Genomic DNA, 115,343 nt, shown 5'->3' with positions numbered 1-115,343 from the left:
TCGATGCTTGGGGCGGCTTGGCCGATGATGCGTCCAGATTTCGCAGCCCCGGTGGATGCTGCGGGACTGCTCTCCATGATCGTTGTCGCGGGTACAATCATCTCTAGTCTAGCCAGCGGGATGGTGCTGCAGAAGCTGGGCACGGGGAAAGTTACTTTTATCAGCGTTGCTGTGACTGCACTCGCCTTACTCGGCTTTGCGTACTCGCCTTCGATCATCTGGCTGGCTGTGCTATGCCTTCCGCTTGGACTCGGTGCCGGCTCCATTGATACCGGGCTGAACAATTATGTGGCTACCCACTACAAAGCCCACCATATGAGCTGGCTTCACTGCTTCTGGGGAGTAGGCGCTATGCTTGGTCCTATTATAATGTCGCGTTACATTGCTGCTGGTGATTCCTGGCGGCAAGGTTATTTGACGGTCAGCCTGATTCAATTCGTACTGGTTGTGCTGCTGTTCATTGCCCTACCGCTCTGGAAGCGGGCAGAACCAGCGGGTGAGTCAACGGTTGCGGCAACAGATGTTCAGCAGGAAGTCATCTCGCCGCAGATTCCTGCAATAGGTATACTGCGCATCAAGGGTGTGAAGCTGGCGTTGGTTACCTTTCTTTTTTACTGCGGGGTAGAAGCGACGCTTGGACTCTGGGGCAGCAGCTTTCTGGTTAATGTGAAGGGACTGTCAGCGGCAACTGCTGCTGGCTGGGTATCTCTCTATTATGGGGGGATAACAGTGGGCAGACTGGTCACCGGTTTTGTCACTTTCAGATATAATAACCTCCAGCTTATTCGTACCGGTATATTGATTTCGCTGCTGGGTGCGCTGCTGCTGTTATTGCCTTTACCGGCTGTATATTCCCTGTTTGGATTTATTCTTGTGGGACTCGGCTCGGCGCCAATATTTCCGTGTATGCTCCATGAGACACCCGCCCGTTTCGGGAAGGAACAGTCCCAAAGAATTATGGGCTATCAAATGGCTATGGCGTATACAGGAGGGGCATTTCTGCCGCCGTTATTGGGATGGATTGCCGCCCGCAGCTCGTTTGTGATTCTTCCGTTCATGCTTGTGGGATATATTGTTATAATGCTTATTAGCTCAGAGAAGATCAACGCTGTAATGAATAAGCGAAAAGATGAGGTCTCTATATGATTAGAACAGTGGATTGGCAGAGTGGAGATTGGAGCAATCAACCAGTCTCCGCTGAGGTACAGGATGAAGTGTTCGTTGTAACAGCAGCAGAGGGCAGCGATTATTGGGAAAAAACAATGTACGGATTCCAGCATGACAATGGGCACGCGCTCCTGGCTCCCTGGGAGGACAGTGATGCTGTTGAGGTCAGCTTTTCACTGCAGGGGTTTACTGAGCTGTATGATCAGGCAGGGATCATGCTGTGGCTCAGTCATGAGGTTTGGATCAAAGCTGGAATTGAGCTGAACGACGGTGTACCTCATATCGGTGCGGTTGTGACCGACGTTTATTCTGATTGGTCACTGTCACCTGTAGCGGAATGGGCCGGAGAGGTGGTTACGATCCGGGCCTCACGGATGAATGATGCGGTAGTCATCAGGGCCAGAACAGAGAACCATCCTTGGCGAACGATCCGGGTGGCGCGTTTTCCATATGAGACGGGGAAAAAGGCAGGCCCGTTTGTCTGCGCCCCCACCCGTGCCGGACTCAAGGTAACGTTCTCACGTTGGGTGAACACGGCGCCAGATACGGATATCCATACAGACCCTCCCGAAGAGTAAAAGAAGTCAGCAACATTTTGCCAAAGATTATTCTCCAACAGCCCGCCTGTAAAAATGGGAGTGGTAAGCTACCATAGATACATGCGGGTTGTTAGGGTCATAACGTTCAGGCGAATGGACAAGTCGTATTTGAATTACAATAACTCGTCCAGCTCAGCCAACAGCCTTTTCTTCAATTGTTCCAGCACTTCATCGCTTGGCTTGGCATTCTCTGCATACATAATTTCCTTTGGCGTACGCCATACGGGTGCATGGGGGTTCGGTTCGCTTAATTCGTCCCCGCTTTTATCATCCCGATCCGCTGGCAAATCAAACATTCTTCCATGAATGGAACCTCCTGAGTGTATTTCTGTCCATAGAACAGGGGGACTCAATCTCCTACGAACGTTTATAGATCTCCCGCATGACATGTCTTAGCTCCGGGACGATCAGCCGCTCCATAGCGAGCTTGATCGCACCAGTAGAACCGGGCATGGAGAAGACCGCTGTGCTGCCGACGGTACCGGCAATCGCCCGGCTGAGGATAGCCGCGGAGCCGATGTCTTCGGTGAAGCTGAGCAGCCGGAAGATCTCTCCGAAGCCAGGGAGAGTTTTGTCCAGCAAGGAAGCCACAGCCTCATAAGTGGTGTCCCTGGGGGAGATTCCTGTTCCACCGGTCAAGAGCACGGCTTCGATGCCTGAGTGACCGGCGCTTTTATAGACCAGCTCGCGGATATCTTCATAATCGTCCTTGACGATCGTACTGCCAATAACCACATATCCTGATTCTTCGAGCATGGTTCTGATCAGTGCGCCTCCGGTATCGGTTTCCGGTGTGCGGGTGTCCGAAACCGTAATAACATAACAGGCCACACTTTGGGGCGCTTCGCGCCGGTGTTCATCAACGGATGACAAGCGGACCAACTCCTTCTTCATCAATTTATCAATTTATTCCCCATGATAGGGGATTGACGTGGCAAAGACAAGCTGGAGGAGTTGGGCCGATAATGGACCCTATACTTCAGCTGTCGCCTTGCACCATAAAGACACTTGTAGTACACTCGCTACCATAACTGAAATTTGTCAGGGAGAGATGAAACATGGAACAGGCTATGCCGGTTTATATATTGTCAGGATTTCTCGGAAGCGGCAAAACAACATTACTGCAGCGCCTATTGGACCACTGGAAAGGCCTGGGACTCAAACCCGCGGTAGTGATGAACGAGCTGGGTGAGGTGAATCTGGACGGTCTGCTGGTCGAGCAGTCGGTCCCGATGGCGGAGATGCTCGGCGGCTGCATCTGCTGCTCCATCCGCGGCGATCTCAGCACAGAGCTTGCTACGCTGATTAAAAAAGAGTCGCCCGATGTTGTTGTCATTGAAGCGACCGGTGCGGCGAATCCGCTTGAGATTGTAGATGCGGTTACTGAAATCTCATTATATCAATTGGTGGAGCTGAAGGGTCTGATCACTGTTGTGGATGCTGCACATCTGATTGAGCTGTACCGCTCCCAGCAAGGTGCGACTTACCGGCTGATGCAGGAGCAGATCCGCTGCGCTTCAGTGCTGATTCTGAATAAGACCGACCGGGTGACGAGGGAGGAAGCAGAAGAAATTACGGTGATTCTGCGCAATTGGAATGCTTATGCGGAAATCCTGCCTGCGGTCCGCTGTGCACTTGAACCAGAAGAGCTGCTTGATGGTCTTGGCGGCATTCATACCGAAGCCCGCTTCGGGGAAGGTGATGAGCTTCAGAAGTCAGAGGATCAGGATGTTACAAGTAAGGATACTGAATGGACGGGTGCTTCGCATTCTACCCATGACCATGTGATGGCGTATACCCATTATTTCAAACGCCCAGTGAACAGCGAGGAATTCGAACAGTTTGTCAAGGAGCTCCCCAGAGATGTCTATCGTGCAAAAGGGATTGTTACCTTCAGTGATACCTCCAGCCGGTTTTTGTTCCAGTATGCCTACAGAGAGGCTGATTTCATGAAAATCACCCCCCAGGGCGAAGTGCCGGATGTGGCGGTATTCATCGGTGAGCACTTTTCTTCCAGTGAACTTCGTACCCGGCTTCTCCAGCTGGAGAAGCGTATTTTGGCTAGGCCCGCGGTTGTAAAGAGAAGCTTGTAGGGGAACTCCTCCCGGCAGAAGAATGGTTCGTTCCAATTCTTGCAGGTTAATACATAGGCATACCCTATAAAAATTGCAGGAGGTAAAAGGCTATGACCCGAATTCAATATCAGGAGTGCATCGACGCTTGTATTCAAACTATGAACGCCTGTAACTATAGCTACGTCGCAAGCCTAAAAGAATACGATCTTGCCTCGCTTCGTGAGAGCATTAGACTGGACAGGGAGTGTGCGGATATTTGCTCATTCGCTGTCCAGGCCATGACCCGTCAAAGTCCGTTCGTTGTGGAAATTCTCCGCCTGTGCGCAGAAATATGCGAACGCTGTGCGGATGAGAGCAGCAAACATGTACATACCCATTGTCAGGGGTGTATTGATTCCTGCCGTGCCACTGCAATCGCCTGCCGGCTGATCAGTGACGCAGTAGAGGTATACGCTTAATCCTGTTTCCAATCCCTTTATATAAGGTTCTAGCAGAGATATTCCAAGACCAGAGGCTCCAGCAGTCCATACTGTGGGGTTCTGGTTTTTTGCTGTAATTATGAATCATTTGTCAGGTTTAAAAGGAAATCAAAGCCGCCCCGGCGAATTTATGGTTATGAAGAATGTGAAGGGAGGATAGCGGTATGACTCTTACTGGTATCGGTACAAGCCAGCAGACGGATGGTCCTTCTGCGCCAATTATTGAGCTGATCCGGGCCACGAAGCTATATGACCGACGTCCTGTGTTGAGTGAGGTATCCTTGCTTGTGGAAGGTGGAACGGCAACGGCTCTGATTGGCCGGAATGGATCCGGTAAAAGCACGCTGCTCTCCATTCTTGCCGGATTGACAAAGTTATCCTCCGGGACCACGGTGTACAGCAGGCGCAGAATTGCCACAGGGTATGCCCCTGAAGCTTTTCCGGGGCTGAAGATGTCAGCAGAGCATTACTTGCTCAGTATGGCAAGGCTTGCTGGTCTTTCATCTGCTGAAGCAGAAGCCAGAATGGCAGAATTGCTGGAGATTTTTCATCTGGAAGAGTTTCGCAGACAGCGGATGGACGGGTTTTCCAAAGGAATGCTGCAAAAAGTGAACTTAATCCAAAGTCTGATTGCACACCCGCAGCTGCTGCTGCTCGACGAGCCAATGTCAGGACTTGATCTTCCCGCACAGCATGTACTGATCGGTTTTCTGAAGGAGCTGAAGCGCAGCGGGTCGGGAATTGTATTCTCTATCCATGAGCCGCAGACCATTGAAGCTCTGGCTGACAGCGTACATGTCCTGCATGCAGGCAGAACGGTTACAACCATCCATGGCCAAGAGGAAATGCGGGTGACACCCGCTGTTTACATAGTTTGCAAAGGCATTTCAGAGCAACGAAAGGCAGGGATTATGGACATGCCCGGGGTGATTTCCATACATGCACTGGATGGTTCACCCGGAGATTATTTAGCAGTGACTGTAGAGACTGCAGCAGCGGATGATTATCTTCGCCACATGCTTCAGTCAGAGGGGTCGGTAGTATCTGTAGAGCCTTGCGGCGGTTTGAGTTCTGGTGGTCTGGAGCAATGGATGGACCCCAAACCAGTCAAAGGGGGAACAGCGGGATGAGATGGCTTGTTTTCTATATGCTTCGCAGCTATACTGCTTCACAGCGGTACTTCGGTCCTGCTGCTTTTACAATTATTGCTGTGCTGCTCCTTTATTCCTATAAACCTAATCCCGTGATGAACAGCTATGCTGCCACAGCGATTATCCTGTTTGTGGGCTCTGCCTGGTTAGGGTTAAGCTTGTTGAATCATGAGCACCCGGTGCAACGGCAGGTTTCAATCGTTCAGGCAAGGAGCAAACTGCGATATAGCATCGGTACTCTTCTTACCTTAGGTACGTTGATCTTACTGCTTGACCTGCTGGTTGTGGGTTATCCGGTGCTTACAGGACAATTTGATGAACCGGCAGGTCTATACAGGATAGCTATAGCATTCGCCGGGCATGCGTTGCTGGGACTGCTGGGTGTGACTATATCCTTGTACCTCCAGGCTTCCTGGGTGTCCAAAACGAGCTATGCCGTGGGACTAATGCTTACAGTTCTAATTTTTTCCATTGGCAGTCTTAAGCTGAGTCAGCTCATCCCAGGTCCCTTCGTTAACATTCTGCTTCCTCCGGCATCTCCGGTTATGGATGCCCTAATGAATGCGGATGATTTGCCCCTTTTTCAGGTGTTGGGTGCCTTCATGCATGCACTGATCTATATTGTGCTGTTCACTGGATTCAATCTATACCGCTCCAGCCGTATGGATGACAGCAAAAGCTTATGATGATGTAAAATACTAGACAGAAAGAGGAACGGGAGGAAAGATGAAGGATACACACATACCGGAGAGTGAACAATCCAAAGAGCTATTTGCTTATTTCGGACTTGCTGTCTACTACTGCCAGGCACTGGAGCAGCAGTTGACCAACCTGCTGCTTCTAACGAAGCTGTCTCAGGGAGAAACGCCTACAGAAGCAGATCTTGCGGAACTGTATCAGCGCAAGCTCAGCAATTCACTCGGCCAGCTCATCAAAGAAATCCAGCATCACTTCCCTTTTTCGGAAGAGGAAACCAACCAGCTTCAGGCAGTATGGAAGCAGCGTAATCATATTGTGCACGATTATTTCAAAGAGCGAATTCAGGAGACGTTCACACCTGCCGGCAGGGCACATATGATCCGTGAACTGAAGCGTTTCAAGAATAAAGCCCGCAGGCTTGAGATCAAATTGCAGGGCTACTGCACTGAGATGTACAGCAAACTGGGTCTTGAAGAGGAAAATCTGATTTGAACAGATGAATTATTGTTGAAAGTGGGATTCCAGAGCCTGAAGCCCATTGCTCACCGCCACTCCGGGAGCGAACCGGATCGACGAGGCCCGCGTGCATTCCGCAAGCGAATCTAAAGCTGATGTAAGCGCGGGGATCATCTCCGCGCTTAAGCCCGTATCCGGTTCCCACCACCAGCGCAGAATGTTCAGTACACCGTTTTTCTTGTCCATTACCGGTTCAAAGCGCGCAATGAAACGTTCTCCGTATAGCAGTGGCAGCACATAATAACCGTACTCTCGTTCAGCAACAGGTTTGTATACTTCCCAGCGGTAAGTGAATCCGAACAATTGCTTGATCAGTTCTCTGTCCCAGAGCAGATTGTCGAGCGGAGCCAGTGCAGCTGCGAAATCAACGCCAGCTTCGTTATGATTAAAGGTACCGTCGTCCGCTAATATCTCTTCCAATACGTGGGCATCTGAGGTCCGCATGTATAGCGGAAGTTTCAGGCCATCGACGCGGACTTCGCGGAGGGAGTCCCTTTGCAGCAACCGATCTATTGCGGCTGTTCGTTCCTTGCTCTTCAAGCCTGCGATCCCCAGCCAACCGTCGCCGGATTTGTTCCACTGCAGGCCAATGCTGCCTATCCTGCGCAGCACATACCAGTCGTAATGCTGCTCAGGCGTCACGTTGGGATCCTCGGTGATGAGCAGATGCTCAGGAAGCAACTTCGCCGTGAAATCATAATAGCGGCGAGTGTGTACACGGTGATGAATGGAGATCTCACCCCAGTAATACATACTCTCCATAGCTGCACGGGATAGCCGTGCCGGAGCCCAGGCCCAATCAATCTTGTCCTTGCTCTCCAGATCCAGTGACGAGAGGGGACCGCGCCGGATCAGCTCTTCCCGTACATGCGACACCATTGCTCCGAGTGCCTCATTGCCCTGATAGCGTTCTGCAGCCATATCTCTGCGGCGCTGAAAGTATTGCCAGTCCTCCGTGCAGTAGATCGACATATTCTTGTCCCAGCCGTCGACCAGCAGCCTGTCCTTGTAGAGCAGCTCCGAGGCAAGCTCCGGGACGAAGCCGGGAATCCGCGCCTGCAGCACAAGCTCATGATTATGTCCGGCAATGCTGAGCGGATCATATTGAATGCAGCCCACATGGCGGACGAAGTCGTAAATGGCAGCCTTGCCGCGAGGTGAGCCGCCGGAGACGAGCCTTTGATGCTGAAGAAGGAACTGCCGGGCTTGCCGCTTGCTGAGCGAATAAGTGATCACTGTTTCCACCCCGATCTTGTGTATTGTTTCCATTATACGGAACAAACGTTCTCTGCACAAGCCTACAAAAGCCCCGGATGCCATAGGTCTGCATCAGGGGCTGATTTTTGGTGTGGGTTCCATCCTAGAGAACGATGCCCGCGTTGTTACACTTGTTTTATGGATGGCTGTAAGACTGCTTCTAACCGATGATCCGGAGCGGGAGCTGGAAGCTCCGAGCCTCCGCCAGCACCGAGCTGCAGCTGATACATGCGGAAGTATCTTCCGCCAAGGGCCATTAATTCATCATGGCTGCCGCGTTCCACGATCTCTCCACGGTGCAGAACCAGAATCTGGTCCGCACTGCGGATGGTGGAGAGGCGATGGGCAATGATGAAGGTAGTGCGGCCCTTCTTGAGTACCTCGAGCGCTTCCTGAATCAGACTCTCTGTTTCCGTGTCGATATTGGAGGTGGCTTCATCCAGGATCAGAATCGCCGGATCAAAGGACAACGCTCTGGCGAACGAAATCAGCTGGCGCTGGCCTGCCGACAACGTGCTACCTTTCTCGACCACCGGCTCGTCAAAGCCTTGAGGCAAATGGGCCAGCAGTTTATCTGCACCGACTTCTCGCAGTGCTCGTTCCACACGTTCACGGGAAATTCGCTCATCTCCAAGACTTACATTTGAAGCGATGGTGCCGGTGAAGAGGTAAGGGTCCTGCAAAACGATACCCATGTGACTGCGCAGCCACTGCTTCGGTATGCCTTTAACCTCCTCACCGTCAATCGTGATGGTGCCGCGATGCGGATCGTAAAAGCGGAACAGCAAGTTGATGATCGAGCTTTTGCCGGATCCGGTATGGCCTACAAGGGCCACAGTCTCGCCGGGACGCGCTTCGAAGGAGATGTTCTTCAGGACGAAGTCTTTTTTATAGGCAAAAGAGACATCCGTGAATACTACATTTCCTTTGTAACGCGGCATGCTTCCATCGGTGACCGGTTCACCCGGTTCGTCCATCAGCGTAAACACCCGTCCCGCAGAAACCATGGAGCTGTCAAGGTTGGCAAGCTGGTTGACCATCCCGGTAATCGGTTGAAACATCCGTCCGAGCACATCAACGAATGCATACAGCACACCCAGGGACACAAAGGTGGAACCGCCCAGACTGCCAAAGCCGAAGTACCACAGGACGAGCACAAAGGAAAGGCTGCGCAGCGAATTCACCAGATTGTGGGAGGTGAAGGCGTTCAGATTCAGCATTTTGTTCTGATATTTCAAGTAATCGTCATTGAGTTTTTCAAACTCTTCCTTACTTTGCTTCTGGCGGCGGAAGATACGGATGATTGACATCCCCTGAATCGATTCATTGATGATGGCGTTAATCTCACTAAGGCGTGATCGGATAATGGTATTGTATTTGGTGGCAACCTTGCGGTACAGAATGATCCAGAGAACCACAATCGGCACGATGAACAAGCTCACCAGGCCAAGACGGATATCCAGCAGGAATAGGGCAACGTACACGCCTAGGATATTGATAATCCCTGTGCTGAAGTTAGACAGTACGGCGATGAACAAATCTTTTACCGCTTCCGTATCATTCGTCACCCGGGACACGACTTTGCCGGCAGGCAAGTTGTCAAAAAAGTAAACCGGCAACCGCTGGATGTGCGCATACACATCGGTCCGCAGTTTGCGAATGACCTGATTGGCCGAGGATTGCAGCCAGTAGGTTTTGCCAAATTCGGCAAAGATCGAAATCACCAGGAACAGGGCATACAAGCCTACAAGCTCGTAGATTCCAGGAAGTTCAGGTTTGTAAAAGGAAAACAGTTCGTCAGCCGACAGCTTCACAGCCGGGTAGACAGCTTCTGAATCTCCATGTTTGATATATAGTGAGCCATCCCGGTAGGTCCGCTCGCCGTCAGGCTGCGCTACCGGTTCGTTGATGAAATAGAAGGCTCTGCCTTCCTGAAGCAGGCGGACCTCCTGGCCTTTGGCCTCACCCGGCGCAAAACGGTCACCGCGTTTGTAGTAGATATTGTTATATTCAGCTGCTTCCTCGGATGAAGGGGTCTGGAAGTAGGGTTTCTCGATGCCCAGCATGTGATTATCGATCATGCTCTTGGCGATAAAAGGGCCTGCGAGCTCGGCCGCCACTCCGATGGTAAGCAGCAATAGGGCTGCGATAAACGTCTTTTTGGCAGTTAAAGCATACTGCAGCAGGCGTTTGCCTGTACTCTGTGTCAACGGTGACACCTCCTAAAAGTTTTGTAAGCGTATCTTCATGGATTTCACTACGTACAAAACTCGCTTCGTAAGCATACGCTTAAGTTTTGTTACTAGTACACCTTGGATGGATAGAACCCATTATTCATTGGTCAGATTGTTCTCTACCTGCTGCCGGTCGAATTGCTCACGGTACCAGCCATTCATGTCCAGCAGTTCCTGATGGGTCCCTCGCTCGGTAATCTGTCCATTATCCAGCACGACAATCAAGTCGGCATGCTCAATAGCGGATAGGCGATGGGTGGAGATTAATGTAGTTTTACCTGCCCGTTCCTCACGGATGTTCTCAATAATTTTGGCTTCAGTCCGTGCGTCAACGGCGGACAGTGCGTCATCCAGAATCAGAATGTCAGGATTGGCAATAAAAGCTCTGGAGATCGATACACGCTGCTTCTGGCCCCCGGAGAGGGAGACGCCGCGTTCACCGACCAAGGTATCCAGACCGTCGGACAAGGTACCGAGATCGTTCTGGAATGCTGCTGCTGTGATCGCATCCAGAATACGATCGTCGCTGGCTCCATGGTGACCGAACTGGATGTTCTCGCGCACAGATTTGGAGAATAGTATCTGTTCCTGCGGTACATACCCCATCCAGCTGTGGAGCTGATCCAAGGCGATTTGCCCTATTGGCACATCCGAAATCAGAATGTCTCCTTGGCCTGTCGGATATTCATGCAGCAGCTGCTTGAGCAAGGTGGATTTCCCACTCCCGGTACGGCCGACTACGCCGAGGGTCTGACCTTGGGTAAGGGAGAAGCTGACCCCGCTCAGATTATCGATCGTTGAGGAGGGATAACGGAAGGTCACGTCCTTTAATTCGATAGTGGTTGGCTGAGCCACAGGAACCGGATGGGGAATATCCTGCACATCTGGTTTTGAATTCAACGTTTCGTCGATCCGTTCCAGTGAAGCACCGCCGCGCTGCATAATGTTGATCAGTTCACCAATGGCGAACATCGGCCAGACAATCATCCCAAGGTACATATTGAAGGAGACCAGATCTCCCAAAGTAATTTGATTGCGGAAAACAAGATAGATCCCATAAGTAAGAGCGATAATGTAACTGAGTCCGACGCACAGCCGGATAGTTGGCTCGAAGAAGGAATCAACCCGCGCTACGGCCATATTTTTGCGGTAAACATCTTCCGTAATGTCGCTAAAACGTTTCTCGTCATGCCGTTCCTGTACATAAGCGCGGATGACGCGAATACCGGATACTGACTCCAGCACTTGATCGTTCATATCTCCGAAAGCGTCCTGCGCCAGACTGTAACGGTCATGAATGGCTTTGCCGTAGAAGATCATGGCGATTGCAATAAGCGGCAGCGGCAGTACGGCCGCAAGGGTCAGCTTCCAGCTGACCAGGAAACCCATGGCAAGCAGCACGACAGTGAGAAAAATGGTTGAATCGACGAGTGTGAGCATCCCGAAGCCAACGGTTGCCGAGACAGCCCGGATATCATTGGTGGCACGGGCCATCAGGTCACCCGTACGGTTGCGTTCAAAGAACGAAGGCGTCATGGTCATCAGGTGATTCATGAAGCGGGAGCGCAGAAGGCGCTCTACCAGGTTGGACCCTCCGAAAAGCTTGTGCATCCATATGTAGGTGATCCAATAGATAATCAGCAGCATGAGAACAATCATGCCAATGTACTTCATGAGCGAACTTGCGGTGATCGAACCGCTGACAATGTCATCAATAGCGTTGCCTAGCAGGCGGGGAGGCAGAAGCTCCAGAACACCGGCTACAATCAGTAAAATAAGTCCAATAGCATAGCGCTTTTTTTCGCGGCGGAAAAACCAGCCGAGATTGCGGAGAACGGAGAACAAGGGAAATCCCTTCCTTTCGTGTTGAAATGATTGTCGGCTTATAATAAGCGGTCAAGACGAAGGTGATTAATGAAAGTGGAAAATCATACCAGCATGCAAAAAGGCATACCATCCTGTAACGGATGATATGCCTGTAATTTACATCAGCTATCATGTCCACGGTGCTGTAATGCAGCACAGAGACATGGAAGAGACTTGCCTAACCTGATTTCACACGGTACGCGTAACGCGCATGAATCTCAGGAAGTTTCCACTGCTAGGGCTGCTTCGGTATTTAGTTGTGTATGCGTGCCGACAATAGTGAGGAAATATACAGGTACAAGGTTAAACACCGCGCTCACCCCTTTCATTAGTTTTTGGTAATAACTTCAAGACGCTTCGTTATGTTCCGAGTTTATCACCTGGCCTGAAGAATTGTCAAATGTAATTTTGAATAAATTTCGAATAAGCAGTAGTATGATATCCGCGTAAATGATTTGGAATATAGATATAAATTCAGTATTATTAGCATATACAGGAGGTGCTTAAACAGATGAAGATGGAAATCAGCAAAGATGCCGCCGCCTGGTTCAAGCGGGAACTTTCTCTGCAGAATGGGGCTTACATCCGTTTATTTCCCCGCTACAGCTCGGGAGGAGGACTGCATCCAGGTTTCTCACTGGGGATCGCGGATGAGCCTCCTAGCCGTCCTGCTGTACAGACGGATCAGGCGGAAATTATTTTTTATATGGAAGAGCAGGATCTTTGGTATATGGAGGGTTATAGCCTGTCCATTGTGTATTCGGAAGCCGAGGATGATATTGAGTATGTGTACAAGCCTGAGGCGGTAGCCGGGGTTCTGAACGAATGATGTTGCGGGTTTGATGTATGGACAAAAAGCCCTTGCCAAAAGGCAGGGCTTTTTGTGTGGCGGCTAGAGGAGGACTGCGCAAGCTGCCTGAGCGGGAAGAGCTTAATGCGAGCTGCGGAAGGTTTCTTCCTCCATGGCAAAATCAAAATCATCAATATCAAACACCTGAACAGGGACACCACCTTCAATGATGCGCTGAATCAGCTCGAATTGATCGGTTAGAATCGGCACTTTCTCCCTCTGAGAGGTCAGTAGCAGCTCCGTTTCAATCGGGTCGAACGTTTCTCCATACGTTGCGTTATCGACACTGTTGATAATAGTGATCTGTGCGTGGCTGCCCAGTAGGATGCCGGAGCTTTTGGCCCAGGGGATGTTCAGGCAGCGGTTGATTTTTTTGGAATTCAGCGGCTCCTCGAAATAAGCAATAAGTTCGCGGATTTTGAGCTTCACATGCTGGTCATCCTCTGCATGGCTCATAAGAGGTTCGTCGCTGTCCCGCAGTTCGTATAATTCCATCACGGTAGTGTAAGGCACTATATATTCTACGGGGCTCCGCGGTATGAGAAGCTGGCCGTAAATCGCCATCATGACGGCTTCGGTCACAAATTGTCTGGACATCGTTATCCTCCTGAAGTTCGGGTACTGCTATTTAGAGTTGAACGCGTACCTATGGACTTAAAAATATAAAAACACTGTGGAACGAAAATGTCAACAGTACCCAATCAATACGGTAAAGAGAAAGGACGCTACTTTCTGTGAAGCAATGGAAATCTTATTATACTTTTGTACGGCCCTACATGAAATGGATTGTCCTTACCCTGTTCATCGGCATGATCAAATTCAGTATTCCGCTTACCCTGCCGCTCATCCTGAAATATGTGGTCGATGACCTGCTGAACAATCCGGCACTCTCTGTTGCGGAGCGGGTATCGAAGCTGATGACTGTACTCGGGGGCTCACTTGTGCTGTTCGTGATTGTCAGGGGGCCGGTGGAGTATTACCGCCAGTATTTTGCCCAGTTGATTACCAGCAGCGTGTTGTTTGACATGCGCAACAGACTGTATGGACATCTGCAGCGGCTCTCGCTTCGCTATTATCAGAATACTAAAGTCGGCGAAGCGATCTCCAGATTTATTAATGATGTTGAACAAAGTAAAAACCTTGTTGAAGTCGGGATGATGAATGTCTGGCTGGATATGTTCACACTGGTGTTCGCCCTGGCCTTTATGTTCTATCTGAATCCGGTGCTGGCCCTCGTATCGATTGCTATACTGCCGCTGTATGGCATTGCGGTGAACACGCTTTACAAGCGGCTCAAGCTGCTGACCAAGGACCGTTCCCAAGCGCTTGCGGCGATACAAGGGTATTTGCATGAACGGATTCAGGGGATTGCCATTATCCGCAGCTTCACTATGGAGAAGGTGGACAAGAAGCAGTTCGAAGACATCAACGGCAAGTTTCTGGAAAAAGCGATGGCCCAGACGCGCTGGAACGCTATAACTTTTGCCATTATCAATACCCTGACGGACATCGCGCCGCTGTTGGTGATCGGGTACGGGGGGTATCAGGTTATTCACGGGAATTTGTCGCTCGGGACCTTCGTGGCGTTCTTCGGCTATCTGGACCGGATGTATGCTCCACTGCGGCGTCTGATCAATTCCTCGACGGTGCTGACACAAGCGTCCGCATCACTGGAGCGGGTAATGGAGCTTCTGGATGAGCCGTATGATATTATCGACGGACCAGGTGCCAAGCCGCTGGTGGCGCCGTCGGGAGCTATAGAGTTCCGGAAGGTGTGGTTCAAATACAACGATGAGAATGACTGGGTACTGAAAAATATTGAACTTCGCATCGATCCGGGACAGACAGTGGCTTTTGTCGGGATGAGCGGAGGAGGGAAATCCTCATTGATCAGTCTAATCCCGCGTTTCTATGATATTACGGAAGGCAGTCTGTGCATGGACGGTCAGGATGTCAGAAGTCTGACACAGGAGAGCCTGCGGAGGACCGTCGGGATGGTGCTGCAGGATAACTTCCTCTTCAGCGGCTCGGTGCGGGATAACATCCTTTTTGGCAATCCCGTAGCGGGAGAGCAGGAGATTGTCGCGGCTGCAAGGGCTGCGAATGCTCATGATTTTATTATGCAGCTGCCGGATGGTTATGACACGGAGGTGGGAGAACGTGGAGTGAAGTTGTCCGGTGGACAGAAGCAGCGCGTCGCTATCGCACGTGTTTTCTTGAAAGACCCCAAAGTGCTGATTCTTGACGAGGCCACTTCAGCGCTCGATTTGGAATCCGAGCATCTGATCCAGCAGGCGCTGCAATCGCTGGCTTCAGAACGTACCACACTCATTGTGGCCCATAGGCTGTCTACGATCACCCATGCGGACCAGATTGTCGTATTGGAGAATGGCGAAATTACCGAACGCGGAACCCATGAAGGACTTATGGCGCTGGATGGGAGTTACGCCCGGCTGTTCAATGTGCAGAGGTTGGATGCTTAAGGTTGTGTAAGTCAAGACGATGCGGTCCCTGTGGGGGCTGTTTTTTTTGAAGACAAATACGTGTAGTAAATGATCCTTCTTTTTCTCCTTGAAATGGATACCGTCAAGATAAGGACGTTGTAGGCGGTTTTCTACTTGTGAACTTGGTCTTTCCAGCAAAACCGTTGCATATTGATTTTAGTTACAGTATACTGTAACCAGCACACTCGAGTGTAACTTGTTGCGATAAGGCGATTTATAACAGGAGATGAACCTGATGAATGTGTACACAGGTAAACAATTGGCTGATATTCTCCAGCAGGAGGATGCGGACATGAATTTAAGGACGGTCCGGTATTATACACAGATAGGAATGCTGCCACCCCTGGAGCTAGTGGGGAACAAAAGAGTATATACCGAAAGACACTTGGAATCTTTGCGGGCGATTCTGACCTTATCCAAGAGCGGGGAATCCTTGGCGGATATTCAAATGAAGCTGTCTGAGCTCACTGCCGAGGAAGTTGCCAGTATCGGTGCCCGGCTCAGGTTCTACCAGCCGGAGCACATTCTGCAGCACGAGACGCTGGTGATTAACGAAGATGTAATGCTCACGGTAAGTCCGCAAATCACACCGGAACTGAAATCAGAGATGATAGAGGCTGTGACCCGGCTGCTGAGAGGAGAGAAGAAGCAATGATTGAAAAGTCACTTCCGCTGGAGATACGCTTCGCCAAGTCCTTTCTTGAGCATGAAGAAGGAATAAATCATCTGTGGATCCGGCTTGCACAGCTAACCGGTGTAAAGCATGCAGAAGTCCGGCTGCAGCTTCCCAAGGGGATCTACTGGACTGGAGATGCGGGAGAATACCCTGTTGGTGCAGACCGTCAAATTATCCTTGAGTCCCTGCAATCACCAAGTGAGTTATTGCTGGAGATTTATACATTACAGCCGATTGGCTGCGGATTGACAGAGCTAATAATAACGGTGTCCTGTTTAGAGGAAAGTGGCGAGGAACGGGAACATTCACTTACTGTTCCTCTGATGATCTCAGATGAAGAAGAGGCAGGTCAGCCCGCTATGGATGATGAGATCGTTAGAAAAGTAAAAGAACGGTTCTCACGTCACACACAGCATCCTGATTATCATGGGAACAAAGAGCTGCTCGACTGCACACCCGGAAGGCTAATTCGTTACGATCCTCATTACCAGTCGGAATTGGAGAAGAAGTACAGGGTTGAAGGATACTATTAATTTAAAAAGGCTGCGGACGCTTTTGAGCGAACCTGCAGCCTTTTTGGTAATCACAGAGCAAATTCCTATCCTCTTCCGATCAGCAGTGACAAAATCCCGGCAGCGATTAGCGGACCTACGGGAACTCCTTTGAATAAAGCTACTCCGAGTACAGTCCCGATCAAAAGACCGGCCACAATTGTAGGCTGACTGCCCATCAGCAGAGCTCCCCGGCCACCAAGATAGGCCACCAGGATGCCAATAGCGATTGCCGCAAGCGACTTCCAATGCAGGAAGGAGTGCCAAATGGTGTCCAGCGAAATTTTACCGCTGGCCAGCGGAGTCATCACACCGATGGTCAGGATGATAATCCCGACCGTCAGACCGTACTTTTCCAGCCAGGGAAAAGTCTGTTGAAGTCCAAGCACCCGCAGTAGCAACAGAACAACCATTGCGATAGTGATGGGTGAATTTTTACTGATAATGCCCAGTGCTGTAAAACCGAGAAGTAATAAAGAGGTTATATCCATAGCAGGCGGCACACTCCTTTTTTTCTAATATGCCCAATGCTTTAACAACCATTTAGATCGAGCTATGCGTATTTTTATGAGGCGGAACTTACTCGGCCAGACGTTTGGAGATGATATGATCCGCGATCAACTGACCGTGCCCGCGCCCGGTTTCGATGAATACCTCATTGGCATTGCGTCCGGAGGCAATGACCCCTGCGATGTAAAGTCCGGGTACATTACTCTCCATGGTAGAGGGATTAAAGGCCGGTTTATCTTGGCTATCGTCCATGCTTACACCAGCGGAGGAGAGTAACGTCCTGCTGGGTCTAAATCCTGTTAAGGCCAGCACAAAGTCATTATCCAGTTCAGTTACATCGCCGCTGTGGCTAGTGATGATTACTGATCCTGGAGTAATTTCAGTCACCTGTGATTCGACGTGAAGTACGATCTTCTCCTTAAGAACCATGCTCTCGAAGATTGGACGAACCCAGGGCTTAATATTCTCAGAAATGCTGGCACCCCGGTACACCATATCCACCTCGGCTCCAACGCGTACGAGCTCCAGTGCTGCATCGACAGCAGAATTGCTGCCACCGATTACGGTTACCTTCATCCCCGTATAGGGATGGGCTTCGCCGAAATAATGGGTGACCTTGGGAAGCTCCTCTCCCGGAATTCCAATCAGGTTCGGCTGGTCAAAATATCCTGTAGAGATCACTATGTTGGCAGCCCTCCGGGTAAGAGCTTCTCCGCGTTTGTTGCGGGTATGTACGGCAAAGGTGCCATCTTCCAACGGTTGAACGGACAAGGCTTCCTCGTATGCGGCAATATCCAGTCCATGCTGTTCCGCAGCACGCCGGTAGTAGACCAGAGCTTCATGGCGGAAAGGTTTGTCATTGGGTGAGGTGAAAGGTACATTCCCGATTTCCAGGAGCGCAGTTGTGCTGAAGAATTGCATGTTGGTCGGATAGAGATAGATAGAGTGGACAATGAAATTTTTTTCGATGATCAGGCTGGATAATCCTTGGCGCTGGCATTCAATGGCAGCAGATAATCCGCAAGGACCTGCACCGATTATGATGACATCTTTCATTAAGCTTCAAACCTCCCGAATAATAACTTGCTTTTTTCTATAAAGCGTACCCTAAATTTTAAATTTTCGCCATTCTTCCCGTAAATCCAGGTGATAGCACTTGCTCCAGTCCATTGAATACGATATAATTAGATATATATCTAAACTATTTCATTCTGTGAATTTTAGATAATTGATAGGAGAGTGACCCCATTGCAGCTTGATAAAATTGTAAATTACCACAAAGCTTTATCTGACCCTACACGTTTACGGATTCTTTTGCTGCTGTCCAAAGGGGAGGTTCACGGGCAGGCTTTGGCAGAGAAACTGAATTTGTCACAACCCACAGTTACGCATCATGCCGCCAAACTGCGGGAAGCCGCGCTAATCACAGAGCGTAGGGACAAGAACACGGTATATTTTATGCTGAATCCCGAGTTTATTCAGGCCGGTTCGGATGCATCACTAAAGTTTATTTTTTCCAAGGGGGTGGAAGATATGGAGAAAGAGTCACCAGATACAAGCCTGAAGGATTCGGTGCTGCGTAATTTCTTCGCCAAAGACGGGCGCTTGCGGCAGATCCCCGCTCAGTACAAGAAGAAGCTGATTGCTCTGCAGTATATGGTCGAAAAGCTGGAGCCGGGCGTAGTCTATACGGAAAATGAGATCAACGAGTTCATTAAACCATTCCATGAAGACTATGCAACCATTCGCCGCGAGTTCATTATGCATCAATTCATGTACCGGCAGAATGAACACTATGAACTGAATCCGCCCGAGTTATGGACACATTGGGAAAATGTCAAATAATGATCTAAAGATTGGGTATTTTCTGTGACAAAAGACAGGCAAGCTGATTAAATGTCTGAATAACGAATAAAATGGAATTGTAAGCGTTATCTGACATATACTTCGAAAGGAGACTTTCAGTATGATATTCAAGCGCGCCAAGAAAAATACGTCCACTGTCCCTATCACTGTTACCTTACCGCAGATCAAGCAGGCTGTAAGGCAATTTGAAGAAGATATGCCCGCTCCTATCAACCGTACGGCTCTATTATTAGAGGATAAAAGTATTGACCTAAGCCGGCTCAAACGTTATTTAGGCGGTGTACCCCAGCAAAAGTTTTATATGTCCCGCGAGACCTTTGAGATTTTCGAGGAATCTGACAAGCTCGTGCCTTACTATCTGGATTTGGTCCAATCGGCTGTAGATAACTATATTAGTGATACCGGTAAGCTCCCGCTGATTGAGGATGCCTGGCTGCCTGAGGTGCATTACCGGCTGCTCGCCAGTGAACGGTATCTGAAGGAAACTCCGCCTTTTCCCTTATATATTACCGAAGAGGAAATGATGCTTACGCATCGGCCGGAGCATTTTGAATAACGGGATACGAATCCGTAGACTGTTCAGTTGAAGGGGTGTATGACCTCTTTTACCGGAATGGTCTTTTCTTTGCGCGTTCCCCCATAGTACAATGGATTTCTGACTGGACACGGAATGAAATTCAAGGAACAAGGGGAACTTGGAATGAGAAAAGTACAAGCTTTGCTGTTTGATCTGGATAACACGCTAATGGACCGCGACCATACTTTCCGCAGCTTCAGCCGGAAGTTCGTGCAGGATTTTCTGGGCCATCTGGAGCCAGCAGAGGCCGAGCGGGTCGTGGAAGACATCATCCTCAGAGATGCGGACGGATACCGGGATAAGGATGGTTTTTTTGCCGAGCTAAGTGACGTACTGCCCTGGCAAAAACCAATATCAGCTATAGACATACGTGCTTATTATGACAAGACTTATATTACTCACGGAGCTCTTATGAAGCATGCTGTCCATATTTTGGAATATTGCCGGGAGCGCGGATATATGATGGGTCTGGTGACGAACGGCAAGAAGGATATCCAATTTGGTAAAATCGATCTGCTTCAGCTTCGCGGTTACTTCAAGGCGATCGTGATCTCCGGAGAGGTTGGGATCAGCAAACCTGATCCGGAGATCTACCGCCTCGCACTGGATAGGCTGGGTGCAGCCGCAGAAGAAACCTTGTTTATCGGGGATCATCCGGTGAATGATATCTGGGGAGCGGCCAAGGCTGGAATGGAGACCATTTGGCTGAAACGCAATCATCCGTGGGATGAACAGCTGGATGCCCATCCTTGGAAAACCATTCATGAGCTGGATGAACTGGAGGCTATTTTATAGCGGCATATGATTGCGGGGTTGACAATATAATGCAGCTCCGTTTATCATTACACCATATTAGTTCGGAAGGAGACGATGTTATATGACAGTTTATACGGTTACTTCGTTATCGGTAAATACTGCTCAGGATACGTGTCTTCCGGGAACAGCGGCTGCAGTGTAAGGATTGCAGCTTAGCGGGCAAGCTCTATGATGCCTTATAGAGCCGCCGGGAACCGTATCGGTTCCGGCGGCTTTTTTGCGTGTGTATATTGCAGCGTTTGATTTTTGCTGTAACTGCCGCGCACGGAAATTACTGGACTGTCCCTTCACAGGGGAGAGCCCGTACTTTTTGTATATGCTTTTATTAAGCAATTTTCTTGCCAAAGGCAAAAGAATGGCTATATGAGAGCTGCCGCCGGAATGATGATTCCGGCGGTTTTTTGTGTTCCGGGAAGTACGTCAAAGAAACAGTATCAGTCAGGTTGCATTTAAAAATTCAAAAACAAAAAAATTCAGGAGGCAATAATGACAATAGAACAATACGGCTGGAACAAGAGTTGGCAGAGCAAGTGGAATGAAAAACTTAAAGGATATGAAGGGAAGGAATATGTACCGGGAAGAATTATCGGGGACTTCGGCAGCAAGTACCGCGTGATGGCGGAGACCGGGGAAACTTGGGGCGAACTTTCTGGTAAGCTCAGACACTCGCTTACAGATTCTGGAGAATATCCGGCGATTGGCGATTGGGTGGTTCTAGTGATGCAGGATGGCGGCGAACATGCCGTGATTCATGGGGTCCTGCCCCGTCATAGTGTAATCTCGCGGAAGGTAGCGGGAAATACAATGGAAGAGCAGATCGTTGCCTCCAATGTAGATACATTGTTCCTGGTCAGCGCCTTGAACGATGATTTCAATGTCCGGCGGATGGAAAGATACTTGATTATGGCCTGGAACAGTGGGGCGAATCCGGTTATTTTGTTAACCAAAGCCGATCTCTGCCTGGATGCGGAGAGTAAAATCGCCGAGATGGAGCGGACGGCGCCCGGTGTAGCCATCCATGCGGTCAGTGCTTTGCTTGGGGACGGGCGGGAAGAGCTACAGCCATATATTAGCCCAGGGCAGACCGTAGCTCTTACCGGTTCCTCGGGCTGCGGCAAATCGACGATGGTCAACTGGCTAAGCGGCCGTAATCTTCAGCTTACCCAGGACATTAGAGAAGGAGACAGCCGGGGTCGGCATACGACAACCCATCGGGAAATGTTCGTCCTGCCAGATGGTGGAATTATTGTGGATACTCCAGGGATGCGTGAGCTGCAGCTATGGGAGGATGAAGGCGGTCTTGATCTTGCCTTCGGAGATATCAGTGTACTTGCCGGCGAATGCCGCTTCAGTGACTGCAGGCATGAACAGGAAGAAGGCTGTGCTGTACTTGAGGCTGTGGCAAGCGGGGAGCTGGATGAGAAACGGCTCTGGAATTACCGCAAAACCCAGCGGGAACTCAAGTATCAGAGCAGTAAAGAGGTGAAGCAGAAGCGGAAAACTGATGCTGCTGCAACGAAGGCGGGAAGTAGCCGTACCCGGAATTCAAGCTGGCGCCGTGAGCTCGACGATTTATGATGGAAGTATCCGCTTAGAACGAAAGGGACCCTTGCAGCTGTTAAACTGCTGTAAGGGTCCCTTGATTTTTGTCCGGCGGAAACGGCTTAATATACAGTCCGCCAAACTATATATAAATAAAAGTCCGGATGATGTGAAAGAGGAGATATCTGTAAAAAGTGCGGATGCTTAAATTCTTACCGGACTTTTAACGCTGTCTCACCATTAGAATGATGCAGCTGCAGATTTGGCCAGTTCCAGGCCGTTAGCGATAATTTCTGCAGATTGCTGCGGATTCTGGTTGTGTCCTTCGATGATCACCTGAGTAGTTTCCTTGAAGCCCCAGAAGTTCAGCATGCCTGCTACATAATTAACAGCCATTTCTGCAGTAGCAGCCGGACCTTCAGAATAAACGCCACCTCTGGCATTCAGAATCACTGCTTTTTTGTCAGTCACCAGACCTACTGGACCTTCAGCTGTGTATTTGAATGTAATGCCAGCCTGGCTCAAGTAGTCGATGTACGTATGCAGTACAGCTGGAACGGTCAAGTTCCACAATGGGAAGGCAAACACTACTTTATCTGCAGCCAGGAATTGATCAATATATTTTTTTACTACAGCAGCGCCGGCAGCTTCTTCAGGAGTAGCTTCATAGCCTTGACCAGCCTTGTACATCCCTGTAATCAATGTGTTATCGTAGTATGGAAGTTGTTCAGCGAACAAATCAAGCTCTGTAATTGAATCCTGCGGATGAGTTTCCTTGTAGCTTGCCAGGAAAGCGTTATACAGTTGAACACTTACTGCTTGATCTGCTGGGCGGTTATTTGCTTTAATGAAAAGTACATTTGACATTATGATTTCTCCTTAAATATCGTTTATTTATTAACTAACGTTAATATAGCATTTAATTATTTGTTTGTAAATATCCAAAGGATAAAATTTTTTTTGTTCGACACCAAAGTGCTTTTCTTTGCACAGCTACCACATCTCCGGGCATGGTGAATCATTTTGGCTTCAGAAGCTCAATATATAGTAATTGCACTTTTTACAAGGCTTTTTTGCATTTTGAGGCTGGGTTTAAGGAGACGGGTACCCGGTTATATAGGTGTTACAGGGGATTAGGAAATGATTTCCTCTACGATATAGCTGTAAAGGAATCCAAACAAAGGAGCGATTGACATGTCCATTGACCGTTTTATTATAAAAAAACTGGACAGCTGTCACGAAGAGCATACCCGGCGCAACCTAGTGAAGCTGTTCAAGCTGCGGATTCAGAAAGCCGAAAAACAAGAGAAGCCATCCCTCCATCGGATCAGCTAGATTCACGTTTCTCACATAAGAAATACTACACATTGTATACAGCAGAGCATGTTCCTTGGATAAGGAATGTGCTCTTTTTCTTTGATGTATACAAAAAAAATCCCTCTATTAATAGAGGGATAATGCCAATGAATCATTTTCACTGTAACTGTGCAATATAGCTTCAGAGCCTTTGATTTCGATACTAATCAGAGAATTCAAACATTTCTGCAGGGCGCTTTTACCCTTTTGAATTTTGAGTTCCAGCGTACTGTTAAGCAGTCGAAGTACTTTTTGGGTGGGCTGTTTGTTTTCTGTAGTGAAGTACACAGGTACAATCTTGTTCTGAAAACTGATGAGCATTCTCATTGAAATCACCTCGCTACAAGTATTTCATGTTATTGATCATACCCTTACTTTCTTAATTTTACCTTAAAATTAGCTTATGATAACATAAAGATTACAAGTTTTATAGCTTAAGCCTTTTCCGGGAAGGAAACATTGATGTGAATAACCATGATACGTTATATTTAGCGCATTTTCTGTTCCCTGAAACATCGGGTGATAAAAGAGTAAAGGATGTGCTGCAAAGGGGAGTCTTAGCGGACAGGATATGCCGTTTGGAATTTAGCGATGGGGATTACGTACAGGATTTATGCCTGCTGGCCAATAAGGACAAAGTGCATTTATCCTATCTAAAAGATCCCGATGCCTTCTGCTATGAGCTCAAGACACCGGAAGAAATAAAACGAGCTTGCTATTATCTGATGAACTGTTTTCAACAGACAGCTGACATGGGTCAGGAAAACCCTGCCCTGTTAATGTCAAGACGCAAGTATGAGGAGCTGCAAAGACAAGCGGGCACCTGTACATTGTATTTTTTGTCTGAGCGGCTGGCTGCCGAGACAGGGGATGTTGTTCATTCTCCCTTGCTGGCTAAGGCAATGAAAAGTCCGACCGCCACCGGTGAGCTCAGGTTCTGCACACGGGCAAAAGGTGTCTGGTCTTTTGAGCGGGCTTCTTATCTTGAGGATATTGCTGAAAGCTGGCTGATTCGGATCAGTTCCAGGGTTTCGGAGGACTGGCTGATTGCTTCACCGTTCACCAGACCTCAGCTATGTTCTGCTTTACATAAGTGGTTAGTTAGGTCATCACAAGTATCTACTTCATAATGACAGTTGTATAGGGTGGAATTGTGAGCGTCGCCTGATCCAAGCGGGCTGTACCAGGAATTGCCTTTATAATCTTCACGTACGGGTGTTTGCCGGTTCCCGGACGGATGGCGATGGACAACGATTCACCCGTCAGGTTATGGGCAACCAAGATTTGCTGTCCTGAAGTAATTCGCTCATAAGCCATAACTCCTGCATTACCAGAAGGATAATCACGGATGTCTCCATCCCGCAGCGCCGGAATCTCACCCCGAATGGAAATGAGCTGCCGGTATCGTTCGAGCAGTGAGTCGCTGCTATTCAGCTGACTTTCTACATTAACACCGGACTTAGCATCGTTGTTGCTTCCCGGTTCCCAAGTGGTTTGTCCATTGGCCGGTTGGCCTGCTGTCCAGCGCATGGGTTCACGGATACCTTCGTCCGGCTTGACACCAAGCATTCCAATCTCCTCACCATAGTATATAAAAGGATTTCCGGGCAGGGTCAGCAGCATTGACGCAGCCATTTTTGCATGCTGAGGCTGGTTCTGCAGCTGGCTCATTACTCTGTTCTGGTCATGGTTGGTCAGAAAGGTTGCGTCTGCGAAAGCACTACCCGAGAGCTGGGAATATAGTTTGTAGGTCCGTTCAAGTGTAAAAGCTACACCGCTGTCTTTCTCTGTTTTGGCAGAGTTTATTAAGGATTCAGCCAACCCGAAATTAAACCCTGAATTGAATGCATGATCCAGATAAGCTCCTACGGAAACTGCGGAATTCTCCCACACCTCACCCACGATATAGGCCTCCGGATTGACTTTACTCATGGACTGACGGAATTCTTGCCACCAGGCAACGTTTTTTGCCGTAGTGGCTGCACTTTTATCAGACAGCAGATCCTCATATATGTGTTTTGCAGCATCCAGACGGAAACCGTCAACCCCTTGCTTAAGCCAAAACGTTCCGATATCTTTCATCTCGCTCCGGACCTGCGGATTATCAAAATTCAGATCCGGCATACCGTCCCAGAAAGTACCCATGTAATGGTTGCCTAAGAGAGGATGCCACGGATTGCCGCTGCCCGCCGCACTTGTTCCGCTTACAGGACGATGCTGGTCCTCCGCCCAAACATACCAATTCCGGTATTTTCCGTCCTGATTTTTGGCGGAGTCCACGAACCATGGATGCACTTTGGAGGTGTGATTGATTACCAGATCCATGATGACCTTTATTCCACGCTTGTGCGCTTCTGTGAGCAGGTTCTGCATATCCTCTATAGTTCCGTAATCGGGGTTGATGCTTCGGTAGTCTGTAACATCATAACCGTGATAGCTGGGAGATGGATTTATCGGCATCAGCCAGATGCCCCCGATTCCGAGATCGTTTTTTGTCGCAGGATCACCGTCATTGAGATAGTCGAGCTTCTCGGTAATACCCTTCAGATCTCCAATACCGTCACCATCAGAGTCATAGAAGGAACGGACAAAAATTTCATAAAAAACCGTAGAAGGCTGTTCATCAACCGCCGCGGAGGAGGTAACGGATGAATGGGATGGGGAAGCCGGTGAAGCGGATAAGGAGCGGGGGGAAGCAGATGGCACATTCGAAGCTGAATTAGGGGGTGAGGTACCGGCATCAGAGGCGCTGCCTCCTGAACATCCGGCAAGCAAAGCGGCAGAGAGGCCCGGGATGGCAACCACAGACAGAAGTCGCCGAGCATCGGCACTTTTAAATAAATGAATCATGACAGGATTCCCCTTTCAAACGGATAACAACTTTAATATGTATTTAAGTAAGCGCTTTACAAATATAATAGTAGAAAAATCGTTTAAGGTAAAACGTTTGCGCATATTGAAAACGACTGAATAACAAGAAATCATTCGAAATATGCAGCGAAAAGGCCGAATTCTTATGGTTATCTCTTTATTTTTCCGTTTATCACCGTTTATTTATTGATTTTGAAGGATCTCCGAAAGGAATACTTGAGTTTCCACATCAAGATGCCTATAAAACCCGCTTGAATGTAGTGCAAACGTTGCACTTTATGTCAGTTAACCATTCTTTAGGCAGGCGCATATGCTTAAGCAAGGGCGAAGACCCTGGAGGAAAGGGGAATGAAGGATGAATATCAGGAAAAAAATTTCATTGTCGCTCATGATCATCACTCTATGTTTTTCTGTGCTCGCCGGATGTGGAGGAGACTCTGCTGAAGTGAAAGTAAAGGTCGGTGAAGTTACCCGTTCGGTATTTTATGCGCCTGAATATGTGGCATTGTCGCAGAATTTCTTCAAAGATGAAGGGCTGGCGGTAGAACTGCAGACGATTCCGGGCGGAGATAAAACCATGACTGCTCTGCTGTCCGGGGCTATTGATGTAGCGCTCGTAGGATCTGAAACTTCAATATATGTCTTTCAGCAGGGAGCGGATGATCCTGTCATCAATTTTGCCCAATTGACACAGAGGGACGGCACATTCCTGTTCGCGCGTAAGCCGGATGCGGATTTCAAATGGGACAAATTGAAGGGGAGCACTTTTCTGGGCCAAAGAAAAGGCGGAATGCCGCAAATGGCAGGCGCATTTACGCTGCAACAGAAGGGGATTGATTCCGGGAAGGACCTCATGCTGATTCAAAATATTGATTTTGCCAATATTGCCGGGGCTTTCGCGTCAGGTACGGGAGATTATGTTCAACTCTTTGAACCAACGGCCTCCATATTTGAGCGTGAGAAGCGTGGCGGGGTGGTAGCTTCTTTTGGATTAGAGAGCGGCTATCTGCCTTATACGGTTTTTATGTCCAAACAAAGCTATATCAGCAAAAACAGTGATACGGTACAGAAATATACGAACGCGATCCAGCGTGCCCAGCTTTGGGTGAAGGCGCACAGCCCGGAGGAAATTGCTGATGCGATCCTGCCTTACTTTGAAAAAACAGACCGGGATATTGTGATTTCTTCGGTCAAGCGCTACAAGGAGCAGGATACTTACGCTGTTAATCCGGTCATCGACGATAAAGAATGGAATAATCTGCTGGACGTTATGGACAACGCCGGAGAATTGAAGGATCGGGTTCCAGCAGCCAAGATCGTCAACAACAGTTTTGCCGAAAAAGCTGAAGCCAGCATAAAGTGATTCGAGAATGCTTATGCTTCCGAAGCTAGTTTTGTACGAAGTAGATCAGAGTAGCTGATGCTAACAAAACTTAAAGTGAATGCTTCCGAAGCTAGTTTTGCACGAAGCAGATCAGAGTAGCTGATGCTAACAAAACTTTTAGGAGGGGTGATATGCTTCCCATTGTGCAGTTAAAGGAAGTGACGCATGCCTATTTAGGGGACCGCGAGGCGTCGCTTGCCATCGAGAACTTCAGTCTGAATGTGGAAACGGGGGAATTTGTCAGTCTGGTTGGACCCAGCGGCTGCGGCAAAACCACGCTCCTGTCGATCATCGCCGGACTGCTGCAGCCATCGCGCGGGGAAGTGTCTGTGAGCGGACACGCGGTTAGCGGTCCTTCTCCTGAGGTGGGCTACATGCTGCAGCAGGATTACCTGTTTCCCTGGCGGACTATTTTGGATAATGCTCTGCTGGGGCTGGAGCTGACCGGAAATCTCAATGAGAACTCAAGGCGGAAAACCATAGAACTGCTCGGTGAAATGGGGCTGGCCGGCAAAGAGCATTCCTACCCGGCTCAGCTGTCAGGAGGGATGCGCCAGCGGGTGGCACTGGTTCGGACGCTTGCTACGGACCCGGGGCTGCTGCTGCTGGATGAGCCCTTCTCCGCACTGGATTACCAGATTAAGCTGCAGCTTGAGGATCTGGTCTCAGAGACGCTTCGCAGCCGTGGAACTACGGCTATTCTGGTTACCCATGATCTGTCAGAGGCGATTGCTGTCAGCAGCCGTGTGATCCTGCTTCAGCCGAACCCCGGAAAGATCCGCAAGATATTTATCGTGCCCGAAGCGATCAGACGCACACCTCCGCTATATGCACGGGACTTGCCGGGGTTCGCGGAGCTTTTCCATGAAGTATGGAAGGAAATGGAGTTTGCAGGGAGGGAAGGCTTATGAAATCGGTTGAACAAATTGAATTAGCTGCCTCCCGTGCTTCATGGCTGGAAGAGAAGCATGCCCAGTATCAGAAGAAAAAGCGGCGATGGCGCGCCCGGGTGACGGGTGTCCGCGGCAGTCTGCTCGTGCTGTTCTTTGTTCTTTGGGAAGCAGGGGCACGTCTGGGCTGGCTGGATGAGCTGCTGTTCAGCTACCCCACCAAGGTTTTTAGGCAGATTTGGAGTGATATGGTCAGCGGAAGTCTGTGGCCGCATCTGGGCATGACGGTTGGCGAAACGGTTGTCGGCTTTGTGCTGGGGACACTTTTAGGTACACTCCTTGCCATCGTAATCTGGTGGTCGCCTTTTTTATCGGCAGTGCTTGATCCGTATATGGTTGTATTTAATAGTATGCCGAAGGTGGCGCTGGGGCCGATTTTTATCGTAATGTTCGGTGCGGGCTTTACGGCGATAGTGATAACGACGCTATCAATAACAGTAATTATTACAACACTTGTGGTGTATAACAGCTTTTGCAGCGTGGACCCGAATCTGGTGAAGGTGGCAAAGTCGTTTGGGGCCTCACGGGTACAGGTATTCAGTAAGGTGATCCTGCCGGCTTCCTTCCCCACAGTCGTATCCACGCTCAAGGTGAATGTGGGCATGTCTTGGGTTGGTGTCATTGTTGGCGAGTTTTTGGTGGCCAAATCCGGTCTTGGGTATCTGATTATCTACGGCTTTCAGGTGTTCAATTTCACGCTTGTGATGTCCAGTCTGCTGATTATTGCCGCTGTGGCCACTGCCATGTATCAGCTGGTGGTATATATGGAAAAGCTGATTTTGTCGCGACGGTGAAAAATATGTCATATTGTGCAGCTCCACAAAATCTTGTACCATGTCTATATCTTCATCTGAAACTTATAGTTCACTTGTTAAGCTCGCGTTTACGGGAAATGCTTCGAATGAATCTAAACTGGAACCGCTTGACTTACAAGATCGCAAGGAGAGGTATTTTCATGGGATTTCGAATTATTAAAACAGCGGCTGCTACACTGCTGTCGATCCTGCTGGCAGCCGCTGTGGGCATCCCGAATGCGCAAAGTGCGGGTCTGCTCGCGATTCTGGGTGTGGAAACCACTCGCAAAAGGAGTCTGCGTACGATCACAGCGCGGTTTCTGGCATCGCTGGTGGGACTCTTTTTCGGCTGTATTTTGTTTTTCTTCCTGGGGTTTCACTATTGGGTGCTAGGGATGTATGTACTCATCGGGTTCCCGATGATTGTAAAATCCGGCTACAAGGAGGGGATTGTTACCAGCTCTGTTATCGTATTCCGTGTTTTTGGACAAGCCGAGCTATCGGTACATGTTCTGCTGCAGCAGATCGAGCTCTTGTTCATCGGTCTTGGGTCTGCCGGATTGATTAATTTGATTTATATGCCTCAGACCGGAAGTGTCATTGCTGCCATCCGTAAAGAGGTGGACAGCTACTTTTCCGTCATTTTTACACAGATGGCGCGTACACTCCGTGACCCGGGGTATCTCTGGGATGGAAAGGAACTAATCGGTGCGAATGAAGCGGTACAGCGGGGGCTGACTGCAGCCTCCAGGGAAATGGAGAACCATGTGATTCATCCGGATGAGGCCTGGAATGTCTACTTCTATATGCGCAAGGAACAGCTCGAATCGATTCAGAATATGATGCAGCTCCTCTCGCAGGTTTATAGGCAGTTGCCTCACGGGGACATGGTTGCAGATTTGTTCGATCAACTCAGCAATGATGTGCTGGCTGAAGAATATACGGGCCGGACCGAAAAACTGCTGGAAGTACTGGAGCAGGAATTTCAAAAAATGGATCTGCCGGAAACCCGGGAGGAATTCGAGGTCCGTTCAGCCATTCTGCAGTTATGCCGTGAGCTCTCACTGTATCTGAATATCGCCAAAAGATATAAAATGCCGGTCGATATCAAACCGGTGAAACGGCCTATTTCAGTGAAAGGAAACTAGGTAAGCTGAACGATATGGTGGATTCCATGTCCTGAAGGAACAATTTAGGTATTCACATTTTGGTACGATATAACGATAAAAGATATAGGAGCAAAATGCGTGTGCTTATTTAATGCTGCGTTCAATAGGATTCAGGGCCAGGATATCATAGTATAACAAGCTGAATGGGGCGGCACATATTCCAAATTACAGCAGCTACTTCACATCTTGTGAATAATTCTGCACTGGCAGGTGAGGAAGATGAATAACAGCAACGAACAATATATAGGCAAACAGCTTATAGACAATCTTTTTAATCACAACGGTGTGTTTGTATTACCTGCTATGACGCTGCTGAGCTCGGAGCATATCCGGCTAATCACCCAGCATCGGATTATTCTCCAGCCGCATGATGTGATTCAGTTGGACAGTGAGGCTTTCTATCAGCTGGCAGTGGATGACTGTACAGAAGCTATGGAGAATATTTTTGAGCAGTTCCGCTATACCAAGAGCAAACGGCTTCCTATGCTGGAGCTAAGAAACGAGGTCATTCCTTTCATCCAGCAAGTCAGTGAGAAAAATGATTTTTTCGGCATATTGGCTGCACTGCAGTCTAAAGATGACTATACATACAGACATAATGTTGCTGTAGGCATATTATCCACACTTCTTGGGAAGTGGCTTAAGCTCAGCCCGGAAGACCTGGGTATGCTGACGATTGCCGCAACCCTTCATGATATCGGCAAAATCATGATTCCGGCCGAAATTCTTACCAAACCGGGGCCTCTAAATGAAGAGGAATTTGCCATCATGAAAAAACATACTACGCTCGGTTACGAGATGATCAGAGATACGGTGGGAACGTCGCATATGCAGGCACTCGTGGCACTTCAGCACCACGAAAGAATGGACGGCAGCGGCTATCCGTTCGGGGTGCTGGGACACCGCATTACGGATTTCAGTAAAATCGTAGCCGTCACGGATATATTTCATGCCATGACTTCTGACCGTTATTACCGTTCAGCAGCACCCCTGTATGAAGTCCTTAAGCAGATGGAGGATAACTCATTCGGCAAGCTTGACCCTTATATTTGCAGTGTATTTATCAATAAGCTGATGCAATCCATGATAGGCAACGACGCCCTTCTAACAGACGGACAGATTGGTAAAATTATCATGATTCTGGCGCATGACCCACTTCGTCCATTGGTAAATATCGGTGAGGATTTCATTGATCTCAGCAAGCACAGAACTCTTGGAATTGTACGTGTCCTACCGCAATAGAATAGATGAAAAGGGCCCCCGCAGTGTATTTGCGGGGTTTTTTTTGCGAATTGGCGATTTCGGGAGGCTGCGGGCTAAAGCGTTTTTTTTCTTTTTACTTGTGGCGGAAATTCGATTATGTACTCATATCCAGACAAATTTCACAATAAAATGAAGTATAACTCTTACCAGGCAGCCGCTTGGAGGGCTTACCCAAATTTATTTCTACTCTAACAATCAACAAATGCCCAGAACGTGCATACACTTGATAGTGAATGATTGTATGGAGGAGGTTTAAAGATGTCATTAAGCCATAAACGTCAAACAAGGGAGATCATTACGAAGGCAATTTGCGGCAAAGGTCGTAAGTTCTCTACAGCAACCCATACCGTAACTCCGCCACACCATCCGACGAGTATTCTGGGAGCTTGGATTATCAACCACCAGTACGAAGCGGTTGCCGCCGGGAACGGAATCGAAGTAATTGGTACTTACGATGTGAACATCTGGTACTCGTATGACAAAAACAAGCAGACCGAGGTAGCCAAGGAAACGGTCTCCTATGTGGAACTTATTCCACTGTCATACCTGGATCCCAGACACCGTGCTTCCACGGTCGAGGTTTCTGCGGAGGCAACGCAGGAACCCAACTGTGTGGAAGCGGGCGTTTCTCCAGGAGGAGGAAGTGTGACGCTGCGTGTAGAACGGGAGTTCGAGGCGGAACTGGTGGCTGAGACCAAAGTCCGCGTGTTTGTCACCGATCAAAGCGACGATCCAGAAGACAAGGATTATGACTTTGACGGTGAAAGCTTCGATTATGAGGATCTGGACCCTGACGCCCTGGATGATGAGCTGTAAGGAAGAGGAGCGCCGCCGCCAACTGATTATCGAATGGGTTATGATCCATTATATGTAGTGGGGGCGGCGGCGAGAGGGCGAATGCCCTCCTTTTTTTATTTTATTTATCTGTGTGCAGCAGTAGCAAATTATAGAGGAACGATGCTGCCTTAATGCGGAAGTTATCAGAAGGAGGCGGAGATATGAATGAAGGTCTTCGGGTCTACCAGAAATTATCTGCTGCCCAGCGGGAAGACAGGCTTCGGCGCAGCGGCCTGGAAGCTTTGCTTACACAAGGCGGCAGTTCAGGCACTGGGGAGAATACATATGGAATGGCACCGGGAGAAAATCTTTACAGTCAGTACTATCGGGTCCTTGTATATAATCTGACGCTTCTTGAAATTCGCCCGCTGGGGACGGGTGCAGCGATGAATCCGGCTTTTTTGCCTCCTGTAAAAGGTACAGGCACGGCCGGGCGACTGGGGACTTCCGGGATGGATGAAGGAAGTGCGCTGGAAGTTTTGTTAGATGGAGAATGGCCCCGGAGCTTCTCCGGAGAGCATGGTGGGTTAGCAGAGACAGAACATAGACTATCTGCCTATCTTGCATCCTCCGGCCACCGGCGTGGTGCGGCTGGGAAAATGAGGGACACCGCGGTGAAGGCGTTGTACAGCCTTGGGCTGGACAGCGGTGAGTTGCTTTTGAAAGCCATGGGTGGCCGCCGCTACAGAGTAGATAAGGTCATTCCGCTTCCGGCAGCCGCCAGCGGGGCATTGCCGGAGCCATACCGCGCAGCATCGCTGGCGCTTACGCGCTCCCTGGCTCTGGAGCAGCCCGGCCGTCCCGGGCTGCTGCTGGGCATGGACCCGGAGTTCCTCCTGCTCCGGGAATCCACGGGCCGCGTCGTGCCGGCGTCGCGGTACCTGCCCACGGACGGCGTCGCCGGCTGCGACGCCGGACCTCCGGGAACGCGGGGCACGTTCCCGGTCGCTGAGCTGCGCCCTGCGCCGCGCGGGGAACCGCGCGCGCTGCTGGCGCAGCTGATGTCCGCCGCGCGCACGGCGGACCGGCTCGTCGCCGACCGCTCGCTGCGCTGGCGGGCGGGAGGCATGCCGCTGGCGGGCTGGGCCCTCGGCGGCCATTTGCACTTCAGCGGCGTGGCGCTGTGCGCGCCGCTCCTGCGCGCGCTCGACAACTATCTCGCGCTGCCGCTGATGCTCTTGGAGGACGCCCGTGCAGCGGCACGGCGTCCCAGATACGGGGGGCTCGGCGATTTCCGGCTTCAGCCGCATGGCGGCTTTGAATACCGGACCCTGCCGAGCTTCCTGGTATCTCCCGTCATCGCAAAGGGAGCGGTCTTCCTGGCTCACCTGATCGTGAGCCGCTATGAAGACCTGAGGCTGCGCCCGCTCGACCGGGATGACCTGCATGCCGCCTACTACAGCGGCGACAAGTCCCCGCTGCTCGCCGCGTTCCCGCCGCTTGCAGCGCAGATTCGCGCCTTGCCTGGCTATGGGCAGGCCGCTCGCTATATAGAGCCACTGTTCAGCTGTATTGCCGCTGAACAGACCTGGGATGAATCACGCGACATCCGCGGGCTTTGGTGCGGCAAAAAGCACCTGTGAATACTCTGCAAGAGTGCTCACAGGCGCCCGTCTATTTGTTGATTTCAATGGTGTATGACTTTATCTTTCAATAGTCGCCTGTTGTTCTGCCATTTTAGCTTGACCCATAACCAGGCTCTAGCTTTAATCACATGTATAGCATGCTCCAGAACCCAATATCCTGAAAACCAAGTTTGTGATAGATCAGCCCGGCCTGTGGATTGTCGTAGAACAAGCAAGGCGTTTTGCCTTCTGTCTTCATGTCGGTACATAAGCGGGTCACCACCTGGCTGGCTAATCCTTGTCCTCTGAATGCGGGGTGGGTGGCAACGGCCACGATCATCGCTGACATGGAGCTTTCCGCTGAGGTGGAGGCCGTAGCAATCACCTGGCCATTCTGTTCGATATAATAGGTCCGGCCTGTGCCGGTCTCCAGTGTTTTTCGCAGACTATTGCGCGAATCGTCCGGATTGCTTATAAATTCCTCAATTTGATCCGTAAGCGAACAGATAGCTTCCACATCGGAAACGGTAGCCTTTTGGATAACATGTGCTGATGCTGCGGCTGTATGTACTGTGCTGCTGAGCTTGCGCAGCTCGGCGAACCTCATTTGTTTCTCCGTCCGGATGCTCAAATGTTCGGCAACAGCCGTAACCACCTTCGCAGAACCCGATATCATTTCGAATTTTTGACTCCCCTTCATCAACGCCGCAAATCCTGCTGCATCAAAGGGACCGTCCGCATAGGGCAGAAAACTGCCAAAATACCTCATCAACACAGCGTTTAGCCGGCCATCATTTTCTCTGAACTCACCCCAGAGCTCCATGAAATCCTGTTCAATCCCAAAGTTCTCCACATCTCCGATAATATACAAATTGATTGCGGGATCGATGCTTAGCAGCGACATCAACGCCTCCCGGTCGGCCTCACCCAGTTTACGGATCATGCTGATTCCCTCCCCTGATCTCTCTATGAAATGTTAAAACGCTTAGAAGTTGAACTCTGGATTAATATTATGGCTCTTGTTCATTTTTGTTTTTTTTAAGTCCATCTTCTATAGTGATTTTACTGCATCAGGATTTAAAAGCATACCATTCCAAGCCTGCGGCCCAAGGATTACTTTGGTTTCACAGCGGATCACAGCCTGCGGCGCAGATGTGAATTTCAATTCAGGAGCAGCGGCCGCAGGTGTGATGAACATGCACGGGGTGACTTTGCAGGGCAAGTTTCTGCTATAATAGAGAACAGTATGAAGCAGGTATGGAGGTTGAAGATGGCAAATTATACGCCGATGATACAGCAGTATTTAAAAGTAAAGGAAGGGGCAAAGGACGCTTTCCTTTTCTTCCGTCTGGGCGATTTCTACGAAATGTTCTTTGAGGATGCGATACTGGCTTCCAAGGAACTTGAGATTACATTAACGGGCCGCGAAGGCGGAGGCGAAGAGCGCATTCCCATGTGTGGAGTGCCTTATCATGCCGCCGAAGGTTACATACAGCGCCTGATTGAAAAAGGATACAAGGTCGCCATCTGCGAGCAATTGGACGATCCCGCAGTCACAAAGGGGATGGTCCGTCGTGACATCGTCCGCGTAGTGACACCGGGCACGGTAATGGACGGCAAGATCATCTCCGACAAAAATAATAATTACCTCGTCTGTGTGACCGAGGAGGACGGGATGATGGCGCTGGCTGCCTGTGATTTGACCACGGGTGAGCTATATGTCACTTCCGTGCTCGCGGGTGATGAATGGCTGAGGGATGAGATCGGCATCTATGAACCTGCCGAGATTATCGGGGATGCTGCGCTGCTGGACATGCTGCGGAGCGAGTCCTCGCTGCTCGCAAAACCGGTCGTATATACACCTTGGGAAAAACGCGAAGAAGAGCTGGCGCGCCGGCAGTTCGGCGAAGCCGCCTGGGTACGTCTGGAGAAGGAGCGCGGCCAGTGCCTTGCGCTGTTGATCTCTTACCTGAGTGAAACCCAGCGGCGGTCTCTGGGCCAGCTGAGCCAGATTTCGCCATACGAGCCGGGCAATTATATGATTCTGGATCCGTTCACCCGGCGCAACCTGGAACTGACCGAAACGGTGCGTGAGCGTTCCAAAAAAGGCTCGCTTCTGTGGCTGCTCGACCGGACCGAAACTTCCATGGGCGCCCGACTGCTGCGCCGCAGGATAGATAAGCCGCTGCTGCAGCGTGCCCCGATTGAGCGCCGGCTGGAGGCTGTCGATTATTTGTACAACCAGTTTATCGTCCGAGAGGATCTGCGCGGAGCGCTGAAAGAGATCTATGATCTGGAACGGCTGGTTGGACGGATCGCCTTTGGCAGCGCGAACGGCCGGGATATGAATGCGCTGAAGCTGTCACTCGCTCAGATTCCCGCGCTGAAGGAAATGTGTCTGGATTCCGGTTCGGCAACTCTGCAGGAGATCGGATCCAGCATGGATGAATGCGCGGAGCTCCGTGAGGATATCGATTCAGCCATCGTTGAAGATGCACCGGTATCGGTGCGTGATGGCGGAATGATCCGAACAGGCTACCATGAGCGTCTGGATGAACTGAGGGAAGCGAGCAGCAGCGGCAAACGCTGGATTGCAGAGCTGGAAGCCAAAGAACGCCAGGCCACGGGCATCAAGTCCCTAAAGATCGGCTATAACAAAATTTTCGGCTATTATATTGAAATTACCCGCTCCAATCTTTCCTCTTTGCCGGAAGGTCGGTATGAACGCAAGCAGACGCTGGCAAACGCCGAGCGTTTCGTTACACCGGAACTGAAGGAGAAAGAGGCTCTGATCCTGGAGGCACAGGACAAAATGACCGATCTGGAATACAGTTTGTTCATCGAACTGCGCGACCGCATCGGCGCTCAGATTCCCCGCCTTCAGGCGCTAGCCGAGAAGGTGGCCGAAATCGATGTCTACCAGTGTCTGGCAGCGGTCAGTGCCGAGCACCGTTTTGTGAAGCCAAAGCTCTCCGAAGGTTATGATCTGCGGCTGGAAGGCGGACGCCATCCGGTAGTGGAGGCGGTGCTTAAGGACTCGGCTTTTATTGCCAACGGCAGCACACTAAGCAAGGCAGAAGGGAATATCCTGCTGATCACCGGCCCGAACATGGCGGGTAAAAGCACCTATATGCGCCAGGTCGCCCTCATCTGCATCCTAGCCCAGATCGGCTGCTTTGTGCCAGCCGGCAGCGCTGAGGTACCGCTAATTGACCGCATCTTTACGCGGATCGGGGCAGCGGATGACCTGATCGGCGGCCAGAGCACCTTTATGGTGGAGATGGCTGATATCCAGGTGATGACGGAAAAAGCAACAGCGCGCAGCCTAATTATCATAGACGAGTTAGGCAGGGGCACTTCGACCAGTGAGGGGATGGCGATTGCCCAGGCAGTCATCGAATATGTGCATGATACCATTGCCTGCAAGGCCTTGGTCTCCACGCATTTCCATGAGCTGTCCCATCTGGAGCAGAGCCTCGCAGGGCTCCGCAACTATTCAATGGCAGTCCAGGAAAGCGGCGATAAAGTGAATTTCCTGCGCAAGCTCGTGCCAGGAGCGGCGGACAGCAGCTACGGGATTTATTGTGCACGACTGGCAGGTCTTCCAGAAGGCATTATCGACCGCGCCTACGGCCTTCTTCAGAGCATTGAGCAGGCCGCCCCTCCGGGAAGCGTTTCGCTGAATTATGGCTCGGGATATAATGAACATACTGTACAGGGGATTCAGGAAAACAAGGTCTTACCTCTGCAGCCAAATGCTGAAGGGGGTCCATCCACGGCTGGGCAAGCCTATTCCTTAGCGCGCAGCGGCAGTGTTCATTCTGGTGGCGGTTCTATCGAAGCTTCAACAGCAGCGGCTCAGCTTGAAACGGCCGTCTCACTTGCTTCTTCCGCAGCGGAAGAGGACAATGAAGTTGTACAGCTCTCTATCTTTGGAGAAGAAGAGCCGCGCAAGAACCGTAAGGGTGGAGCTGGAGCACCAGCAATAAAAGAGAATCCGCTGCTTAAGGAGCTTATCTCCGCCGTTCAAGGGGCTGACCTGATGAATATGACGCCGCTGCAGGCAATGGGCTTGTTGAACGAGTTGAAGATCAAAGCCAAAGAGCTGACCCTATAAGTATCATTGCAGCTCTATTTCAAGGGCCATTTATTTGTTAATTAAGTAATGTAATATATCTATAAAAGCCTATTCGCGAGGTGAAATGAACATGGCCAAGATTCATGTGCTTGACGAGCATATTGCCAACCAGATCGCTGCCGGGGAAGTGGTGGAACGGCCCGCTTCGGTAGTTAAAGAGCTTGTGGAGAACGCCATCGACGCCGGAAGCACCCGCATAGAAGTGTCGGTGGAGGAGGGCGGACTACAGAGCATCCGGGTGAAGGATAACGGCTCTGGGATTGATCCCGAGGATTGCGAGACTGCCTTCTACCGCCATGCGACTAGCAAGATTCTAAACGGCAGGGATTTGTTTCAAATCACCAGTCTGGGATTCCGCGGGGAAGCTCTGCCCAGTATCGCTTCTGTGTCCAAGCTGTCATTGCTAACATCAAGCAATGAGGATGGCAAGGGCAGAGCGCTCGATATCGAAGGCGGTAAGCTGATCCGGAATGAGGATGAGCCATCCGGCAAGGGCAGCGATCTTGCAGTAAAGGAATTATTTTACAATACTCCGGCAAGGCTGAAATATATGAAAAGCGTACAGACGGAGCTGGGCCATATTTCCGACGCGATGTACCGCACGGCACTGGCGCATCCGTCCATCTCCTTCACCCTTCATCACAACGGCAATCAGCTGCTGCATACGCTTGGCAACGGGGATCTGCTGCAGGTCATTGCTGCTGTATACGGTACATCCGCCGCTAAGGCAATGCTGCCGGTTGCTGCGGAAGACCCGGATTACCGGCTCTCCGGTTTTGTCAGCCGGCCGGAGTGGACGCGCTCCAACCGCAATGCGGTCACTACCATTGTTGGCGGGCGGTATATCCGCAGCAATGGCCTGAATGCAGCCATTATGCGGGCCTATCATACACTCCTGCCGATCAACCGGTACCCTCTCTTGGTACTGCAGCTTGAGATGCACCCTTCGCTTGTGGACGTCAACGTGCATCCGGCAAAGCTGGAGGTCCGATTCAGTAAAGAAGTGGAGCTCTACGCTTTTGTTGAGCAGGAAATACGCAAGGTATTGCTTGGTCAAAGCCTGATCCCCCGGCCCGGTAGAGAAATGATCGGTTCCAAGGGCAGCAGTTCCTTTATTCAAGAGCAATTTGCTTTTCCGAAGGGAGCTGTTCCGCCACCCCAGGATGGTACGGGCAGCCGCATCGACCAGGACATGGGTAATCCGCGTAGCGGGCCTGCTGCAACAACCGGTACTGTAGAACCTGCCCAAGGAGAGCGGCATGGTGGTCCGTCAAGCAGTGAAGGACCGCTCAGCGGCCTCCAGTCCCAGGTTCCGCGGGTCCGTGAGAGCAGCGGTGGCAGTGATGCTCCGCTGTTCGGGGGAACTGCTGGCGGAAGAGAATCACCCTACAGCAATACCTCAGGAACAGGTTTCCAGGCACGGGAAACAGCAACAGCCTATAGAGGCGCCAGCACTCCGCCATCCGTTACGCGTTCGAATGAAGGGAATGCCGGGAGCTTCCGCCAGTTCCCAATGTCGAATGCCACTCGGGGCCAGATGCCGTCCACGGAGGAACTCTATGCTCCGCCCTCCAGTGAAGAGGCTGGTCTTCCGCAGTTTCCGGAGCTGAACTATATCGGCCAGCATCATGGAACTTATATTATTGCCCAGAATGACAGCGGGCTGTATCTGATTGATCAGCATGCTGCGCATGAACGGGTGAATTACGAATATTATTATGAGAAATTCGGGCGTCCCGAGGATGCTTCACAAGAACTGCTGCTGCCCATTACACTGGAGTTCACTCCTTCCGAGAGCCGACAGCTTAGCGAGCGGTTGCACTGGTTCCAGCAGGCCGGAGTGTATCTGGAACACTTTGGCGGCCAGACTTTTCTGGTCAGGTCCCTTCCATACTGGTTCCCGGAAGGGGATGAGAAGGCGGTTATCGAAGAAATGGCGGAGTGGGTGCTGAGCGAGCGGACGATTGACCTTGCGAAACTGCGTGAGAAATCATCGATTCTCTGCTCCTGCAAGGCTTCTATCAAAGCTAACCAGAAGCTGACAGAGCATGAAGTGGAATCGCTTCTCTCACGGCTGGCTGCTTGCCGTCAGCCCTATACCTGCCCGCATGGGCGGCCAATTGTGGTATCCTTTTCCTCGTATGATTTAGAGAAGCTGTTCAAACGAGTGATGTAATTGAATAATGGAATTTGTTGTGAGCAGGAACGGAGGCAACATGATTATAACAACGGGCTTTGACCCGATCCCGGAGATTGAAATACGGGCCAAGAATCTAGCAGTAAAAACGGGCACAATCTATGCGCAAAGAGGCAAATTGTCCATGGCCAAGATGGTGGAACGGTATGGGGACGGAGAGATTCTGGTAGTTCTGCAGGAGGCAGTGCGGCTGATTACTCCCGGTATGCCGCCGATGGAATTCCATCCCAGCATGGGTTTTGTCCGGGCTAAACGGATTATCCGGGGTGAGCATGATCCAATGCTGGAAGCCGCCGGAATGGTTCCGGGCGATAGTGTCTTGGACTGTACGGCGGGACTGGGCAGCGATTCCCTGCTGTTTGCGGTGCACGGCGGGGAAGAATCCATGGTTACGGCACTAGAGAGCTCCCTGCCGCTTTGTGCGCTGCTTCTCGAAGGCATGAGCCATTATATTTCCGGACAGGAAAAAGTGAATGCCGCGCTGAGACGCGTGCGTGTCGTGCATAGTGATCATTTGACTTATTTGCGGGAACAGCCGGATCACAGTATCGATATTGTCTATTTTGACCCGATGTTCCGTGTGCCGTTGACGGATTCGGCGGCGATATCCCCTCTGCGCCAGTTCGCGAATGCGGAAGCATTGTCACCGGAGAGTGTTGCTGAGGCCGTCAGAGTCGCCCGCAAAACGGTTCTTTTGAAAGAAAAAGCCTTAAGCGGGGAATTCTCCCGGCTTGGTTTTACCGAGCTGCTTCGGGCCAGCGCCAAAACTTCGTACGGGGTGATATCCATTGACAACTGAGACAAAACGGAGGGTCCTGGTGCTGCTTGGCCCGACAGCAGTCGGCAAAACCAGGCTTAGCCTTGAAATGGCAGAGGCCTATAATGCTGAGATTATCTCCGGTGATTCGATGCAGGTCTACCGGGGGATGGACATCGGAACAGCCAAAATCAAACCTGAGGAAATGATGGGAATTCCCCATCATCTGATCGATATTCATGATCCTCAGGATTCTTATTCTGCTGCTGAATTTCAGGAACAGGGCGGGCGGCTGATCGAAGAGATCAGCCAGAAGGGGAAACTTCCTTTTATAGTAGGCGGCACAGGCTTATATATTGAGTCCCTTTGCTACGGTTTCCGCTTCTCAGAGGCTGTAGCAGACGAAGCATTCCGCAGCGAGCAGGATGCCTTTGCAGAGGTGCATGGAGCTGAGGCGCTGCATGCCCGCCTGGCTGCTGTGGACCCGGTCAGCGCTGCCAGACTGCATCCCAATGACCGCCGCCGGATCATCCGTGCGCTTGAAATTCACCATCAGACAAAGGTCACACTTTCCGAATCCCATGCGGACCAGAAAAAGGAATCCCCGTATGAGCTGTGCCTCATCGGTTTGACAATGGACCGGAAAATACTATATAAACGTATTGAAGACCGAATTGATCAGATGCTGGCGGACGGACTCGTCACTGAGGTGGAAGGACTGCTGCAACACGGCTACAGCAGAAGCCTGGTGTCCATGCAGGGATTGGGCTACAAGGAAATTGCCGCATACGTCGCGGGCGAAGTGACGCTGGATGAAGCAGTGACACTACTTAAACGCGATACCCGCCGATTCGCCAAAAGACAGTTGTCCTGGTTCCGCCACATGAAAGAGATTCAGTGGATCGACGTCGATGAGAGCCAAAACTTTTCAGAGAATTTTGCCAAAATCCGTGCTAAAATAGCTGACAAGTTTAATGAAGCATTGTAGCTGTTGATAATATAGTTTTTACGTGTTCTCAAAAGTTGTAAATCACGTAGAATCATATTTCTTGCTAAAATTCAGTCTGAAGGATGTCTCCGAAGTGAATCTTCACTTTCTCGGAGGCATCTTTTTTTGTGACAGATGTGTCTAAAAATATGAGGTATGACTCTCCATTGAATGTATGCTTCATAATGCCTTGCATATGATTGTTAAGTGTTTTCTGACTGATCGGCCAACCGTTCCATCGTGCGTTCCTTAATCTCAGTTTTCGCATAAGCCTCAAGCCTTTCATGGAGCTACGGAAAAAGCTTAAAGGAAAGTGAATAGAGAACCCAAAAGAACCCCTACCTTAAATTGGAGGGGGAATGAACATATTAGTTTTGAATTTTCTGATGCAGTCTTCAAGTAACTACAAACAGTGCTTAACTTATCGGAAAAACAGCGAAGTTTCCGCTCATACCAGGCTGTGCAATATTGACAGCAAATCCCCGACCTCCGCCGGCTGCTCCTTCAAAACGAAGTGTCAAACGAATTCCTTTATATCCATGATGTTCAATAGCCTTAGCATAGAAGTCTCTGACATAGGGGAATCCATTATTGTCTGCGAGAGTTACTATCGGCTGTTCGAGTGAATTAGTGATAATGAAAACATCTAAATTGTTTCCATCTGCACCTGCGGCATCAAATTGGATACGGCGTGTTGAAAATGTACTGTCTCGCGGTGAATAATTGCTTTCTGATGTCTGAGGATATGCTGTTTGCGCTGGGTAAGTTGGGTAAGGAAAGTTGTACCCAGATTGATAATAATTCATTTTTCGATTCCTACTTTCATCGTGTTTTTGCGTTCAAAATAGTTATATGCCCAATTTCCTTTTTTTGCCACAAGGGACTAGCCACGATGGAATAAACTACATTTATGTTAAAAGAATTTATAGAGTGATATACAAAGACCCCCACTACCTTGGCCTTGGCCTGAGAGAGAAATCATTCAGCTGCGTTATCTTGAGCATGAGGATGGGTATGATTACTTTCTGCGTGGGGAACTAGGGATGAGCGAGCGGAAGTATCGACGGGTGAAGTCGAGGGCTATATACGTGCTGGCCAGAAAATCATGTCTTTACCGACTGAAGAGTTTAAATAAATCAAGTCAATTAGAGCTGAGTTTTCATTTTTTTATTCGTATAAATGATTCTTTCCTGTGTTTCTTGATTAGTTTGTTCACCTGTCAGTGTTAAAATTGATCTCGTACCAAATGACGATTCTCTGTAAATCGCTACCAAATTAACATTATCAGTTTTTTAGCTATTTCTGAATCTGCTACCTTAAGTTCTTTTAAAGTGAGCATAAGAAGCATGGCCGGGAATTATTGATATTGATGACCCGCAATCGATGCTGATGACTTTGGCTTCGATTTCAGGCATTCAGTAAAATGGTTTTGTTTTCCATTGTAACAAAGTCCGTAAAGGATTTGAGCAAAGAGCACGACACATATGCTACGGATTCGGAGCGGACGCCGATCTCCTGGTTGCCAAGAATGACAACAATAACGGGATTGATATTACGCTTTAGGGCACTTTAAATATTTTGATTTCATTGACCATTTCCGGAATACATGACCTGAAATGGATTCAACTCATGAGTCTAAGTAGGAATTAGACAACCTGATTGAAGCATATTGGTTACATAAACCCTTATGAGGTGGATGATGAGACCAATGCTTCATAATCAAGAATTCAAAGTCTACATTATAACCAAGGGAGTTGTCCTGAGGTTCTTAGTTATTGAAATCATCATTGGTACATTGACATATTCTATAGCCATGAAGCTTTTCCATAATATCATCTTGGCGAGTGCAGGTGGGTGGGTAGGGACAGAAGGAATAAAGAGATTATATGCTGTGAGTAAAATCATCGGGAAATAGAATATTAAGTGAATCAAACATAGCCACCCGTATGTAAGGCGGTCTTGTGGTTTTAACGAAAACGAATAATCGCATAAGCAAGCACTATTATTTTTTCCTCAGATTGTGTTGTGCGCTTCTACTACGGTACTGATTGAGCGCTGTTGTGGATACCGCCCGGAACGGCGGGGGAAAGGCATCTAACTGGCAGAAGGTTGTCCAAGAGGTTATGGTGATTTAATCCTCCCATCCAATCCTGATAAAATTATCATAAAAAAATCCCTCTGAATCATCGCCTGATTGAGTTCAGACACGCCAGTATTTTCTGATGGTATCGATAAGCACTTCTCCAGCGGTTGGAGGATTTTACAATAGACTTGGAGTTCATATACATATTGTTCCAAATTAAGTATAATCAATATAAGTGTAACGTTAGGAAATTCAATGTCTGGAGGGGATCGGTTGAATAATGATCCAGAAAAAAAGATAAATGAGCTTGAAGAACGAATTTCAAGACTTGAGAAATCATCTGCTACTGGACCTCGGAAGCTTGTTTGGACCACACTGAGCATTATTATTGGGATTTTTATTATTCTTACAGTAATTGGGGTTGTTCAGTTTGTATCGAGTGGTTAGGATCTGATTATTTGTCCGCCACATACAAAGTCTTGGAAAGAACAACAACCAGCTGCTGTAGCGACTTTATTAGCGGCGACGGTTGCAACAATTCCACCTGCTTAGCTTGGCTCTGTCGTTGCTCTCTTGGAAGCAACTGGAGCGACTATGATAGACAATTCGATGAACTATTATTAAGAGAATGGGGGGGCAAATGATAACTGCATATGCGATAATTATGACTTTCGTTACTGTCATTACCTTCCTATTTATCATTCTGTCGAGAATGTTTTTTAAGAAAAATAATGATATTTCAAAGAAAAAAATAGCGTATATTCCTTTGCTACTGGCAATTATTGGAGCACTTCAATTAATGATTTATGGAGAAGTCAAATCAAACCATCTTTTTGTTTATTTGGCAGTCATTCTAGTGAGTATGTATATATTGAGATCGGATAGCAGGAAAATAAAAAGATAATAATTAAATAAAAAGGAACCTTTTTGGTTCCTCATGATGGGCATGACATTACATCCTCATAAATATCAGGGTGCCCCCGATTTAGCCTATGCAGGTTATCCCGATTAGGGTGTCTTTGGAATTTTGCCCAGTGGTTTCAGTTGGCGGGCTATTTTTCATTTGCATAATGCGACAAACGCGGTATTATTCATTTACACGAGTCGGAAGCACTGAAGCATGCATTCAGATAGAATCGGCAAAATCCCGTCAACCTCAACTGGTCGGCGGGATTTTTCTGTCGAACGATATAGACGAGTGGAGGATAAACCAGGATAATCGGTAATGTGGCTTTGGGAAATTTATATTAAAGTTTGAAATAATTATGTCGACAGAGTGGATTATGACAATTCAGAAATCGGGCCATTTTGTGTGAAATTTAGGGGAGAAGAAATGAATCATTTTTTTACAGCATTAACTTATGTCAATAAAAAGATTTATAAGTCGAATCACTTAACTGTAAAGTCAGTTCAAGAAGAAAAGCAAAATTCTAAGTATGGTGCTGGTACATTTCAGTTATCTTCTAAAACAATTCGATTTAGAGTTTCGAATATAACCCCTACCAAAGTAGGGCAATTTGTTGCATTTTGGGAAAAGGACGAAAGGAAGCCCCGGATTTATTAGTGATAACAACCTTTAAAAATGATAATGAGTTTGGGCAATTTATTTTTCCAAAAGAAATACTTTTAAAACAGAACATTCTTAGGTCTGCTTCAACAAAGGGCAAAATGGCAATAAGAGTTTATCCTAGCTGGGATAGTCCGAGTAGTAAACAAGCGATGAAAACTCAAAAATGGCAGTTACCCTATTTTGTTGATATGAGTAGTCCGAATTAAAATCCTTTAGAAAAAGTAATAGAACTGTATTCTCTTTAATCCTCCGCAATCGGACGCGATTGTTGAAGATCATAGCCAGAAAATAATCAAACATTATAAAAACTTCACGCCTGTTAACTAGAAAAGAATCCGCTTGATTGATCTTCCCTCGTTCTACAATCTGTTCGAATAGTGCCTCGCCTGCACGATTTATATTCGTCATTATGCCGTAACTGCCAGATGGTAGGGATAATCCTGCCAGTATCTCCTTGCGGCGTAGCAGCAGCAATCCAGTGAGATCCTGACCTTTATACATCAAAATATCAAAGATGCCGTAATAGGCCGGCATGGTGGTTGTGAGCTGCTGGATCTTATATCTCCTAAAGGAGATCGAGAACACCAGAACATCCTTAACGGGAATATTTGAAGGCAAGTCAAGCCATCCAGCGTGGGATAATGCAAGATACATTATCAATTACATATTTATTGTATTGACTAGGCTTATTTATCTTTTATTTATTGCAATGCCTTCTCAAGCGTTCCCTACTGGAAGCAATGAGATTGACGGGAAGGGTGCCTTAGATTTAACATATAGTTGAGAGAACTATATAGAAGAGATTTAGATTCCACCTATAATCAGATAGAGAAGGAGCCGTGGAAAATCACGTAAAAATCACATTTGTGCTTAAAATAGCTTAAAGAGGTTTTTATAGAAAAGGCCAAAAACATCAACGTTAGGACATAATGTGGAGATTAGCCACGATTTTACTTCATTGATGTAATGGCTAAATACGTGCTATAATAGCAGGAAAGTTTACCTAAGGTCTTGAATATACTTCTGAACAATCTAATTGAACCATTGGGGGTACGTCATATGAACAAGTCCATTAACATCCAAGATACGTTCTTGAACCAACTGCGTAAAGAGAATATCCCTGCTACAGTATATTTGACCAACGGCTTTCAAATCCGGGGAATCATCAAAGCCTTCGACAACTTCACAATTGTCATCGACAGTGACGGCCGCCAGCAGATGGTGTACAAGCATGCGATTTCCACCTTTACACCACAGCGCAGCGTATCACTTATGCAAGACAATGGAAGCGAAGAATAAGATTTTACAGTCTTAAAGCGAAACCTTTTTGTTTATAAATCGTTTGAATAGAGAGTGCGAGAGAGCAACCTGTGAAGGTTGTTCTTTTCATTCGTGCACTTCATTACAGGAAAGTTCCGAGAGGGAGTCAGGAGGCAGCATGTCCAGAGACGAGATATCCAGGACGAACCGCAATAGAGACAGAGGAAGCCAGTCATCGAACTCAAATTCAAATTCTAAAGGTAAACCTAAGAAAAAGAAAAAGTTTTTAACCAAGAAGCGTGTGCTATGGACGTTGTTTTTTGCCACGGCATTAGCAGTTTTTTGTGCGTTGGGCGGTTACCTGTTCATTATGTTAAACGGGCAGAAGCTCCTGAGTGAAAACCAGGACAAATTATCGATTCATGAGACTACAAAGATTTATGACCGCAACGCAAATTTGATCGGCGAGCTGGCACTGGAGAAGAGTGAACCCGTGGAGCATGAGGATATTCCGAAGTTGCTGATCGATGCGTTTGTTGCCACGGAGGATAAGCGATTTTTTGAACACAGCGGCGTCGATCTCTGGTCGATCGGTCGAGCAGCTGTCAAGGATATAGCGGCCCGCAGTATGGTCGAAGGCGGGAGCACGATCACCCAACAGCTGGCGAAGAACATCTTTCTGACACGGGACAAGACTTTTTTCCGGAAAGCGACTGAGGTTTCTATTGCCGTGGCTCTGGAGAATGAAAAAACCAAAGATGAAATTATTACGATGTATTTGAACCGCATCAACTTTGGCGGCACGATTTACGGGATCAAAGCGGCATCTATCCGTTATTTTGGTCAAGGTGATCTTAACAAACTCGACGTTTGGCAGATCGCCACCCTTGCAGCGATGCCGAAGGGGCCTTCCCGCTATAACCCGCTGCGTAATCCAGAGCTCTCGAAAGAACGTCGTGGTGTAGTACTCCAGCTGATGTATGAGCAGGGCTATATCACCAAGGAGCAGATGGACGAGGCGAAAGTGGTGGATTATAACTATAAGCCGCCGGAAAGCAAACAACGGTACCAGGCCTTTATAGATTATGCAATTGATGAAGCGGAAGAAAAATTCGGATTGACTGAAGATGATTTGAATATCGGCGGATACAAAATCTATACGACCATGGACAAACATGCCCAGGAGACGGTGGAAAAGGCCTTTGCCGACAGCGATAATTTTGAAAAGAGCGTTGACGATCAACTGGTACAGGGCTCGATGACGATCATCAATCAGGAGAATGGCAGCATTGTGGCTCTCCTCGGTGGACGAAATTATGAGAAAAAAGGCTATAGTCGTGTGGACGGCAGCCGACGCTCGCCAGGTTCTTCTTTTAAGCCGCTGGTTTCCTACGCACCTGCGCTGGAATCAGGGAAGTTCACGAATGATTCCATGCTCAGCAACGAGAAGCAGTGCTTTGGCACCTATTGTCCAAATAACCTGCACGGTTATTCAAAGACGATCAGCATGGCAGAAGCCCTGACGAAGTCGGAGAATATCCCGGCGGTATGGCTGTTGAACGAAATCGGTGTGAATACGGGATTCCAATTTGCCAAAAGGCTCGGGATTAACCTAAAGGATGAGGACAAGAACCTTTCCTTGGCTCTGGGAGGGATGAGCGAGGGCACGAACACCATGGAAATGGCTCAGGCCTACAGTGCCTTTGCCAATGGTGGCGATCTGCGTGAGGCTTACTCGATTAAATCGATTACAAATAGCGATGGAGACACCGTCTATAAGGCCAATACCAAGCCTGAACGGGTTATGAGTGAGAATACGGCATACCAGATGACTGAAATGATGCAGAAGGTTGTAGAAGACGGGACGGGGAAAAAAGCCAGAATCAACCGTCCTGTAGCCGGTAAAACCGGTACAACACAAAGCGGATACGATGGCATCAGCTCGAACCGTGATGTCTGGTTTGTTGGATATACTCCGGAATGGACCGCTGCTGTTTGGATGGGCTATGACAAACCAAGCAAAACCCATCTGCTGAAGAACAGCAGTCCGCTGGCTGCTGCATTCTGGGGCAAAGTGATGGAGGAAGCACTGGAGGGCGTGCCTAATAAGTCGTTCCCGAAACCTGAAGGCGTAAGTGATCCTGAACCAACGGCAACACCGGAAACGGCGCAGCCTGTAGGCGGTCTGAAGGCAGCTTATGACGCTTCGACGATGACGGTCAACCTTAGCTGGGAGCCTTCACCGGTAAAAGGTGTGGAATACCGGATCTACCGCCGTGAAACGTCGGAAGCAGAATTCAGCCCGCTGCTGAATACGGTCTCGTCCAGTGTCGGAGATATCAGTGCGATGCCTGGATTGAGCTACGAATATTACGTCACGGCTTATTATCCGGAACTGGATGTGGAGAGCGAACCTTCTGCTGCTGTCACTGTTGAGGTTCAGGATGAGCCGCCTACACAGGAGCCGGAAGCGACAATAGATCCGAATCTTCCAACAGATGAGACGGGCAATGGCGGTACTAACGGCAATGGCCAAGACAATGGCAATCCTAATGGAAACAACGGGAACGCTAATGGAAATGGGAATGGTGCAGGAAACGGAGAAAATCCTGGTAACGGCAATCCTGGCGGCAATGGAAATGGCAATGGCGGAGGAGTACCATCCGATTCCCCCCAAGCCTCGTCCACTCCTCCACCGGCTACTACAGCTCCTACCGATCCCGCTGTAACTACTGGAGCAGGCGGCGGCAATGCTGGGACAGAGGGCGGTGCGGCTCCCACCACCGACCCGGCTGCAGGCTTGGTTAATGAGGGTAGTGTTCCGCAGTAGTAGATTTTGTAAATTCTATAATGTATGATCCAATTGCCCCGGCAGCTGAGAATCCCGCCTATGAAGCAGAGATTCCAGCTGACGGGTTTTTTGTCTTGCTTTTGATCAACAGCGGTTGCCGGAATTTACAAGGGATGTTTTGAGTGTATCTTGCAAATGTGTTAAGCTGAATACACCATTTCTTGAGAGGGTCATTCATATGAAACGTAAATTCGGAGACCGGGCCAACTGGCGCCGGATTACGCGCCGCCATTTTGCCTGCCGCTATGTAGAGAGCCGGGAATTCAGCGGATACATCACACTATATACGATTTATGGGTTGAAGGAACCGCTATGGAAGAGCTACGGCAAACATACATACCGTATAGCAGACAAAGGGTACTCATGGCTGCAGTATTTTCCAAAAGACAGCCATTATATTGTGACGGCAATGTTCGACGAACGGCAAAACATCGTACAGTGGTATATTGATACCTGCAAAGTACAAGGAGTCACCGACCAGGGTGTGCCGTGGTTCGATGATCTTTATCTGGATGTTGTGGTGCTGTGGAACGGAGAGGTGTTTCTGCTCGATGAAGACGAGCTGGAGGAGGCGCTGGAACGGGAGGACATTACAGACAGCGACTATAATTTAGCCTGGGCTACAGCAAACAGTATTCTTCGCAGCATAGATGCTCATGCTTTTCCTTATTTCTCCCTCTCCTTGAAGCATCGTGCCGAATTGTTCCATCACGGAGAATTCAGGAGGAAATAACCATGGATTGGTATGTCTATCAAAGAGGCTCATCCCCGATACGTAAGGTGTCCCGCAAAGGACAACGTTTTCGGCTGAAACGAAATCTGTTCATTCTTCTGGTCATTTGTGTTGTTGCCGGACTTCTATGGTGCGCATCAGTTCTAGGCAGAATCAACAGTGGTGCCACGACGAATCCAATGCAGGAAGCGGATGCTGGTATTATTCTCGGTATGTCCATGTGGGGAGATGAACCCAGTCCCGGACTAAAGGAACGGCTTGACTATGGGCTTGGACTCTACCGGGAAGGCAAGTTCACCCGGTTTATAGTGTCCGGAGGTCTGGATAAGGCTGACTATAAATATACTGAGGCCGAAGGAATGAAGAACTATCTGGTAGGAAAGGGTGTACCTGAGACGGCTATACTTCTGGAGAACAAGTCTACCAGCACTTATGAGAATCTTCAGTTCAGTCAAAGGGTTATGCAAACAGAAGGATTAAAGACAGCTATTATTGTTACACATACATTTCATGGCCAGCGCGCATTCGAAATTGCCAAAGAGCTGAATTATTCCAGCCCTGAACTGGGATTGACCGATTCCAAGGTTATGTCGATGTTCAAATACAAAACCCGTGAGATTCTGGCTTATACAAAATGGAAGATGCAGCAACTTTTTCTGTGAAAAGCAAGCCCCGTACAGACTGCCGCTAACCCATCAGCCTAATTTGTCCGCAAGTTCCTGAAACTGCTAATAAGACCTCGTGAACCGGAATAGACTTGATATAGGATATAGAAAAGGTCAGCCCTGGATAATGAGGTGAACTAGGTGAATGGACGCGTAGCGGCGGCAAGTGGACGGGAGGAAGGCAGACCGTCACGTCAAATCAATATTGTGCTGAGGAATCAGGAAATGCCGGCAGTAGTCCACTCGGCTGCAGATAGTCCCGCACAGGCTGCGGTCCCCAAAAATAACGGACACAGCGAATTGTTTCAGGAGCTCAGCCGGGAGTTGGACGCACTCGTAGGCCTGGATAATATCAAGGAGCTGGTGTTCGAGATTTATGCACTGCTGCAGATTGCGCGGATGCGCAGTGATGCGGGACTTGCCAGCGGGAGTCAGGCCTATCATATGGTCTTCAAGGGGAATCCCGGAACCGGAAAGACTACAGTCGCCAGGATTGTCGCCAAGCTGTTTCAGCGGATGGGCGTTCTGAGCAAAGGCCATCTGATTGAAGTAGAGAGAGCTGATCTTGTAGGCGAATATATCGGACATACAGCCCAGAAGACAAGAGACCTGGTGAAAAAAGCGCTCGGAGGCATTCTTTTTATTGACGAAGCTTACAGTCTTGCCCGTGGCGGAGATAAGGATTTTGGCAAGGAGGCAATTGACACCCTGGTTAAATCCATGGAGGATCACCGTAGTCAATTCGTGTTGATTCTGGCCGGGTATTCCAGTGAGATCGATTATTTTCTAATGAGTAATCCCGGCCTTCCTTCCAGATTTCCTATTCAGGTGGAATTTCCGGACTACACTATAGACCAATTGCTGCAGATTGCTGAACTGATGTCCAAAGAGCGCGATTATATTCTGATGCCTCAGGCCATACTCAAACTAAAGCAGCATCTGCTGCTGGAAAAGACGGAGAGTCTCCATGCCTTCAGCAATGCGCGGTATGTTCGCAACTCTATTGAAAAGGCGGTACGTGCCCAAGCGGTTCGGCTGCTGAATCAATATGAGAACAACAGCCCGGGGAAGCAGGAGCTGATGACACTTCGCATCGAAGACTTCAAATTGTAGGAATAATATTCACCACGGCTGATACACAACTTATGTGTACAAGGACAAGGAGCATGACATTCATGGCAATCACGACCCACGATACAGAAAAAGAAGTACAGGACCGGGCTATTTTGGTGAGTCTGGTTACTGACAAAATCAAGCGCACGGGCATCGACCCTGAGCTCTCTCTGCAGGAGCTGGTTCAGTTGGCAGAGACTGCCGGAGTGCAGGTGCTCGACGTGCTGCGCCAGAACAAGGAGACTCCCGATTCCAAGTGGTTTATAGGCAAGGGTAAAGTAGAAGAACTGCGAATGGCCGCTGATGGTCTTGGGGCGAATACGGCTATCTTTGACCAAGAGCTTTCCGGAGCACAGGTACGTAACCTTGAGGAAGCGCTTGACCTGAAAATCATTGACCGAACTCAGTTGATTCTGGATATTTTCGCCGGCCGGGCCAAAACGCGAGAGGGTATCATTCAGGTAGAGCTGGCACAGCTCTCTTATTTGCTGCCCCGTCTATCCGGCCATGGTAAGAATCTGTCCAGGCTTGGCGGGGGGATCGGAACCAGAGGTCCAGGGGAAAGCAAGCTGGAGACAGACCGCCGCCATATCCGTGACCGGATCACTGAACTGAAACATCAGCTGGATGAAGTAGTCAAGACGCGTGAACTTCACCGGGAACGGCGCCGCAAGAGCGGCGCTGTCCAGGTTGCGCTGGTCGGTTATACCAATGCCGGGAAATCCACACTCCTGAAGCAGCTTACTGATGCGGATGTCTATATCGAGAATCAGCTGTTTGCTACCCTCGACCCTACTTCACGTGTTCTTCAGCTGCCTGCAGGCAAAGAAGTCGTCTTGACTGACACCGTTGGATTCATTCAGAACTTGCCGCATGATTTGGTAGCCTCCTTCCGTGCAACTCTAGAGGAGGTCAATGAAGCCAATCTGGTACTGCATGTGGTGGATGCTTCTTCTCCCATGAGGCAGGAGCAGATGGATGTAGTGCAGTCGATCCTGCAGGACCTTGGGGCTGCCGGAAAACCGCAAATAGTGCTCTTCAACAAAAGTGACATTTGCCAGCCTGAACAGCTGGAAATGCTGCCTTCGGGTCCTGGCTATCTGAAGATCAGCGCCTTTAACCCGGAAGATCTGACACGGATCACAGAAATTATAGCCGACGAGCTTGCCGGTGATACGCTAACCTTCCGCATTCCCGGAGACAGAGGAGACCTCTCATCGCTGCTCTACCGTGTAGGTGAGGTGCTAGAGCAGAGTTTTGAAGAAAATGATGTGTTGTACAACGTGCGTCTCAATAAAGAGGATTACGGAAAATGGAGTTACAAGCTTGCAGAGTACGTAGAGCAGGAGTAACCGGAATTAGGTGGATTCAAGGTATTACTTCGGAAACGGCGGATATCCAGCCGTTTCTTCTTGCTGGTCAAATTTGTTTAAGAACAAAGTAATAGATTGAAATAAGGAGAGAACAAAAGGTATGGCAGTTTTTGCAGAAGATATTATTCAGGCGGCTGAAGCCGCAGAGCTTGAAATTGAAAGTGCAGTGAAGTTGCTTGACCGGATTGTGGATCATAATCAGTGGAAGGTGATCGAAGCCTTTCAGCGGCAGCAGGTCAGTGACTTCCATTTTGCCGGTTCAACCGGATATGCCTATAACGATCGTGGGAGAGAAGTGCTGGACCTGGTCTATGCCGAGGTGTTCGGAGCCGAAGCGGCGCTGGTACGCCCGCATTTCGCCTCCGGCACGCATACAATCTCAACCGCACTTTTTGGTGTGCTGCGGCCCGGAGATGAACTATTGTATATTACGGGACGTCCTTATGATACGCTGCACAAGGTTGTTGGCAAACCGGGAGACGGGACAGGCTCGCTGGCCGATTTCGGAATTGGATACCATGAAACGGCGTTAACGGCTGAAGGGAAGATCGATTGGGAAGAGGTAAAACTGGCTGTCAACGAAAAGACCAAAGTTATCGGTATTCAGCGCTCACGCGGTTATGACTGGCGTTCTTCATTCAGAGTCGCTGAAATCGGCGAAATGGTGGAACGCGTCAAATCAATCAAACCTGACGTCATTGTATTTGTAGATAACTGTTATGGAGAATTTACGGAAAAACTTGAGCCGCCACAGGTCGGGGCTGATCTCGTAGCGGGTTCGCTCATTAAAAATCCCGGCGGTGGAATCGCGGAAACCGGCGGTTACATCTGCGGCCGTCAAGATCTTGTGGAACTGGCAGCATACCGGCTAACTGCGCCGGGTATTGGCGGGGAAGTAGGCGCCATGCTAGGAACGACACGCGGGCTCTATCAGGGACTGTTTATGGCCCCGCATACAGTTGGGCAGGCAGTCAAAGGCAGTATCTTTGCAGCTGCCGTGTTTCAACGTTGCGGCTTTACAACTAAGCCGGCATGGCATGAGCCGCGTACGGATCTGATCCAGGCGGTGGCCTTTGATGGACCAGAGCATTTGATTGCCTTTGTCCAGGGTATCCAGCGTGCTGCAGCTGTGGACAGTCATGTGGTTCCTGAACCGTGGGATATGCCTGGTTATGAGCATCCTGTCATCATGGCGGCAGGTACGTTCATTCAGGGTGGCAGCTTGGAGTTATCAGCAGATGCCCCCATACGTGCTCCGTATATCGGATATATGCAAGGCGGATTAACGTATTCTCATGTAAAGTTCGGAGTTTTGATGGCACTGCAGAGTATGAGAGATCGTAAATTACTGTGAAATTTACTGAATCCAGATTTACATAATCCCCCAAGTCTAATATGCTTGAATCAGTGTTCGGGCAGAAATGCGAATCCCTACTTCAATCATGGTGGGGGTTTTCATTTTATACATACGAAAGAAGAGGTGAACAATGGTAACCCAACAACCTGGTTTTTTCTTTGCAGGAGGACTGAACGTACTGCTATTTTTGTTTTGGCTGGTTTGTGTTGGATTGGGAATTTACGCATTTGTTTTATTTGTGAAGCTGGCCCGTAGAGGAATTACGGCTCTGGACTTGTACAATTATGCAAAGAACCGTGAGATCCGGGAACGCTTTGAGTCGGTACATAAAGACGATCAGTTATAAGCTATCCTTATAGAATCTTATTTCGCAGCGCTTTACCTTAGCAGTGCTATAGTATTGCTCACCCACTTCGGCTGGTGGGTTTTTTTGTGTCACGGAGAGTTCCAGCTTTTGCTTGTGGATTGTTCTCTGTGATATACTTCGGAGGTCATGTTATGTTTTAGCTTACATTCACTTCACTTGAAATCTTAAGGTTACATAAAATCTTGTGAGAATATCTTACACACCATTGACACGCCAAATAAGGAAATGTACAATGAGATGAGAAAAAGATCATTGGAAGGTTGGATGAGTCATGGGTGATGAAATCCGCAGAAATATGGCATTATTTCCTATAGGAATCGTAATGAAGTTGACTGATTTATCTGCAAGACAAATTCGTTATTATGAGCAGCACAGTCTGATCGTGCCCGCGCGCACATCCGGCAATCAGCGTTTGTTCTCATTCAATGATGTAGAACGTCTTTTGGAAATCAAAGCATTAATCGAGAAGGGGGTAAATATCGCCGGCATTAAGCAGGTGATGAACCCTGTATCGAAGGAATCGGAAGAAGCTACTGTCATAACCCCTGACACAGAGGTTAGACGTAGAGAGTTATCTGATTCACAGCTGCACCGTTTATTGAAGCAGGAACTGGTTTCCGGTAAAAGACCGGGACAAGTATCTCTTATTCAAGGCGAGCTATCCCGGTTTTTTAATAAATAATACAAAGAGACGTGAAAGGGAGAGGGTAAAGTGAGCTTTTCAAAAGATGATATCCTGCGTATCGCAAAGGAAGAAAATGTCCGTTTTATTCGTCTGCAATTTACCGACCTGCTCGGTACGATCAAGAATGTAGAAATTCCTGTCAGCCAGCTGGAAAAGGCGCTGGACAACAAAATGATGTTCGATGGTTCTTCCATCGAAGGTTATGTACGAATCGAAGAATCTGACATGTACCTCTTTCCTGACCTCAGTACATGGGTGATCTTCCCTTGGTTTGCAGAAAACCGGGTTGCGCGTTTGATTTGTGATGTGTATATGCCTGACGGTACACCTTTTGCCGGTGACCCGCGTGGTATTCTCAAACGCTGCCTGCAGGAAGCTGAAGAAATGGGCTTTACAGCCATGAACGTAGGACCGGAACCAGAGTTCTTCCTGTTCAGAACAGACGAGAAGGGCAATCCGACAACAGAATTGAATGACCAGGGTGGATATTTTGATTTGGCGCCGACCGATCTTGGGGAGAACTGCCGCCGCGAAATCGTATTGACACTGGAAGAAATGGGCTTTGAAATTGAAGCTTCTCATCATGAAGTAGCTTACGGCCAGCATGAGATTGATTTCAAATATGCAGATGCCATCAAAGCTGCCGACCAAATTCAAACCTTTAAGCTCGTCGTGAAGACGGTTGCCCGTCAACATGGCCTGCATGCTACTTTTATGCCCAAGCCTCTTTTTGGTATGAATGGATCCGGGATGCATGCTCACCAATCCCTGTTCAAGGGCAGTGAAAATATGTTCTACGACGAGAGCGACACTCTTGGACTTAGCAAAACTGCCCGTTATTACATGGCGGGTATCCTAAAGCATGCCCGTGCTTTTGCAGCCATCACGAACCCGACAGTGAATTCCTACAAGCGTCTTGTGCCCGGCTATGAAGCCCCTTGCTACGTAGCTTGGTCTGCGAGCAACCGTAGTCCAATGATTCGTATCCCGGCTTCCAGAGGACTCAGCACACGTATTGAAGTTCGTAACCCGGACCCTGCAGCTAACCCGTACCTGGCACTTGCTGTAATGTTGAAGGCAGGTCTAGACGGTATCAAGCGTCAGCTGGATCTTCCTGCTCCCATCGACCGCAACATCTATGTGATGTCTGAGGAAGAGCGGATTGAAGAAGGAATTCCTAGTCTGCCGTCCGATCTGAAGGAAGCATTAAGCGAAATGATCCGCAGCCATGTTATTACTGAAGCCCTTGGTGAACATGCACTGGCTCACTTCTATGAGCTGAAAGAGATCGAATGGGATATCTACCGCACACAAGTACACGAATGGGAAAGAGATCAGTACATGACTCTTTACTAGGATGAAGCAGCCCTTGGCGCCGTTGGCGTTGAGGGTTTTTTTGTGTGGAGTTTTATGAGCCCTTCAATAGGCCGTACAGAATGAAGTAAACGTGATGTCGTAAAAAATCATTAGGATTTTAACAGTTGCCTAACACATACATTCGCTTGCCTCAATAGGATGTTATTGTTCACTATTATAAGGAGGCAGGCAACGAATGCAGAATAAAAATCCTATATTAAAGAAAGTAAGATCTGCTAAATTGACGCAGAGGCATGTACATGAATTTGAGGGTAGTACCAAATTGGCAGAAGAAGGTGCAGATCGACATAACCATCGGTTCGCAGGTGTTACGGGACAAGCGATTCGGGTAGGGAAGAGCCATGTCCATGAAATTGATCTCACTAAAACGGATTTCTTAAACCATTTTCATAATCTCAAAAAGATTAGGACGGGGCCGGCTATTTCGGTTGGAAATGGCAAGCATGTACATTTTGTTACGGGTCTCACTACTTTAAATGATGGTCATCAGCACCAATTTAATTTTGCCACTTTGATTCAAGAACCGCTTATTTAACGTGTTCATTGCCCCGTCAGTGTACTGGCGGGGTTTTATGGTGGTGCGCTTATTAAGGAAGAGCATTATTGAGAATTTATTAATGTGGACAGGCTACCGGCGTATAAATGATGTACATTCACAGAATACCCTAAATACTAAAAGGTGTTTTAGATATGTGGTCGCGCGGAAGGGGCTTCTGATAGGAACAGGCATCTCGAAGCGCCTGTAAGGCATGATTCCAACATTATGCGAAGATGCTGTCCGACTGCTTGGAAATCGGGGTTTTGCACCGGTACGATACTTCAAGCGAAATAGGAATTGGATTGGACACCGAACCGGCCGCGGCCGTCCCACCGGAGGGTTTCACGATCAAGCTGTTCTAAAGGGCCGCGACGATCAAGCTCTCTATGAAGATTATATACAATCGTTAGCTGAATATTGGGGTTTCGCTGTGTCACCTTAGTAAAGCTTAAGGAGTTGAATAAGGCTGGAGGGGAAGAAAGATTGCCAATGAACCGCAAACTCGCGTTGCTCCACCGAAACCGAAGGAGATCGACCGCAAAAAGGCAGAGCTGAATCAAGTACAAATGCTCCTTGCAAATATAGTGGAGAGGAGTGAATCATGTGAAAGGTGAATATCTTCAATATTTTGGCGGTTTGTTATTGGTGGCAGGATTAATTGTCTCTGTTCCAATAGCAGTTAACGCTGAAAGTGTACTGACTGGTGTGTATATAGCCATGTGGTCGTCTATTGGGGGAATGTTCTTATAGGTTTTGGGGAGTTGCTCCGTTCTATATTGCGGATAACTAAATAGAGAACTAATGTTCGTAAATTGATATCGCTAAATAAACCAAAAGCCCCGTTTTCCGGGGCCCTTAAGTTCTGAGTTAAGAATTTGCATATTTTGTTATTTCATCAGGAATCTCAGTTTCGCCTAGAATTGATTCAACTGCTTTCCAAGCTTCTGCGAACTGTTTACCGGTATAATGGGTGCGGCTGCTGGCCGGGTTTGAGAGTGACATGTCAAAAACGATATACTCGCCTTCCTCCTCGATCACCCTAAAGCTGACGGCACGGTCTTTTTTTTGTATCCGTACTTCTTCCAATGTGCATCCTCCTCATTTCCAATCTGGGAACAAACTACCTTAGTCTTATCAAATCATGGACAGAAAGGCAAGCTAAGTCATGAAAATGACACGCATATCAGCGGTAACACATCATTTTGAACGAATGCCAAAAAAGAAGGGGAATGGTTTTTGATAAAATTAGCCTGCTTAACCGTTTACATATTGTTCCATGCGGCTGTATACTACCAATAGAATGAAATATGACCCACATGCATATTTTTTGTGGTTCAGCTCTGATTATTGGGAAGATAATCGTGGTATTATGTAGGTGACTATTAGTATTGTATTGTAATACTTGTCTTAACGGTTTTGCTGCTTGGGATTCGTACATAATTGCTTAAAAATGTGTAATTTATGAGCAGTGGGAAACAGGAGATAAGGAGGAGCTGTTTTGAAATCAACATATAAGGTTCTGACGAGCGATGCCGACTTGTTCGCGGCAGCTCTCGCACAAGTGAAGGTATACGTTGTTCAATTGATTGATGGCAAACCGCACGTCATAGCAGATTATGCCGGACCTGTGCAGAGATGGACGCCTGAAGATGTACTTGTAGCAGGAATGTGTTACAGCCGGGAAGGGTTTGAATTCAGAGTCCGTGTGCCTAAGAAGCAAGAGTAACGGACAAGTTCTTACGTTAAAGGTAAACCACTCCTGATGTCGAATTAATAGAATAGGAGGTGGTTCATTGTGAGTGCAGTTCACTATGAGCTTCAATATGTGAATGGACAAATTGAAGAACTGGAATCCACATTCAAGACGGCGGAGGAAGCACGGGCACATCTGAAATCTAGCGGACTTACAGAATGGATTATGGCGGGCGGCAAACACATTAATCCGGCGAATGTGATCTCTATTAAGGTCAAGGAAGCTTAACCTGAGTCTGTGAGCTGCTGAAAAGCGGCTCTTTTGTTTTAATAAGCTGTTATTGTTGCCGGATAACACATACCAATACGGCTGTTATTGCATCTCTTATACTATAAAACGTAAAAGAGGTGTAATGATGACAGAACGCGAACGTGCGAGAATCCGCAGAGCCATCAGTTTGCTGCGGACACAAAGAGCTATTTTGCTGGAAAGACTGGAAGAAATCAATGAAAACTTGCGCCGGGTGCCAAACCCGAGCCGTGCCAGACGTGAGCTGCTGGCTGCGAGGGCTTCCATACGGGAAGCATTACGCTTAAACGCTGCGGCTATCCGATTGCTTAGAAGTGTGCTGTAAGGTTTAATGGTTGGAGCAGAAACTTTAAAAGAAGTCTTGTAATCCAAGGCATCCCCCGGGATGCCTTTTCATAGGTGTGAATCCGAATATCTTACATAAGTGAAAGGTGATAAAGATGAAAGAAGATTTACGGCAGCGTATTGGATTACAGAAGCAGCAGGAAACTAGCGGAGTGGAAATTACTTCTGGTCTGAATGAGATTTTAGAAGATATTACAGTGCTGAATATTTCTAGGGAAGATGTGGAGAAGGGAAGACTGGAGAATTATTTACGGGAATTCAAGAAGTATGAGAAAAAGAAAATGCGCGGGAAGGTAACGCTCATATTTAACGGGTATGAGCAGGATCGCAGGGAGATTTATCAGATCCGTGAGATTACGAATTGGGTGGATCGTCTGCTGAAGAATGTTCCTTACTTGTTCTACTTTTTAAGCAGGGAAAATTATAGTATGCGCATTGTCTTTTTTTGCTTATCTGAAGTGGTAGGGCGCTCTGGGGTAGAAGTGTCGATCACCAAGGAACAGGGCCGAAGATTGATCGAGAAAGTTACCAAAAGTGCAGTAGTCTACGCCAGGAAGCTGAAGGAGCCGGAAGTGGTGCAGCTTGTACTGGCTGAAGGCATTCTGGATGAGCTTGGATATGAGCAGACTGAGCAATAAGAGCAATGTGCTCCCGGGTCGTGAATGGTATAAGCCTGAGATTCACCGGGAGACACATTAGTCGCCTATTGCTTCAATATGTAGTCATAAACAGGTTTTACATGAAGTTGAAGGACGTTATTTGCTCGGAGTAGACAATTAGCTGTTTATATTCAATTTCAGTTCCAAAGCTGGCGAAAGGCCGTACAATCACATTATCCAAGACTACAAAATTGTAATTGAATGTCTTTTCAGGATGCTCAGCACCCAAGTAGGAAATGTATTCATCAACGATGACATCGTCCATCAATGATTTGAGGTTAAATACATCCTCATTACTGCTGGTGTTCGAAGCTACATTGCCTTGAATGCTGCCGAAGGCTGTAAGGATATTGACTCTGCGTTCCCCATGATTATTGTTCAGTAAAAGATTGGAGAGCTTACCTAATGCATCGACCTTGAAGTCGACATGGGTTCTTATTTTGGATTGATTCAAACCAGACACTTCCTTTCAAGATTTAATTTACCAATATACAGGTTTCGACATATTACTTCACTTTTCCTGTTTGTATGCGAAATAAATGTTTGAACATGAAGGACACCTTGTGAGACGTTGATAAATGTCTCACAAGGTGTCCTTTGTGCTGTTATTCTCGAATGGTTACACGGGTTCCGATGGGAACAGTTGCTGCGAGGGCTAACACATCTTCATTGTACATACGAATACAGCCATGGGATACCTTTTTGCCGATGGAGGAAGGGTCATTGGTTCCGTGAATCCCGTAATGGGGCTTGGACAGGCCCATCCAAAAAACGCCGAAAGGGCCACCGGGGTTTTTCTGTTTGTTGATAATGGTATATTCTCCAACTGGAGAGACGGACAGCATCTTGCCTATGCCGACAGGAAAACCTCTAATTACAGTGTCATTGTCCAGCAGATACAGCATCCGCTGTGACAGATCGGTAATGATTCGATAATTGGGCATTTTGATCAACACTCCTTTTATGATCAGAATATGAGTGGAGTGTAGAGAGAGTTCTGGAAAATTAGATAGAAAATCACAAGCGAACAAATGTTCCTTTTCGGTTAATCAGGCACAGGGGACAAGATAGGGCAACAAAGAGTACTAAATAGTGTGAAGAAAATAATTGGTAGATTGGAGGGAAAAGGAAAAAACAGTTCCGCTATTAAGCGGAACTGTTTTAAATGAGACGGGGACTTACTAATGAATATCACGGAATAGGCCGATAACTCTGCCCAGAATCGTAACTCGATTCAAACGTAGAGGCTCATAAGCGGGATTCTCCGGCTGCAGACGGATATGATCACGTTCTTTGTAGAAGGTCTTAACTGTTGCTTCATCTTCTTCAGTCATGGCAACGACGATATCGCCATTATCTGCTGTCTGCTGCTGGCGGACGATTACATAGTCACCATTCATAATGCCAGCGTCGACCATACTGTCACCAAGAACAGAAAGCATGAACACTTTGTTATCACCTACATAATGGGTAGGCAGTGGAAAGTAATCCTCAATATTCTCTGTTGCTGTAATCGGCACCCCGGCGGTAACCTTTCCAACGACTGGAATGCGTGTTACCGTCTGAACAAATTGATGAACATTCTCGGAATCCTCTTGTCCCAGCAGTTCTATTGCACGCGGTTTCGTTGGATCACGACGGATAAGCCCTTTCTTCTCCAACCGGTCCAGGTGACCGTGTACCGTGGAGCTGGAAGCCAGTCCTACAGCTTCACCGATTTCCCGGACAGAAGGCGGATAACCCTTGCTGCGGACTTCGTTACGAATAAATTCCAGGATCGCCAGTTGACGACTCGAAATCTTTGACATCGGAATCAACCCCATATACTATGTTTGGGAAAATTATAACATAGAACTTCCGTTCGTACAAACATAAGTTCTAAAACGATTGGGAATGGCAGCTGGAGAATGGTAAAACGGATTTGATATAAACAGAAAAGGGGTTCGGAGAATAAGGGAACAATTGTTCGAAAAAGGTATTGAACAAAACACATGTTCGTGTTATATTAATTCGAAAGTAAGAACAAGTGTTTGGAGGCCGGTTAATATGTTAAAATACAGCACATACCGCAGTATTTACGACGAGGTTCATGAGGACCATACAGCGAGAGCCCGTTCTGCATACAATGATAGACTAGATATGAAGAATCTTCTTTTCTCATTAGCGGCAGCATGCCGCAGATTGCTCCGTCAGGATACAATTGTAAAGCTGGCCTTGATTTTTCTATTAGTGATTTCCGGATTTACTGTGGTAGGCAATGTTTTTGCGGGATCGGTGTTGTCATCCAAACAGGAGAAGAGGGTTGTTGTTGAACGCGGGGATACACTTTGGAGCATAGCACTTAAGAATAAACCGGCTCATATGAAAACGGCTGTATATATAGAAGGAATCAAACGGACGAGCGGTCTTGAGAACAGCAACATCAAAGCCGGCGATGTGCTAAGTTTACCTGTATATTAATACTGATGGAGTGCCTATAGATGGATACCAGGAGCTTTCAGGGAGCAGACCTTGACAAGCTCTTTTTCTCATGGCAAAGTTAGAATGAATTTATAGGGGAGGGGAACATATTGAACATTGACGAATTGGTCGCCCGCATCAATGAATTAGCGCGCAAACAGAAGAGTGACGGCCTGAATGAAGAGGAGCTTAAGGAAAGAGCCAAGCTTCGCGAGATCTACCTGGGCAATATCCGCAGTAACTTCCGTGCTCAGCTTAATACTATTGAAATTGTGGACAAATAAGCGCATGAACAAGGCAACAAGGCAGGAGTTAATGATGCTCTGTTCCTTTTCATAGATATTATAGGATGACTAGGGGGAACTGACATGGCCCGTTCTTGGGAAAGAATGGTTCAACGCAACACACAGCAAATCAACAAGCAACGCAAGAAGCAAGGGAAAGATTCCATCTATGCATCAACCACTTCTGCAGCTGCAAAGAGCAGCGATATTTTTAAAGGCCGCAATATTGTTTTTCCCGTAGTATTATTGATGCTTGGCATCATGTTCTGGGTAGTTGGCTCTATAGATGAAGCTAAGGGCAGCGGTATTCTTGCCAACTGGCTGGGAGTTGTATTGTATTTCCTGCTCGCGGCACTGCTTTTTTTCCGTCGTCCATATTTAAAGGTTGAACGTGCCAGACTTGCCACCATTAAATACAATCGTGAACGCCAGCTTCCGGCAGGGGATATTGAAAAAATTATTGTCACCCGTGGCGCAGTTTCCATTAAGTACAAAGGTAAACGCACACAGTGGGTATTCTCCAAGCTGCTCAACCGTTATGACATTAATGCAATGGGTGAGCGTTTGGAGCAGTTCGCCAAGCAGAATCATGTGGAATATGTGAAAGAATAGAAAGATACGTCCAGCATAGGGAGAGGGAGAACTATAATGCCGATTTCCGCCGTACTCTTTGACCTTGATGATACGCTGCTCTGGGATGAGCGGAGCGTTGAAGAAGCATTTCGTTATGCCAGTGAAGCAGCAGGTGAATCCGTCGATCCTAAGAAGCTGGAAGCAGCTGTCCGCAGAGAAGCGAGAAATCTGTATGAATCATATGAAACGTTTCCGTTCACCAAGCTGATTGGAATCAATCCTTTTGAAGCGCTGTGGGGGAATTTCACAGCAGGTGAACAGCTTGAATTCCGGAAGATGGAGCAGCTTGCACCTGTCTACCGTAACGAATCCTGGCGCCGCGGGCTGGCAGCACTGGGTGTGGAGGATGAAGCGCTGGCTGCAGAGCTGGCTTCTAAATTTGCTGCGGAACGCCGTAGCCGTCCTTACATGTATGAAGAAACACTGCATGTACTGGATCAGCTCAAGGGTAAGGTGAAGCTACTGCTCTTGACGAACGGGTGCCCTGCGTTGCAGCAGGAGAAGCTGGATGGTGTGCCTGAGCTGATTCCTTACTTTGACCATATTGTGATTTCAGGCAACTTCGGTAAAGGTAAACCGGACAAAGGGATATTCACACATGCGATGGAACTGCTTGATATTTCGCCGGAGGAAGGAATTATGGTTGGTGACAAGCTGACCACAGATATCCTTGGCGGTCTTGGCGCAGGTCTGACTACTGTATGGATTAACCGCACCGGTAAAGAAACTGATCCCGAAATTACACCGGACTATCAGATTGGTCATCTTAGTGAGCTTCTTCCGCTTGTGAAATCTTTATAGTATCTCTTCCAAAACCGTTATCCTGATCCAAATGGGATGCGGTTTTTTTGTGCATTAATATATTCGTAAGGATTGAATGAGTCTATGACCATTCTCACAAATTGGGGCGGAAAAAGAGTTTGATTACTGATTATCTGAATATTATGTGTATAATAGAAATGAAATGCTTCATGGGATGTCAGTATGATATTAACCTACCTTGACTCGGAGGGATTCCAAATGATCCATCAAAGAAAGCTGGCAGCATTATTATCGGTAATGATCGCAGCAGCTCTTTCAGGCTGTTCAGGAGGCGGGAAGACGGAAAGTCATATGCATACTGTGGCAAACATGTCTATGGAGCCTATAAAAGTAGAGTTGAATTGGAGTCCCCGGCAGGTCACTGCAGGCCAGAAGGTGACTTTTGAAGCGCTGGTTACACAGGATGGCGAACCGGTGAATGATGCAAAAGAGGTTCTTTTTGAAATCATAAATAACAGCAATGCGGACGAGAAATTGGAGTTCACTGGGGAATCAGCAGGGGATGGTACATATAAGGCTGAAGGAATAGTAGAAACGGACGGAGAGTATACAGTGACTTCCCATGTAACTGCCCGGACACAGCATTCTATGCCCAGTAAAAAGCTTGTGGTTCAGCCATAATACAACAAAACCTAAGGCGGTGGGCTGCCGCCAGCAATAACAGATAATGCAGAGTGGAAAGGAAGGCTTTTCGAATTCCATATATTCTGCTAAACTTACTCTAATGTTTTACTGGGGGGATAGAAAGTGGCTAAATTCACACTTGCTGAAAGCTTACAACAGCGCATACTGATTCTTGACGGAGCAATGGGTACGATGATTCAACAGGTGCCGCTTACCGGTGCGGATTTTGGCGGAGAAGAACTTGACGGCTGTAATGAAATGCTGGTGCTCACCCGGCCTGAGGTCATACAGGATATTCATGAGAAATATCTGGAAGCCGGTGCGGATTTAATTGAGACAAATACTTTCGGTGCGACATCTGTCGTACTGGCCGAATATGATATTCCACAGCGGGCACGCGAGATCAATCTCGAAGCCGCCAGGCTGGCCCGGAATGCCGTAGATAAATATGATACAGCAGACCATCCGCGCTATGTTATAGGTGCTATGGGACCGACTACGAAGACCCTTTCGGTGACTGGTGGTGTCACATTCCATGAACTTATGAAGAGTTATGAGGAACAGGCGGTTGCGCTGATCGACGGGAAAGTGGATGCACTGCTGCTCGAAACTTCCCAGGATACACTCAATGTGAAGGCGGGAAGCATCGGCATCCGGAATGCTTTTGAGCAGACGGGGGTAACACTGCCGGTCATGATCTCCGGGACGATTGAACCGATGGGGACTACACTTGCCGGGCAGAACATTGAAGCTTTTTACATTTCACTGGAGCATTTGAAACCTATATCCATCGGGCTTAACTGTGCGACCGGACCGGAGTTTATGCGTGATCATATCCGTTCACTCTCGGCAATCTCCTCAGCAGCAGTAAGCTGCTACCCGAATGCGGGACTGCCCGACGAAAACGGTAATTATCACGAGTCGCCGGACTCCCTTGCCCGCAAGCTTGCCGGTTTTGCCGAGAAAGGCTGGCTAAATATTGCCGGGGGCTGTTGCGGAACCACACCGGACCATATCCGTGCAATGGCTGAGGCGCTTGCGGTCTATCCGCCCCGTGGTCTGGATGGACAGCACCCGCCGGCACTTTCGGGGATTGAGCCTGTATATATTGAGAGCGACAACCGCCCGTATATGGTGGGTGAACGCACGAATGTTCTTGGCTCGCGGAAGTTCAAGCGGCTGATTGTGGAAGGCAAATATGAAGAGGCTTCCGAAATCGCCCGGGCTCAGGTGAAGAGCGGTGCACAAGTGATAGATGTCTGTGTTCAGGACCCGGACCGTGATGAGAGTGAAGATATCAAGAAATTTCTGGAACTGGTGGTCAAAAAGGTGAAGGTTCCGCTTATGATTGATACCACCGATCCCAAGGTAATCGATCTGGCACTGCAATACTGCCAGGGCAAGGCGATCATTAACTCCATTAATCTTGAAGATGGTGAAGAAAAATTTGAGCTGGTCACTCCGCTGATCCATAAATATGGCGCCGCCATTGTTGTGGGTACAATAGATGAAACGGGACAGGCTATTAAAGCTACAGATAAGCTGGAAGTTGCGAAACGTTCATATGAGCTGTTGGTCAATAAGTATGGTCTGGCGCCGGAAGATCTGATTTTTGATACACTGGTATTTCCTGTAGGTACCGGGGATGAGCAGTATATCGGTTCCGCCAAGGAGACGATCGACGGTATACGGCTAATCAAGGAAGCCCTTCCTGAAGTGCATACCATCCTAGGTATAAGCAATGTCTCGTTTGGTCTGCCTGAAGCGGGCCGCGAGGTGCTTAACTCAGTATTCCTTTATGAATGCACTAAGGCCGGACTGGACTATGCCATAGTGAATACGGAAAAGGTAGAGCGGTATGCCTCCATTTCAGAAGAAGATCGTTATCTGGCCGAGCAGTTGATTTATAATACAAATGATGATACGTTGGCCGCATTCGTTGCCGCTTTTCGTGGTAAGAAGGTGGAGAAGAAAGAGAAGATCTCCAATCTCTCCCTTGAGGAGCGCTTGGCTTCCTATGTAGTGGAAGGGACCAAAGAAGGCTTGATTCCCGATCTGAACGAAGCGCTGAACAAGTCGGGTCCGCTGGAGATCATTAACGGTCCGTTGATGGCTGGGATGTCTGAAGTTGGCAGGTTGTTCAACAATAATGAGTTGATTGTCGCCGAAGTGCTGCAAAGCGCTGAAGTGATGAAGGCATCTGTCAACCATTTGGAACAGTTCATGCAGAAGGACGAGACATCTGTAAAGGGTAAGATCATGCTGGCTACGGTTAAGGGTGATGTGCATGACATCGGTAAGAATCTGGTGGAGATCATCCTCTCCAATAATGGTTACGAAATTATCAATCTGGGTATAAAAGTACCACCGGAGAATATCATTGAAGCGTTTCGGCGGGAAAAAGCGGATGCGATTGGCCTGTCCGGCCTGCTCGTGAAGTCGGCGCAGCAAATGGTACTGACTGCTCAGGATCTGCGTAGTGCGGGTATCGATGTGCCGATCATGGTTGGCGGCGCCGCATTGACACGCAAGTTCACCAAGACACGTATCCGGCCGGAATATGACGGTCTGGTGCTCTATGCCAAGGACGCTATGGACGGTCTAGATATCGCCAATCGGTTGATGAATCCGGACGAACGTTTGAAAATTGAAGAGGAAGTGCGCCTTGATGCTGAGGCAGCGGTAGCCGTGGCTCCACAGCAGGAGATGCCAGTGCTGACAAGGGCGGTCCGTTCCAAGATTTCGGCGGATGCACCGGTCTTTACGCCGCCTGATGTGGAGCGGCATGTCCTGCGCAATTACCCGTTAGGACATATTATTCCTTATGTAAATATGCAGATGCTGCTGGGTCATCATCTTGGACTCAAGGGTTCAGTGGAAGCTCAGCTTGCCGCCGGTGACCCGCGCACAGTGGAACTCAAGGAGACCGTGGATGGAATTCTGCATAAAGCAATGCTGGAAGGCACGATAACTCCGCAAGCCATGTATCAATTTTTCCCGGCTCAAGGGAGTGGCAATGACATTCTGATCTACGATCCGCAGGATACAGCCAAGGTACTCCATACCTTCACTTTCCCGCGCCAGAATGTGGAGCCTTATCTATGCCTGGCAGACTTCCTGAAATCCGTTGACAGCGGAATTATGGATTATGTCGGTTTTCTGGTGGTTACGGCAGGTCATGGTGTCCGCGAAATGTCCGCTGAGTTGAAGGACAAAGGTGATTATCTGCGTTCCCATGCCCTGCAGGCGGTTGCGCTGGAGGTGGCTGAAGGTTTAGCGGAGCGCGTCCATCATATGATGCGGGATACATGGGGGTTCCCGGACCCGGCGGATATGACCATGAAGCAAAGACACGGAGCCCGGTATCAAGGCATTCGTGTATCCTTCGGTTATCCTGCTTGCCCGGATCTGGAGGATCAGGGACCTCTATTCAAGCTGCTGTCACCTGAGGACATTGGTGTCGAGCTTACTGAAGGCTTCATGATGGAGCCCGAGGCTTCGGTGTCGGCGATGGTGTTCGCGCACCCGGAAGCGCAGTATTTTAATGTGGAGAAGCAATAAGCTTCCGTCCGATATACTCATTCTGTAGGGACTGCACCCTATTAGAGCGGAACCTCCCGTAACCGGGAGGTTTTTTGCTGGAGCTGTACGTTTACCGGAAAGATGATTTTTTGTCCCAAAAAGGGTAAAATTCTCTGCATGAGATTCTGCTCTACAGCATTTGAAGCGTTCTTAAAAATATAGAGAGGAGGAGCATGAGTGGAAATATACTTTTTGGGTACAAATGCCGGGGTTCCAACACTACAGAGGAATGTAACTTCGGTTGCACTCCGCTTGTTGGAAGAACGCCGAAGCTTCTGGATGTTCGATTGTGGAGAAGGTACGCAGCACCAGGTTCTACGATCCCCGCTTCGGTTGGGAAAGCTTGAAAAGCTGTTCATCACCCATCTCCATGGTGACCACCTGTTCGGATTACCGGGTCTGTTGTCCAGCCGCGGATATCAAGGCGGTACAGGACCGCTTACGGTGTACGGACCTCCTGGTCTAAAAGCCTATCTGGATATCTCCTTGTCAGTCAGCCAATCCCGGATTCCATATGCAATTGAGATTGTTGAGCATAGCGGAGGTCTTATCTTTGAGGATGATAGCTTTAAGGTTGAGGCTGGTCTACTGGAACACCGGATCGACAGCTATGGTTACCGGGTGACGGAGAAAGACAGTCCGGGTAACCTGAATACAGAATTACTGCAAAGCTATGGTCTGAAGCCTGGACCGCTCTATGGCTTATTGAAAAAGGGGCAAGATGTAACAACTGAGGAAGGCGTCCTGATCCGTGCAGCGGAAGTGGTGAATGCTCCGAAACGAGGCCGGATTATAACCGTCCTGGGAGATACGAGACCCTGCAAGGGGACTTTGCCGCTTGCCTTGGATGCGGATCTGATCATCCATGAGGCAACCTTTGGTCACGATCTGAAGGATATGGCTTATCAGTACCATCACAGCACTGCCGTCCAGGCCGCCGAGCTGGCCCGCGAAGCAGGTGGACGGGAGTTGCTGCTGACTCACTTCAGTTCCCGCTATACTTCACAGGAAGAGCTGCTGCCGCTGCTTATGGAAGCGCAGGCAATCTTCCCTCAGACGCTGCTGGCTGAAGAGTTCTGCACCTTTCCGGTATACCGCAGATCCCCGGGAAATCCTCAGGGAAATGATCCGGGAAAGTGAATTATTTTCCGGGAAAGCGCAGGAAATGACAGTGCCATGCCAAAAAAAGACTGGCGGGGCGGGCGTTCGATAGTGTTCGACGAGGTGTGTTAAATTTTAAGAATTAGCAGGATGAAAAAGCAACGAAGAACCAAAGATATTGGCGAAAAAGCGGTGAGTTTTATGTCCGGAATGCCCATAAGCCAACTCATTTTCCCCATATAGAACGACTGGTTAATTGGTTAGAAACAGCAGAGGAATACAGAAAATTAATAAGGTTTAATATTAATGGAGTGAACTAAAAATAGGTTAGGAGGGAAGCTATGAAATCTGTTGGGGGTTTGTTGATTGATTTGGACGGAACGTTATACCACGGAGGCCGGATGATTCCCGGCGCAGATCTGCTCATTTCTTCACTTCGCAAGGCTGGCATACCTTATTTGTTTGTAACGAACAACTCTTCCCGGACTCCGGCCAGCGTAGCGGCTCATTTGCGTGGAATGGGCATTGAAGCAGAGCCGCATGAGGTGTGCACTTCTTCATTGGCGGCTGCCCGCTATATCGCCGGAGAATCACCAGGAGCAACTGTGGCGATACTTGGGGAAGACGGATTGATCGAGGCCTGCCGCGAAGCGGGGCTTGCTTTGGTGACCGAAGCGCCGGAGTATGTTGTACAGGGCATTGACCGGTCTTTTACATATGATACCCTGGCACGGGCTTCGCGCTGGATTCGTGAGGGGGCAAAGTTTGTGCTGACGAACCCGGATCTGATGCTTCCCTCCGATGATGGCGTTATGCCTGGAGCCGGGACGCTGGGAGCCGCAATCGAAGCGGCAAGCGGATTTTCTCCTGTAGTCATTGGCAAACCTGAGGCGCACCTCATTACCTATGCTACGTCACTGCTGGGAATTGATCCGGGCGAGGCTGTTGTGATTGGAGACAATATGCGCACAGATATTTCCGCAGGAGCTCGCGCAGGCTGCCAGACCATCCTTGTGCTGACGGGCCTTACGACAAGAGACAATCTGGAAGACTATCAGCGCCTTACCGGAGTGAACCCGGATGAAATTTGTGCCGATTTAGCTGAACTTATGCTTGCACTCGGTGTATAATGTCAAAGGTGTGCTTTTACCTATCTACGAAGGGAAGATGTCATTATGCCGGAATTACCGGAAATGGAGAATTACAGAAAGCTGCTTAGCCAGCATCTTATAAATGTCCCAATTACAGGTGTAACCGTAAATCGGGAGAAAACGATCAATATGGAGACCGAAGAATTCACCCAGGCGCTGATCGGGGCACGTATTGTATTTGTGGAGCGCAGAGCCAAGCATATTCTGTTCCATCTTCACGATGGCCGCAGGCTGCTGCTGCATTTGATGCTCGGAGGACTTCTGTTCTACGGGACGGAGGAAGAACGGCCTGAACGCTCAACACAGGTAGAGCTTGCATTTGGGGAGCACATTCTGTATTTTATGGGACTACGGCTGGGATACCTGCATCTGCTGTCCGTTAAGGAGAGCGAAGCGGCAATGGGCAAACTGGGGCCTGAACTGCTGGACCGGCGCATGACACCGGAACGGTTCGCTGGACTTCTGAAAGGACGCCGGGGTGCGCTGAAGAGCCTGATGGTCAATCAGCAGGTTATGGCCGGCATTGGCAACTGCTACGCTGATGAAATCGCTTATGATGCCAAGCTCCTGCCAACAACACTGGTACAGAACCTGACACCGGAATTGGTGGGACGGCTGTATGCCAGTGTACGCAAGGTGCTGACGGAAGCCACAGAAATCGGCGGCTATATGGAGATGCCATTTATGTCCGGCGATACAGTTACAGGTTCGTATAATGATCAGTGCAAAGTGTATGACCGTGAAGGTGAGCCTTGCCTGCGCGGAGGGGGAACCATTGTCAAAATAGAGCTGTCCGGACGCAAGGTGTTTTATTGCCCGGATTGTCAGCATGCCGAATAAGCCCAAAATTGGGGCACACGTCAGCACTCGCGGCGGATTCGGGCGTGCAGCCCGGTTTGCCTGGGAGAGCGGTGCGGCGTGTTTTCAATATTTCCCGAAGAATCCGCGCAGTCTGCGGTTGAAGCAGCCGGACCTTATGGATGCGGAGAGCTGTGCGTCCTTTTGCCGGGATAAGGGAATGGTGTCGATCGCGCATACTCCTTATCCAACCAATCTGGCGGCCACAGCGGCATCCAGGACGATCATGGTGGAATCTCTGCTGAACGACCTGGAAATTGCCGAGGCCTGCGGTTCACTGGGCATTGTGGTTCATTTTGGACATTTTAGCGGCTTAGAGCCGTTACAGGGCTATCAAAATATTATACAATGTATAAATAATACGCTGGAAAACTGGGACGGACAGGCCAAGCTGCTGATTGAAAATCAGGCGGGCAATCACGGCAAAGAGGGCATGACTCTGGAAGAACTGGTCAAAATCCGTGAACTGAGCCGTTACCCGGAGAAAATCGGTTTTTGCCTGGATACCTGTCATGCATTCGCCGCCGGGATCTGGAATCCGGAGCATACGGAAGAATTTATCCATAAGGGCACAGCCCTAGGCTATTGGGAGCATCTTGTGGCGGTTCATCTGAACGATTCATTATATGCTTTCGGATTACAGAGGGACAGGCACGCTAATATCGGCAAGGGGTGTATCGGTGAAGATCGCTTGCGCAGTCTGCTGATTACCGAACCTTTTCGCCGGGTGGCCATTGCTCTGGAGACCGGGAAGGGACCGGATGGGACTCACCGGCAGGAAATTGCCGCAGTACGTAGATGGTATGAAGCGGAGGTGCAGCAATGATCAATCTGTTCATGGACGACTTCCGAAAACGGCCCGAGGGCTTCACGCTGGCACGTTCCACGGAGGAATGTCTGCTGCTGCTCCGTGAATGTGAAGTTCAAGTCTTATCGCTGGATTATGACATGGGGCCTGATGATTATTGTGGCAGTGAAGTAGCGAAAAGAATCGTACTGGAAAAGCTGTTCCCCCGCGAAATTTATCTGCATACCTCCAGTCTGCAGGGACGCCGGGAGATGCACGAAATTCTGTATCCTGCAGTTCCTTCTGATGTCCGACTCCATAATGGTCCGCTGAATCCGTCCAGACTTCTGGAAATTGCTTCAGGGGCGGTAAGCCGATGATAGAGATGAATCAACAGGAGCTGCTGCAGGTACTCGAACAGAAGGGTGAACCTCTCGTTGTGTTTTTGTATACTCCGCTGTGTGGAACCTGTACAGCCGCCCGCCGTATGCTGGAGGTAGCAGAGTATCTGCTGCCACAAGAACTGTTGATTGCAACGGGGAATGTGAACATGCTGCCAGGACTGGTGAATTCGTACCGGATCTCCAGTGTGCCTGCACTACTGGTTGCATCGGCTGACCGCAGCAGAGATCCGGCTATTTATTATTCAATGGGCTCAGTGGAACGGGTGCTGGACTACATAAGGAGTGTGACCTCATAATGATATCTTTACAACATCTATCCCTGCGCAGAGAGCAAAGCCTGATTCTGGATGATGTGTCGCTGGAAATGAAGCAGGGCGAAAACTGGGTGATTCTGGGCCGCAATGGCTCAGGTAAAACTACACTGCTGGAAATGATGACCGGTTATTTGTTTCCGAGCAAAGGTTCTGTCGAGGTGCTTGGCTATAAATACGGCCAGTGCGATCTGCGCGAGGTACGCAAGGAAATCGGTTATATCGGACCGTCATTGATGGAGAAGCTGTCGCTGACTGATCCCGTATGGGAGGTTGTTGCTACAGGCGCCTATGCGTATCTTCGCTTCTATCAGGATATTCCGCGTTCCGTGCATGAGCGGGCAATCAGTTTGCTGGAGGGTATGAATCTCGGTGAGATGGCCTACCATCCGTTTGGAACCCTGTCCCAAGGGGAACGTAAAAAGGCAATGCTGGCACGCTGCCTCATGGCTGAGCCCAAGCTTCTGATTCTGGATGAGCCCTGTGCCGGATTAGATTTGTACGAGCGTGAAAAAATGCTTGCCGAGATCGACAAGCTGAAGCAGCATAACGTATCCGTAGTATATGTTACACATCATGTTGAGGAAATTGTGCCGCTCTTTACACATGTGGCATTGATCCGGGGCGGTAAGCTGGCCGGTTCCGGTCCCAAAGAAGAAGTGTTAACGAAAGAAATGATCTTGGCCACCTACGATATTCCTGCTGATATAGAATGGGATAGCGGTCGTCCCTGGATTAAAATAAGACCTGGAGGCACAACCCTTTGAGTGATCTAATAGAAGTAACTCCCCAGCAGACCTCTGCTCCGGAAGAAAAAATACATTCGCGGTATATTTGCACCGCCAACCACGGCTTTGCTCCATATGCCCAGGAAGAGCTGCGCCGCTTGTTCGGGTCGGTGAAAAGCACACTGCTGCTGCCGGGTGAAATATTCCTGGCCACGCTGGAAGCCGAACCAGAAGAGGTGTCACGTAAACTGGCCGGCAGTCTGCCGATCTTTTTGCGGCATATTCAACCTGTCCAGTTCCAAGACCAGGGCGATAGGACTGCGTTGGAACGGCTCGCTGTTTATCTGGGCCGCCGCAGCGAACTTGAAGGTATGAAGGTATCGCTGCATGTTCGTAAGGGCAGCAGCTCCTTCTGGCCGGACAGCCCAGGGGAACTGCGTGAATGGCTTCAGGAACGGTTGCAGGACCTGGGTGCGGAGTTCACCGTGCAAGAACCGGATTGGGTTATTTCGGTGTATGCCGATGGCGATGCGCTGTATGCCGGTGTTTCCCGGCCTGAGGACAACCTGTCGAGCTGGAATGGCGGCATGATCCGTTTCCGTAAAGAGGACGGGCAGATTTCAAGGGCCAAGTTCAAACTGATGGAGGCGGAAAGAGAGTTCTCGATTCCGTTCCAGAGTTTCCGGAATGCCGTGGACATTGGCGCGTCTCCGGGCGGATGGACTTCGTTTCTGCTGGAACGGGGGCTTAAGGTGACAGCCATTGACCCGGCGCTGATGCACGAGTCGCTCCGCAAGAATTCTTCACTTAAGATCCTGCGCAAGAATGCCGGGGAAGTGAAATTCTCTGACAATGAGTTTGATTTGCTGGTCTGCGATATGAGCTGGAGCCCCAAGCTGATGGCCAAGCTGGTCACAGGGCTGCTACACAGTCTGTCACCTGGCGGCACAGCAATTGTTACGGTGAAGCTGATGCATAAGAAGCCGCTGGCGGTGATTAAGGAAATTATCGCCATGTTTGAAAGCGAGCGGATGCAGATTCAGCGAGCCAAGCAGTTGTTCCATAACCGTGATGAGATTACACTTTATATGATTAAGTATTAAGTAGCGAATGGTCTACCCAAAGGGAAAGCATCCCGTTACCTGCACAGCCGGCATTATGTCGCTGCATGTGAGGAACGGGGGGCTTTCCCTTTTTTTATGGATTATAAATGAATGAATGGAGGAGTGTATTGTGAACTTTGGAACAAAACTCAAAGTTGGTGTGACCCTAGGGAATAGATATAGAATTGCTGGAATTCTAGGAACAGGAGGGATGAGTCATGTTTATCTGGCAGAGGATTTGCGTCTGCCGGGAAAACACTGGGCGGTGAAGGAGAGTATCGACAAAGGGGCCGCATTTGGAGATATTCAGGCGGAAGCCGAACTGCTGATCTCCCTGAGTCACCCGCTGCTGCCGGGTGTAGTTGATTTTTTTCCGCCGGACCGGGAGGGGTATTGTTATTTGGTAATGGATTATATCGAGGGTATCACGTTAAGCCAATATCTTGCAGATAACCCCGGGCCGCTGCCGGCGAAAAGTATCATCCGGTATGCCCAGCAGCTGCTACAGGTTCTGGAGTATTTGCACGGGCATCATCCGCCAATTGTTCACCGGGATATGAAGCCTGGAAATATTATGCTGACCGGACGGGATGAGCTGATGCTGATTGATTTTGGCATTGCACGTAAGCATAGAAGCGACGGGAGTGAGGACACTGAAAAGCTTGGTACGGTTGGTTTTGCCGCTCCTGAACAGTATGGTGGAGGGCAAAGCGAGCCTGCCTCGGATCTGTACGGATTGGGTGCTTTGCTGCTGTATATGGCATCCGGAGGCCAGTACAGCCGTTGGCAGGCGGGACTGGAGGATAAGCTGCGTAACCAGTTACCGGAGGCGATGATTCCGTTGATCCGCAGGCTGCTGCGTCAGCATCCGGAGGAAAGATATTCGAGCGCGGAAGCTGTTCTTAGTGTTCTGGGGCCTATTGAAGCCGAAACAGCACATGTTGTCAGCCCGAAAGATCAGCGAAACAAAACCTCTTCACTCCGTCCAAAGCAGGAAACAACTGTGGTTGCGCTCCTTGGTGTCGCTCCGGGACTGGGCACTACGCATACCTCATTGGCTGCCAGCCTCTGTCTGAGCAGGTTTGGCACTGTCGCTTGGGTGGATTTCAACCCGTTATCACCAGTCTATAACCGAATCTGTAGTATGCTGGGGACACCAGTGTCAGACCGTGAACCAGGAGAAGTCAAGATTCCAGTTATATGGAAAGGGGTACATTTCTATAATAGGCCGTCCGAAGACGAAATCAGTTTCTTGCCGGGGAGATCGTACGATTTTGTAATTCTGGATTTGGGTATAGGCGAGTATGAGGGAGCACTGGATGAATTTATGGCAAGCGATATTCCGCTGCTCGTAGCTTCTGGTGCAGATTGGCGGTTGGAGGATACCCTGTATTGGCTGGCCCGCAGCGGACTCGCTCCCCTGCCAAACTGGAGGATATGTCTTCCACTCTCTACTCAGGCCGCAGCGGGTCTGCTGGGCTCCGCCCTGGGCGGGGTCAAGGTATACAGCTTACCATTTCAGCCGGACCCTTTTCAAGCTAGGGGCAAGCTGTCTGAGGCTCTTGAACGTCTGATAAAAGAACATGGGAAGAGAAGAATATTTGCGAAAAACCTTGGAAAGTTTCAGAAAAAACAGTGGAATAACTAGTTTTTTCTTTCCATACAGCTGTTCAAAGGCAATCTCCTATATCAGTGTGGCGCTTACTTGTGCTAAAATTAATCTTTGAATGTATCGTTGGAACTAGAATGTCGCCTTATTTTCAAATATAGATAGGAGCATATGGAGAATTTATGAGTTTACTTACTGTAGAAGACGTTTCCCATAATTTTGGGGACCGGGTATTATTCAAGGATGTATCTTTCCGCTTGCTGGATGGAGAACATGTAGGGATTGTTGGAGCGAATGGCGTAGGCAAATCGACGCTGATGAATATTTTGACCGGTAAATTACTGAAGGACAGCGGAAAAGTCGAGTGGACCCCGCGCGTCCGTTATGGCTATCTCGATCAGCACACCCTGCTAACACCAGGCAAAACCGTCCGGGATGTGCTCAAGGATGCTTTTCTGCCGCTGCTGGAGCTGGAGACAGAAATGATGGCTATCACTGATAAAATGGGTGATGCTACTCCGGAAGAGCTGGAACAGCTGCTGGAACGGATGGGGGATATTCAGGAACAGCTGGATATCGGCGATTTCTATCTCATTGATGTAAAAGTAGAAGATATGGCGGGCGGCCTTGGTCTGTCGGTAATCGGACTGGACCGTGACGTGGCCTCTCTGAGCGGGGGGCAGCGGACCAAGGTTCTGCTGGCAAAACTGCTGCTGGAGAAACCGAATGTGCTGCTGCTGGATGAGCCTACCAATTATCTCGACGTGGAGCATATCGATTGGCTGACTAATTACCTGAAGCAATATCCGTATGCCTTCATGCTGATCTCACATGATACTGAATTCATGAATAAAGTTGTGGATGTGGTGTATCATCTGGAATTCTCCAAGCTGAACCGTTATACAGCCAACTATGAGAAATTCCTGGATATGGCGGATATGAACAAAGCGCAGCATATCGATGCGTATGAGAAGCAGCAGGACTTCATCAAAAGGCAGGAAGACTTCATCCAGCGCAATAAAGCGCGGGCGTCCACCTCGGGCCGGGCCAAGAGCCGTGAGAAGCAACTCGGGCGTCTGGAACGGATTGACCGTCCGGAAGAAGCGATGAAGCCTTCCTTTCAGTTCAAGGAGAGCCGGGCGAGCGGGAAGACGGTGTTCGAGGGTGTTGATTTTGAAATCGGATATGATCGTCCACTGCTGCCAAGCAAGCTTAATATGATGATTGAACGCGGCGAGAAGATCGCCATTGTCGGTTACAACGGTGTCGGGAAATCGACACTGCTCAAAACGATCCTTGGAGTGATTCCAACTTTCAGCGGCAAAACATATCTGGGCGATTACCTGAGTTCTGCGTATTTCCAGCAGGAGATGAAAGCAGAGAATATTACGCCGATTGATGATGTGTGGAACGAATTCTCCAGTCTCACCCAGAATGAAGTGCGCGGACATCTGGCCCGCTGCGGCCTCAAAAACGAGCATATTACCCGTCCGCTAAACATGCTGAGCGGGGGCGAACAGGCTAAAGTGCGTTTGTGCAAGCTGATGATGCGCGATAGCAACTGGATTCTGTTCGATGAACCTACGAACCACTTGGATGTTGTCGCCAAGGCAGAACTGAAGCGGGCGCTGCAGGAATATAAGGGCACGATTCTGCTGGTTTCCCACGAACCTGAATTCTACGAGGATTGGGTCACCAAAATATGGAATGTGGAGCAGTGGTCTGCTCAATCGGTCTAATATAATCTGAAGTCGGAGAAGAGCAGCGCTGCTCTTTTCCGGCTTTTAAATATATGGGGGTGCCTTGGAATGAGCCATATGGAAAAAGAACAAGTTACAGCCGCCCGGGAACGCGGGCGGGACGGGCGTTATTCGCGACAGGTAAGATTCACCCCTTTTGGTGCAGAAGGGCAGGCTGGCCTTGCCCGCTCGACGGTGCTGATTATCGGAGTAGGCGCGCTGGGAACAGGGATTGCCGAGACATTAGCCCGCTGTGGAGTAGGACGAATCATATTGGCTGACCGGGATTACGTGGAATGGAGCAATCTCCAGCGCCAACAGCTTTATACGGAAGAGGATGCCTTGCAGCGGGTGCCCAAAGCCGCAGCGGCCAAGGCAAGGCTTGAGCTGATTAACTCGGAGATTCTGATTGAGGCCCAGGTGCTGGATGTACGAGCCGAAGAGCTGGAGGGTCTGCTGGGTGGTGTGAATCTCATCATGGATGGAACAGATAATTTCGACACCCGCCTGATTATTAACGATATGGCTCAAAAGCACGGCATACCCTGGATTTATGGGGCTTGTGTCGGCAGTTATGGAATAACATTCACAATCCTGCCGGGTGAAACGCCATGCCTGAACTGTCTGCTGGGCGCTGTGCCGCTTGGGGGCGATACCTGCGATATGGCGGGTATTCTTCCGCAGGCCGTGCAGCTGGTTACCGCAAATGCCACAGCGGAGGCTCTAAAACTGCTGGGCGGGCGGCAGGAACAGCTTAGAGGCAAACTGCTGTCGTTTGATGTATGGCGCAATGAGCACCAGGAGATCGGCGTCAAGGCTGCCAAAAAAGACAGCTGTCCTTCATGCGGAAGCCATCCTGTATATCCTTATTTAACAGCAGCCAATACTGAGCGCAGTGATGTGCTGTGCGGCAGGGATACAGTGCAAATCAGGCCAGCGGTCCGCCAGGAGCTAAATTTGCAGGAAATGGCTGCAAGGCTCTCAAAGCTTGGCAGCGGCAAGGTTGAAAGTAATGCTTATTTGGTTTCTTTTACGGAAGAGCCGTACCGGATGGTAGTTTTTGGAGATGGACGGGCTTTGATTCATGGAACCAGTGATGTTGCTGCTGCCCGCAGTTTTTATCACCGGTATTTCGGATAAAGAGGAGGCAGGATGATGACAAACGGTGCAATCAAACATATGGCATTATTCACATTGAAGCATGATTTGGCTTCAGCGGAAGCGGCTGCGTTCCTGAAAGACGGAGAAGAAATCCTCAGCGCTATTCCTGTAGTTGCAAACTTTGAAGTATTGCGTCAGGTTAGTATGAAATGCGATTTCAATTATGGCTTCTCCATGGAGTTTGAGAACCAGGAGGCTTACGATGCCTATAATGAACATCCGGATCATCAGCGGTTTGTGCGTGAACGATGGGAAACCGAGGTTTTGCGTTTTCAGGAAATCGACCTCATAGAATCATAATTAACAATTCTGATGGGAAAAGGCCATTCCGGGGAATGGCCTTTTTGCTTTGCGGGAAATCTAAGCCTATTCTGCAGCGGCAATGCCGGTGCAAGGCTGACTTGATGCGGGGGATAACAGTGAATGAGACTATTGCCTGGTTTGTGTCCGGACAGACCGCTGGTGCCCTTAAGGGCATAGAAGCGGGACGTGACAAAGAGGAGCACATGAATCTTCTACAGGCGCTGCAGGACCTCGGACTGCATACGGCAATAAGCGAAGATCTCGAGGATCTTCGCTTATTGCTGTCCAGAGTGGAGCCCATATTGCTGATTGCTGAGCTGGATTATGCCGCTGAATGGACTGGATGGAGGCTGATATCGGATCTGAGGGATCAGGGGAAAAGAATTCCGGTGATGGTGATTTCCAGTGGAGCGTATGGCGAGGCGGCGGTTGCGGCTTTTAAAGCGGGTGGCAATGAATATATGGTGAAGCCTGTACATACCGGTGAGTTCAAATGCAGAGTGGACAATATTATAAGACTTACAGGCCGCCGCAGCGACCGTTCGTCTCTATTGATGGTGGATGGCCTGATACTGGATCCTGCCCGCAGAATGGTTAAACGGGATGGAATGGAACTGAAAATGACACCTAAAGAGTTTGATCTGCTCTATTATCTGGCTGTGAATCTGGGGGAGGTATGTCCCCGCGATGAAATCCTGCAGCAGGTATGGGGCTATCATTTTCATGCAGACACCAACGTAGTTGATGTTTATATCAGGCATATCCGGCTCAAAGTGGACAAAGGCCACAAGAATAAACTGATTCATACGGTACGTGGAACCGGATATGTAATGAGGGCGCCGGAAGGCGCGCCACATGCTGACACCATACTCTGAACAAAGCCAACCACTTTTTTGTTTGTATGCAACCGCCGGAAAAGTCTGAAAGAGGTTATTGGAGAGCTGTTACAGAACGCGGCGTGCTTTCAGATAGGTTCTTTTCCAGTTGCCGGAATTGAGGTTGGAGATGGTGACACCGGGTGAACCGTACGTGTGAAGGATTTTACCATTCCCCATATAAACAGCAACGTGCGTTACATTTGAACCGTTGGCTCTGCTGCCGCTCGAGAAAAACACCAGATCTCCTACTTTTAAATTTGCTTTGGATACAGATCTTCCCACTTTGGATTGAGCTACAGAGGTACGGGGCAGGTTCACACCATATTTGGCGAAAATATATTTGGTGAATGATGAACAGTCAAAAGATCTGGTAGATGAAGTGGAGGCTCCGAATACATAACGCACTCCCATATATTTTTTACCTAAGTTTACAATGTTTTGACCGGTTGAAGAGGACACAGATGCGGCAGCAACGGGTGCTGTACCTGCTCCAGTTGCCATCAGTGTGCTCAGGCCAATCGTGGTGCACATGCCTACTACAATTGCTTGCTTAAACCATTGATGTTTCTTCATGTTGTAATTCCTCCCAGGTTATATCTAAATATCTATTTTCTTGCCTGTTCGTAGTATAGCAGGTTATGAATCTCCTATTTTTTGGAGAAGGGAGTTCAAACCCTTGCGGGGATTGGGATGGAAGCGTTTTATTAAAATCTCATTAAAAGTTACAAAAAATTAATATTTTAAGTATGGCGTGAACAAAAAAAGTCGGAAAACCCTTTTGTAGAATGGGATTCCCGACTTTTCACTTTTGAAACAATGGTTACAGAGCTGTCTCTTGATTCGTATGTACTTAATCCTTGCTTTGAATGATCAGCAGCAGTCCGCTGTCAATAGAAACGGTTCCGTTCTTAGCCGATAAAACGTTGCTTACTCCAAGTGATTGTCCCAGTTTCAGAGTGGCGTCTACTAAAGGGTATTGAAAGCCTTCCAGGGTAATTCCGGTCACTTCCGGGGTGAGGGGCAGTAGAGAAACATAGGTATATCCTGCATCACGAATCTCGGCCTTCGAACCGGTCAAGGTGATATAGTTATGCGAATCCATTAAGGAGCAACGAACCTGGCGCTGTAACGCTCTGGTCATCATTTGAATACTGGCAAGGGTATGATCGATCCGGGTGCCCGTTACCCCGAACAGCAGAATGGATTCCGGCTGAGTGTCCAGTGCCAGATCAAGCGCCATTTCACTGTCAGTTAGGTCCTTGTCAATGGGATCACAAGTAATGGTTTTTTTACTTCCCGCTTGAATATGTTCTAGGTCATCAGGAGTCACGGAATCAAAATCTCCAACCGAAATGTCGGGAACGATCCCGTGCGAAATCAGGAATAAAGCTCCCCGATCTGCTCCAATAACAAAATCCTCTTCATCTAATAAAGACAAATAATCCGCCGACAGATCTCCACCGGCAAAAATAACAACCCGTTTGACTGGCATAGAGTACCTCCTGATTTGTGACTGCGTAGTTAGTTTTTCCAGACCCAGTATAATGCAGAACGAAAAGTTGTACAAATGATCCTCCCGCGCTAAAATAAATATAGTACAACTATGTACTGTATTAGAAATGAAGAAATGTGCTGGAGGTGAGAAGGATCGTTAAGGTGCTGTTTGTTTGTCTGGGCAATATTTGCCGATCGCCGATGGCAGAGGCTGTTCTTCGTCACAAAATCCTGGAGCGGGGGCTGACAGATCAGATTGCGGTAGATTCTGCCGGTACCGGAGATTGGCATATTGGAAAAGCGCCGCATGAAGGAACCCGGCATATTCTGGATGAACATGGAATCAGCTATGAGAATATGAAAGCGCGGCTGGTAAGCGGCAATGATTTCGATGACTTTGATTACATCCTCTGCATGGATCAGTCTAATGGCGGAAATGTGCGCAAAATTCCGGGTGGGGAAAAAGCGAAGCTCCTGTTCTTCATGGACCTGCTGCCAGAAGAAGAGCTGAGGGAAGTGCCAGACCCTTATTTTACAGGGAATTTCGAGCAGGTATATCAATTGATCAACGCGGGTTGTGATGTTCTGCTGGATCAGATAATAAAGGACAGGCTATAACGGAATGTCTGCGGAAAGGGTTGCTGGTTCGGCTGCCGTCCTTAAAAAAAGGACAGGCACCCGTGTGCCTATCCTGTTATGAAAGCGCGATCACGCATAAAGGATACATATGTTCTTAAGATGTTCACTTTTTTGTCTTTCAAACCTGTTTTATTGGTTTAAGAAATAGAGTAGTGATTCTGGAAGCTCTTTTTGCCAGAATCCCCAGAGATGGTGGCCGTCTTTTTCCCGGTAAGAAACGGTTGCCCCACGTGACTCCAGCAGAGACTTGGTATCCCGGTTCATCTGCACAAAATCGTAGACGCCTGTATCGGTCTTATATTCCGTTTCCTGCAGTCCCACTACCATGTTGATATCGAGCCAGGACAGATCTTCTTCCTGAGCGAGGATTTCGCGCGTTTGCGGATAGTAAGCACCGGAAAGACTTAGAACGCGGCTGAACAAAGCGGGATAGGCCAGTGCGAGATGGAGCGATACGCTGCCGCCAAGCGAATCACCGGCGATGATTCGTTCTTCCGGTGTGCGGCGGACCGGATAATTATGTTCAATGAAGGGAATAATTTCTTCGGCAAAGCATGAGAGGTACTGTCTAAAACGGTTGCCGAAAGGGGCGTACTCCTGTGTCCGGACGGCTACATTCACTTCTACACCGACAATAATGAACGGCTCAATATCCTGCTCAAGGATCAGCTGTCCGGCAAGGGTGGCAATACGGCCGAAGTTGAAAAATTCCTCTCCATCCTGGCAATAGACTACGGGGTAACTGAGCACCTCATTATAACCTGGGGGAAGATAGATACGCAGTTTGCGTTCTTCATTAAGATGTTCGCTCCATAAGGTTTGTTTTACAATTGTACGTTTCAGAAAAACAGGTTCGCTCATAACTGAATCGTCACCTTTCTTGTCGGATTTTGCATTAGTCTCGGGGTTGCGTTAATATTACCCAAGTGGTAAATGTGTTAAATATCATTTACTTGCCAAATATTTGTCTATCTGTTATAGGATATTTTACATCCTGTTATACATACAAAATTTATGGAAACATAAATTTTATGCGTATTTCTTTGACGAAACAGATAAAACAGGTGTATAATAATTCTATAACAGAGGACACTGATATTCAAATTTTTTTATTGAGGTGAAGATGATGACTAAAGTTCCTTACGAAGTGTATACAGAGGATGTTGAGGCCCTTACGGTGCTTTCCCCCGATGGAGAAGTTATCAATAAGGATAAGATGCCTAAACTTACCGACGATCAGCTGAAAGAAATCATGTATCGTATGGTATTTACCCGGACCTGGGATGACCGTGCTGTCAACCTTGGCCGTCAAGGCCGTCTCGGTTTCTATGCGCCGGTGTCCGGCCAGGAAGCGACAATGATCGGCAGTGAGTTCGCTCTTCAGAAAGAAGATTTTGTATGCCCGGGTTACCGTGATATTCCACAGCTGGTGTGGCACGGACTTCCATTATATCAGGCTTTTCTATATTCTCGCGGACATCAGCATGGTGGACAGATTCCTGAAGGTGTAAATGTACTTATGCCACAGATTATCATCGGCGCACAAATTCTGCATGCCACTGGTATTGCAATGGGCTTCAAACTTAAAAAACAGCAGAATGTAGCAATCACCTATACAGGTGACGGCGGTTCTTCCGAAGGTGACTTCTACGAAGGTATGAACTTTGCCGGTCGTTTCAAATTGCCGGTCATCTTCTTCGTACAGAATAACGGCTATGCTATCACTACTCCGTTTGCCAAACAAACGGCAGCCAAATCAATCGCCCACAAAGCGGTTGCTGCGGGTATTCCCGGTATCAAGATCGATGGCATGGACATTTTTGCAGTTATTTCTGCGGTACAGGAAGCTGCTGAACGTGCCCGCAAAGGTGAAGGTGCTACGCTGATTGAAGCTGTAACTTACCGTTTCCGTCCGCATTCCCTGTCTGATGACGCCAGCAAATACCGTTCCAAGGAAGAAGAAGGCCAGTGGAACGAGAAGGACCCGATTGCCCGTCTGGCCAAGTACTTGGAGAAGAAGGGGCTCTGGACCGAAGAGGACACGCTGCGTGTAAGAGAAGAAGCGAAAGCGACTGTAAACGAGCAGATCAAAAAGGCAGAGCAGACCGAAAAAATGACCATTCCCGGCTTGATCGACAGCATGTTCGAGGTAACTCCGAAACATCTGGAAGAACAAAAAGCCGATTTTGAATAAGGGGGATATCAGGCAATGGCACAGATGAATATGAAAGAAGCAATACGTGACGCAATGCGCGTTGAACTGACTCGTGACCCTAATGTTCTTATCTTCGGAGAGGATGTTGGTAATGTAGGCGGCGTATTCCGTGTAACGGAAGGGCTGCAAAAGGAATTTGGCGAGGAGCGCATATTCGATACTCCGCTGGCTGAATCCGCAATCGGCGGTTTGGCTTTCGGTCTTGGGGTGCAAGGCTTCCGTCCGATTGCTGAAATCCAATTTATCGGCTTCATCTTTGAAGCACTCGATCAAATCGTCATTCAGGCTGCGCGCCTGCGCTGGCGTTCCGGGGGCAGATACAATGCTCCTGTAGTCTTCCGCACTCCATTCGGCGGTGGCGTAAAAGCAGCCGAGCTTCATACCGATTCCCTGGAAGGCCTGATTGCCCAAAGTCCGGGTATCAAGGTTGTTATTCCTTCCAATCCATACGATGCCAAGGGACTTCTGATCGCGTCCATCCGCGACAATGACCCTGTATTCTTCATGGAGCACTTGAACTTGTATCATGCCTTCCGTGCTGAAGTTCCTGAAGGTGAATATACCGTTGAACTGGGCAAAGCGAATGTCGTTCGTGAAGGTACGGATGTCTCGATTATTACTTATGGCCTGATGGTACATACTGCTACCAAAGCGGCCGATCAGCTTGAGAAAGACGGCATCAAGGCCGAAATCATCGACCTGCGTACGGTAAGCCCGATTGACATCGATACTATCGTTGCTTCGATTAAGAAGACGAACCGTGCAATTGTAGTACAAGAAGCACAGAAGAGCTCCGGCGTAGCCGCAGAGGTTATTGCTCAGATTAACGAAAAAGCTCTGCTGCATCTGGAAGCACCTGTGCTCCGTGTAGCAGGTCCTGATACTATTTTCCCATTCGCACAAATTGAGGATTCCTGGATTCCGACTCCAGCACGCGTTATTGCAGCAGTTAAGAAAGTAATGGAATTCTAAGAGAAACTGACCTTGCCGTCCTTGTAAAAGGGCGGCACCCGTGTCTGCAATATATTGAACTGCTATCAAAACTAAGCGTGCGCTTCCGAAGCGGGTTTTTCGAAAGGAAATTAAAGAAGTGTATGCTATCAAAACTTTTAGGAGGTAATTAAGGTGGCGAAATTTGAGTACCGGTTCCCTGAGCTGGGCGAAGGTTTGCATGAAGGTGAAATTATCAAAATGCATATCAAAGCCGGCGATAAAGTGACCGATGACGATATCGTAATGGAAGTACAGAATGACAAGGCGGTAGTTGAAGTGCCTTGTCCGGTTAACGGCACAGTGCTTGAAGTCTTCACCAAAGACGGACAGGTCTGCCGTGTAGGAGAAGTTGTAGCGATCATTGATGCAGAAGGCGATGTACCTGAACAGGAAGGCGGCCATGCCGAAACGCAATCCGCTCAAGAAGCGGATGCAGCCAAAGGCGGAGCAGATACAACTTCCTCTCCGGCAACGACCAGCCCTGCAACCGGCGGAACTTCCAATTTTGAATACAAGTTCCCTGAGCTGGGCGAAGGTCTGCATGAAGGTGAAATTATCAAAATGCATATCAAAGTCGGCGACAAAATCACAGACGATGATATTATCATGGAAGTTCAAAATGATAAAGCCGTCGTTGAAGTGCCTTCACCGGTCAATGGTACAGTGCTTGAAGTGTTCACCAAAGACGGACAGGTCTGCCGCGTAGGAGAAGTTGTGGCAATTATTGCCGCAGAAGGTGATGTTCCTCATCAGGAAGGCGGCCATGCTGAAGCTCCGGCTGCACAGGCAGCAACAGCTCCAGCGGCTGCAGCAGCGGCTCCAGCTCCTAACCGCGATGTATTGGCTACACCAAGTGTCCGCAAGTCTGCCCGCGAGCAAGGCGTTGACCTCTCCAAGGTGAATGGCTCCGGCAAGAATGGAAAAATCACCCATGAGGATGTGGAAGCTTTCCTTAAAGGCGGCTCCGCAGCACCTGCGGCGGCACCAGCAGCCGCTCCATCGGCCGCAGCAACTGCTCCGGCTGCAACACCTGCAGCCAAAGCACCGGCCGCAGCTCCAGCCGCAGCTTCCGGCAACGTGAGTCTCGAAGAAGAACGTGTACCGTTCAAGGGTATCCGTAAAGCCATTGCCAATGCTATGGTTAAATCGGCATATACCGCTCCGCATGTTACCATCATGGACGAAGTGGATGTTACCGAACTGGTAGCCTTCCGTGCCCGCATGAAGCCTGTTGCCGAGAAGAAAGGCGTGAAGGTTACTTACCTTCCATTCATCGTCAAAGCACTGGTTGCTGCTTCCCGTCAATTCCCTGCGCTTAACGCGATGATTGACGAAGCGACTAATGAAATTGTCTACAAGAAATACTACAACATTGGTATTGCTACAGATACAGACAATGGTCTGATCGTGCCGGTAATCAAGGATGCAGACCGTAAGAGCATCTGGATGATTGCGAGTGCCATCACCGATCTGGCTGTACGCGGTCGTGACGGCAAGCTGGCTCCAAATGAAATGAAAGGCAGCACGATCTCCATCAGCAATATTGGTTCCGCAGGTGGTATGTTCTTCACTCCGATCATCAACTTCCCTGAAGTGGCGATCCTGGGTACCGGACGTATTACCGAAAAACCGGTTGTTAAGAACGGAGAAATCGTTGCTGCTCCTGTAATGGCACTGTCCCTGAGCTTTGACCACCGCATCATTGATGGTGCAACAGCACAGAACTTTATGAATTACATTAAGACCCTGCTTGCAAATCCTGATATGTTAGTTATGGAGGTGTAATAAATGGTAGTCGGAGACGCTTCAATCGAAATCGACACATTGGTAATTGGTGCAGGTCCCGGCGGGTATGTGGCGGCAATTCGTGCCGCCCAGCTCGGCCAGAAAGTACTGATTGTAGATAAATCGGAACTCGGCGGTGTCTGCTTGAACCGCGGATGTATTCCATCCAAAGCGCTGATCTCTGCAGCCCATCAATACGAAGCTGCGCAGCACGGCGAAGTTTTCGGCGTAACTGCCGAGAATGTAAAGGTAGATTGGTCCAAAACTCAGGAATTCAAAAACGGTGTCGTGAAAAGAATGACCACCGGTGTGACCAGCTTGATGAAAGGCAACAAAATTGAAGTGTTCAGCGGTGAAGCTATGTTCATCAACACAAACGAAGCCCGTTTGTTCAATGAGCATGAATCCCCTCGCTACAAATTCAATAACTGCATCATCGCGACAGGTTCCCGTCCCATTGAACTGAAGCCTTTCCCGTTCGGTGGACGCATTCTGTCCTCGACCGAAGCTCTGGATCTGCCTGAGATTCCTAAGAGCATGATCGTTATCGGCGGCGGCTACATCGGTGCCGAGCTTGGCCAGATGTACTCCAAATTTGGCACAAAAGTAACGATCATTGAAGGGCTGGATACTGTACTGCCAGGCTTCGATAAAGATATGACCCGTCTGGTTGCCAAAAACATGGCGAAGACAGGCATTGAGATCGTGACGAATGCCAAAGCGGAAAGTGCTGTTCAGAACGATAAGGAAGTAACTGTGAAATACTCCGTGGGCGGCGAGTCCAAGGAGATTACAGCGGATTACCTGCTCGTTACTGTAGGACGCCGTCCAAACACAGATGGCGAACTGGGACTGGATCTGATCGGTGTAGAGCTTGACGAACGCGGTCTGATCAAAGTCGACCACCAGGGCCGTACTAATATCCCTAACATCTATGCTATCGGCGATATCGTTCCAGGCTTGGCCTTGGCACACAAAGCTTCCTACGAAGGCAAGATCGCTGCTGAAGCCATCTCCGGTCATAAATCCGTTGTTGACTACAAAGTCATTCCGGCGGTTGTTTTCACTGATCCTGAGTGCTCCAGCGTAGGTCTGACTGAGAAAGAAGCTAAAGATAAGGGCTTCAAAGTAAAAGCCGGCAAATTCCCGTTCGCGGGTAATGGCCGTGCGGTTTCCTTGAACGCTCCCGAAGGCTTCATCAAGATTGTGGCTAACAGTGAGAACAACCTGGTTCTTGGCGCACAAATCGTTGGTATTGAAGCATCTAACCTGATTGCTGAGCTGGGACTGGCGATTGAAATGGGCGCAACCCTCGAAGACATCGCACTCACCATCCATGCGCATCCAACCCTTGGCGAAATCGTCATGGAAGCTGCTGAACTGGTTGAGGGACACCCGATTCACGTTGTGAAATAATAACTTAACGTTTGTCACTCTCAAGCGATAGAAGAGGATGCTCTGCAGAGCCGTTGACGGTTGCTGGGAGCATCCTCTTTTTTGCATATAGTAAAGTAGTCTTACTTATAGGTCACAGCAATATATAAACTGTCGGATTAGCTCGTTGACCTTACCCGCAGCATTTGTAGGAATCTGATGTTTGGCTTTTTGGATAAATACAAGCTCACTCTTTGGCAATCGCTCATGCAGCAACTTAGCGTATGGATGGAATAAAGTATCATCCTCTCCGTAGACCAACAAGACGGGGTGATGAATCTTTTCCAATTGATCCGTACAGTTATACTGAAGGCTGTAATGATAATACTGTTCGGCGTTTTGGGCGTTTGCCTTTTTTGCGTCGTTAAACATTGTCCGCAGCAGCGTCAGCTTGGTTTTTGCTTGATTCCATGAGGTGGAAAGGGCAATTACACCGACCGCACCGATTTGGGACAAGAAACGCGCTTTGGCTATTTTCTTTTTTAGCTTATTATCCTTCACTTCCGACATTCCACTTATCACAATGCCGCCCAATGCCCGCTCGGGGCAGTTTAACAAAAAATCGAGGACAATGGAGCCGCCGGTTGAGTAACCGCATAAAAATGCTTTTTCAATCTTCAACTGATTCATCAACTGCCTAATATCCTCTACAATTAACGGATAAGTAATCTCTTCTCTGGAAGGTTCGCTGCTGCCGTGCCCCCGGATATCAAAAGAGATTGTTCGGAAATCCGGCGACAATGTGTTCATCTGATATAGGAAATTCAAGCTAGTCAATACTGGAGGATGAATGAATATAATCGTTGTTCCTTGACCGCAATCCGCGTAATACATGCTGTACCCATTCACACAGGTTAGTGGCACTGGATATCACCTTCTTCTTGTTATCGATTTGTCTCCCACCCTAGGTTGCTGTTCTTTATTGTGTGAATGATCAGATTTCCTCACTCTAGAAAATAATGTTAGTCCATTTATTGAGGTATGATATCTTTATTGGTGCATGCAATCCGATGGGAGGGAAGAACAGTGGATGAGAGTGAAATAAAAGCTGAAACTAATTTCGCATTAGCTTCACAACCAAAGAATACGATGTCTTATGCGAAAGCCCTGCAATATGCAAAATACCGCCTGCCATACTCAGCCGAAGCCGTTAGATTTGTCATTAAGACAGCGGGCGCAGGTGATGGTGCAGTTGCGGATATCGGAGCAGGCACTGGGCTGCTGACACAGCATTTTACCGGTCAGGTAGCGCGGTTATACTTAGTTGAGCCTGAGGATGAAATGCGGCGGTTGGCCGGAGAAATTATTGGTAGGCAGGGTATTAACACAGAGTACATAGCTGGTACGGCAGAACGTACCTTTTTACCGGATCAGTCGGTAGATTTGATTGTGGCGGCCAACAGCATCCACCGGTTCCAGCCGGAAGCCGCGCTTGAGGAATTCCGAAGAATTCTGAGGCCTGGGGGTTGGCTGGCGGTCTTTTCCTATGATGATGAATTCAACTTCTTGAGGGACAATATGAACGTTGGCAGAACGATCGAAGAATATACGACAAGACTCAACGACTCCAGGCATACCCTGCCGCTGCAATATTTTTATAATGGTGCAAAGCCGGTGAAATATCTGTTCCCGCAGGAGCTGCAAGAAGGCTGGGAGGAATATTGGGGTGCTGCAATCTCCGGTATGGAGGCCCCAGAAGAGCATGAGGAATGGTTCAGGGACTTCCGTCAGGCGCATTGGGAGCGTTTTGAGAGCCTGCAGAAGGATGGGGAGATTACGGTGAAATACAGCACAGAGGTCTGGCTGGGGCAGCCGCATTATCGTTAATATAGATGAAAACTGAAGATGTAGGATATCGGCGGGAGTCTGTCCCTCTTATATATCCACTATTTACATGAAGAGGAAAAACCATATAGCAATGCAGTCCAACCTGTGATGGAAATTACTTTTTCTGCGTCTTAACAAGTTACAAGGACGGTAAGGTCATGGTAAAATGATAAAAGAAAAATAGAGGAGAGGGGTGCTGAACAATTGCGTAAATATTTGGATTTACTTCAGGATATCTTGGACCACGGCGCCTCCAAAAGCGACCGGACTGGGACTGGCACTATATCGGTGTTTGGACGGCAGCTCCGGTTCGATCTGGCTGAAGGATTTCCGCTGGTTACTACCAAACGTATCCATCTGAAGTCGGTAGTGCATGAGCTGCTGTGGTTTCTGAAGGGTGATACCAATACTTCCTATTTGAAGGAGCATGGAGTCTCTATCTGGGATGAATGGGCTGACGAAAATGGTGAGCTTGGACCCGTATACGGTTCGCAATGGCGGGCTTGGGAGAGTGCGGATGGACGCCATATTGACCAGATTTCAGCTGTTATAGAATCAATTAAGAATAACCCTGATTCCCGCCGTCATATTGTCAGTGCGTGGAATGTGGGGGAGATTGAACAGATGAAGCTGCCGCCTTGCCATTTTGTATTTCAGTTCTTCGTGGCGGATGGCAAGCTGTCCTGCATGCTGACTATGCGTTCCGTCGATACCTTTTTGGGATTGCCCTTCAATATAGCCAGTTACGCGCTGCTGACACATATGGTTGCCCAGCAGACAGGGCTTGAGGTAGGGGAGTTCGTCTGGTCCGGGGGAGATGTGCACATTTATACAAATCATCTGGAACAGGTAGCCACTCAGTTGGCCAGAGAGCCATTTCCACTTCCTAAACTGGTGATTAAAAGAAAGCCGGAGAGTATTTTTGATTATACCTTCGAAGATTTCGAGTTTGCCGATTATGTCTATCATCCGGGAATCAAAGCACCGGTTGCAATATAATCCTTAAGTGATGAGAATATTTTTGATTGCAGGGGAGGATTTTTGTGAGCATTAGCATGATTTGGGCCATGGCTGCCAACCATGTGATTGGCAAGGATAATGACATGCCCTGGCATCTACCGCGGGACTTTGATTATTTCAAGTCGCAGACCCTTGGTAAGAGAATGCTGATGGGACGCAAAACCTGGGATTCTCTTGGCGGCAGGCCGTTAAAAGGCAGAACCAGCATTGTTCTCACACGAGACCACAGCTTTGCTCCTATGGGGGCTGAAGTCGTATATTCGCTGGAAGAAGCTGTAGCTGAAGGGCACAAGGACGATGAGCTGATGGTTATTGGCGGCGCGGAAATTTACAAGATGTTGCTTCCCTTTGCCGACAAGCTGATCGTAACCCGGATCGAAGAAGACATTGAAGGGGATACAAAGTTCCCGGACGTGGACTGGAGCGAGTGGAGAGAGATCTCCAGTATCCAGGGAATTCGGGATGAAAAAAATCCGTATGATTACCGATTTTTCGTTTACGAGCGTTCGGTTTGAGGATAAAGCGTTTTCTCTGACACAACATGTGAAATAGTACAAATAATCAGCAGATTAGTCCATTACAGTGCGAAAGTGTTGGATGCTACTATAATTATTAAAATTGCAAATGCCTAACGTTTAAGTATTATAGAATGTGCAGGTACTTCATTGCGCTGAAAAACATATGGATGCCGCAATATGCTACAATGTACTATACATCAACACGAAGAGATCGGATGGGGGAATCGTAAATATGTCTACACCTACTGGATTTATGGAGTATAAGCGCCAGCTCCCAGGTGATCGTGATCCTGAGCAGCGCGTAAAGGACTGGGAAGAGTTCCATCATCACCTAACCGAGGACGAGCTTCGGACACAGGGTGCGCGCTGTATGGATTGCGGAACTCCTTACTGCCATACCGGCATCGATATGAGCGGCGGCACTTCGGGTTGTCCGGTTCACAATCTCATACCAGAATGGAACAATCTGGTGTACCGTGGCTTGTGGAAGGAAGCGCTGGAGCGGCTGCACAAGACAAACAATTTCCCCGAATTCACAGGCAGTATCTGTCCTGCACCTTGCGAAGGCTCCTGTACTGTTGGATTGATTGGACAACCGGTTACAATTAAAACTATTGAGCTGGCGATTATCGATAAAGGTTTTGAGGAAGGCTGGGTTGTACCGAATCCGCCGGAGAAGCGTACAGGCAAAACGGTGGCTATCGTGGGCTCCGGACCAGCCGGGCTTGCCGCTGCGGCGCAGCTGAACAAAGCCGGGCACACTGTAACGGTTTTTGAGCGCAGTGACCGTATTGGTGGACTGCTAACCTACGGCATTCCAACTATGAAACTCGACAAACGTGTGGTTCAACGCCGCGTGGATCTGCTGGCTGCTGAAGGTGTGAAGTTTGTGGTGAACACAGAGATCGGCAAGGATATTCCTGCCCAGCAGCTGGTTGATGAATATGATGCAGTCGTTTTGTGCGGCGGTGCAACCAAAGCCCGCCGTTTCAATGTTGAAGGCGTTGAGCTGAAGGGCGTTATGTACGCGATGGATTATCTGAACGGAACGATTAAGAGCTACCTCAATTCAAATCTGGAAGATGGAAACTTTATATCGGCTGCGGGCAAGGATGTAATTGTACTTGGCGGTGGGGATACCGGTTCTGACTGTGTAGCCACATCCCTGCGTCATGGTTGCAGCAGCATCACCCAATTCGGTACGCATGACAAGGCTCCGCTTGAACGTGATCCGATCGCGAATCCTTGGCCGCAATTCCCGAATGTCTATACGCTGGATTATGCACAGCAAGAAGCCAAAGCATTATTCGGCGATGATCCGCGCGAATTCTCCATCATGACTACCAAGTTCGTTGGTGACGAAGAAGGGAATCTGAAGGAACTTCATACGGTGCAAATCCGCCGCATGGTGGATGAGACCGGCCGCAAGATCTATCAGCCGGTTCCGGGAACGGAGGCTGTATACCCAGCTCAGCTCGCGCTGATCGCTATTGGATTCGACGGACCGGAACAGGATATTATTGAGGAACTGAAGCTGGATACGGACCGCCGCAGCAATGTGAAGGCCCGTTATGGCAAGTTCAACACCAATGTGGATAAAGTGTTCGCTGCCGGGGATATGCGCCGTGGACAAAGCCTTGTAGTATGGGCAATCAATGAAGGGCGCGAAGCCGCTCGTGAAGTAGATAAATATTTGATGGGCTCAACTGTTCTGGTGTAGGCTGGACATAGAAGCCAAATAAAAGCCGTCTCTTCCGCATCATGCGGGAGAGACGGCTTTTAATGTACCTTCATATCCGGAAGCAATATTCGAGATTACCTAAATAGCTTGGTAAGGAGAGACGTGAGTCTACTCCTCTAACTTGAAATGTTCGATCTTCTGCTGCAGGTCGGCTGCCATCTTGGACAGCTCAGTGGAGGAGGCGGAGATCTCATCCATGGAGGCCAGCTGCTGCTCCGTAGCCGCTGTAACGTTCTGGAAGGCATCGGACGTTGAACGTGAAATATTGGAAATTTCCTGAACGGAGGCTGCAACTTCCTCCGCACCGGCTGACATTTGTTCGGTGATGGCAGAAATATCATGGATCTGTCCATTGATTTTGGCTGTAGATTGTTCAATGCTATGGAAGGCTTCTTTTGCTTCAACAGTGACTTTAATGCCGAGCTCGACATCGGCTGCGACGGTGTGATGAATAGCTTCATATGTGCGGTCAATGAGTGCGGTCATCTGTTCTAGCGTTTCCTGAATGTTGTCAGCAGTAGTCTTGGATTGGTCTGCCAGCTTGCGTACTTCTGAAGCCACTACTGCGAAGCCCCGGCCGTGTTCGCCTGCCCGGGCAGCTTCGATGCCTGCATTCAGCGAGAGCAGGTTAGTCTGGACTGCAATAGTGGAGATGGCGCTGCTCATCGCCGAAACTTGACTGTTCAATCCGTTTAACTGTCCGATCAGCTCGGAGGCTTGATGAGTAGAATGGCTGATGGCATCCATTTGCAAGGTCATCTGTTCGATTTTGCGGCTGCCTGTCGATACGTCGGCTTCGGTGTCAGCGGAGGAATCGACAATGGAGGCGGCAGCCTCGGCAATTTTTTGAATGCCGGAAGACATCTCTTCCATGGCCCGGGCCGTTTCAGCCATCGCTGCTGTTTGTGTCTCTGCTCCAGTAGATGAATCTTGTACCAGTTCAGCAACATAACCGGTTGCTTTGGAATTCTCTTCTGTAGTAGCCGTCAATTGTTGGCTAGACGAAGCGAGCAAACCGGAGGTATCTGAGATATCGACAACGATGCTGCGGAGTGAGCCAACCATCAGATTATAGTTCTGGGCCAGCTGCCCGATCTCATCCGAACGGTTAATCTGAATTTGTTCATTCAAGTAGCCCTCGCTGACCCGGCGGGCAGAACGGTTAAGGCTGAGAATTGGGCGGGTAATGGCCCGGATAATAAAGTACATCAACGCTAAAGCAATAAGCAGTGCGGCCCCCAGAACCATAAGTCCGTTATAAAGAATGGGCATCGAAGCATCGGCGAATTCCTGAGTGGAAAGTACACCGACAATTTTGAATCCTGTAGTCTTGTCGGTGGTGTAGTATCCGCGCATTACCAGACCTGTATCCGGGCTGGTATAGGATAAGGTTCCGCTGTCCTTGTCGAGCAGCTTGACTACATCGGGAGCAACGTCTTCTCCGGCTGCTTTGACGGGATGGGAGACAAACTTGTGATTGCCATCGACTATGAAAATATAGCCATTTTTGCCAAGCTTAATCTTGTTGATCATTTCACTCATATGCTTAAGGCTCAGGCTGCTTGAAACTGCCCCTTTGCCATCCTGAAGTGTTTCGGAGATATAGAGATTGTAATTCCCCGTTGTAGCAGATATGAAAGGATTAATGATTGTAACCTTACCGGTATTCTTCATAGCGGCCTTGTACCAATCTCTGGCTCGCGGGTCATAGTCCTTTTTGCCGCCATCGGGAGACTTCATCCAGGCACCGTTCTCATTGCCGAGGATTAGAATTTCAAGTTCAGGATGCTCTTTCATGAATAAATCCATCAGCGCCCGGGCCTCCGGTGTTTTGGCATCGGCGTTACTGGATGTGAATTGCTGGCTGAGCTGCTGGACATTCCTTGTTGCAGCAGTTACGGTTTCATTAATGGTTCCTTGCAGCATCTCTACACTGTCGCGGGTTGAAACCTGCATTTTAGTTTCCAATTGTTTCTTTGAGTTGGAATACGAGAAGAAGCTTACAAGTAGAATGGGGATAACCAACATTAAGGTGAATATTAGCATTAATCGTTTCTGCAATGATCTGGATGAGATTTTTTGGACAAGTTGTTGAATAAGCTTCATATGGTTGGCTCCCCCGTGGATACGCGAAATGATCATTTGATCTTTGCGCAACCGTTCTTTATTTAACTCTATAGATATTTCGGTTGTTTGACGCAATAATTTCATATCTAACAAAGGATATGAGAAAAAATTTATTTACACATTCGTTTTTTGTTGAGTGGATCCTTTTGTTTTTGAATATAGGTAGTGAGCCAAACAAGCTTCACTTGACGTTGCCAGTAAAATCATATAGATTTAAAGCATTCTTCATATCGAAAAGCGTTGACCGAGGATCTATGTTTCCAGGATCGTTAGAACAGAGAAGGGATTCACCGGCTGAAAGGTCCCTCAAAGAACGAGAGAAGCATATCCTGCCTTGGTAGCTGCAGCATCCTATGCTGCCGGGATCGGCCGTTATCCGTATCGAGGACTGCCAGGTATTGTACTGGCGGTTGAATTAGGGTGGTATCACGACACATTCGTCCCTGACGGATGTGTCTTTTTTGCGTTATTTTCAGGGGCAGGAAATTCACTTTATTCCCAAAAGAGAGGCTGATAAGTATGCGCCAAAGTAATCTGTTAGCAACAACCCTTCGCGAAGCGCCTGCGGAAGCGGAAACCATTAATCACCAACTGCTGCTGCGTGCCGGATATATCCGCCAGCTGGCTGCCGGGATTTATACTTATCTGCCTTTGGGACGACGGGTATTGCGTAAGATTGAGAATATCGTGCGGGAGGAAATGGAGTTTGCCGGTGCACAGGAAATGCTGATGCCTTCCATGCAGCCTGCTGAGCTGTGGAGGGAATCGGAGCGATATGAGGTATATGGCAAGGAACTGATGAAGCTGAGGGACAGGCACGACCGGGAGTTTGTTCTGGGACCGACGCATGAAGAGGTGATCACCTCTCTTATTCGGGGAGAGATCAGCTCGTACCGGAAACTTCCGGTTACTGTCTACCAGATCCAGACCAAATTCCGTGACGAGCGCCGTCCCCGTTCCGGATTAATGCGTGGCAGAGAATTTTTGATGAAAGACGCATACTCTTTTGACACGGGTTGGGAAGGACTAGACGAGACCTATGCAAGGATGTACAAGGCGTATCAACGGATTTTTGAGCGCTGTGGACTTTCTTACCGGGCCGTGCAAGCGGATGCCGGAGCCATCGGAGGCGAGGGGGAAACCCACGAATTTATGGCCTTGTCGCGTATTGGCGAGGATACGATTGCTGTTTGCCCTACCTGTGATTATTCCGCCAATCTGGAGCAGGCTGAGATTTATTCCGGGGAGGTGGATGTGCAGCGCAAAACTGACAGCCTCCCTGCTGTAGTGAAGTTCCATACTCCTGGTATCCGCACCATTGATCAACTGGAGCAGGAACTGCAGATTGCACCGGAGCAAGTAATCAAAACGTTGATCTATCAAGGCGGAGGCCAGACCTTTGCCGTGCTTGTACGAGGAGATCATGAGGTTAATGAGGTCAAGGTAAGGAACTTTATCGGAGCTAGTGAGATCGCGCTGGCTGATGCTTGGGCTGTACAAGCGGCTGCGGGAGTGGAGAACGGTTATGTCGGGCCGGTAGGACTCTCACTGCCTGTGCTGGTCGATAGGGCGGTAGCTGCAATGACTTCCGGGACTTCTGGAGCTGGAGAAAAGGACTTCCACTTCAGTGGAGTGGTTCCTGGACGAGATTTCAGTCTTACGCAAGTAGGGGACTTTCGAACAGCCCAGGAAGGGGAGCGATGTCCAGTTTGCGGCAAAGGGGCTCTACACTTTCACCAAGGCATTGAAATCGGACATATATTCAAACTGGGGACGAAGTACAGTGAGAAGCTCGGTGCTTCATTCCTTGATGCAACCGGAAGAAGTAAACCTATGATTATGGGCTGTTATGGTATCGGAATCTCTCGTCTGCTGGCTGCGGTGGCTGAGCAGAATAACGATGAGCAAGGGCTTATCTGGCCCGCAGCGCTAGCGCCTTATAAGGTGCACATCCTGCAGCTGTCCGTTAAGGACGAGGTGCAGAGGACAACTGCAGAAGTACTTTATGAACAGCTTACACAGCTTGGTATTGAGACTTTGCTGGATGACCGGGATGAACGTGCAGGCGTGAAATTTAAAGACTCCAGTCTGATGGGCATACCTGTTGCCATTGTTGTCGGCAAGGATGCGGGGGAGCAGAAAGTGGAGTACATGGACCGGAGATTGGGCAGTAAAGAGGTCATGGACATTACTGAAGCGGTGTCCCGTATTGCTTCCGTGCAGATCTAGTCACCGGACAAAGTTTCCTGGAATACGTTAAAAAGTAGCCGAGTTAATGATATAATAGACTACTGGACGTATTTTGGAAGAATGAGGCTAAGGAGCGAATCTTTTTGAAGACACTTATTATTGCGGAGAAACCGGATATGGGGCGGAATATCGCCGCCGCAATAGAACCGAAGGCCAAAAACTACCGTTCTTATCTGGAAGGTGAGCAGTATATCATTACCTGGGCTATCGGTCATCTGATCGGCCTGGCCGAACCGGAAGCGTATGATTCGAAGTATAAAAAATGGAATATTAACGACTTGCCCATCATCCCCGAGGAGTTCAAGCTGGTGCCGAATGCGCGTACGCTCGATCAGCTGAAGGTGATTGGGGAGCTGGCGAAGCGCAGTGATCTGCTGGTGAATTCCTGCGATGCCGGGCGTGAGGGCCAGCATATCTTTTCACTGATTCAGCGGCATCTGCAGCTTGCACAGCCCGTGAAGCGTCTATGGATCTCCGATCTGACCCCGGAAACGATCCGCAAAGGTTTTCAGGAGCTGAAGGACGGGTCTGAGTACGAGAACCTTACCAAGGCTGCAAAGGCACGCAGTGAAGCGGATTGGCTGATTGGAATGAACGGCTCGCGAGCGTTTACCACCAAACATAATGTGCTGCTGTCGGTAGGCCGGGTACAGACCCCTGTGCTTGCGTTGATTTATGACCGGCAAAAGACGATCGAGGCCTTTTCCTCATTGAAATTTTTTGAAGTGGAGGGGCATTTTACCCAGAATGAGATGGCTTACAAAGGCATGTGGCAAGGAGAGCGGATGACGGACGGAGCCAAGGCTGAAGCACTTGCTGCCAAGGTGAAGGGCAAGCCGGCACGGGTTGCCTCCTATGAGGTGAAAGAAACCAAGGAATATCCCAACAAGCTGTATGACTTGACGCTCTTGCAGCGGGAAGCTAACGGAAAATATGCTTTTTCTGCCAAAAAGACGCTAGATCTCGCCCAGGCGCTTTACGAAAAGCATAAGGTTATTTCCTATCCGCGTACGAATTCCAACTATGTGACCGAGCAGAATATTCCTGAAATGCACAAGACGCTGTCTGCGCTCCAGGGAACGGCCTATGACGAATGGGTCAAAGGAGCAAACCGGAACCTGGTACACAAGGGCAACAAATTCATCTGCAACCCGTCCAAGGTTGAGGATCACCATGCCATTCTGCCAACGAACCGCAAGGCTTCCGGACTAAGCGCCGATGAGGCTAAGCTCTATGATCTGATTGTCCGCCGGTTTCTCTCGCAATTCTATCCGGCTGCGGAGTATAAGGTGCATACGGTGATTACCGAGGTTGAAGGGGAAAACTTCAAAACAACCGTCAAGGAGCTGCTGAGTTTGGGCTGGAAGGTGATCTACGGCGATCAGAAGAAGGACAAGTCCAAACCGGCCAAAGGCAAGGGCAAGGAGGACGAGGAGGAAGAAGAAATCGAGGTTAGTGAACCATTCTCGATTGATCCCAATGCTGAGGTTCACTGCAGTGATGCCATTGTGAAAGAGAAGGATACCCAACCGCCCAAGCACTATACCGAAGGGACGCTGCTCAAAGCGATGGAAAGTGCGGGCAAGCAGATTGAAGATGAAGAGCTCCGTGACGCCATGAAGGATTCGGGGCTGGGCACTCCAGCTACCCGGGCGGCAACCATTGAACGGTTGAAGAATGTCGGCTATGTGGAAATGCAGGGTAAAAAAATTGCCATTACCCAAAAAGGCCGGACTGCGATTGAGTTGATCCGTGGAGCGGGTGTTGAGCTGCTGACTTCACCGGAAATGACCGGTCAGTGGGAACGGCGGCTGAATGAAATCGCCCGGGGAACAGCTGCGGACAGCCAGTTCATGGCGAATGTGAAGCGTTTCGCCTCCATGATCGTGGATAAGGTCCGTGTGCAGTCCAGGGCGGATAGAACCTCCTTCGAAGGAGAGACGCCATCGCTTGGCGGCGGAGCCAAAAACCGGAGCGCTGCCGGCTCCCGGAAGTCCGTGGGTAAACCGTCAACGGCAAGGAAACACAGCGGGGAAGAGGGGGGCACAGCTGCAGCGAAGCCTCCCCGCAGCAAGCAGACTACAACCGAAAGCCCAACAGATACCGGTCCCAAGGTTATCGGAGCTTGTCCGCGTCCGGGTTGTGGAGGTTTGATTTTTATGGGCCGTAAAGGTTATGGCTGCTCCCATTACAAGGAAGGCTGCAAGTTCGTGATCTGGAAAGAAACATTTGGACGGACGCTTACCGATGCCCAAGTGAAGGCATTGATTGAGAAGGGGCGCACCGGCAAGCTAAAGCTCACTGCGGAGGACGGCTCACCGCTGGAGGGCAAGCTGGTTCTGAAGAGCAGTGACACGGGACAGCTCGGCGTCGAGTAAGTTCATCCGCAGCTGATTGATCCGCAGCTTGAATGTTCATCACCAAACAATAAATAAGAGGATGCGCTCCAGCCTTCAGGGTTCCTGGCCGGGGTGCATCCTCTTTTGGTGAATTTATTTGCTGTCAGACATGGCGGCTTCAATAGCAGCAGTCAGTCCCTCGTAGGAGGAGTCAGGCAGCAGCTCTCCATTTACCATAAACTTCGGCGTGCCGTTTACACCATATGAGCCGGCAATTTTGAAGTCTTCTTTTACATCGTACATATAGGTCTGGTTCTTGAGATCCTGCTCGAACTGGTTGTAGTCAATGCCTTCAATGTTATCTTTCACGAAGTCTAGAATGAATTTCTGAGTCGCCCATATTTTGCTCTCGTCACCCTGGTTCTCGTACAGCTTGTGCATATACTCCCAGAATTTCTCATTGCTCTGTTTGTAAATGGCTTCACCGGCACTGGCGGCAAGATAGGAATCACGGTCGAGAAAAGCGAAATTCATGAAATAGAACTGTACTTTCCCGGTATCCACATAATCCTTGATGAATGTATCCAGATAAGCGGCGGTCCACTTTTTACAGGCAGGACATTTGAAATCAGCGAATTCGATGACCTTCACTTTGGCATCTTGACTTCCCAGATGCGGCTGTTTTTCGTATTTCAGCCCGTCCACAACGATGGTTCCTTTTACATCCGTGTAGTTCGGGAGTTGGTCGAGTTCGCCTGTTTCGCTGGCTTTGCCTTTAGTAGTGACAAAGACAAGAGCGCCAATCAGCAGAATGACAGCGACCCCGAGCAGCATTGGCAATAATCGTCTGGTATTCGCTGAGGTGTTAGGGTTTGCTTTCTTATTCATTGCTAACCTCCTGCGTGGGATGAAAATCTACTCAAATAGTATAATCATACCCGCCGCAGGCTGCATATGTCATTTGTAACAAGGAACCAAGGAGCGCATCAGCCGTGACTCTTGTACTGTACTGCAGACCGGATGACCGGAGGCACCTCGCTGATGCTGGAGATCGTCTGGACGGACTGCTGCATCTCGCGCTGCAGCTCAATGAGATTATATAGCCATTCATTCTTCTGTTTCAGATAGATGCTGTTGATGCCTGCGGTCAAAGCCGGAAGCACATCTGTGCGCAGGGAGTTGCCGATCATCCAGGTGTTTTTGCGGTCGAAGCTATGCGTACTCAGGATATTCTCCAGCGACTCGATGTTTTTATGCTGGCGGATGTAAATCCGGTCGTCAAAATAAGCATCAAGCTTCATTTGCTCAATTTTGCGCTGCTGGATGGTATCGTCGCCTCCGGTGTAGAGGTAGAGGGCATGACCGTCCTGCTTCAGCGTGTCCAGAGTTTCCACCATGCCCGGATAAGCTTCGACCTCCTGATCATAAACGCTCATACCGAGCTTCATCAGCTGTTGTTCATGAAAAGGTTCAGCGGGACGGTTATATTTGAGGCAAAAGAAGCGGTAGGTCGCAATGAGTGATTTCGGGAAATTATCGCTGGCGAGGCCGCTTGTGCTTACAGTTTGTACATCGATTTCCACCTGCTTGCTGCGGAATTCTGCGGTAGTTGCGCCATATTCACCAAACCACTCGGACATCAGCTCGAAATATTGCCCCAGAATGAGGTCGAAATATTTGTTGCAATGCACCAGGGTGTCGTCTAAATCAAAAATTACTTGCTGTGTCAAATATTTCATAATGCTCACTCCTAAAAGTTTTGAGAGCAACTGCTCCTTGACTGGCTTCGTTCAAAACTCGCTTCGGAAGCTTAGGCCAAGTTTTGAGAGCAACTGCTCTGTATCTGTATCTCTTTCTGAATTTGTATACCTATTATAGACGAATATAGGACTCCAGGAACATCTGAAGTTCCGAAGCACCGTCCGGCCTAATGCTGTAGCGTTCTGTGCCTTCTCCCCGAAGATGTACACGCAGCAAGCCGGCGACACGCAGGATGAGCAGGTGATGCATCAGCATTTCTCTGGATTGGCTGAGTTCTGTCTCCATCTCCCACAGGGTCTTAGGCTCATGGGCGATAAAACGCAGCATGCGCAGCCGGGTCGGGTCCGAAAGGGCTTTAGTCAAGCGGAGCAGGACGGTAGGCGGCTCATCTTCACTGTCCAGGGGCACATCGACCGGATACTGTACCAGCATCATTGTTTTATAGAAGCAATAGGTATTAATCGGGCGATTATGGACGGTGGGCAACAGTACAATGGTTTCCAGCTCCGGGATGTCCTCGATGACAATTCCGCCGGAGGCATATTCAATTAGAGGCACAATGTCCATTTTACTCTCCAGCATTTTTTTCTCGGAGGCATCTTCGATCAACAGCGGCAGAATCTTTTGCTCCGTATGGCGGAAATACTGCTCGTACCACAGGCGCAAGAGCGGAATGTATCCATATTTGATCCGGGCGCATTCTTCAAGAGTGAACTCTTGGAAAAAAGGTGTCGTGCGCTCGAAGCATTCTTCCAGCGAGCAGGATTCAAGGTCATCGAGGAACTGTGTCACTTTGGAAGCCGTACCTCTGCTGTACGCCCACGCGTAGAGCACATCATAATCGTCAAAAGGCCACTCTGCGGCCTGACGCAAGGCGGAAATCTGCAGCGGAGCGATGCGGCTGTCCACATCACGGATCCAGTCCGGGCCGATGTCAAGATTGGAAATCCATTTTTTTGTTACATATAACATAAAACTGTCAAGCAGCTCATATACAGGCGAAACATCAATTTCTAGTTTATAGTTCATGAAGCTTGCACCCCCAGAAAAATCGGTCACTTCTATATATTATCTCTTGTTTTGAAGAAGGTTGTCCACTATAATGTTCCGTGTTTGCCAGGGCGGTGTCACCAGCCATAACCAAAGAAATACATAGGAGGATTCATCTGTGTCAGACAGTCACTCAATATCAGTGAACCAGAGCAGCAGGCTCAATTACACCATTCTGATTACTGTTATCATTGCGGCGGGACTGAGCCAAGGCTTGCTGTTGCCGGTTTTATCTATTCTGCTGGAGCAAAAAGGGGTCTCATCCTCACTCAACGGATTGAATGCCGCCGCACTGTATGTAGGCTCGTTCGCCATGACGCTGGTAGCGGAACGGATTCTCAGCGCAATCGGTTTCAAAAAACTGATTTCAGCAGGCATCAGTCTTGTGCTGGTATCGTTAATATGTTTTCCGCTGCTGCCAGGTGTCAAGGCATGGTTCGTGCTGCGTCTTCTGGTAGGGATCGGGGACTCAGCAATCAATTACGCTGCCCAGCTCTGGGTGTTGTTAATGACACCTGCTGAGCACCGGGGACGTAATCTATCCCTGTATGGCATGTCCTACGGGTTAGGGTTCAGCCTGGGGCCGCTTGGTATAAGTCTGCTCCGTTTCGGGCAGGCGGCACCTTTTGCAGTGATTGCGCTGTTATTTCTTCTTGTACTGATCCTGGTGGCGCTGAAGCTGCCGGACTCACATCCGGACAAAGTGGAGCATGGGGAAGGGCAAGCACGACGGTTCGCCCGCAGTTACAGTCTTGCGTGGTATGCGCTGATTCCCGCTCTTTTATACGGATATATGGAGGCAAGCCTGAACAGTAACTTTCCGGTCTACGGTCTGCGTATCGGCTTCAGCACCAATCAGATTGCAGCGCTTCTTCCATTCGCGGGGATAGGCGGATTACTGCTTCAAATGCCGTTAGGCATATGGAGCGACCGGTACGGGCGGAAAAAGATACTGATCTTCTCCGGCGTAGGCGGGGGCTTGGCGTTTACCCTGTTGCCGTTTACGGGAGACCACTTCCTGTGGACTTTGGCTGTGCTTATGGCAGCGGGAGGGCTTGTCGGTTCCTTTTTCTCACTCGGGCTCAGCTACGCTGCAGATATTCTACCCCGCAATTTACTGCCTGCCGCCAACGTAGTCTCGTCTTTTCATTACAGTTTCGGCAGCATTATGGGTCCGGGCATTGGCGGCTTGCTGCTGGAATTTGGCTGGGGCGGAGGGGTTTTTGTTCTTCTGGGTGTTTTATATATTGTGTTCGGCCTGGCAGGGTTATTATTCTCGCCACGGAAGCCGATTTGAGGTAAGATAAGAACGAGTGCTCGCATGGAATTTGATCCCGCTTTCAGAGTACACTATAGAGTAGAGTAGAGATGAAGACAGGGAGAGGCTGAACTATGATTACAGTTGAACATTTAGCCAAAGCAGTAGGAGAAGACAAGAATCCGGTACTGCAGGATATTGGCTTTCAATTAGAAGCAGGCGAGCTTGTGGTTCTGCTGGGAGCCAGCGGAAGCGGCAAATCGACACTGTTGCGATGCCTGGCGCTCAAGGAGAAATGGGACAGGGGCAACTTCAGGGTAGATGGAACGGATATCATGAAAAGGGTTTTTGCGGGCAAACGCAAGATCCGCCGTGAATGGGCATATCTGGAGCAGAATGCGGAACTGAATCCGAACCGTACAGCGCTCAAAAATGTGCTGATTGGACAGTCCTCCCAGACGCCTCTCTGGCGGATGGTTACCGGCATGGTGCGTTCAGATGATTACATGGGTGCAATGGACGAGCTGGATTTACTCGGCCTGCTTGACAAGGCGAAGATGAAGACCAGCCAGCTGAGCGGGGGGGAGCGTCAGCGTGTGGCGATTGCCCGTGCATTAGTGCATGGTGCCAAGGTTATTCTGGCAGATGAGCCGGTTACCGGCCTGGATCCCAAAACTGCGGAGAATGTGCTGGAGACGCTGCGCAAACTGTGCAAGGAAACTGGGCTTACCGTGATTACAGTGATCCCGATCGAGCTGGCAGAGCGATATGCAACACGCCTCTGGGTGCTGGAAGATGGAAGAATCAGATATGATGTCAAGGGCCGCCGCCTAACCTCTCAGGAGCGTGCTCATTTATAGCGGATCGAACCACGTAACCGGGAAAGAGTGATGAAGTTGAGTAGACATGTTATAAAGCGTCTGGCGGCGTTATCACTGTCACTGTCTGTGCTGTCAGGCTGCACATTCATCAGTGACCCTGTTTCGCGGATGAAGGCACCCCAGCTATCGGCTGACAAGGCATCACTGATGACAGCGATCAATTCACTGAAGCCCGCTGGCTCTACACTGATTCGTCCGGCGAATGACGACGACAGTTCTATTTTCACGGAGGATCTGGATAAGGACGGCGTCATGGAGACGCTTGTGTTCTATCTGACCAAGAACGAAACGGTACAGATTCACGGGATGATTCTGGAGAAGCAGGATGAGGCCTGGGTGAAGAAGCTTGTGTTTGACGGCAATGGGATGGAGCTCGATTCTGTTGACATCCAGGATGTGACCGGTGACGGCAAGCTGGATATCATTGCAGGATACTCACGCGGTGAAGAAAAAGGCATGGTGGTGTACCGCTATGCGGGCGGAGTCCTGGAGGAAGTGCTGACCCAGCCCTACACCAAATATTTGCTGGATGACCTGAACGAGGATGGCATTGAAGACATCACGGTTGTGAATTTCAAGCGAAATGAATTTGCCACAATTACAACCTATCAGTACAGTGACGGGTTCAAGGTTCTGGATGAACTGGATGATCTGGACCCGTATTTCAGTAATTATTACAATATTGTCTCAGGAAAAGTAGCGGAGAATAAAGAAGGTATTATCCTGGATGCTGCGGTGGATTCCCATTCGGCATACACAACCATGGTTGTGATGGAGAACAACAAGCTGCGGGTGGTTGTTCCGGGAGACGCGCGGACGTTTAAAGAACGAAAGATTGTCAGTGAAGATATCGACGGTGACGGTATTTTGGAGATCGGCCTGCTCGAGTCGCCTAAGGGCTGGGAATATTTCGATCCGCAGACTATCCCTTATTTTAATTCCTATTATAAATGGGATGGGAAGAATGGTCTTACGTTCTCCGATCAGCTGTACCAGGACCCGTCTGACCGATTCACCATTAACATTTTACCGAAGTGGTACGAGAAGGTCACAGTTGACACCAAGTCCGTTCAGGATAAATATCTGAGATTTATTGTGCTGGACACCGGAGTAACGGTCGCTGAGGTTACTTTCTTTACTCCTGTTGAATGGGAGCGGGAGAAAAATGAAGGCTGGGAGCTGTTAGGAAGCGATCTGGACAAAATAATCGGCTACCGTGGAGAATTGGAAGAGAGCAAAAGCGGAGGAGAGAGCAATAAAATCACCTCGCCTATTGAAAGGAAGGGAATCGATGAGTAAGGTATTAATCCTGGAGGATGAAGAATCCATCCGGAGTTTTATCGTGATCAATCTGAAACGTAACGGTTTTGAAGTACTGGAGGCAGCAGACGGCAATGAAGCCCTTCACAAGCTGACAACGGTTCCGGATATTGACATTGCACTGTTGGATGTGATGGTGCCAGGCATCGACGGCTTTGAGGTATGCAGACGGATCAGGGAAACCAATGAGCGGCTGGGGATTATTTTCCTGACAGCCAAGGTACAGGAGCAGGATAAAGTATATGCCCTGTCGGTAGGAGCGGATGACCATGTCAGCAAACCATTTAGTCCTACTGAGTTGATCGCGCGCATCCAGTCGCTGCTTCGCCGGGTTAATGTTCACCGTGAACAGTCCGCCAAGGTTTCTTTTCAGTCTGGACCGTTTACTCTGGATCTGATTTCCAAGCAGTTCAAGCGCAGCGGTGAGGCTATCGAACTGACACCGACCGAATTTTCACTGGTTCAGTATTTTCTGGAGATGGAGAATACCCCGCTTAGCCGGGATTCGCTGCTCGATCATGTCTGGGGCAAGGAATATATGGGAGATCCCAAAATTGTGGATGTGAACATCCGCCGACTGCGTCAGAAGATCGAGAATAATCCCTCGGAGCCGGAATATCTTCAGACCGTGTGGGGTCATGGGTATAAGTGGAAGGGCCAAGCACAATGATCAAGAAGGGGATGCGCAGACAGATTGTATTGCACTATATTTTTGTCGTCTTTGTGGCGCTTCTCCTCGTTGAGGTTATATTCCTGCTGGCGATCCGGACGTATTACTATGACAGTGTATACAGTAAAATCACCTTGCATATCGGAATGGCGGAGGATTTCCAGAAATATGAGATTTCCGGGGATCGTTCGCCCAATCAGCTGCAAAAGCTGCTGGATTTCTTTCAAATGGACTATACCGAGTTGCAGGTGCTGACACTGGATGGCAATATGCTCATCAGCTCCACTGGATTTCAGCCCGACCGCACCATTACGACGAGTGATGTCCCGGAGGCGGTGGGAGGAAGCTTCGGCCGCTGGGTTGGACGCCAGCCCGGAACGAACGAGAGTGTAATGGCGGTGTCCAAGATGGTGCATATCAACGGGCGCGAAACTTATGTGATCCGTTATATTACCTCCATGGAGAGAATTGACAGTGATCTGCTGAACTTGACGCTGGTATCGATCGGAATTGGTGTGGCGGTGATGGCGATTGTGGTTTTGTTCAGCTTCGGTCTGGCGAATTCTATTGTGAAGCCGCTGAAGAATATTACGGCGGTCTCAGCCCAGATGGCCAAAGGCAAGTTCACGACGCGGATCAAGGGCGATTACAAACACGAAATTGGAGATTTGGCCTCTACGCTGAATTACATGGCAGATGAAATTATCCGCAGCAATCAGATTAAGGATGATTTCATCTCCTCCATCTCGCATGAGCTTCGGACCCCGCTTACCAGCATTAAGGGCTGGAGCGAAACGCTTATTTCAGGTGGGTATGATCCCGAAGAAACCAAGCTGGGCATGGGAATTATCTCCAAAGAAAGTGACCGGCTGATTGGGCTTGTGGAAGAGATTCTCGATTTCTCCAAACTACAGCAGAACGAGATGAAGCTGTCTATGGGCCGTGTGGATATCAAAGTGCTGCTCCAGGAGACGATTCTGAATATTTGGGCCAAAGCAGAAAAGAAACGGATTCATCTGCTTTTAGAGTGCGACGAGACGTTTTATATCAAGGCTGATGCTAACCGGTTGAAGCAGGTATTCCTTAACCTGGTAGATAACGCTGTGAAGTTTTCTCCCGAAGATTCAAGCATTGTTTTATCCGCACACCGTCTGAGCGGCAGTGAACTGGCGGTCGTTGTTCGAGACAGCGGTATAGGCATTAGTGAAGTACATCTTGGCAGAGTACGCGACCGATTCTTCCAGGTGGATGCGCTGAATGGCGGCACGGGTCTGGGTCTCGCGATTTCTCAGCAAATTGTGGAGCTTCATGGCGGCAAGCTTGAAATGGACAGTGAGCTTGGCAAGGGGACGCAGGTGACTGTGATCCTGCCTATGACGGAAGAGCAGCCAGTCACTGCTTTACAGGAAGACAAACTGCTGTAACATGAATATTGAGATCATAAAAAGGATGAGGAAGCTGTCAACGACAGCTTCCTCATCCTTTTTGGATTATATAGTTGTTAAGAAGGAAGTCCTTCTGCACGCAGACGGCCTGTTTTTTCGTATACCTCCTGCAAAAGACGGGAAGGCTGGGTCTTGATTACCGGTTTGGCAGCGACGATCTCATGCGGTCCGACGACTACGATGTTGTCTGCACTGCCTTTGATCACGGCACCGTCTTTAATGATTGCACCTTCGCCTATAATGGCATTCTCAATCAATACCCCACGGCCAATTTTTACCCCAGGCATAATGACGCTCTGTTTAACCAGGCTCAGCTTGCCGATTTCAACTCCTCCAAAAACAACCGAACGATTCAGACTGCCCTCCAGCAGGCAGGTTTCATTCACCAGACTGTCAGTGGTAGGCATCTGAAGGCGTGGTTTATGTGGAGCGGGTTTAGTCCGGCGTGCTCTGCTGTACATCGGCCAACGGGAGTTATCGAGCTTGAAGCCGTCGCCTTCGTGCAGCAGGTCCATATGAGCTTCCCACAAGCTGTCGACTGTACCAACATCTCTCCAATAGCCTTTGAAACGGTAAGCGAACAATTCATCATTACCATCTAGCATGGTTGGAATGACATCCTTGCCAAAATCATGGCTGGAGGCAGGGTTTGCCGCATCCCGCAGCAAATGTTCTTTGAGGTAATTCCATTCGAATAAGTAAATTCCCATCGAAGCAAGGTTGCTCTTTGGAACTTTGGGTTTCTCTGCAAATTCGGAAATCTTAAGTTCCTCATTCACATTCATCACGCCGAACCGGCTGGCCTCATCCCAGGGAACCTCCATAACTGAGATGGTGGCTTTTGCCGATTTGCCCACATGATAATTGAGCATTTTCTTGTAATTCATATGGTAAATATGATCTGCCGACAGAATTAGGACATGCTCCGGACTGTGGCTGTCAATAAATTCAATATTTTTATAAATAGCATCGGCTGTTCCTGTGTAGCTGTCTCTGCCTTCAACGCCGGATGGAAGCAGCTGCACACCTTTGTTCGACTGGGTATGGAGCCCCCATGGCTCACCCGCTCCAATATGGTTGTGCAAGGAATTGGCTTCATATTGCGTCAGTACCCCTACCGTATCAATATTGGAATTGACACAATTACTGAGGGGAAAGTCAATGATTCTATATTGTCCTCCGAAAGGGACTGCAGGCTTAGCCATGGTGGTGGTTAAGGGAGCCAGTCTGCGGCCTTCCCCGCCTGCCAAAAGCATGGCGATACATTCTTTTTTACTCATTTGTTATCCCTCCCATTTTTTTGTCAATGCTTGTAATATACACGCTCAGCAAGCACTTGAAACGCATAGGTGAAATATATTGCCTTACTTCTGCAAAAATTACATAAATAATTTTCTTTATTCTTGAACTCCCGGATTTCTGCCCAAAATCATTTTCAAATCAGGCACATTCGGGTAATGTTAAAGGTGCATCCTATATTAGAAGGTGGTGATGATTTGGCCGATATATCAGCAACAGTTAACCTCCCATCAAACGATGATATTTATTTGTTCCATGAGGGCACGAATTATCGCAGCTATACGATGCTTGGCGCGCACATTGCCGCTGAAGAAGGAATACCTGGCGTACGCTTTACCGTGTGGGCTCCTCATGCGACATATGTAGGATTGGCTGGTAATCATAACAGCTGGGATGGAACCGAAGACGTGGACTCGTTATATAAGATACCCGATTCAGGATTTTGGAGTCGTTTTTTTCCGGAGATGAAGGCGGGAACTTTTTACAAATACAGGATTGTGGCTACAGATGGGTCAAGTTTCCTCAAAGCAGACCCGTATGCCTTTCAAGCGGAGGTGCGTCCGGCCACAGCTTCTATCGTTGCTGAACTGGATGGGTACTCATGGGGAGACGCTGCTTGGCGGCGGCGGAGCAAGGCTCCTTATCAGGCACCGCTGAATATTTACGAAATGCACTTTGGAACCTGGCGCCAGAAAGAAGATGGAGAACTATACACTTACCGTGAGATGAGTGAGCTCTTGATTCCCTATTTGCTGGAAATGAGCTACACCCATGTCGAGTTCATGCCTCTGGCTGAACATCCTTACGATTTGTCCTGGGGTTATCAGGGTACAGGGTATTTTGCTGCGACAAGCCGCTATGGGGAACCTCAGGACCTGATGTTTCTGATCGACCAGCTGCATCAGGCAGGCATTGGTGTACTCCTCGACTGGGTTCCGGCTCATTTTGCCAAAGATGCCCATGGACTTCGATTGTTCGACGGGTCGCCGCTGTATGAATACGCAGATCCAATGCTGGCTGAGAAACCGGGGTGGGGGACGCTTTCCTTTGATTTCAGCAAACCTGAAATTTCCTCCTTTTTGATATCGAATGCGCTGTTCTGGTTCGAGATGTATCATATTGACGGAATGCGTGTAGATGCAGTCACCAGTATGCTCAGACTAGATTTCGAAAAGAAAAATCATGAGTTTCGCAGAAATGCAAATGGCGGTTTGGAAAATTTGGATGCCATCCGGTTTATTCAGCAACTCAATAAGACTATATATCACTATTATCCGAAGGCTTTGATGATGGCAGAGGAGTCCAGTGCCTGGCCGGGCGTTACAGCTCCGGTGCATGAGGGAGGACTGGGATTTAACTACAAATGGAACATGGGCTGGATGAATGACACACTAGGCTACATAGAACATGATTTCGGGGCGAGACCATATCACCATAATTTGTTGACCTTTCCTATCTGTTATGCCTATGCCGAGAATTATACGCTCCCGTTGTCTCATGACGAGGTGGTGCACGGCAAGAAGTCACTGCTGGACAAAATGCCAGGTACTTACGAGCAGAAGTTTGCAGGCCTTCGACTGCTGCTGGGTTACCATATCAGCCATCCCGGCAAAAAACTGCTGTTCATGGGAGGAGAATTCGGCCAGTTTATCGAATGGAAGGATCAGGACCAGCTCGACTGGCTGCTGCTGGATTATGAGAGCCACCGCCGCATGCTGGCCTTCACGGCTGCACTGAATAAGCTCTATGTGAACGAAAGAGCATTGTGGGAGCTTGACCACGATATGGAAGGGTACCAGTGGATTGATGCCGACGACAGCGGCCAGAGTATTGTCTCCTATATCCGCCGTGGCAAAAAACCGGTCGATACCTTGTTAATCATCATCAATTTCCAACCGGTGGAACGGCAATTGTACCGGATTGGAGTTCCGCGCCCCGGCACCTATGAAGAGCTGTTTAGCTCGGAGAATATAGAATTCGGTGGGTCCGGTATACACAATGATCTGATGAAGAGTACCAAACATGAATGGCACAATCAGGTGAACAGCATTGAACTAACTATTCCTCCACTTAGCTTCCTGGTGTTGAAGAAATCGGGCCGAAAGGCAGTAAAATAAAAAAAGGGATCGCAGTCCATACATTTAAGGGGGATATTGAGATATGAAGGTTTTATTCGCTGCAGCCGAAGCACATCCGTTTGTCAAAACGGGAGGGCTGGCCGATGTCATTGGAGCGTTGCCCAAAGCACTGAAAGGTGCAGGTGTGGATGTCCGGGTGATTTTGCCTAAGTACCGGGGGATCCCAGAGAAATTTGTTTCCCAAATGGAACATGTTGCTGTTCTGAGCGTGCCGATCGGCTGGCGCAATCAGTATTGCGGCATTGAACGGTTGGTCTATGACGGCATTCCGATATATTTTGTTGATAACGAATATTATTTTGGACGGGACGGCATTTACGGCTACATGGATGATGGCGAGCGTTTTGCCTTCTTCAACCGTGCGGTTCTGGAGTGCCTGGAGGTCATTGATTTTCAGCCCGATGTGCTCCACTCTCATGACTGGCATGCCGCAGTGATTCCGATGCTGCTTCAGGGGCATTACCGCCACAATCCGTTCTACAAGGAAATCCGTACTGTGTTTACCATTCATAATCTTCTGTATCAGGGGGTATTCCCTTACGAAGTGCTTGGTGAACTGCTGGGTCTGGATGACAGTTACTTCCTGGGTGTTGAGTATTACGGGAACGTGAATTACATGAAAGCGGGCATTGTCTACAGCGATCATATCACTACTGTCAGTCCGACGTATTCTGAAGAAATCCGCACTGCGTATTATGGATATGGGCTGGATGGACTGCTGAGCTCACGGGCAGACAGCCTGAGCGGGATCGTCAACGGGATCGATACTAAGATCTATAATCCGGCCAGCGATCCGCAAATTTACACCCGCTACCGTTCCAATCTGGCCAAAAAAGCCGAAAATAAGCTCGCCTTACAGCAGGAGCTGGGACTTCCAGTCGCCCCCTATATCCCGATGTTGGCCATGGTCACCCGCCTGGTCGACTCCAAAGGTCTGGATCTCCTAACCCGTGTGCTGGATGAGCTGCTTTATTATGATGATATCCAGTTTGTGCTGCTGGGCACCGGTGATGAAGTCTATGAACGCTGGTTCCGTGAGGCGCAGTGGCGTTATCCAACTAAGCTGTCCTCCCAAATCCTGTTCAATGATGCACTGTCCCGCAAAATTTATGCGGCAAGCGACCTGTTCCTCATGCCGTCTAAATTTGAGCCTTGCGGAATCGGCCAGCTGCTTGCCCTGCGCTACGGAAGTATTCCGGTAGTCCGTGAGACAGGCGGGTTGAACGATACCGTACATGCGTATAATGAGGAAACTGGAGAGGGGAACGGGTTTACCTTCAAGGATTACAACGCTCATGACATGATGTACACCATCCGCCGGGCGGTGTCGTTTTATCAGAAACCGGAACATTGGAAGAAGGTAACCAAAAACGCGTTTGCCGGTGATTACAGCTGGAATGTATCGGCGCAGCAGTACAT

Annotated in this window: 111 protein-coding genes and 1 pseudogene (2 of these 112 running past the window's edge); 84 read left to right on the top strand and 28 right to left on the bottom strand. The window is 48.9% G+C overall.

Annotated features, from left to right (window positions below):
- Positions 1-1,146 carry the 3' portion of an MFS transporter gene (locus ACTJKB_RS02250; protein ID WP_440831620.1) on the top strand. The gene continues 60 nt to the left of window position 1, outside the view, so only the last 1,146 of its 1,206 coding nucleotides appear in the window; its start codon lies beyond the left edge, outside the window; the stop codon is at positions 1,144-1,146.
- Positions 1,143-1,745 (top strand): DUF1349 domain-containing protein, encoded by a 603-nt coding sequence (locus ACTJKB_RS02245; RefSeq protein WP_440831619.1) that lies wholly within the window; start codon positions 1,143-1,145, stop codon positions 1,743-1,745. Before ACTJKB_RS02250 ends, ACTJKB_RS02245 begins: the two co-directional genes overlap by 4 nt.
- A gap of 134 nt (positions 1,746-1,879) precedes the next feature.
- On the opposite strand, the gene ACTJKB_RS02240 is transcribed toward ACTJKB_RS02245, so the two are convergent.
- Together ACTJKB_RS02240 and ACTJKB_RS02235 are read right to left on the bottom strand one after the other, a co-directional pair.
- Positions 1,880-2,062: a hypothetical protein gene (locus ACTJKB_RS02240; RefSeq protein ID WP_440831618.1), complete on the bottom strand. Its 183-nt coding sequence runs from the start codon at positions 2,060-2,062 to the stop codon at positions 1,880-1,882.
- 61 nt (positions 2,063-2,123) lie between these two features.
- The gene (locus tag ACTJKB_RS02235; protein WP_440831617.1) at positions 2,124-2,660 is read right to left on the bottom strand and encodes a MogA/MoaB family molybdenum cofactor biosynthesis protein; all 537 of its coding nucleotides are present in this window, start codon (positions 2,658-2,660) and stop codon (positions 2,124-2,126) included.
- A 164-nt stretch (positions 2,661-2,824) separates the two neighbouring features.
- Between ACTJKB_RS02235 and ACTJKB_RS02230 the strand changes: the two genes are divergently transcribed.
- From ACTJKB_RS02230 to ACTJKB_RS02210, 5 genes are all read left to right on the top strand, one after another.
- A complete protein-coding gene (locus ACTJKB_RS02230) occupies positions 2,825-3,859 on the top strand; it encodes a CobW family GTP-binding protein (protein WP_440831616.1) in 1,035 nt (344 codons plus the stop codon).
- Between the two features lie 92 nt (positions 3,860-3,951).
- Complete coding sequence (locus tag ACTJKB_RS02225; RefSeq protein ID WP_440831615.1) at positions 3,952-4,299, top strand: four-helix bundle copper-binding protein; 348 nt, start codon at positions 3,952-3,954, stop codon at positions 4,297-4,299.
- Positions 4,300-4,484: 185 nt separating this feature from the next.
- Positions 4,485-5,450, top strand: a complete 966-nt coding sequence (locus ACTJKB_RS02220) for an ABC transporter ATP-binding protein (RefSeq protein ID WP_440831614.1) — start codon at positions 4,485-4,487, stop codon at positions 5,448-5,450.
- Positions 5,447-6,157: a hypothetical protein gene (locus tag ACTJKB_RS02215; RefSeq protein ID WP_440831613.1), complete on the top strand. Its 711-nt coding sequence runs from the start codon at positions 5,447-5,449 to the stop codon at positions 6,155-6,157. The genes ACTJKB_RS02220 and ACTJKB_RS02215 overlap by 4 nt, the downstream gene beginning before the upstream one ends.
- A gap of 40 nt (positions 6,158-6,197) precedes the next feature.
- A complete protein-coding gene (locus ACTJKB_RS02210) occupies positions 6,198-6,662 on the top strand; it encodes a hypothetical protein (protein WP_074086203.1) in 465 nt (154 codons plus the stop codon).
- A 9-nt stretch (positions 6,663-6,671) separates the two neighbouring features.
- Here the strand turns inward: ACTJKB_RS02210 and ACTJKB_RS02205 are convergent, their stop codons facing one another.
- From ACTJKB_RS02205 to ACTJKB_RS02195, 3 genes are all read right to left on the bottom strand, one after another.
- Complete coding sequence (locus tag ACTJKB_RS02205; protein WP_440831612.1) at positions 6,672-7,955, bottom strand: winged helix-turn-helix domain-containing protein; 1,284 nt, start codon at positions 7,953-7,955, stop codon at positions 6,672-6,674.
- Positions 7,956-8,068: 113 nt separating this feature from the next.
- On the bottom strand, positions 8,069-10,153 hold the full coding sequence (locus tag ACTJKB_RS02200) for an ABC transporter ATP-binding protein (RefSeq protein ID WP_440831611.1): 2,085 nt from the start codon (positions 10,151-10,153) through the stop codon (positions 8,069-8,071).
- A gap of 120 nt (positions 10,154-10,273) precedes the next feature.
- Entirely contained in the window at positions 10,274-12,022 is a 1,749-nt protein-coding gene (locus tag ACTJKB_RS02195; RefSeq protein WP_440831610.1) for an ABC transporter ATP-binding protein, read from the bottom strand.
- Positions 12,023-12,554: 532 nt separating this feature from the next.
- Here ACTJKB_RS02195 and ACTJKB_RS02190 point away from each other — a divergent pair.
- Positions 12,555-12,872: a HesB/YadR/YfhF family protein gene (locus ACTJKB_RS02190; RefSeq protein ID WP_440831609.1), complete on the top strand. Its 318-nt coding sequence runs from the start codon at positions 12,555-12,557 to the stop codon at positions 12,870-12,872.
- Between the two features lie 102 nt (positions 12,873-12,974).
- On the opposite strand, the gene ACTJKB_RS02185 is transcribed toward ACTJKB_RS02190, so the two are convergent.
- On the bottom strand, positions 12,975-13,490 hold the full coding sequence (locus ACTJKB_RS02185; protein WP_440831608.1) for an ADP-heptose synthase: 516 nt from the start codon (positions 13,488-13,490) through the stop codon (positions 12,975-12,977).
- 137 nt (positions 13,491-13,627) lie between these two features.
- Between ACTJKB_RS02185 and ACTJKB_RS02180 the strand changes: the two genes are divergently transcribed.
- The 3 genes from ACTJKB_RS02180 (at position 13,628) to ACTJKB_RS02170 (ending at position 16,606) form a co-directional block, all read left to right on the top strand.
- Positions 13,628-15,376: an ABC transporter ATP-binding protein gene (locus tag ACTJKB_RS02180; RefSeq protein ID WP_440831607.1), complete on the top strand. Its 1,749-nt coding sequence runs from the start codon at positions 13,628-13,630 to the stop codon at positions 15,374-15,376.
- Positions 15,377-15,632: 256 nt separating this feature from the next.
- Positions 15,633-16,052 carry a MerR family transcriptional regulator gene (locus ACTJKB_RS02175; RefSeq protein ID WP_440831606.1) on the top strand — a complete coding sequence of 140 codons (420 nt, stop codon included), beginning with the start codon at positions 15,633-15,635 and terminating at the stop codon, positions 16,050-16,052.
- A complete protein-coding gene (locus ACTJKB_RS02170; protein WP_440831605.1) occupies positions 16,049-16,606 on the top strand; it encodes a hypothetical protein in 558 nt (185 codons plus the stop codon). The genes ACTJKB_RS02175 and ACTJKB_RS02170 overlap by 4 nt, the downstream gene beginning before the upstream one ends.
- Before the next feature lie 65 nt (positions 16,607-16,671).
- Here the strand turns inward: ACTJKB_RS02170 and ACTJKB_RS02165 are convergent, their stop codons facing one another.
- Both ACTJKB_RS02165 and ACTJKB_RS02160 read right to left on the bottom strand, forming a co-directional pair.
- Positions 16,672-17,115 carry a DUF441 domain-containing protein gene (locus ACTJKB_RS02165; RefSeq protein WP_440831604.1) on the bottom strand — a complete coding sequence of 148 codons (444 nt, stop codon included), beginning with the start codon at positions 17,113-17,115 and terminating at the stop codon, positions 16,672-16,674.
- Positions 17,116-17,203: 88 nt separating this feature from the next.
- The gene (locus ACTJKB_RS02160) at positions 17,204-18,190 is read right to left on the bottom strand and encodes a YpdA family putative bacillithiol disulfide reductase (RefSeq protein ID WP_440831603.1); all 987 of its coding nucleotides are present in this window, start codon (positions 18,188-18,190) and stop codon (positions 17,204-17,206) included.
- A 192-nt stretch (positions 18,191-18,382) separates the two neighbouring features.
- On the opposite strand from ACTJKB_RS02160, the gene ACTJKB_RS02155 reads away from it, so the two are divergent.
- The 4 genes from ACTJKB_RS02155 (at position 18,383) to rsgA (ending at position 21,971) form a co-directional block, all read left to right on the top strand.
- Positions 18,383-18,979, top strand: a complete 597-nt coding sequence (locus ACTJKB_RS02155; RefSeq protein WP_440831602.1) for a metalloregulator ArsR/SmtB family transcription factor — start codon at positions 18,383-18,385, stop codon at positions 18,977-18,979.
- A 121-nt stretch (positions 18,980-19,100) separates the two neighbouring features.
- Positions 19,101-19,556, top strand: a complete 456-nt coding sequence (locus ACTJKB_RS02150; protein ID WP_440831601.1) for a DUF3939 domain-containing protein — start codon at positions 19,101-19,103, stop codon at positions 19,554-19,556.
- A 144-nt stretch (positions 19,557-19,700) separates the two neighbouring features.
- Positions 19,701-20,372, top strand: coding sequence for an HAD family hydrolase (locus tag ACTJKB_RS02145; protein ID WP_440831600.1), 672 nt, complete (start codon positions 19,701-19,703; stop codon positions 20,370-20,372).
- Positions 20,373-20,879: 507 nt separating this feature from the next.
- The gene (rsgA, locus tag ACTJKB_RS02140) at positions 20,880-21,971 is read left to right on the top strand and encodes a ribosome small subunit-dependent GTPase A (protein WP_440831599.1); all 1,092 of its coding nucleotides are present in this window, start codon (positions 20,880-20,882) and stop codon (positions 21,969-21,971) included.
- Positions 21,972-22,175: 204 nt separating this feature from the next.
- On the opposite strand, the gene ACTJKB_RS02135 is transcribed toward rsgA, so the two are convergent.
- Positions 22,176-22,802 carry an FMN-dependent NADH-azoreductase gene (locus ACTJKB_RS02135; RefSeq protein WP_440831598.1) on the bottom strand — a complete coding sequence of 209 codons (627 nt, stop codon included), beginning with the start codon at positions 22,800-22,802 and terminating at the stop codon, positions 22,176-22,178.
- Positions 22,803-23,129: 327 nt separating this feature from the next.
- On the opposite strand from ACTJKB_RS02135, the gene ACTJKB_RS02130 reads away from it, so the two are divergent.
- Positions 23,130-23,270: a hypothetical protein gene (locus ACTJKB_RS02130; protein ID WP_440831597.1), complete on the top strand. Its 141-nt coding sequence runs from the start codon at positions 23,130-23,132 to the stop codon at positions 23,268-23,270.
- A 108-nt stretch (positions 23,271-23,378) separates the two neighbouring features.
- Here ACTJKB_RS02130 and ACTJKB_RS02125 read toward each other — a convergent pair whose 3' ends face one another.
- Positions 23,379-23,618, bottom strand: coding sequence for a hypothetical protein (locus tag ACTJKB_RS02125; RefSeq protein ID WP_074086218.1), 240 nt, complete (start codon positions 23,616-23,618; stop codon positions 23,379-23,381).
- Positions 23,619-23,755: 137 nt separating this feature from the next.
- On the opposite strand from ACTJKB_RS02125, the gene ACTJKB_RS02120 reads away from it, so the two are divergent.
- Positions 23,756-24,421 carry a hypothetical protein gene (locus ACTJKB_RS02120; protein WP_440831596.1) on the top strand — a complete coding sequence of 222 codons (666 nt, stop codon included), beginning with the start codon at positions 23,756-23,758 and terminating at the stop codon, positions 24,419-24,421.
- Here ACTJKB_RS02120 and ACTJKB_RS02115 read toward each other — a convergent pair.
- Complete coding sequence (locus ACTJKB_RS02115; RefSeq protein ID WP_440831595.1) at positions 24,411-26,141, bottom strand: alpha-amylase family glycosyl hydrolase; 1,731 nt, start codon at positions 26,139-26,141, stop codon at positions 24,411-24,413. The two genes, ACTJKB_RS02120 and ACTJKB_RS02115, sit on opposite strands and share 11 nt — an antisense overlap.
- Positions 26,142-26,517: 376 nt before the next feature.
- On the opposite strand from ACTJKB_RS02115, the gene ACTJKB_RS02110 reads away from it, so the two are divergent.
- From ACTJKB_RS02110 to ACTJKB_RS02080, 7 genes are all read left to right on the top strand, one after another.
- A complete protein-coding gene (locus ACTJKB_RS02110) occupies positions 26,518-27,525 on the top strand; it encodes an ABC transporter substrate-binding protein (protein WP_440831594.1) in 1,008 nt (335 codons plus the stop codon).
- A gap of 152 nt (positions 27,526-27,677) precedes the next feature.
- Complete coding sequence (locus tag ACTJKB_RS02105) at positions 27,678-28,457, top strand: ABC transporter ATP-binding protein (RefSeq protein ID WP_440831593.1); 780 nt, start codon at positions 27,678-27,680, stop codon at positions 28,455-28,457.
- Positions 28,454-29,290 carry an ABC transporter permease gene (locus ACTJKB_RS02100; RefSeq protein ID WP_440831592.1) on the top strand — a complete coding sequence of 279 codons (837 nt, stop codon included), beginning with the start codon at positions 28,454-28,456 and terminating at the stop codon, positions 29,288-29,290. Before ACTJKB_RS02105 ends, ACTJKB_RS02100 begins: the two co-directional genes overlap by 4 nt.
- A 161-nt stretch (positions 29,291-29,451) precedes the next feature.
- Positions 29,452-30,438, top strand: a complete 987-nt coding sequence (locus ACTJKB_RS02095; protein ID WP_440831591.1) for an aromatic acid exporter family protein — start codon at positions 29,452-29,454, stop codon at positions 30,436-30,438.
- A 240-nt stretch (positions 30,439-30,678) separates the two neighbouring features.
- Positions 30,679-31,701: an HD-GYP domain-containing protein gene (locus ACTJKB_RS02090; RefSeq protein WP_440831590.1), complete on the top strand. Its 1,023-nt coding sequence runs from the start codon at positions 30,679-30,681 to the stop codon at positions 31,699-31,701.
- Between the two features lie 279 nt (positions 31,702-31,980).
- Positions 31,981-32,538, top strand: coding sequence for an outer spore coat protein CotE (locus tag ACTJKB_RS02085; protein ID WP_074086226.1), 558 nt, complete (start codon positions 31,981-31,983; stop codon positions 32,536-32,538).
- Between the two features lie 186 nt (positions 32,539-32,724).
- The gene (locus tag ACTJKB_RS02080) at positions 32,725-32,907 is read left to right on the top strand and encodes a hypothetical protein (RefSeq protein WP_440831589.1); all 183 of its coding nucleotides are present in this window, start codon (positions 32,725-32,727) and stop codon (positions 32,905-32,907) included.
- 334 nt (positions 32,908-33,241) lie between these two features.
- On the opposite strand, the gene ACTJKB_RS02075 is transcribed toward ACTJKB_RS02080, so the two are convergent.
- Complete coding sequence (locus ACTJKB_RS02075; protein WP_440831588.1) at positions 33,242-33,379, bottom strand: hypothetical protein; 138 nt, start codon at positions 33,377-33,379, stop codon at positions 33,242-33,244.
- Here ACTJKB_RS02075 and ACTJKB_RS02070 point away from each other — a divergent pair.
- Entirely contained in the window at positions 33,378-34,142 is a 765-nt protein-coding gene (locus ACTJKB_RS02070) for a putative amidoligase domain-containing protein (RefSeq protein ID WP_440831587.1), read from the top strand. The two genes, ACTJKB_RS02075 and ACTJKB_RS02070, sit on opposite strands and share 2 nt — an antisense overlap.
- A 127-nt stretch (positions 34,143-34,269) precedes the next feature.
- Here the strand turns inward: ACTJKB_RS02070 and ACTJKB_RS02065 are convergent, their stop codons facing one another.
- Positions 34,270-35,067, bottom strand: a complete 798-nt coding sequence (locus tag ACTJKB_RS02065) for a GNAT family N-acetyltransferase (RefSeq protein WP_440831586.1) — start codon at positions 35,065-35,067, stop codon at positions 34,270-34,272.
- 327 nt (positions 35,068-35,394) lie between these two features.
- Here ACTJKB_RS02065 and mutS point away from each other — a divergent pair, with 327 nt between their 5' ends.
- The 4 genes from mutS to miaA all read left to right on the top strand — a co-directional run bounded on the left by mutS (position 35,395) and on the right by miaA (position 42,204).
- Entirely contained in the window at positions 35,395-38,241 is a 2,847-nt protein-coding gene (mutS, locus tag ACTJKB_RS02060; RefSeq protein ID WP_440831585.1) for a DNA mismatch repair protein MutS, read from the top strand.
- Positions 38,242-38,332: 91 nt separating this feature from the next.
- Positions 38,333-40,438, top strand: a complete 2,106-nt coding sequence (gene mutL, locus ACTJKB_RS02055; RefSeq protein ID WP_440831584.1) for a DNA mismatch repair endonuclease MutL — start codon at positions 38,333-38,335, stop codon at positions 40,436-40,438.
- A 40-nt stretch (positions 40,439-40,478) separates the two neighbouring features.
- Complete coding sequence (locus ACTJKB_RS02050; protein WP_440832689.1) at positions 40,479-41,258, top strand: class I SAM-dependent methyltransferase; 780 nt, start codon at positions 40,479-40,481, stop codon at positions 41,256-41,258.
- The gene (gene miaA / locus ACTJKB_RS02045; RefSeq protein WP_440831583.1) at positions 41,248-42,204 is read left to right on the top strand and encodes a tRNA (adenosine(37)-N6)-dimethylallyltransferase MiaA; all 957 of its coding nucleotides are present in this window, start codon (positions 41,248-41,250) and stop codon (positions 42,202-42,204) included. Before ACTJKB_RS02050 ends, miaA begins: the two co-directional genes overlap by 11 nt.
- Before the next feature lie 416 nt (positions 42,205-42,620).
- Here miaA and ACTJKB_RS02040 read toward each other — a convergent pair whose 3' ends face one another.
- Entirely contained in the window at positions 42,621-43,010 is a 390-nt protein-coding gene (locus ACTJKB_RS02040) for a hypothetical protein (RefSeq protein WP_440831582.1), read from the bottom strand.
- 1,550 nt (positions 43,011-44,560) lie between these two features.
- On the opposite strand from ACTJKB_RS02040, the gene ACTJKB_RS02035 reads away from it, so the two are divergent.
- Both ACTJKB_RS02035 and ACTJKB_RS02030 read left to right on the top strand, forming a co-directional pair.
- On the top strand, positions 44,561-44,734 hold the full coding sequence (locus ACTJKB_RS02035; RefSeq protein ID WP_440831581.1) for a hypothetical protein: 174 nt from the start codon (positions 44,561-44,563) through the stop codon (positions 44,732-44,734).
- An 886-nt stretch (positions 44,735-45,620) separates the two neighbouring features.
- A pseudogene (locus tag ACTJKB_RS02030) lies at positions 45,621-46,063 on the top strand (MepB family protein).
- On the opposite strand, the gene ACTJKB_RS02025 reads toward ACTJKB_RS02030, so the two are convergent.
- Complete coding sequence (locus ACTJKB_RS02025; RefSeq protein WP_440832764.1) at positions 45,975-46,511, bottom strand: hypothetical protein; 537 nt, start codon at positions 46,509-46,511, stop codon at positions 45,975-45,977. The pseudogene ACTJKB_RS02030 and the gene ACTJKB_RS02025 overlap by 89 nt on opposite strands.
- Positions 46,512-46,916: 405 nt before the next feature.
- On the opposite strand from ACTJKB_RS02025, the gene hfq reads away from it, so the two are divergent.
- The 12 genes from hfq to ACTJKB_RS01965 all read left to right on the top strand — a co-directional run bounded on the left by hfq (position 46,917) and on the right by ACTJKB_RS01965 (position 58,926).
- Positions 46,917-47,156, top strand: a complete 240-nt coding sequence (gene hfq, locus ACTJKB_RS02020) for an RNA chaperone Hfq (protein ID WP_025703341.1) — start codon at positions 46,917-46,919, stop codon at positions 47,154-47,156.
- 139 nt (positions 47,157-47,295) lie between these two features.
- Positions 47,296-49,947, top strand: a complete 2,652-nt coding sequence (locus ACTJKB_RS02015; RefSeq protein WP_440831580.1) for a PBP1A family penicillin-binding protein — start codon at positions 47,296-47,298, stop codon at positions 49,945-49,947.
- Positions 49,948-50,146: 199 nt separating this feature from the next.
- Complete coding sequence (locus ACTJKB_RS02010; RefSeq protein ID WP_440831579.1) at positions 50,147-50,701, top strand: DUF402 domain-containing protein; 555 nt, start codon at positions 50,147-50,149, stop codon at positions 50,699-50,701.
- Between the two features lie 2 nt (positions 50,702-50,703).
- Positions 50,704-51,363: a YdcF family protein gene (locus ACTJKB_RS02005; RefSeq protein WP_440831578.1), complete on the top strand. Its 660-nt coding sequence runs from the start codon at positions 50,704-50,706 to the stop codon at positions 51,361-51,363.
- A gap of 144 nt (positions 51,364-51,507) precedes the next feature.
- Positions 51,508-52,479 (top strand): AAA family ATPase, encoded by a 972-nt coding sequence (locus ACTJKB_RS02000; RefSeq protein WP_440831577.1) that lies wholly within the window; start codon positions 51,508-51,510, stop codon positions 52,477-52,479.
- A 62-nt stretch (positions 52,480-52,541) separates the two neighbouring features.
- Positions 52,542-53,831: a GTPase HflX gene (hflX, locus tag ACTJKB_RS01995; RefSeq protein ID WP_440831576.1), complete on the top strand. Its 1,290-nt coding sequence runs from the start codon at positions 52,542-52,544 to the stop codon at positions 53,829-53,831.
- 121 nt (positions 53,832-53,952) lie between these two features.
- A complete protein-coding gene (locus tag ACTJKB_RS01990; RefSeq protein WP_440831575.1) occupies positions 53,953-55,206 on the top strand; it encodes an aminotransferase class I/II-fold pyridoxal phosphate-dependent enzyme in 1,254 nt (417 codons plus the stop codon).
- 133 nt (positions 55,207-55,339) lie between these two features.
- A complete protein-coding gene (locus ACTJKB_RS01985; protein ID WP_440831574.1) occupies positions 55,340-55,555 on the top strand; it encodes a hypothetical protein in 216 nt (71 codons plus the stop codon).
- A gap of 292 nt (positions 55,556-55,847) precedes the next feature.
- On the top strand, positions 55,848-56,258 hold the full coding sequence (locus ACTJKB_RS01980; protein ID WP_019910684.1) for a MerR family transcriptional regulator: 411 nt from the start codon (positions 55,848-55,850) through the stop codon (positions 56,256-56,258).
- Positions 56,259-56,288: 30 nt separating this feature from the next.
- Positions 56,289-57,617 carry a type I glutamate--ammonia ligase gene (gene glnA / locus ACTJKB_RS01975; RefSeq protein ID WP_074087142.1) on the top strand — a complete coding sequence of 443 codons (1,329 nt, stop codon included), beginning with the start codon at positions 56,289-56,291 and terminating at the stop codon, positions 57,615-57,617.
- A gap of 196 nt (positions 57,618-57,813) precedes the next feature.
- Positions 57,814-58,173: a YmaF family protein gene (locus ACTJKB_RS01970; RefSeq protein WP_074100362.1), complete on the top strand. Its 360-nt coding sequence runs from the start codon at positions 57,814-57,816 to the stop codon at positions 58,171-58,173.
- 606 nt (positions 58,174-58,779) lie between these two features.
- On the top strand, positions 58,780-58,926 hold the full coding sequence (locus tag ACTJKB_RS01965) for a hypothetical protein (RefSeq protein ID WP_440831573.1): 147 nt from the start codon (positions 58,780-58,782) through the stop codon (positions 58,924-58,926).
- A gap of 117 nt (positions 58,927-59,043) precedes the next feature.
- On the opposite strand, the gene ACTJKB_RS01960 is transcribed toward ACTJKB_RS01965, so the two are convergent.
- On the bottom strand, positions 59,044-59,262 hold the full coding sequence (locus ACTJKB_RS01960) for a hypothetical protein (RefSeq protein WP_440831572.1): 219 nt from the start codon (positions 59,260-59,262) through the stop codon (positions 59,044-59,046).
- 412 nt (positions 59,263-59,674) lie between these two features.
- On the opposite strand from ACTJKB_RS01960, the gene ACTJKB_RS01955 reads away from it, so the two are divergent.
- The 4 genes from ACTJKB_RS01955 to ACTJKB_RS01940 all read left to right on the top strand — a co-directional run bounded on the left by ACTJKB_RS01955 (position 59,675) and on the right by ACTJKB_RS01940 (position 61,161).
- On the top strand, positions 59,675-59,902 hold the full coding sequence (locus ACTJKB_RS01955) for a hypothetical protein (RefSeq protein WP_074113193.1): 228 nt from the start codon (positions 59,675-59,677) through the stop codon (positions 59,900-59,902).
- Between the two features lie 69 nt (positions 59,903-59,971).
- Positions 59,972-60,157, top strand: coding sequence for a hypothetical protein (locus ACTJKB_RS01950; protein ID WP_074084563.1), 186 nt, complete (start codon positions 59,972-59,974; stop codon positions 60,155-60,157).
- A gap of 127 nt (positions 60,158-60,284) precedes the next feature.
- The gene (locus ACTJKB_RS01945) at positions 60,285-60,503 is read left to right on the top strand and encodes a hypothetical protein (RefSeq protein WP_074084562.1); all 219 of its coding nucleotides are present in this window, start codon (positions 60,285-60,287) and stop codon (positions 60,501-60,503) included.
- A 115-nt stretch (positions 60,504-60,618) separates the two neighbouring features.
- Positions 60,619-61,161, top strand: a complete 543-nt coding sequence (locus tag ACTJKB_RS01940; protein ID WP_440831571.1) for a hypothetical protein — start codon at positions 60,619-60,621, stop codon at positions 61,159-61,161.
- Between the two features lie 97 nt (positions 61,162-61,258).
- Here ACTJKB_RS01940 and ACTJKB_RS01935 read toward each other — a convergent pair whose 3' ends face one another.
- The 3 genes from ACTJKB_RS01935 to lexA form a co-directional block, all read right to left on the bottom strand.
- Positions 61,259-61,636 (bottom strand): hypothetical protein, encoded by a 378-nt coding sequence (locus ACTJKB_RS01935; RefSeq protein ID WP_440831570.1) that lies wholly within the window; start codon positions 61,634-61,636, stop codon positions 61,259-61,261.
- 151 nt (positions 61,637-61,787) lie between these two features.
- Positions 61,788-62,126, bottom strand: coding sequence for a L,D-transpeptidase (locus ACTJKB_RS01930; protein WP_440831569.1), 339 nt, complete (start codon positions 62,124-62,126; stop codon positions 61,788-61,790).
- A gap of 237 nt (positions 62,127-62,363) precedes the next feature.
- A complete protein-coding gene (gene lexA / locus ACTJKB_RS01925) occupies positions 62,364-62,990 on the bottom strand; it encodes a transcriptional repressor LexA (protein WP_025704214.1) in 627 nt (208 codons plus the stop codon).
- A 238-nt stretch (positions 62,991-63,228) separates the two neighbouring features.
- Between lexA and ACTJKB_RS01920 the strand changes: the two genes are divergently transcribed.
- The 19 genes from ACTJKB_RS01920 (at position 63,229) to ACTJKB_RS01830 (ending at position 81,717) form a co-directional block, all read left to right on the top strand.
- Complete coding sequence (locus tag ACTJKB_RS01920; RefSeq protein WP_440831568.1) at positions 63,229-63,642, top strand: LysM peptidoglycan-binding domain-containing protein; 414 nt, start codon at positions 63,229-63,231, stop codon at positions 63,640-63,642.
- Between the two features lie 110 nt (positions 63,643-63,752).
- Positions 63,753-63,926, top strand: coding sequence for a DUF896 domain-containing protein (locus tag ACTJKB_RS01915; RefSeq protein ID WP_440831567.1), 174 nt, complete (start codon positions 63,753-63,755; stop codon positions 63,924-63,926).
- 84 nt (positions 63,927-64,010) lie between these two features.
- Positions 64,011-64,538 (top strand): hypothetical protein, encoded by a 528-nt coding sequence (locus ACTJKB_RS01910; RefSeq protein WP_440831566.1) that lies wholly within the window; start codon positions 64,011-64,013, stop codon positions 64,536-64,538.
- A 36-nt stretch (positions 64,539-64,574) separates the two neighbouring features.
- Positions 64,575-65,360, top strand: a complete 786-nt coding sequence (locus ACTJKB_RS01905) for an HAD family hydrolase (protein ID WP_440831565.1) — start codon at positions 64,575-64,577, stop codon at positions 65,358-65,360.
- A 219-nt stretch (positions 65,361-65,579) separates the two neighbouring features.
- The gene (locus tag ACTJKB_RS01900) at positions 65,580-66,002 is read left to right on the top strand and encodes a FixH family protein (protein WP_440831564.1); all 423 of its coding nucleotides are present in this window, start codon (positions 65,580-65,582) and stop codon (positions 66,000-66,002) included.
- A 186-nt stretch (positions 66,003-66,188) separates the two neighbouring features.
- A complete protein-coding gene (gene metH / locus ACTJKB_RS01895) occupies positions 66,189-69,566 on the top strand; it encodes a methionine synthase (RefSeq protein ID WP_440832687.1) in 3,378 nt (1,125 codons plus the stop codon).
- A 198-nt stretch (positions 69,567-69,764) separates the two neighbouring features.
- Positions 69,765-70,727 (top strand): ribonuclease Z, encoded by a 963-nt coding sequence (rnz, locus tag ACTJKB_RS01890; protein ID WP_440831563.1) that lies wholly within the window; start codon positions 69,765-69,767, stop codon positions 70,725-70,727.
- 302 nt (positions 70,728-71,029) lie between these two features.
- Positions 71,030-71,818 carry a TIGR01457 family HAD-type hydrolase gene (locus tag ACTJKB_RS01885; RefSeq protein WP_440831562.1) on the top strand — a complete coding sequence of 263 codons (789 nt, stop codon included), beginning with the start codon at positions 71,030-71,032 and terminating at the stop codon, positions 71,816-71,818.
- Positions 71,819-71,863: 45 nt separating this feature from the next.
- Positions 71,864-72,679 (top strand): Fpg/Nei family DNA glycosylase, encoded by an 816-nt coding sequence (locus tag ACTJKB_RS01880; RefSeq protein WP_440831561.1) that lies wholly within the window; start codon positions 71,864-71,866, stop codon positions 72,677-72,679.
- Entirely contained in the window at positions 72,669-73,523 is an 855-nt protein-coding gene (locus ACTJKB_RS01875) for a deoxyribonuclease IV (protein WP_440831560.1), read from the top strand. Before ACTJKB_RS01880 ends, ACTJKB_RS01875 begins: the two co-directional genes overlap by 11 nt.
- Positions 73,520-73,864: a cyclic-phosphate processing receiver domain-containing protein gene (locus ACTJKB_RS01870; RefSeq protein WP_440831559.1), complete on the top strand. Its 345-nt coding sequence runs from the start codon at positions 73,520-73,522 to the stop codon at positions 73,862-73,864. The genes ACTJKB_RS01875 and ACTJKB_RS01870 overlap by 4 nt, the downstream gene beginning before the upstream one ends.
- Positions 73,861-74,184, top strand: coding sequence for a thioredoxin domain-containing protein (locus tag ACTJKB_RS01865; protein WP_440831558.1), 324 nt, complete (start codon positions 73,861-73,863; stop codon positions 74,182-74,184). Before ACTJKB_RS01870 ends, ACTJKB_RS01865 begins: the two co-directional genes overlap by 4 nt.
- Complete coding sequence (locus tag ACTJKB_RS01860; protein ID WP_440831557.1) at positions 74,184-74,966, top strand: ABC transporter ATP-binding protein; 783 nt, start codon at positions 74,184-74,186, stop codon at positions 74,964-74,966. Before ACTJKB_RS01865 ends, ACTJKB_RS01860 begins: the two co-directional genes overlap by 1 nt.
- Positions 74,963-76,030 (top strand): SAM-dependent methyltransferase, encoded by a 1,068-nt coding sequence (locus tag ACTJKB_RS01855; RefSeq protein ID WP_440831556.1) that lies wholly within the window; start codon positions 74,963-74,965, stop codon positions 76,028-76,030. Before ACTJKB_RS01860 ends, ACTJKB_RS01855 begins: the two co-directional genes overlap by 4 nt.
- Before the next feature lie 115 nt (positions 76,031-76,145).
- Positions 76,146-77,678 (top strand): serine/threonine-protein kinase, encoded by a 1,533-nt coding sequence (locus tag ACTJKB_RS01850; protein WP_440831555.1) that lies wholly within the window; start codon positions 76,146-76,148, stop codon positions 77,676-77,678.
- Positions 77,679-77,821: 143 nt separating this feature from the next.
- Positions 77,822-79,378, top strand: coding sequence for an ABC-F family ATP-binding cassette domain-containing protein (locus ACTJKB_RS01845; RefSeq protein WP_440831554.1), 1,557 nt, complete (start codon positions 77,822-77,824; stop codon positions 79,376-79,378).
- 69 nt (positions 79,379-79,447) lie between these two features.
- Complete coding sequence (locus ACTJKB_RS01840; RefSeq protein WP_440831553.1) at positions 79,448-80,518, top strand: ThiF family adenylyltransferase; 1,071 nt, start codon at positions 79,448-79,450, stop codon at positions 80,516-80,518.
- A 15-nt stretch (positions 80,519-80,533) separates the two neighbouring features.
- On the top strand, positions 80,534-80,839 hold the full coding sequence (locus ACTJKB_RS01835; RefSeq protein ID WP_440831552.1) for a Dabb family protein: 306 nt from the start codon (positions 80,534-80,536) through the stop codon (positions 80,837-80,839).
- Positions 80,840-80,958: 119 nt separating this feature from the next.
- A complete protein-coding gene (locus ACTJKB_RS01830; protein ID WP_440831551.1) occupies positions 80,959-81,717 on the top strand; it encodes a winged helix-turn-helix domain-containing protein in 759 nt (252 codons plus the stop codon).
- Positions 81,718-81,786: 69 nt separating this feature from the next.
- Here ACTJKB_RS01830 and ACTJKB_RS01825 read toward each other — a convergent pair whose 3' ends face one another.
- Both ACTJKB_RS01825 and ACTJKB_RS01820 read right to left on the bottom strand, forming a co-directional pair.
- The gene (locus tag ACTJKB_RS01825; protein WP_440831550.1) at positions 81,787-82,293 is read right to left on the bottom strand and encodes a C40 family peptidase; all 507 of its coding nucleotides are present in this window, start codon (positions 82,291-82,293) and stop codon (positions 81,787-81,789) included.
- 277 nt (positions 82,294-82,570) lie between these two features.
- Positions 82,571-83,212 (bottom strand): thiamine diphosphokinase, encoded by a 642-nt coding sequence (locus tag ACTJKB_RS01820; RefSeq protein WP_440831549.1) that lies wholly within the window; start codon positions 83,210-83,212, stop codon positions 82,571-82,573.
- 155 nt (positions 83,213-83,367) lie between these two features.
- On the opposite strand from ACTJKB_RS01820, the gene ACTJKB_RS01815 reads away from it, so the two are divergent.
- Positions 83,368-83,832 carry a low molecular weight protein-tyrosine-phosphatase gene (locus ACTJKB_RS01815; RefSeq protein ID WP_440832685.1) on the top strand — a complete coding sequence of 155 codons (465 nt, stop codon included), beginning with the start codon at positions 83,368-83,370 and terminating at the stop codon, positions 83,830-83,832.
- A 150-nt stretch (positions 83,833-83,982) separates the two neighbouring features.
- Here ACTJKB_RS01815 and ACTJKB_RS01810 read toward each other — a convergent pair whose 3' ends face one another.
- Positions 83,983-84,714: an alpha/beta hydrolase gene (locus ACTJKB_RS01810; protein WP_440831548.1), complete on the bottom strand. Its 732-nt coding sequence runs from the start codon at positions 84,712-84,714 to the stop codon at positions 83,983-83,985.
- Positions 84,715-84,979: 265 nt separating this feature from the next.
- On the opposite strand from ACTJKB_RS01810, the gene pdhA reads away from it, so the two are divergent.
- The 4 genes from pdhA (at position 84,980) to lpdA (ending at position 90,262) form a co-directional block, all read left to right on the top strand.
- Positions 84,980-86,047, top strand: a complete 1,068-nt coding sequence (gene pdhA / locus ACTJKB_RS01805) for a pyruvate dehydrogenase (acetyl-transferring) E1 component subunit alpha (protein WP_074113215.1) — start codon at positions 84,980-84,982, stop codon at positions 86,045-86,047.
- Positions 86,048-86,062: 15 nt separating this feature from the next.
- On the top strand, positions 86,063-87,040 hold the full coding sequence (locus ACTJKB_RS01800) for an alpha-ketoacid dehydrogenase subunit beta (RefSeq protein WP_074084536.1): 978 nt from the start codon (positions 86,063-86,065) through the stop codon (positions 87,038-87,040).
- 153 nt (positions 87,041-87,193) lie between these two features.
- Complete coding sequence (locus tag ACTJKB_RS01795) at positions 87,194-88,846, top strand: 2-oxo acid dehydrogenase subunit E2 (protein ID WP_440831547.1); 1,653 nt, start codon at positions 87,194-87,196, stop codon at positions 88,844-88,846.
- A 3-nt stretch (positions 88,847-88,849) separates the two neighbouring features.
- Positions 88,850-90,262, top strand: coding sequence for a dihydrolipoyl dehydrogenase (gene lpdA / locus ACTJKB_RS01790; RefSeq protein ID WP_440831546.1), 1,413 nt, complete (start codon positions 88,850-88,852; stop codon positions 90,260-90,262).
- A gap of 105 nt (positions 90,263-90,367) precedes the next feature.
- On the opposite strand, the gene ACTJKB_RS01785 is transcribed toward lpdA, so the two are convergent.
- Positions 90,368-91,144: an alpha/beta fold hydrolase gene (locus tag ACTJKB_RS01785; protein ID WP_440831545.1), complete on the bottom strand. Its 777-nt coding sequence runs from the start codon at positions 91,142-91,144 to the stop codon at positions 90,368-90,370.
- 162 nt (positions 91,145-91,306) lie between these two features.
- On the opposite strand from ACTJKB_RS01785, the gene ACTJKB_RS01780 reads away from it, so the two are divergent.
- From ACTJKB_RS01780 to ACTJKB_RS01765, 4 genes are all read left to right on the top strand, one after another.
- Positions 91,307-92,107, top strand: a complete 801-nt coding sequence (locus tag ACTJKB_RS01780; RefSeq protein ID WP_440831544.1) for a class I SAM-dependent methyltransferase — start codon at positions 91,307-91,309, stop codon at positions 92,105-92,107.
- 204 nt (positions 92,108-92,311) lie between these two features.
- A complete protein-coding gene (thyA, locus tag ACTJKB_RS01775; protein WP_440831543.1) occupies positions 92,312-93,106 on the top strand; it encodes a thymidylate synthase in 795 nt (264 codons plus the stop codon).
- Between the two features lie 44 nt (positions 93,107-93,150).
- Positions 93,151-93,642 (top strand): dihydrofolate reductase, encoded by a 492-nt coding sequence (locus ACTJKB_RS01770; RefSeq protein ID WP_440831542.1) that lies wholly within the window; start codon positions 93,151-93,153, stop codon positions 93,640-93,642.
- Positions 93,643-93,877: 235 nt separating this feature from the next.
- A complete protein-coding gene (locus tag ACTJKB_RS01765) occupies positions 93,878-95,365 on the top strand; it encodes a glutamate synthase subunit beta (RefSeq protein ID WP_440831541.1) in 1,488 nt (495 codons plus the stop codon).
- A 129-nt stretch (positions 95,366-95,494) separates the two neighbouring features.
- Here the strand turns inward: ACTJKB_RS01765 and ACTJKB_RS01760 are convergent, their stop codons facing one another.
- Positions 95,495-97,342 (bottom strand): methyl-accepting chemotaxis protein, encoded by a 1,848-nt coding sequence (locus ACTJKB_RS01760; RefSeq protein WP_440831540.1) that lies wholly within the window; start codon positions 97,340-97,342, stop codon positions 95,495-95,497.
- Positions 97,343-98,032: 690 nt separating this feature from the next.
- Between ACTJKB_RS01760 and ACTJKB_RS01755 the strand changes: the two genes are divergently transcribed.
- Both ACTJKB_RS01755 and ACTJKB_RS01750 read left to right on the top strand, forming a co-directional pair.
- Entirely contained in the window at positions 98,033-99,742 is a 1,710-nt protein-coding gene (locus tag ACTJKB_RS01755; RefSeq protein ID WP_440831539.1) for a proline--tRNA ligase, read from the top strand.
- Positions 99,743-99,846: 104 nt separating this feature from the next.
- Positions 99,847-102,141 (top strand): DNA topoisomerase 3, encoded by a 2,295-nt coding sequence (locus ACTJKB_RS01750; RefSeq protein ID WP_440831538.1) that lies wholly within the window; start codon positions 99,847-99,849, stop codon positions 102,139-102,141.
- 114 nt (positions 102,142-102,255) lie between these two features.
- Here the strand turns inward: ACTJKB_RS01750 and ACTJKB_RS01745 are convergent, their stop codons facing one another.
- The 3 genes from ACTJKB_RS01745 to ACTJKB_RS01735 all read right to left on the bottom strand — a co-directional run bounded on the left by ACTJKB_RS01745 (position 102,256) and on the right by ACTJKB_RS01735 (position 104,892).
- Entirely contained in the window at positions 102,256-102,990 is a 735-nt protein-coding gene (locus ACTJKB_RS01745; protein ID WP_440831537.1) for a DsbA family protein, read from the bottom strand.
- Positions 102,991-103,088: 98 nt separating this feature from the next.
- Positions 103,089-103,841, bottom strand: a complete 753-nt coding sequence (locus ACTJKB_RS01740; protein ID WP_440831536.1) for an HAD family hydrolase — start codon at positions 103,839-103,841, stop codon at positions 103,089-103,091.
- 133 nt (positions 103,842-103,974) lie between these two features.
- The gene (locus tag ACTJKB_RS01735; RefSeq protein ID WP_440831535.1) at positions 103,975-104,892 is read right to left on the bottom strand and encodes an ArsR/SmtB family transcription factor; all 918 of its coding nucleotides are present in this window, start codon (positions 104,890-104,892) and stop codon (positions 103,975-103,977) included.
- A 163-nt stretch (positions 104,893-105,055) separates the two neighbouring features.
- Here ACTJKB_RS01735 and ACTJKB_RS01730 point away from each other — a divergent pair, with 163 nt between their 5' ends.
- From ACTJKB_RS01730 to ACTJKB_RS01710, 5 genes are all read left to right on the top strand, one after another.
- Positions 105,056-106,210, top strand: a complete 1,155-nt coding sequence (locus tag ACTJKB_RS01730) for an MFS transporter (RefSeq protein ID WP_440832684.1) — start codon at positions 105,056-105,058, stop codon at positions 106,208-106,210.
- Positions 106,211-106,305: 95 nt separating this feature from the next.
- The gene (locus tag ACTJKB_RS01725) at positions 106,306-107,031 is read left to right on the top strand and encodes a phosphonate ABC transporter ATP-binding protein (protein WP_440831534.1); all 726 of its coding nucleotides are present in this window, start codon (positions 106,306-106,308) and stop codon (positions 107,029-107,031) included.
- A gap of 36 nt (positions 107,032-107,067) precedes the next feature.
- Positions 107,068-108,351: a hypothetical protein gene (locus ACTJKB_RS01720; protein WP_440831533.1), complete on the top strand. Its 1,284-nt coding sequence runs from the start codon at positions 107,068-107,070 to the stop codon at positions 108,349-108,351.
- The gene (locus ACTJKB_RS01715) at positions 108,344-109,042 is read left to right on the top strand and encodes a response regulator transcription factor (RefSeq protein WP_074113230.1); all 699 of its coding nucleotides are present in this window, start codon (positions 108,344-108,346) and stop codon (positions 109,040-109,042) included. Before ACTJKB_RS01720 ends, ACTJKB_RS01715 begins: the two co-directional genes overlap by 8 nt.
- The gene (locus ACTJKB_RS01710; RefSeq protein WP_440831532.1) at positions 109,039-110,466 is read left to right on the top strand and encodes a sensor histidine kinase; all 1,428 of its coding nucleotides are present in this window, start codon (positions 109,039-109,041) and stop codon (positions 110,464-110,466) included. The genes ACTJKB_RS01715 and ACTJKB_RS01710 overlap by 4 nt, the downstream gene beginning before the upstream one ends.
- Positions 110,467-110,543: 77 nt before the next feature.
- On the opposite strand, the gene ACTJKB_RS01705 is transcribed toward ACTJKB_RS01710, so the two are convergent.
- Positions 110,544-111,767, bottom strand: a complete 1,224-nt coding sequence (locus tag ACTJKB_RS01705) for a glucose-1-phosphate adenylyltransferase (protein ID WP_440831531.1) — start codon at positions 111,765-111,767, stop codon at positions 110,544-110,546.
- A gap of 216 nt (positions 111,768-111,983) precedes the next feature.
- Here ACTJKB_RS01705 and glgB point away from each other — a divergent pair, with 216 nt between their 5' ends.
- Positions 111,984-113,903: a 1,4-alpha-glucan branching protein GlgB gene (gene glgB, locus ACTJKB_RS01700; RefSeq protein WP_440831530.1), complete on the top strand. Its 1,920-nt coding sequence runs from the start codon at positions 111,984-111,986 to the stop codon at positions 113,901-113,903.
- A 43-nt stretch (positions 113,904-113,946) separates the two neighbouring features.
- On the top strand, positions 113,947-115,343 hold the 5' portion of the coding sequence (gene glgA / locus ACTJKB_RS01695; protein ID WP_440831529.1) for a glycogen synthase GlgA. The gene runs 28 nt beyond the window's last position; only the first 1,397 of its 1,425 coding nucleotides appear in the window; the start codon lies at positions 113,947-113,949; its stop codon lies off the right edge, out of view.

Source organism: Paenibacillus sp. 22594 (genome assembly GCF_052044425.1).
In the GTDB taxonomy this organism is placed as follows: domain Bacteria; phylum Bacillota; class Bacilli; order Paenibacillales; family Paenibacillaceae; genus Paenibacillus_AQ.
This window is presented reverse-complemented; position numbering and strand designations above follow the sequence as displayed.

Bases quoted from the DNA above. Each gene is read 5' to 3' on its own strand.
- ACTJKB_RS02245 (WP_440831619.1), top strand. From the start codon at position 1,143: ATGATTAGAACAGTGGATTGGCAGAGTGGAGATTGGAGCAATCAACCA.
- ACTJKB_RS02240 (WP_440831618.1), bottom strand. From the start codon at position 2,062: ATGTTTGATTTGCCAGCGGATCGGGATGATAAAAGCGGGGACGAATTA.
- ACTJKB_RS02235 (WP_440831617.1), bottom strand. From the start codon at position 2,660: ATGAAGAAGGAGTTGGTCCGCTTGTCATCCGTTGATGAACACCGGCGC.
- ACTJKB_RS02230 (WP_440831616.1), top strand. From the start codon at position 2,825: ATGGAACAGGCTATGCCGGTTTATATATTGTCAGGATTTCTCGGAAGC.
- ACTJKB_RS02225 (WP_440831615.1), top strand. From the start codon at position 3,952: ATGACCCGAATTCAATATCAGGAGTGCATCGACGCTTGTATTCAAACT.
- ACTJKB_RS02220 (WP_440831614.1), top strand. From the start codon at position 4,485: ATGACTCTTACTGGTATCGGTACAAGCCAGCAGACGGATGGTCCTTCT.
- ACTJKB_RS02215 (WP_440831613.1), top strand. From the start codon at position 5,447: ATGAGATGGCTTGTTTTCTATATGCTTCGCAGCTATACTGCTTCACAG.
- ACTJKB_RS02210 (WP_074086203.1), top strand. From the start codon at position 6,198: ATGAAGGATACACACATACCGGAGAGTGAACAATCCAAAGAGCTATTT.
- ACTJKB_RS02205 (WP_440831612.1), bottom strand. From the start codon at position 7,955: ATGGAAACAATACACAAGATCGGGGTGGAAACAGTGATCACTTATTCG.
- ACTJKB_RS02190 (WP_440831609.1), top strand. From the start codon at position 12,555: ATGAAGATGGAAATCAGCAAAGATGCCGCCGCCTGGTTCAAGCGGGAA.
- ACTJKB_RS02185 (WP_440831608.1), bottom strand. From the start codon at position 13,490: ATGTCCAGACAATTTGTGACCGAAGCCGTCATGATGGCGATTTACGGC.
- ACTJKB_RS02175 (WP_440831606.1), top strand. From the start codon at position 15,633: ATGAATGTGTACACAGGTAAACAATTGGCTGATATTCTCCAGCAGGAG.
- ACTJKB_RS02170 (WP_440831605.1), top strand. From the start codon at position 16,049: ATGATTGAAAAGTCACTTCCGCTGGAGATACGCTTCGCCAAGTCCTTT.
- ACTJKB_RS02165 (WP_440831604.1), bottom strand. From the start codon at position 17,115: ATGGATATAACCTCTTTATTACTTCTCGGTTTTACAGCACTGGGCATT.
- ACTJKB_RS02160 (WP_440831603.1), bottom strand. From the start codon at position 18,190: ATGAAAGATGTCATCATAATCGGTGCAGGTCCTTGCGGATTATCTGCT.
- ACTJKB_RS02150 (WP_440831601.1), top strand. From the start codon at position 19,101: ATGATATTCAAGCGCGCCAAGAAAAATACGTCCACTGTCCCTATCACT.
- ACTJKB_RS02145 (WP_440831600.1), top strand. From the start codon at position 19,701: ATGAGAAAAGTACAAGCTTTGCTGTTTGATCTGGATAACACGCTAATG.
- rsgA (WP_440831599.1), top strand. From the start codon at position 20,880: ATGACAATAGAACAATACGGCTGGAACAAGAGTTGGCAGAGCAAGTGG.
- ACTJKB_RS02135 (WP_440831598.1), bottom strand. From the start codon at position 22,802: ATGTCAAATGTACTTTTCATTAAAGCAAATAACCGCCCAGCAGATCAA.
- ACTJKB_RS02130 (WP_440831597.1), top strand. From the start codon at position 23,130: ATGTCCATTGACCGTTTTATTATAAAAAAACTGGACAGCTGTCACGAA.
- ACTJKB_RS02125 (WP_074086218.1), bottom strand. From the start codon at position 23,618: ATGAGAATGCTCATCAGTTTTCAGAACAAGATTGTACCTGTGTACTTC.
- ACTJKB_RS02115 (WP_440831595.1), bottom strand. From the start codon at position 26,141: ATGATTCATTTATTTAAAAGTGCCGATGCTCGGCGACTTCTGTCTGTG.
- ACTJKB_RS02110 (WP_440831594.1), top strand. From the start codon at position 26,518: ATGAATATCAGGAAAAAAATTTCATTGTCGCTCATGATCATCACTCTA.
- ACTJKB_RS02105 (WP_440831593.1), top strand. From the start codon at position 27,678: ATGCTTCCCATTGTGCAGTTAAAGGAAGTGACGCATGCCTATTTAGGG.
- ACTJKB_RS02100 (WP_440831592.1), top strand. From the start codon at position 28,454: ATGAAATCGGTTGAACAAATTGAATTAGCTGCCTCCCGTGCTTCATGG.
- ACTJKB_RS02095 (WP_440831591.1), top strand. From the start codon at position 29,452: ATGGGATTTCGAATTATTAAAACAGCGGCTGCTACACTGCTGTCGATC.
- ACTJKB_RS02090 (WP_440831590.1), top strand. From the start codon at position 30,679: ATGAATAACAGCAACGAACAATATATAGGCAAACAGCTTATAGACAAT.
- ACTJKB_RS02085 (WP_074086226.1), top strand. From the start codon at position 31,981: ATGTCATTAAGCCATAAACGTCAAACAAGGGAGATCATTACGAAGGCA.
- ACTJKB_RS02080 (WP_440831589.1), top strand. From the start codon at position 32,725: ATGAAGGTCTTCGGGTCTACCAGAAATTATCTGCTGCCCAGCGGGAAG.
- ACTJKB_RS02070 (WP_440831587.1), top strand. From the start codon at position 33,378: ATGGACCCGGAGTTCCTCCTGCTCCGGGAATCCACGGGCCGCGTCGTG.
- ACTJKB_RS02075 (WP_440831588.1), bottom strand. From the start codon at position 33,379: ATGCCCAGCAGCAGCCCGGGACGGCCGGGCTGCTCCAGAGCCAGGGAG.
- ACTJKB_RS02065 (WP_440831586.1), bottom strand. From the start codon at position 35,067: ATGATCCGTAAACTGGGTGAGGCCGACCGGGAGGCGTTGATGTCGCTG.
- mutS (WP_440831585.1), top strand. From the start codon at position 35,395: ATGGCAAATTATACGCCGATGATACAGCAGTATTTAAAAGTAAAGGAA.
- mutL (WP_440831584.1), top strand. From the start codon at position 38,333: ATGGCCAAGATTCATGTGCTTGACGAGCATATTGCCAACCAGATCGCT.
- ACTJKB_RS02050 (WP_440832689.1), top strand. From the start codon at position 40,479: ATGATTATAACAACGGGCTTTGACCCGATCCCGGAGATTGAAATACGG.
- ACTJKB_RS02040 (WP_440831582.1), bottom strand. From the start codon at position 43,010: ATGAATTATTATCAATCTGGGTACAACTTTCCTTACCCAACTTACCCA.
- ACTJKB_RS02025 (WP_440832764.1), bottom strand. From the start codon at position 46,511: ATGTATCTTGCATTATCCCACGCTGGATGGCTTGACTTGCCTTCAAAT.
- hfq (WP_025703341.1), top strand. From the start codon at position 46,917: ATGAACAAGTCCATTAACATCCAAGATACGTTCTTGAACCAACTGCGT.
- ACTJKB_RS02015 (WP_440831580.1), top strand. From the start codon at position 47,296: ATGTCCAGAGACGAGATATCCAGGACGAACCGCAATAGAGACAGAGGA.
- ACTJKB_RS02010 (WP_440831579.1), top strand. From the start codon at position 50,147: ATGAAACGTAAATTCGGAGACCGGGCCAACTGGCGCCGGATTACGCGC.
- ACTJKB_RS02005 (WP_440831578.1), top strand. From the start codon at position 50,704: ATGGATTGGTATGTCTATCAAAGAGGCTCATCCCCGATACGTAAGGTG.
- hflX (WP_440831576.1), top strand. From the start codon at position 52,542: ATGGCAATCACGACCCACGATACAGAAAAAGAAGTACAGGACCGGGCT.
- ACTJKB_RS01990 (WP_440831575.1), top strand. From the start codon at position 53,953: ATGGCAGTTTTTGCAGAAGATATTATTCAGGCGGCTGAAGCCGCAGAG.
- ACTJKB_RS01985 (WP_440831574.1), top strand. From the start codon at position 55,340: ATGGTAACCCAACAACCTGGTTTTTTCTTTGCAGGAGGACTGAACGTA.
- ACTJKB_RS01980 (WP_019910684.1), top strand. From the start codon at position 55,848: ATGGGTGATGAAATCCGCAGAAATATGGCATTATTTCCTATAGGAATC.
- ACTJKB_RS01970 (WP_074100362.1), top strand. From the start codon at position 57,814: ATGCAGAATAAAAATCCTATATTAAAGAAAGTAAGATCTGCTAAATTG.
- ACTJKB_RS01945 (WP_074084562.1), top strand. From the start codon at position 60,285: ATGACAGAACGCGAACGTGCGAGAATCCGCAGAGCCATCAGTTTGCTG.
- ACTJKB_RS01940 (WP_440831571.1), top strand. From the start codon at position 60,619: ATGAAAGAAGATTTACGGCAGCGTATTGGATTACAGAAGCAGCAGGAA.
- ACTJKB_RS01930 (WP_440831569.1), bottom strand. From the start codon at position 62,126: ATGCCCAATTATCGAATCATTACCGATCTGTCACAGCGGATGCTGTAT.
- lexA (WP_025704214.1), bottom strand. From the start codon at position 62,990: ATGTCAAAGATTTCGAGTCGTCAACTGGCGATCCTGGAATTTATTCGT.
- ACTJKB_RS01920 (WP_440831568.1), top strand. From the start codon at position 63,229: ATGTTAAAATACAGCACATACCGCAGTATTTACGACGAGGTTCATGAG.
- ACTJKB_RS01910 (WP_440831566.1), top strand. From the start codon at position 64,011: ATGGCCCGTTCTTGGGAAAGAATGGTTCAACGCAACACACAGCAAATC.
- ACTJKB_RS01905 (WP_440831565.1), top strand. From the start codon at position 64,575: ATGCCGATTTCCGCCGTACTCTTTGACCTTGATGATACGCTGCTCTGG.
- ACTJKB_RS01900 (WP_440831564.1), top strand. From the start codon at position 65,580: ATGATCCATCAAAGAAAGCTGGCAGCATTATTATCGGTAATGATCGCA.
- metH (WP_440832687.1), top strand. From the start codon at position 66,189: ATGGGTACGATGATTCAACAGGTGCCGCTTACCGGTGCGGATTTTGGC.
- ACTJKB_RS01885 (WP_440831562.1), top strand. From the start codon at position 71,030: ATGAAATCTGTTGGGGGTTTGTTGATTGATTTGGACGGAACGTTATAC.
- ACTJKB_RS01880 (WP_440831561.1), top strand. From the start codon at position 71,864: ATGCCGGAATTACCGGAAATGGAGAATTACAGAAAGCTGCTTAGCCAG.
- ACTJKB_RS01875 (WP_440831560.1), top strand. From the start codon at position 72,669: ATGCCGAATAAGCCCAAAATTGGGGCACACGTCAGCACTCGCGGCGGA.
- ACTJKB_RS01870 (WP_440831559.1), top strand. From the start codon at position 73,520: ATGATCAATCTGTTCATGGACGACTTCCGAAAACGGCCCGAGGGCTTC.
- ACTJKB_RS01865 (WP_440831558.1), top strand. From the start codon at position 73,861: ATGATAGAGATGAATCAACAGGAGCTGCTGCAGGTACTCGAACAGAAG.
- ACTJKB_RS01860 (WP_440831557.1), top strand. From the start codon at position 74,184: ATGATATCTTTACAACATCTATCCCTGCGCAGAGAGCAAAGCCTGATT.
- ACTJKB_RS01850 (WP_440831555.1), top strand. From the start codon at position 76,146: ATGGAGGAGTGTATTGTGAACTTTGGAACAAAACTCAAAGTTGGTGTG.
- ACTJKB_RS01845 (WP_440831554.1), top strand. From the start codon at position 77,822: ATGAGTTTACTTACTGTAGAAGACGTTTCCCATAATTTTGGGGACCGG.
- ACTJKB_RS01840 (WP_440831553.1), top strand. From the start codon at position 79,448: ATGAGCCATATGGAAAAAGAACAAGTTACAGCCGCCCGGGAACGCGGG.
- ACTJKB_RS01835 (WP_440831552.1), top strand. From the start codon at position 80,534: ATGACAAACGGTGCAATCAAACATATGGCATTATTCACATTGAAGCAT.
- ACTJKB_RS01825 (WP_440831550.1), bottom strand. From the start codon at position 82,293: ATGAAGAAACATCAATGGTTTAAGCAAGCAATTGTAGTAGGCATGTGC.
- ACTJKB_RS01820 (WP_440831549.1), bottom strand. From the start codon at position 83,212: ATGCCAGTCAAACGGGTTGTTATTTTTGCCGGTGGAGATCTGTCGGCG.
- ACTJKB_RS01810 (WP_440831548.1), bottom strand. From the start codon at position 84,714: ATGAGCGAACCTGTTTTTCTGAAACGTACAATTGTAAAACAAACCTTA.
- pdhA (WP_074113215.1), top strand. From the start codon at position 84,980: ATGACTAAAGTTCCTTACGAAGTGTATACAGAGGATGTTGAGGCCCTT.
- ACTJKB_RS01800 (WP_074084536.1), top strand. From the start codon at position 86,063: ATGGCACAGATGAATATGAAAGAAGCAATACGTGACGCAATGCGCGTT.
- lpdA (WP_440831546.1), top strand. From the start codon at position 88,850: ATGGTAGTCGGAGACGCTTCAATCGAAATCGACACATTGGTAATTGGT.
- ACTJKB_RS01765 (WP_440831541.1), top strand. From the start codon at position 93,878: ATGTCTACACCTACTGGATTTATGGAGTATAAGCGCCAGCTCCCAGGT.
- ACTJKB_RS01760 (WP_440831540.1), bottom strand. From the start codon at position 97,342: ATGCAGGTTTCAACCCGCGACAGTGTAGAGATGCTGCAAGGAACCATT.
- ACTJKB_RS01755 (WP_440831539.1), top strand. From the start codon at position 98,033: ATGCGCCAAAGTAATCTGTTAGCAACAACCCTTCGCGAAGCGCCTGCG.
- ACTJKB_RS01745 (WP_440831537.1), bottom strand. From the start codon at position 102,990: ATGAATAAGAAAGCAAACCCTAACACCTCAGCGAATACCAGACGATTA.
- ACTJKB_RS01740 (WP_440831536.1), bottom strand. From the start codon at position 103,841: ATGAAATATTTGACACAGCAAGTAATTTTTGATTTAGACGACACCCTG.
- ACTJKB_RS01735 (WP_440831535.1), bottom strand. From the start codon at position 104,892: ATGAACTATAAACTAGAAATTGATGTTTCGCCTGTATATGAGCTGCTT.
- ACTJKB_RS01725 (WP_440831534.1), top strand. From the start codon at position 106,306: ATGATTACAGTTGAACATTTAGCCAAAGCAGTAGGAGAAGACAAGAAT.
- ACTJKB_RS01715 (WP_074113230.1), top strand. From the start codon at position 108,344: ATGAGTAAGGTATTAATCCTGGAGGATGAAGAATCCATCCGGAGTTTT.
- ACTJKB_RS01710 (WP_440831532.1), top strand. From the start codon at position 109,039: ATGATCAAGAAGGGGATGCGCAGACAGATTGTATTGCACTATATTTTT.
- ACTJKB_RS01705 (WP_440831531.1), bottom strand. From the start codon at position 111,767: ATGAGTAAAAAAGAATGTATCGCCATGCTTTTGGCAGGCGGGGAAGGC.